Origin of the sequence: Kitasatospora sp. NPDC052896, assembly GCF_044547075.1 — a bacterium.
Taxonomy (GTDB): Bacteria; Actinomycetota; Actinomycetes; order Streptomycetales; family Streptomycetaceae; genus Kitasatospora.
In genome coordinates this window covers 1-115,343 of record NZ_JBITZU010000023.1, presented here as the reverse complement: position 1 = coordinate 115,343, position 115,343 = coordinate 1, and the positions used below count along the sequence as shown (strand labels likewise).

General features: G+C 73.3%; 88 protein-coding genes and 1 pseudogene (1 of these 89 running past the window's edge). 41 read left to right on the top strand and 48 right to left on the bottom strand.

All coding sequences use genetic code 11. The features are described from left to right. The 9 genes from ACIGXM_RS30445 to ACIGXM_RS30405 all read right to left on the bottom strand — a co-directional run. Window positions 1–498 carry the 5' portion of a SpoIIE family protein phosphatase gene (locus tag ACIGXM_RS30445; protein WP_396566503.1) on the bottom strand. Its footprint begins 1,974 nt before the window's first position, so the window shows 498 of its 2,472 coding nt (coding positions 1–498); its start codon is at window positions 496–498; the stop codon falls past the left edge of the window. A gap of 155 nt (window positions 499–653) precedes the next feature. Beyond that, window positions 654–1,268, bottom strand: coding sequence for a TetR/AcrR family transcriptional regulator (locus ACIGXM_RS30440; protein ID WP_396566501.1), 615 nt, complete (start codon window positions 1,266–1,268; stop codon window positions 654–656). A gap of 124 nt (window positions 1,269–1,392) precedes the next feature. After that, window positions 1,393–2,967 (bottom strand): 4-coumarate--CoA ligase family protein, encoded by a 1,575-nt coding sequence (locus ACIGXM_RS30435; protein WP_396566499.1) that lies wholly within the window; start codon window positions 2,965–2,967, stop codon window positions 1,393–1,395. Window positions 2,968–3,125: 158 nt separating this feature from the next. Continuing rightward, a complete protein-coding gene (locus tag ACIGXM_RS30430) occupies window positions 3,126–4,307 on the bottom strand; it encodes an acyl-CoA dehydrogenase family protein (protein ID WP_396566497.1) in 1,182 nt (393 codons plus the stop codon). 37 nt (window positions 4,308–4,344) lie between these two features. Continuing rightward, on the bottom strand, window positions 4,345–6,339 hold the full coding sequence (locus ACIGXM_RS30425) for an acetyl/propionyl/methylcrotonyl-CoA carboxylase subunit alpha (protein WP_396566495.1): 1,995 nt from the start codon (window positions 6,337–6,339) through the stop codon (window positions 4,345–4,347). Between the two features lie 11 nt (window positions 6,340–6,350). Then, a complete protein-coding gene (locus ACIGXM_RS30420) occupies window positions 6,351–7,886 on the bottom strand; it encodes an acyl-CoA carboxylase subunit beta (RefSeq protein ID WP_396566511.1) in 1,536 nt (511 codons plus the stop codon). Window positions 7,887–7,945: 59 nt separating this feature from the next. Continuing rightward, entirely contained in the window at window positions 7,946–9,658 is a 1,713-nt protein-coding gene (locus ACIGXM_RS30415) for an acyclic terpene utilization AtuA family protein (protein WP_396566493.1), read from the bottom strand. 94 nt (window positions 9,659–9,752) lie between these two features. After that, the gene (locus tag ACIGXM_RS30410; protein WP_396566491.1) at window positions 9,753–9,974 is read right to left on the bottom strand and encodes a hypothetical protein; all 222 of its coding nucleotides are present in this window, start codon (window positions 9,972–9,974) and stop codon (window positions 9,753–9,755) included. Then, window positions 9,971–10,276, bottom strand: coding sequence for a hypothetical protein (locus tag ACIGXM_RS30405; RefSeq protein ID WP_396566489.1), 306 nt, complete (start codon window positions 10,274–10,276; stop codon window positions 9,971–9,973). The genes ACIGXM_RS30410 and ACIGXM_RS30405 overlap by 4 nt, the downstream gene beginning before the upstream one ends. Window positions 10,277–10,707: 431 nt before the next feature. On the opposite strand from ACIGXM_RS30405, the gene ACIGXM_RS30400 reads away from it, so the two are divergent. Further along, entirely contained in the window at window positions 10,708–12,672 is a 1,965-nt protein-coding gene (locus ACIGXM_RS30400) for a phosphocholine-specific phospholipase C (RefSeq protein WP_396566487.1), read from the top strand. A 107-nt stretch (window positions 12,673–12,779) separates the two neighbouring features. Continuing rightward, window positions 12,780–13,358, top strand: coding sequence for an MgtC/SapB family protein (locus ACIGXM_RS30395; protein ID WP_396566485.1), 579 nt, complete (start codon window positions 12,780–12,782; stop codon window positions 13,356–13,358). A gap of 105 nt (window positions 13,359–13,463) precedes the next feature. On the opposite strand, the gene ACIGXM_RS30390 is transcribed toward ACIGXM_RS30395, so the two are convergent. Beyond that, window positions 13,464–14,261: a Clp protease N-terminal domain-containing protein gene (locus ACIGXM_RS30390; protein WP_396566483.1), complete on the bottom strand. Its 798-nt coding sequence runs from the start codon at window positions 14,259–14,261 to the stop codon at window positions 13,464–13,466. 420 nt (window positions 14,262–14,681) lie between these two features. Between ACIGXM_RS30390 and ACIGXM_RS30385 the strand changes: the two genes are divergently transcribed. Next, window positions 14,682–15,227, top strand: a complete 546-nt coding sequence (locus ACIGXM_RS30385) for a hypothetical protein (protein ID WP_396566481.1) — start codon at window positions 14,682–14,684, stop codon at window positions 15,225–15,227. A 133-nt stretch (window positions 15,228–15,360) separates the two neighbouring features. On the opposite strand, the gene ACIGXM_RS30380 is transcribed toward ACIGXM_RS30385, so the two are convergent. Next, complete coding sequence (locus tag ACIGXM_RS30380) at window positions 15,361–15,819, bottom strand: MarR family winged helix-turn-helix transcriptional regulator (protein ID WP_396566480.1); 459 nt, start codon at window positions 15,817–15,819, stop codon at window positions 15,361–15,363. A gap of 144 nt (window positions 15,820–15,963) precedes the next feature. Here ACIGXM_RS30380 and ACIGXM_RS30375 point away from each other — a divergent pair, with 144 nt between their 5' ends. Beyond that, window positions 15,964–17,178, top strand: a complete 1,215-nt coding sequence (locus ACIGXM_RS30375; protein ID WP_396566478.1) for an MFS transporter — start codon at window positions 15,964–15,966, stop codon at window positions 17,176–17,178. A gap of 41 nt (window positions 17,179–17,219) precedes the next feature. Further along, complete coding sequence (locus ACIGXM_RS30370; RefSeq protein WP_396566476.1) at window positions 17,220–17,441, top strand: hypothetical protein; 222 nt, start codon at window positions 17,220–17,222, stop codon at window positions 17,439–17,441. An 18-nt stretch (window positions 17,442–17,459) separates the two neighbouring features. Here the strand turns inward: ACIGXM_RS30370 and ACIGXM_RS30365 are convergent, their stop codons facing one another. From ACIGXM_RS30365 to tdh, 4 genes are all read right to left on the bottom strand, one after another. Next, window positions 17,460–18,356 carry a Gfo/Idh/MocA family protein gene (locus ACIGXM_RS30365; protein ID WP_396566509.1) on the bottom strand — a complete coding sequence of 299 codons (897 nt, stop codon included), beginning with the start codon at window positions 18,354–18,356 and terminating at the stop codon, window positions 17,460–17,462. A gap of 67 nt (window positions 18,357–18,423) precedes the next feature. Then, window positions 18,424–19,377 carry a LysR family transcriptional regulator gene (locus ACIGXM_RS30360; protein WP_396566474.1) on the bottom strand — a complete coding sequence of 318 codons (954 nt, stop codon included), beginning with the start codon at window positions 19,375–19,377 and terminating at the stop codon, window positions 18,424–18,426. Between the two features lie 40 nt (window positions 19,378–19,417). After that, entirely contained in the window at window positions 19,418–20,620 is a 1,203-nt protein-coding gene (locus ACIGXM_RS30355; RefSeq protein ID WP_396566472.1) for a glycine C-acetyltransferase, read from the bottom strand. A gap of 29 nt (window positions 20,621–20,649) precedes the next feature. Continuing rightward, entirely contained in the window at window positions 20,650–21,678 is a 1,029-nt protein-coding gene (tdh, locus tag ACIGXM_RS30350) for an L-threonine 3-dehydrogenase (RefSeq protein ID WP_396566470.1), read from the bottom strand. A 247-nt stretch (window positions 21,679–21,925) separates the two neighbouring features. On the opposite strand from tdh, the gene ACIGXM_RS30345 reads away from it, so the two are divergent. After that, window positions 21,926–22,570, top strand: coding sequence for a GNAT family N-acetyltransferase (locus ACIGXM_RS30345; protein WP_396566468.1), 645 nt, complete (start codon window positions 21,926–21,928; stop codon window positions 22,568–22,570). 35 nt (window positions 22,571–22,605) lie between these two features. Here ACIGXM_RS30345 and ACIGXM_RS30340 read toward each other — a convergent pair whose 3' ends face one another. Together ACIGXM_RS30340 and ACIGXM_RS30335 are read right to left on the bottom strand one after the other, a co-directional pair. Further along, a complete protein-coding gene (locus ACIGXM_RS30340) occupies window positions 22,606–23,379 on the bottom strand; it encodes an enoyl-CoA hydratase/isomerase family protein (RefSeq protein ID WP_396566466.1) in 774 nt (257 codons plus the stop codon). Between the two features lie 78 nt (window positions 23,380–23,457). Further along, entirely contained in the window at window positions 23,458–24,642 is a 1,185-nt protein-coding gene (locus tag ACIGXM_RS30335) for an 8-amino-7-oxononanoate synthase (RefSeq protein WP_396566464.1), read from the bottom strand. Between the two features lie 130 nt (window positions 24,643–24,772). On the opposite strand from ACIGXM_RS30335, the gene ACIGXM_RS30330 reads away from it, so the two are divergent. After that, on the top strand, window positions 24,773–27,262 hold the full coding sequence (locus ACIGXM_RS30330; RefSeq protein ID WP_396566507.1) for a DEAD/DEAH box helicase: 2,490 nt from the start codon (window positions 24,773–24,775) through the stop codon (window positions 27,260–27,262). Between the two features lie 30 nt (window positions 27,263–27,292). Here the strand turns inward: ACIGXM_RS30330 and ACIGXM_RS30325 are convergent, their stop codons facing one another. Then, on the bottom strand, window positions 27,293–28,045 hold the full coding sequence (locus ACIGXM_RS30325) for a hypothetical protein (RefSeq protein ID WP_396566463.1): 753 nt from the start codon (window positions 28,043–28,045) through the stop codon (window positions 27,293–27,295). 171 nt (window positions 28,046–28,216) lie between these two features. Between ACIGXM_RS30325 and bioB the strand changes: the two genes are divergently transcribed. Genes bioB through bioD form a run of 3 tightly spaced genes read left to right on the top strand, consistent with a single transcriptional unit; the run spans window position 28,217 to window position 31,594 of the window. Next, window positions 28,217–29,461, top strand: coding sequence for a biotin synthase BioB (gene bioB, locus ACIGXM_RS30320; protein ID WP_396566461.1), 1,245 nt, complete (start codon window positions 28,217–28,219; stop codon window positions 29,459–29,461). Window positions 29,462–29,508: 47 nt separating this feature from the next. After that, window positions 29,509–30,819 (top strand): adenosylmethionine--8-amino-7-oxononanoate transaminase, encoded by a 1,311-nt coding sequence (locus ACIGXM_RS30315; RefSeq protein ID WP_396566459.1) that lies wholly within the window; start codon window positions 29,509–29,511, stop codon window positions 30,817–30,819. 28 nt (window positions 30,820–30,847) lie between these two features. Next, on the top strand, window positions 30,848–31,594 hold the full coding sequence (gene bioD / locus ACIGXM_RS30310; RefSeq protein WP_396566457.1) for a dethiobiotin synthase: 747 nt from the start codon (window positions 30,848–30,850) through the stop codon (window positions 31,592–31,594). 71 nt (window positions 31,595–31,665) lie between these two features. Here bioD and ACIGXM_RS30305 read toward each other — a convergent pair whose 3' ends face one another. The 3 genes from ACIGXM_RS30305 to ACIGXM_RS30295 are packed head-to-tail and all read right to left on the bottom strand — an operon-like array spanning window position 31,666 to window position 34,591. Continuing rightward, window positions 31,666–32,373, bottom strand: a complete 708-nt coding sequence (locus tag ACIGXM_RS30305) for a class I SAM-dependent methyltransferase (protein WP_396566455.1) — start codon at window positions 32,371–32,373, stop codon at window positions 31,666–31,668. Window positions 32,374–32,417: 44 nt separating this feature from the next. Then, window positions 32,418–33,209, bottom strand: coding sequence for an SDR family NAD(P)-dependent oxidoreductase (locus tag ACIGXM_RS30300; protein ID WP_396566453.1), 792 nt, complete (start codon window positions 33,207–33,209; stop codon window positions 32,418–32,420). Further along, window positions 33,206–34,591, bottom strand: coding sequence for a diaminopimelate decarboxylase (locus tag ACIGXM_RS30295; RefSeq protein ID WP_396566451.1), 1,386 nt, complete (start codon window positions 34,589–34,591; stop codon window positions 33,206–33,208). The genes ACIGXM_RS30300 and ACIGXM_RS30295 overlap by 4 nt, the downstream gene beginning before the upstream one ends. A gap of 358 nt (window positions 34,592–34,949) precedes the next feature. Here ACIGXM_RS30295 and ACIGXM_RS30290 point away from each other — a divergent pair, with 358 nt between their 5' ends. Then, window positions 34,950–36,110, top strand: coding sequence for an ROK family protein (locus ACIGXM_RS30290; protein ID WP_396566449.1), 1,161 nt, complete (start codon window positions 34,950–34,952; stop codon window positions 36,108–36,110). Window positions 36,111–36,128: 18 nt separating this feature from the next. Here the strand turns inward: ACIGXM_RS30290 and ACIGXM_RS30285 are convergent, their stop codons facing one another. Next, window positions 36,129–36,911 carry a GntR family transcriptional regulator gene (locus tag ACIGXM_RS30285; RefSeq protein WP_396566447.1) on the bottom strand — a complete coding sequence of 261 codons (783 nt, stop codon included), beginning with the start codon at window positions 36,909–36,911 and terminating at the stop codon, window positions 36,129–36,131. 277 nt (window positions 36,912–37,188) lie between these two features. Between ACIGXM_RS30285 and ACIGXM_RS30280 the strand changes: the two genes are divergently transcribed. Continuing rightward, window positions 37,189–37,992, top strand: coding sequence for an exodeoxyribonuclease III (locus ACIGXM_RS30280; protein WP_396566445.1), 804 nt, complete (start codon window positions 37,189–37,191; stop codon window positions 37,990–37,992). Between the two features lie 168 nt (window positions 37,993–38,160). Here the strand turns inward: ACIGXM_RS30280 and ACIGXM_RS30275 are convergent, their stop codons facing one another. Continuing rightward, complete coding sequence (locus ACIGXM_RS30275; RefSeq protein WP_396566443.1) at window positions 38,161–38,592, bottom strand: DUF5997 family protein; 432 nt, start codon at window positions 38,590–38,592, stop codon at window positions 38,161–38,163. 57 nt (window positions 38,593–38,649) lie between these two features. Here ACIGXM_RS30275 and ACIGXM_RS30270 point away from each other — a divergent pair, with 57 nt between their 5' ends. The 5 genes from ACIGXM_RS30270 to ACIGXM_RS30250 all read left to right on the top strand — a co-directional run bounded on the left by ACIGXM_RS30270 (window position 38,650) and on the right by ACIGXM_RS30250 (window position 43,737). After that, window positions 38,650–39,450, top strand: a complete 801-nt coding sequence (locus ACIGXM_RS30270) for a LysR family substrate-binding domain-containing protein (protein ID WP_396566441.1) — start codon at window positions 38,650–38,652, stop codon at window positions 39,448–39,450. Window positions 39,451–39,645: 195 nt separating this feature from the next. Further along, window positions 39,646–40,188, top strand: coding sequence for a nucleoside-triphosphatase (locus tag ACIGXM_RS30265; RefSeq protein ID WP_396566439.1), 543 nt, complete (start codon window positions 39,646–39,648; stop codon window positions 40,186–40,188). A gap of 39 nt (window positions 40,189–40,227) precedes the next feature. After that, window positions 40,228–40,557, top strand: a complete 330-nt coding sequence (locus tag ACIGXM_RS30260) for a hypothetical protein (RefSeq protein WP_396566437.1) — start codon at window positions 40,228–40,230, stop codon at window positions 40,555–40,557. 305 nt (window positions 40,558–40,862) lie between these two features. Further along, a complete protein-coding gene (locus tag ACIGXM_RS30255) occupies window positions 40,863–41,672 on the top strand; it encodes a 3-hydroxybutyrate dehydrogenase (protein ID WP_396566435.1) in 810 nt (269 codons plus the stop codon). 145 nt (window positions 41,673–41,817) lie between these two features. Continuing rightward, a complete protein-coding gene (locus ACIGXM_RS30250) occupies window positions 41,818–43,737 on the top strand; it encodes a helix-turn-helix domain-containing protein (RefSeq protein ID WP_396566433.1) in 1,920 nt (639 codons plus the stop codon). A 59-nt stretch (window positions 43,738–43,796) separates the two neighbouring features. Here the strand turns inward: ACIGXM_RS30250 and ACIGXM_RS30245 are convergent, their stop codons facing one another. Next, window positions 43,797–44,738 carry an alpha/beta hydrolase gene (locus ACIGXM_RS30245; protein WP_396566431.1) on the bottom strand — a complete coding sequence of 314 codons (942 nt, stop codon included), beginning with the start codon at window positions 44,736–44,738 and terminating at the stop codon, window positions 43,797–43,799. Window positions 44,739–45,029: 291 nt separating this feature from the next. Between ACIGXM_RS30245 and ACIGXM_RS30240 the strand changes: the two genes are divergently transcribed. After that, the gene (locus ACIGXM_RS30240; RefSeq protein ID WP_396566429.1) at window positions 45,030–45,986 is read left to right on the top strand and encodes a LysR substrate-binding domain-containing protein; all 957 of its coding nucleotides are present in this window, start codon (window positions 45,030–45,032) and stop codon (window positions 45,984–45,986) included. Between the two features lie 140 nt (window positions 45,987–46,126). Continuing rightward, window positions 46,127–48,655, top strand: a complete 2,529-nt coding sequence (locus ACIGXM_RS30235; protein ID WP_396566427.1) for a collagenase — start codon at window positions 46,127–46,129, stop codon at window positions 48,653–48,655. 56 nt (window positions 48,656–48,711) lie between these two features. Here ACIGXM_RS30235 and ACIGXM_RS30230 read toward each other — a convergent pair whose 3' ends face one another. Then, window positions 48,712–49,773, bottom strand: coding sequence for an NAD(+)/NADH kinase (locus tag ACIGXM_RS30230; protein WP_396566425.1), 1,062 nt, complete (start codon window positions 49,771–49,773; stop codon window positions 48,712–48,714). Between ACIGXM_RS30230 and ACIGXM_RS30225 the strand changes: the two genes are divergently transcribed. Further along, window positions 49,676–51,058 (top strand): DUF6528 family protein, encoded by a 1,383-nt coding sequence (locus ACIGXM_RS30225; protein ID WP_396566423.1) that lies wholly within the window; start codon window positions 49,676–49,678, stop codon window positions 51,056–51,058. The genes ACIGXM_RS30230 and ACIGXM_RS30225 overlap by 98 nt on opposite strands. Window positions 51,059–51,063: 5 nt before the next feature. On the opposite strand, the gene ACIGXM_RS30220 is transcribed toward ACIGXM_RS30225, so the two are convergent. The 7 genes from ACIGXM_RS30220 to ACIGXM_RS30190 form a co-directional block, all read right to left on the bottom strand. Further along, the gene (locus ACIGXM_RS30220) at window positions 51,064–53,436 is read right to left on the bottom strand and encodes a SpoIIE family protein phosphatase (protein WP_396566421.1); all 2,373 of its coding nucleotides are present in this window, start codon (window positions 53,434–53,436) and stop codon (window positions 51,064–51,066) included. A gap of 403 nt (window positions 53,437–53,839) precedes the next feature. Continuing rightward, window positions 53,840–55,867 carry a glycoside hydrolase domain-containing protein gene (locus ACIGXM_RS30215; RefSeq protein WP_396566419.1) on the bottom strand — a complete coding sequence of 676 codons (2,028 nt, stop codon included), beginning with the start codon at window positions 55,865–55,867 and terminating at the stop codon, window positions 53,840–53,842. A gap of 211 nt (window positions 55,868–56,078) precedes the next feature. Beyond that, a complete protein-coding gene (locus ACIGXM_RS30210) occupies window positions 56,079–58,145 on the bottom strand; it encodes a dipeptide ABC transporter ATP-binding protein (RefSeq protein WP_396566417.1) in 2,067 nt (688 codons plus the stop codon). A 3-nt stretch (window positions 58,146–58,148) separates the two neighbouring features. Then, the gene (locus ACIGXM_RS30205; protein WP_396566415.1) at window positions 58,149–59,069 is read right to left on the bottom strand and encodes an ABC transporter permease; all 921 of its coding nucleotides are present in this window, start codon (window positions 59,067–59,069) and stop codon (window positions 58,149–58,151) included. Then, complete coding sequence (locus tag ACIGXM_RS30200; RefSeq protein ID WP_396566413.1) at window positions 59,069–60,013, bottom strand: ABC transporter permease; 945 nt, start codon at window positions 60,011–60,013, stop codon at window positions 59,069–59,071. The genes ACIGXM_RS30205 and ACIGXM_RS30200 overlap by 1 nt, the downstream gene beginning before the upstream one ends. A gap of 46 nt (window positions 60,014–60,059) precedes the next feature. Continuing rightward, on the bottom strand, window positions 60,060–61,964 hold the full coding sequence (locus ACIGXM_RS30195) for an ABC transporter substrate-binding protein (protein WP_396566411.1): 1,905 nt from the start codon (window positions 61,962–61,964) through the stop codon (window positions 60,060–60,062). Between the two features lie 577 nt (window positions 61,965–62,541). Next, the gene (locus tag ACIGXM_RS30190; protein ID WP_396566409.1) at window positions 62,542–63,435 is read right to left on the bottom strand and encodes a LysR substrate-binding domain-containing protein; all 894 of its coding nucleotides are present in this window, start codon (window positions 63,433–63,435) and stop codon (window positions 62,542–62,544) included. A 144-nt stretch (window positions 63,436–63,579) separates the two neighbouring features. On the opposite strand from ACIGXM_RS30190, the gene ACIGXM_RS30185 reads away from it, so the two are divergent. Further along, entirely contained in the window at window positions 63,580–64,614 is a 1,035-nt protein-coding gene (locus ACIGXM_RS30185; RefSeq protein ID WP_396566407.1) for a bile acid:sodium symporter family protein, read from the top strand. Between the two features lie 299 nt (window positions 64,615–64,913). Further along, a complete protein-coding gene (locus ACIGXM_RS30180) occupies window positions 64,914–66,398 on the top strand; it encodes an APC family permease (RefSeq protein WP_396566405.1) in 1,485 nt (494 codons plus the stop codon). A 52-nt stretch (window positions 66,399–66,450) separates the two neighbouring features. On the opposite strand, the gene ACIGXM_RS30175 is transcribed toward ACIGXM_RS30180, so the two are convergent. Together ACIGXM_RS30175 and ACIGXM_RS30170 are read right to left on the bottom strand one after the other, a co-directional pair. Beyond that, window positions 66,451–66,807: a cupin domain-containing protein gene (locus tag ACIGXM_RS30175; protein ID WP_396566404.1), complete on the bottom strand. Its 357-nt coding sequence runs from the start codon at window positions 66,805–66,807 to the stop codon at window positions 66,451–66,453. Window positions 66,808–66,898: 91 nt separating this feature from the next. After that, window positions 66,899–67,600, bottom strand: coding sequence for a TetR/AcrR family transcriptional regulator (locus ACIGXM_RS30170; protein ID WP_396566402.1), 702 nt, complete (start codon window positions 67,598–67,600; stop codon window positions 66,899–66,901). A 285-nt stretch (window positions 67,601–67,885) separates the two neighbouring features. Between ACIGXM_RS30170 and ACIGXM_RS30165 the strand changes: the two genes are divergently transcribed. Beyond that, window positions 67,886–69,280 carry an NAD(P)/FAD-dependent oxidoreductase gene (locus ACIGXM_RS30165; protein ID WP_396566400.1) on the top strand — a complete coding sequence of 465 codons (1,395 nt, stop codon included), beginning with the start codon at window positions 67,886–67,888 and terminating at the stop codon, window positions 69,278–69,280. A gap of 179 nt (window positions 69,281–69,459) precedes the next feature. Here ACIGXM_RS30165 and ACIGXM_RS30160 read toward each other — a convergent pair whose 3' ends face one another. Continuing rightward, entirely contained in the window at window positions 69,460–70,326 is an 867-nt protein-coding gene (locus ACIGXM_RS30160; protein WP_396566398.1) for an SAM-dependent methyltransferase, read from the bottom strand. 142 nt (window positions 70,327–70,468) lie between these two features. Here ACIGXM_RS30160 and ACIGXM_RS30155 point away from each other — a divergent pair, with 142 nt between their 5' ends. After that, window positions 70,469–71,251 carry a maleylpyruvate isomerase family mycothiol-dependent enzyme gene (locus ACIGXM_RS30155; protein ID WP_396566397.1) on the top strand — a complete coding sequence of 261 codons (783 nt, stop codon included), beginning with the start codon at window positions 70,469–70,471 and terminating at the stop codon, window positions 71,249–71,251. 28 nt (window positions 71,252–71,279) lie between these two features. Here the strand turns inward: ACIGXM_RS30155 and ACIGXM_RS30150 are convergent, their stop codons facing one another. Next, the gene (locus tag ACIGXM_RS30150; RefSeq protein WP_396566395.1) at window positions 71,280–71,945 is read right to left on the bottom strand and encodes a hypothetical protein; all 666 of its coding nucleotides are present in this window, start codon (window positions 71,943–71,945) and stop codon (window positions 71,280–71,282) included. A gap of 128 nt (window positions 71,946–72,073) precedes the next feature. After that, a complete protein-coding gene (locus ACIGXM_RS30145) occupies window positions 72,074–73,861 on the bottom strand; it encodes a protein kinase (RefSeq protein WP_396566393.1) in 1,788 nt (595 codons plus the stop codon). Window positions 73,862–74,169: 308 nt separating this feature from the next. Here ACIGXM_RS30145 and ACIGXM_RS30140 point away from each other — a divergent pair, with 308 nt between their 5' ends. The 4 genes from ACIGXM_RS30140 (at window position 74,170) to ACIGXM_RS30125 (ending at window position 79,994) form a co-directional block, all read left to right on the top strand. Beyond that, window positions 74,170–75,603 (top strand): selenium-binding protein SBP56-related protein, encoded by a 1,434-nt coding sequence (locus tag ACIGXM_RS30140; protein ID WP_396566391.1) that lies wholly within the window; start codon window positions 74,170–74,172, stop codon window positions 75,601–75,603. A 170-nt stretch (window positions 75,604–75,773) separates the two neighbouring features. Further along, the gene (locus ACIGXM_RS30135; protein ID WP_396566389.1) at window positions 75,774–77,084 is read left to right on the top strand and encodes a SulP family inorganic anion transporter; all 1,311 of its coding nucleotides are present in this window, start codon (window positions 75,774–75,776) and stop codon (window positions 77,082–77,084) included. Window positions 77,085–77,145: 61 nt separating this feature from the next. After that, window positions 77,146–77,988: a prolipoprotein diacylglyceryl transferase gene (gene lgt, locus ACIGXM_RS30130; RefSeq protein WP_396566387.1), complete on the top strand. Its 843-nt coding sequence runs from the start codon at window positions 77,146–77,148 to the stop codon at window positions 77,986–77,988. 737 nt (window positions 77,989–78,725) lie between these two features. Further along, a complete protein-coding gene (locus ACIGXM_RS30125) occupies window positions 78,726–79,994 on the top strand; it encodes a lytic transglycosylase domain-containing protein (RefSeq protein ID WP_396566385.1) in 1,269 nt (422 codons plus the stop codon). A gap of 212 nt (window positions 79,995–80,206) precedes the next feature. Here ACIGXM_RS30125 and ACIGXM_RS30120 read toward each other — a convergent pair whose 3' ends face one another. Further along, window positions 80,207–81,466 (bottom strand): peptidase S8, encoded by a 1,260-nt coding sequence (locus tag ACIGXM_RS30120; RefSeq protein ID WP_396566383.1) that lies wholly within the window; start codon window positions 81,464–81,466, stop codon window positions 80,207–80,209. Window positions 81,467–81,888: 422 nt separating this feature from the next. Beyond that, window positions 81,889–83,856 (bottom strand): hypothetical protein, encoded by a 1,968-nt coding sequence (locus ACIGXM_RS30115; RefSeq protein WP_396566381.1) that lies wholly within the window; start codon window positions 83,854–83,856, stop codon window positions 81,889–81,891. A 178-nt stretch (window positions 83,857–84,034) separates the two neighbouring features. Here ACIGXM_RS30115 and ACIGXM_RS30110 point away from each other — a divergent pair, with 178 nt between their 5' ends. From ACIGXM_RS30110 to ACIGXM_RS30095, 4 genes are all read left to right on the top strand, one after another. Beyond that, a complete protein-coding gene (locus ACIGXM_RS30110; protein WP_396566379.1) occupies window positions 84,035–84,799 on the top strand; it encodes a class I SAM-dependent methyltransferase in 765 nt (254 codons plus the stop codon). A gap of 143 nt (window positions 84,800–84,942) precedes the next feature. After that, a complete protein-coding gene (locus ACIGXM_RS30105) occupies window positions 84,943–85,941 on the top strand; it encodes an SPFH domain-containing protein (protein ID WP_396566377.1) in 999 nt (332 codons plus the stop codon). Between the two features lie 11 nt (window positions 85,942–85,952). Then, on the top strand, window positions 85,953–86,201 hold the full coding sequence (locus ACIGXM_RS30100) for a hypothetical protein (protein ID WP_396566375.1): 249 nt from the start codon (window positions 85,953–85,955) through the stop codon (window positions 86,199–86,201). Between the two features lie 25 nt (window positions 86,202–86,226). Then, window positions 86,227–86,859 (top strand): GPP34 family phosphoprotein, encoded by a 633-nt coding sequence (locus tag ACIGXM_RS30095; protein WP_396566373.1) that lies wholly within the window; start codon window positions 86,227–86,229, stop codon window positions 86,857–86,859. Between the two features lie 36 nt (window positions 86,860–86,895). On the opposite strand, the gene ACIGXM_RS30090 is transcribed toward ACIGXM_RS30095, so the two are convergent. Next, window positions 86,896–89,574: a BTAD domain-containing putative transcriptional regulator gene (locus ACIGXM_RS30090; protein WP_396566371.1), complete on the bottom strand. Its 2,679-nt coding sequence runs from the start codon at window positions 89,572–89,574 to the stop codon at window positions 86,896–86,898. Between the two features lie 222 nt (window positions 89,575–89,796). Between ACIGXM_RS30090 and ACIGXM_RS30085 the strand changes: the two genes are divergently transcribed. Beyond that, window positions 89,797–92,598 carry a BTAD domain-containing putative transcriptional regulator gene (locus ACIGXM_RS30085; RefSeq protein ID WP_396566369.1) on the top strand — a complete coding sequence of 934 codons (2,802 nt, stop codon included), beginning with the start codon at window positions 89,797–89,799 and terminating at the stop codon, window positions 92,596–92,598. A gap of 30 nt (window positions 92,599–92,628) precedes the next feature. On the opposite strand, the gene ACIGXM_RS30080 is transcribed toward ACIGXM_RS30085, so the two are convergent. The 3 genes from ACIGXM_RS30080 to ACIGXM_RS30070 all read right to left on the bottom strand — a co-directional run bounded on the left by ACIGXM_RS30080 (window position 92,629) and on the right by ACIGXM_RS30070 (window position 95,142). Continuing rightward, window positions 92,629–93,051 carry a hypothetical protein gene (locus ACIGXM_RS30080; protein WP_396566367.1) on the bottom strand — a complete coding sequence of 141 codons (423 nt, stop codon included), beginning with the start codon at window positions 93,049–93,051 and terminating at the stop codon, window positions 92,629–92,631. 97 nt (window positions 93,052–93,148) lie between these two features. Further along, on the bottom strand, window positions 93,149–94,192 hold the full coding sequence (locus tag ACIGXM_RS30075; protein ID WP_396566505.1) for a PhlD: 1,044 nt from the start codon (window positions 94,190–94,192) through the stop codon (window positions 93,149–93,151). 236 nt (window positions 94,193–94,428) lie between these two features. Further along, the gene (locus ACIGXM_RS30070) at window positions 94,429–95,142 is read right to left on the bottom strand and encodes a hypothetical protein (protein ID WP_396566365.1); all 714 of its coding nucleotides are present in this window, start codon (window positions 95,140–95,142) and stop codon (window positions 94,429–94,431) included. Here ACIGXM_RS30070 and ACIGXM_RS30065 point away from each other — a divergent pair. From ACIGXM_RS30065 to ACIGXM_RS30055, 3 genes are all read left to right on the top strand, one after another. Beyond that, window positions 95,141–96,286 carry a helix-turn-helix domain-containing protein gene (locus ACIGXM_RS30065; protein WP_396566363.1) on the top strand — a complete coding sequence of 382 codons (1,146 nt, stop codon included), beginning with the start codon at window positions 95,141–95,143 and terminating at the stop codon, window positions 96,284–96,286. The two genes, ACIGXM_RS30070 and ACIGXM_RS30065, sit on opposite strands and share 2 nt — an antisense overlap. Before the next feature lie 168 nt (window positions 96,287–96,454). Continuing rightward, window positions 96,455–97,060: a hypothetical protein gene (locus ACIGXM_RS30060; RefSeq protein ID WP_396566361.1), complete on the top strand. Its 606-nt coding sequence runs from the start codon at window positions 96,455–96,457 to the stop codon at window positions 97,058–97,060. 331 nt (window positions 97,061–97,391) lie between these two features. After that, on the top strand, window positions 97,392–99,590 hold the full coding sequence (locus ACIGXM_RS30055; protein WP_396566359.1) for a nitrate- and nitrite sensing domain-containing protein: 2,199 nt from the start codon (window positions 97,392–97,394) through the stop codon (window positions 99,588–99,590). 32 nt (window positions 99,591–99,622) lie between these two features. Here the strand turns inward: ACIGXM_RS30055 and ACIGXM_RS30050 are convergent, their stop codons facing one another. The 3 genes from ACIGXM_RS30050 to ACIGXM_RS30040 form a co-directional block, all read right to left on the bottom strand. Continuing rightward, a complete protein-coding gene (locus ACIGXM_RS30050; RefSeq protein ID WP_396566357.1) occupies window positions 99,623–101,191 on the bottom strand; it encodes an APC family permease in 1,569 nt (522 codons plus the stop codon). 90 nt (window positions 101,192–101,281) lie between these two features. Continuing rightward, a complete protein-coding gene (locus ACIGXM_RS30045; protein ID WP_396566356.1) occupies window positions 101,282–102,046 on the bottom strand; it encodes a leucyl/phenylalanyl-tRNA--protein transferase in 765 nt (254 codons plus the stop codon). Continuing rightward, window positions 102,040–105,369 carry an amino acid adenylation domain-containing protein gene (locus ACIGXM_RS30040; RefSeq protein ID WP_396566355.1) on the bottom strand — a complete coding sequence of 1,110 codons (3,330 nt, stop codon included), beginning with the start codon at window positions 105,367–105,369 and terminating at the stop codon, window positions 102,040–102,042. Before ACIGXM_RS30040 ends, ACIGXM_RS30045 begins: the two co-directional genes overlap by 7 nt. Before the next feature lie 349 nt (window positions 105,370–105,718). Between ACIGXM_RS30040 and ACIGXM_RS30035 the strand changes: the two genes are divergently transcribed. Beyond that, window positions 105,719–108,988: a putative bifunctional diguanylate cyclase/phosphodiesterase gene (locus ACIGXM_RS30035; protein WP_396566353.1), complete on the top strand. Its 3,270-nt coding sequence runs from the start codon at window positions 105,719–105,721 to the stop codon at window positions 108,986–108,988. Here the strand turns inward: ACIGXM_RS30035 and ACIGXM_RS30030 are convergent. Then, complete coding sequence (locus ACIGXM_RS30030; RefSeq protein WP_396566351.1) at window positions 108,961–110,628, bottom strand: phospholipase; 1,668 nt, start codon at window positions 110,626–110,628, stop codon at window positions 108,961–108,963. The two genes, ACIGXM_RS30035 and ACIGXM_RS30030, sit on opposite strands and share 28 nt — an antisense overlap. A gap of 311 nt (window positions 110,629–110,939) precedes the next feature. Here ACIGXM_RS30030 and ACIGXM_RS30025 point away from each other — a divergent pair, with 311 nt between their 5' ends. The 3 genes and pseudogenes from ACIGXM_RS30025 to ACIGXM_RS30015 all read left to right on the top strand — a co-directional run. Then, window positions 110,940–112,364 carry a hypothetical protein gene (locus ACIGXM_RS30025; RefSeq protein WP_396566349.1) on the top strand — a complete coding sequence of 475 codons (1,425 nt, stop codon included), beginning with the start codon at window positions 110,940–110,942 and terminating at the stop codon, window positions 112,362–112,364. After that, window positions 112,349–113,143, top strand: coding sequence for a helical backbone metal receptor (locus ACIGXM_RS30020; protein ID WP_396566347.1), 795 nt, complete (start codon window positions 112,349–112,351; stop codon window positions 113,141–113,143). The genes ACIGXM_RS30025 and ACIGXM_RS30020 overlap by 16 nt, the downstream gene beginning before the upstream one ends. Window positions 113,144–113,214: 71 nt before the next feature. Continuing rightward, window positions 113,215–113,340 (top strand): annotated as a pseudogene (locus ACIGXM_RS30015) (IS630 family transposase); the annotation flags it as partial. A 5-nt stretch (window positions 113,341–113,345) separates the two neighbouring features. Here the strand turns inward: ACIGXM_RS30015 and ACIGXM_RS30010 are convergent. Next, entirely contained in the window at window positions 113,346–114,089 is a 744-nt protein-coding gene (locus ACIGXM_RS30010; RefSeq protein WP_396566345.1) for an SDR family oxidoreductase, read from the bottom strand. A 98-nt stretch (window positions 114,090–114,187) separates the two neighbouring features. Here ACIGXM_RS30010 and ACIGXM_RS30005 point away from each other — a divergent pair, with 98 nt between their 5' ends. Beyond that, on the top strand, window positions 114,188–115,090 hold the full coding sequence (locus tag ACIGXM_RS30005; protein ID WP_396566343.1) for a LysR family transcriptional regulator: 903 nt from the start codon (window positions 114,188–114,190) through the stop codon (window positions 115,088–115,090). The last annotated feature ends 253 nt before the right edge of the window (window positions 115,091–115,343 follow it).

The window sequence follows — 115,343 nt, the reverse complement described above, 5'->3', positions numbered from 1 at the left end:
GAAGCGCAGCTGGGTGTCGTAGACCGCCATGCCGATCGGGGACTGGGTGAAGAAGCCGTCCATCATCGCGAGGTTCGCCTCGACCTGGCGCAGCGCCCGGACGTCCGAGCCGGTGGCGAGCACCATCGGGCGGCCGCCGGGTCCGACGATGCCGTAGGTGCGGAACTCCAGCTCGACCTCGTGACCGTCGTGGTGGCGGACCGGGAAGACTCCGGACCAGCGCCGGCCGGAGACGATCCGGCCGTAGAGCGCCATCACGTCGTGGCGGCGCTCGGGCCGGGTGAGCAGCGGGGCGGCGTACTGGCCGACGATCTCCTCGGCCGGCCAGCCCAGCAGCCGCTCGGCGTCCTCACTCCAGTGCAGGATCCGGCCGTCGGCGTCGAGCAGGGCGGTGGCGACCGGGACCAGCCGGTGGCCGTCCAGCCGCGCCGGGACGATCTCCGGCGTCCCGGCGTTCTGGCCTCCCTCGGCAGAGGGGCCGCTGTCTGGCGTCTGCATGGTCTGGAACACACCCCGGCGGCTCGTCCGGTCCCGGGCGCGCGGCGGGCGGCCCAGTGCTTCTTCTCCAGACTGCCCGGTGATCGGCGGCCCGGCGACCGCGCGCCACCGGCGGTCACCCAGTGTGCTCAGCGCGACCGGCCGGCCCGGAACGCTCAGCCGCGGTCGCGGGCCAGCGCGTCGTCGAGCAGCCGGGCCCACTGGCGGACCACGCCGGCCCGGCGGGCGCCGTCGTCGGTGAGCAGGTTGGCCAGGCCCAGGCCGCGGGCCAGGTCGAGGGTGGCCTGGACGGTCTCCCGGACCCCGGCCGCGCTCTCGTCCACCCCGAGGGACTCCAGCGCCGCACGGTGCGACTCGCGGCCGACCCGGTTCTCCAGCGCGATGATCCGCTCGCGCAGTGGCTGCTCGGTGGCGGCGGCCACCCACAGGTGCAGGGCGGCCCGGAACAGCGGCCCGGTGTAGAGGCGGACCAGCAGGTCGACCACGGCCTCGGTACGGGCCGGGCCGGGCGGCGGCAGCTCGCCGGTGCCGGCCCGGACGGCGGCCAGCCGCTCGGCGGTGACGTGCTCGACGGCGGCGGTGAAGAGGTCCTCGCGGGTCGGGAAGTGGTGCTGGGCGGCGCCGCGGGTGACACCGGCGCGTTCGGCCACCACGGTGACGGTGCTGCCGTTCCACCCCAGCTCGGCGAGGCACTCGACGGCCGCCTCCAGTAGCCGTCGGCGGGTGGCCCGGCTGCGGTCCTGCTGCGGGGTTCTGGCGGCGGTGGTCATCGGCGGTGCTCCGGGTCGGTGGGGATCTCGGGGTGCGGATCGGTCCGGACCCGCGGCCCGGCCACCGCGATCCTCGCAGACGGCGGCCGGGCCCAGCCGCCCCGGTCGCGGGGCGGTGCGCCGGTCAGCGGGCCCGCAGCTCGCGGCGGAGGATCTTGCCGCTCGCCGACTTGGGCACGGCGGCCAGGAACTCCACCGCCCGGACCTTCTTGTAGGGCGCGACCCGGGCGGCCACGAAGGCCATCACCTCGGCCTCGTCGAGCGTGCTGCCGGCGGCGCGGACCACGAAGGCCTTGGGCCGCTCCTCGCCGTCCGAACCGGTCACCCCGACCACGGCCACGTCGGCGATCCCCGGGTGGCCGAGCAGCAGCGCCTCCAGCTCGGCGGGCGCCACCTGGTAGCCCTTGTACTTGATCAGTTCCTTCACCCGGTCCACCACGTGCAGGTAGCCGCGTTCGTCCACCCGGCCGACGTCCCCGGTGTGCAGCCAGCCGTCGGCGTCGACCGTGGCGTCGGTCTCGCCGGGCCGGCCGAAGTAGCCGCGCATCATCTGCGGGCCGCGGATCAGGACCTCGCCGGTCTGCCCAGGGCCGAGGTCTCCGTTCGAGCCGTCCAGCGCGGCCAGCCGCAGTTCGGTGGAGGAGACCAGCTTGCCGACCGCGCCGGGGGCGGGCGACTGGTCGGTCAGCGGCACCAGGTGGGTGACGGGCGAGAGTTCGGTCATCCCGTAGCCCTGGTGGATGGTGGGCAGGCCGAGCCGGGCGGCGCAGCCGGCGGCCAGCTCGGCGTCGAGCGGCGCGGCGCCGCTCAGCACGTAGCGCACCGAGGAGAGGTCGAACCGCTCCACCAGCGGGTGCTTGGCCAGTGCCAGCACGATCGGCGGGGCGACGAACAGGCCCTCGACCCGGTGTTCCTGGATGGTGCGCAGGAACTGCTCCAGGTCGAAGCGCGGCAGCACCACGACGGTCGCGCCGGCGCGCAGCGCGCGGTTCATCAGCACCGAAAGACCGTATATATGGAAAAAAGGAAGAACTCCGACAATTCGCTCACCGGGCGCGAACTGGTGCAGCGCGTCCACCTGGGCCAGGTTGGTGGCGATCGCGCGGTGGGTGAGCATCACGCCCTTGGGCAGACCGGTGGTACCGCTGGAGTACGGCAGCACCGCGACGTCGGTGCCCGGGTCCACGGCGACGTCGGGTACCGGCGCGGTGGTGTTCAGCAGGTCGGCGAGCGACCGGTGGCCGGCGGCCCGGTCGCAGACGATCACCTCACGCAACCCGACGCCGTCCTTGGCGAGTTCCACCTCGGCCTCCAGGGCGACCGGGAGCAGGGCCGAGACGGTGACCACCCACCGGGCACCGCTGTCGCGAAGCTGCGCGGCCAACTCACCCGGAGTGCTGAGCGGACTGACCGTGGTGACGGTGGCGCCGGCCCGGCTGGCGCCGAAGAACACGACCGGGTAGGCGAGGCTGTTCGGGCTGAGCAGTGCCACCACGTCGCCCTTGCGCAGCCCGGACTCGGCCAGTGCGGCGGCTAACCGGCCCACCGAGTTGGCGAGTTCGGCGTATCCGAGCGCCTTGCCGGTGATCCCGTCGAGCAGCGCCGGCGCGTTGCCGAAGCGGGCGGCCCCGCCGAGCACGGCCTGGTGGATCGACAGGTCGACGACGGGCACATCGGGATACTCGCTGCGGAACACCATGGCGACTCCTGCGGTTCGCGTACGGGTGGGCAGCCGGTCGGGCCGCGGACGCACGGCACCACGCCCGGCTGCCGGAGGCTACCCGGCCGCCGGGCGGTGCACGCCCCCACGGCGCGCCGACCGACGGCTCAAGGTACCCCAGGGCCCGGCCGGGCCGGTCAGTAGGAGCGCGGGAGCCCGAGGGTGTGCTGGGCCACGTAGTTGAGCACCATCTCGCGGCTGACCGGCGCCACCCGGCCGACCCGGGTCGCCGAGATCAGCGCCGCCAGGCCGTACTCCTCGGTCAGGCCGTTGCCACCGAGGGTTTGCACCGCCTGGTCGACGGTGCGGCAAGCCGCCTCGCCCGCCGCGTACTTGGCCATGTTGGCCGCCTCGCCGGCCGCCAGGTCGTCGCCGGCGTCGTAGAGGTGGGCGGCCTTGGCCATCATCAGCCGGGCCAGCTCGATCTCGATCGCGCACTGCGCCAGCGGGTGGGCCAGACCCTGGTGGGCGCCGATCGGCTGCTCCCAGACGGTGCGCGTCTTCGCGTACCCCACGGCGGTGTCGAGCGCCTGGCGGGCGATCCCGAGGGAGAACGCGGCGGTCATGATGCGCTCGGGGTTGAGCCCGGCGAAGAGTTGCTGCAGGCCGGCGTTCTCGTCGCCGACCAGCGCGTCGGCGGGCAGCCGGACGTCGTCCAGGAAGACCTCGAACTGCCTTTCGGGCGAGACGAGTTCCATCGCGATCGGGCGGTACTCGAAGCCCGGAGCGGTGCGCGGCACCATGAACAGGGCGGGCTTGAGCTTGCCGGTGCGGGCGTCCTCGGTGCGGCCGACCACCAGCACCGCGTCCGAGCCGTCGATGCCGGAGATGAAGACCTTGCGGCCGTTCAACAGCCAGTCGTCACCGTCCCGGTGGGCTACGGTGGCGAGCCGGTGCGAGTTGGAGCCGGCGTCGGGCTCAGTGATGGCGAAAGCCATCTTCTTGCTGCCGTCGGCCAGTCCGGGCAGCCAGTGCCGCTTCTGCGCCTCGGTGCCGAACCGGGCCAGGATGGTGCCGCAGATCGCCGGGGAGACCACCAGCATCAGCAACGGGCAGCCGGCGGTGCCCAGTTCCTCCAGCACGATGGCGAGCTCGGTCACGCCGGCGCCGCCACCGCCGTACTCCTCCGGCAGGTTGACCCCGATGTAGCCCAACTTGCCGGCTTCCTGCCAGAGTTCGTCGGTGTGTTCGCCGGCGCGGGCCTTGCCGAGGAAGTAGGAGGAGCCGAACCGGCGGCCCAGGTCGCCGACCGCCCGGCGCAGCGCGGTCTGTTCGGGGGTCTCGATCAGCGGGCTCTCGGTGCTGTGCGGTGCGGGCATGTCCGGTCCTCCCGGGCTCGGGGTGGGTCAGGAGTGGTCAGTGGGTGGGGGTGTCGGATTCGTGTCCGGGCTCGGCGGCCGGCTCGACCACGGCCAGTACCGCGCCCAACTCGACCTGCCGGCCCGGCTCGGCGCGCAGTTCGGTCACGGTGCCGGCCCGGGGGGCGGTCACCTGGTGCTCCATCTTCATCGCCTCCAGCCAGAGCAGCGGCTGGCCGGCCGCGACCCGGTCGCCGACCGCGACGCCGAGCCGGACCACCGTGCCCGGCATCGGGGCGAGCAGCGCGCCCGGCGCCTGCTCGGCCCGGGGTTCCGGGAACCGGGGCAGCACGGTCAGCGCCACCGCCCCGGCGGGCGAGTCGAGCTGGACGGTGTCGCCGTACGCCGCGACGGCGAAACTCCGCCGCAGGCCGTCCACCTCGAGCACCACCCGGTCCGGGGCGGCCGACAGCAGCCGCACCCCGGGATGTCCCTCGGCCCGCAGCCCGTCCCTGGTCAGCCGGTAGCGGGCGGCCAACTCGGTACCGTCGGCGGCCCGGTAGCGCTTGACCTGGGGCTGTGAGGGCAGGTTGCGCCAGCCGGACGGCAGCGGTCCGGGACGGGCGGCGGCGTCGGCGAGCGCGGCGACCAGTGCCGCCAGCGGCAACTCCCGCTTGTCATCACACTGTTCACCCTCCGCCAGCAGGTCGCCGGCGTGCTCGGCGAGGAACCCGGTGTGCACCCGGCCCGCCAGGAAGTCCGGGTGGCGCAGCACCTGGACCAGCAACTCCCGGTTGGTGACCGGCCCGTGCAACCGGGCGCGGGCCAGCGCGTCGGCCAGCCGGCGGGCCGCGGCGGCCCGGGTCGGGGCCCAGGCGATCACCTTGGCGAGCATCGCGTCGTAGTGGATCCCGACCGACGAGCCGCTCTCCACCCCGGAGTCGACCCGCAGCCCGGCCGGTCCCACCGGTCGCACGAAGGCCTCACCGGGGAGTTCGACCCGGTGCAGCGCGCCGGTCTGCGGCTGCCAGCCCTGGGCCGGATCCTCGGCGTAGAGCCGCGCCTCGATCGCCCAGCCGCGCGCGGCGGGCGGCTCGGCCGGCAGCATCTCGCCCTCGGCGACGGCGATCTGACGCTCCACCAGGTCGAGACCGGTCACGCACTCGGTGACCGGGTGCTCGACCTGCAGCCGGGTGTTCATCTCCAGGAAGAAGAACCGGCCGTCCGGGCCGAGCATGAACTCCACCGTCCCGGCGCCGGTGTAGCCGATCGCCCGGGCCGCGGCGGTGGCCGCCCGGGCCAGCTCGGCGCGCAGCCCGTCGGCGAGCCCCGGCGCGGGGGTCTCCTCGATCACCTTCTGGTGGCGGCGCTGCACCGAGCAGTCGCGCTCGCCGAGCGACCAGACCGTGCCGTGCGTGTCCGCCAGCAGCTGCACCTCGACGTGCCGCCCGGTGGCCAGGTACGGCTCGCAGAAGACCTCGGCCGAGCCGAACGCGGCCTGCGCCTCGGCCGCCGCCGCGGCCAACTCGCCTGGCAGGTCCGCCAGGCGGCGGACGATCCGCATGCCCCGCCCGCCGCCGCCGGCCGCCGCCTTGACCAGCAGCGGCAGGTCCGTCTCGGTGGCCTCGGCAGGGTCGACCGCGCCCAGCACCGGGACGCCGGCGGCGGCCATCAGGCGCTTGGCGGCGGTCTTGGAGCCCATCCGGGCCATCGCGTCCGGGGGTGGGCCGACCCAGGTCAGCCCGGCCGCCAGTACCTCACGGGCGAAGGCCGGGTCCTCGGAGAGGAAGCCGTAGCCGGGGTGGATCGCGTCCGCGCCGGCCGACCTGGCGGCCCGCACCAGCAGGTCGGCCCGGAGGTAGGTGTCCGCGGGCGCCGCTCCGGGGAGCCGGACGGCGGTGTCGGCCTCCCGGACGTGCGGGGCGTCCGCGTCGGGGTCGGAGTAGACCGCGACGGTGGCGATGCCGAGGTCGCGGCAGGTGCGCAGGATCCGGCGGGCGATCTCGCCGCGGTTGGCGACCAGCAGGCGGCGGATCGTGGTGCTCTCGGGCATCGGAAGGTCCCTCACATCCGGAAGACGCCGTAGCCACGCGCGCCCTGGACCGGGGCGCTGTGGATCGCGGAGAGGCAGAGGCCGAGCACGGTCCGGGTGTCGCGCGGGTCGATCACGCCGTCGTCGTAGAGCCGCCCGGAGAGGAAGGCGGGCAGCGACTCGGCCTCGATCTGCTGCTCGACCATGGCCCGGATCGCCGCGTCGGCCTCCTCGTCGTACGGCTGCCCCTTGGCCGCGGCGGACTGCCGGGCGACGATCGAGAGCACCCCCGCCAGCTGCTGCGGGCCCATCACCGCGGACTTGGCGCTCGGCCAGGCGAACAGGAAGCGCGGCTCGTAGGCCCGTCCGCACATGCCGTAGTGGCCGGCGCCGTAGGAGGCGCCCATCAGCACGGAGAGGTGCGGCACGGTGCTGTTGGCGACCGCGTTGATCATCATCGCGCCGTGCTTGATGATGCCGCCCTGCTCGTAGTCCTTGCCGACCATGTAGCCGGTGGTGTTGTGCAGGAAGAGCAGCGGGAGGTCACGCTGGTTGGCCAGTTGGATGAACTGGGCCGCCTTCTGCGACTCGGCGCTGAACAGCACGCCCTGGGCGTTGGCCAGGATGCCGACCGGGTACCCGTGCAGGGTGGCCCAGCCGGTCGCCAGGCTGCTCCCGTAGCGCGGTTTGAACTCGTCGAAGTCGGAGTCGTCGACGATCCGGGCGATCACCTCGCGCGGGTCGAAGGGCACCTTGAGGTCGCCGGGGACGATCCCGAGCAGCTCCTCCTCGTCGTAGCGCGGCGGACCGTCGGCGCGCCCGGGCTCCGGGCCGGCCTTGCGCCAGTGCAGCCGGTGCACGATCCGCCGGGCCAGCCGCAACGCGTCCGGCTCGTCCAGTGCGAAGTGGTCGGCCAGTCCGGAGACCTGGGCGTGCATCTCGGCGCCGCCCAGCGACTCGTCGTCGGCCTCCTCGCCGGTGGCCATCTTGACCAGCGGCGGACCACCGAGGAAGACCTTGGCGCGGTCCTTGACCAGCACGGTGTGGTCCGACATGCCCGGCACGTAGGCGCCGCCGGCAGTGGAGTTGCCGAAGACCACCGCGATGGTCGGGATCCCGGCGGCGGAGAGCCGGGTGAGGTCGCGGAAGAGCGCGCCACCCGGGATGAAGATCTCCTTCTGGCTGGGGAGGTCGGCGCCGCCGGACTCGACCAGGTTGATCAGCGGCAGCCGGTTGCGCAGCGCGATCTCGTTGGCCCGCAGTGCCTTGCGCAGCGTCCACGGGTTGCTGGCCCCGCCGCGCACGGTCGGGTCGTTGGCGATGATCACGCACTCGGTGCCCTCGACCGTGCCGATCCCGGTCACCAGCCCCGCGCCGACCGGGTGGTCGCTCCCCCAGGCGGCCAGCGGGGAGAGCTCCAGGAACGCGCTGTCCGCGTCCAGCAGCAGCTCGATCCGCTCCCGGGCGAGCAGCTTGCCGCGGGCCCGGTGCCGCTCGACGTACTTGGGCCCGCCACCGGCCAGCGCCTTGGCGTGCTCGGCGTCCAACGCGGCCAGCTTCTCCAGCATCGCGGCCCGGTTGGCCCGGTGCTCGGGCGTGCCGGGATCGACCCGGCTGGTCAGCACGGTCACAGCAGGACCTCCGGTATGTCGACGTGCCGGGCGCGCAGCCACTCCCCGAGCGCCTTGGCCTGCGGGTCGAACCGGGCCTGGGCCGCGACGCCCTCGCCGAGCAGGCCGGTGATCACGAAGTTGACCGCCCAGAGGTTCGGCAGCAGATGCCGGACCACCGGCAACTCTGCTGTCTCCGGCAGTAGTTCGCGCAGTCGCTCGACGGTGAGGGTGTGCGCCAGCCAGCGCCAGCCGTCCTCACTGCGGGCCCACAGGCCCAGGTTGGCGTCCCCGCCCTTGTCGCCGCTGCGGGCGCCGACCACCAACCCGAGCGGAACCCGCCGGGTCGGTCCGGGCGGCAGTGGCGCGGGCAGCGGCGGTGCGTCGGCGTCGGCCAACTCCTGGCTCCGGGTGGGCGGTTTGACGGCCCTGCGGGTGCCGTCCGGCAACACCGCCCAGTGCTCCACCAGTTCGGCGTCCAGCTGGACGGCCTCGAACACCCCGTACGGCGCGCCCGGCCCGGGGGGCGCGGTGAGGTGGAAGCCCGGGTAACCGGCCAGGCCGAGCTCCACCGCGGCCGAGCTGATCGGCCGGCCGACCTTGGCCGGGTCGGGGTCGCGCACGGTCAGCTGGAGCAGCGCGCTGGCCTGCTGCTCGGTGGCGGCGTCCGGCTGGTCGGTGCGGGCCAGCGTCCAGCGCAGCTCGGCCGGGCGGCTCCCGGAGGCGGCGTCCAGCGCGTGCTCGAACTGACCGCGGACCAGCTCGGCCTTGGCCTCGATGTCCAGGCCGGTGAGCACGAAGACCACCTCGTTGCGCCAACCGCCGAGCCGGTTCAGCCCGACCTTGAGGGTCGGCGGCGGCGCCTCGCCGCGCACCCCGCTGATCCGCACCCGGTCGCGCCCCTGCTGCTCCAGTCGCACGGTGTCCAGCCGGGCGGTGACGTCCGGCCCGGCGTAGCGCGCGCCGGCCGTCTCGTAGAGCAGCTGCGCGGTGACCGTGCCGGTGGTGACGGCGCCGCCGGTGCCCGGGTGCTTGGTGATCACGCAACTGCCGTCGGCGTGCACCTCGGCGAGCGGGAAGCCGGGGTGGGTGAGGTCGTGGTCGGCGGCGAGTTCGGTGAAGAACGCGTAGTTGCCGCCGGTCGCCTGGGCCCCGCACTCCAGCACGTGGCCGGCCACCACGGCTCCGGCGAGGGGGTCCAGGTCGTCCGGTCCCCAGCCGAAGTGTGCGGCCGCCGGGCCGGCCACCAGCGCCGCGTCGGTGACCCGGCCGGTCACCACCAGGTCCGCGCCGGCCCGCAGGCACTCGGCGATGCCGTGGGCACCCAGGTAGGCGTTGGCGGCGAGCAGGCCCGGCGGGTCGCCGAACTCGGCGGCCCGGGGCAGCAGATCGTCCCCCTCGACCCGGCCGATCCGCAGGGCGATGCCCTGCGCGGCGGCCAACTCGCCGATCGCCTCGGCCAGTCGGGCCGGGTTGAGGCCGCCCGCGTTGACCACGATCCGCACCCCGCGCTCCACGGCCAGGCCCAGGCACTCCTCCAGCTGGCGCAGGAAGGTCTTGGCGTAGCCGAGTCGCGGGTCCTTCAGCCGGTCCCGGGCGAGGATCAGCATGGTCAACTCGGCCAGATAGTCACCGGTCAGCACGTCCAGCGGCCCGCCGGTGAGCATCTCCCGAACCGCCGAGAACCGGTCCCCGTAGAACCCCGAGGCGTTGCCGATCCGCAGTGCCATGAGTGCACCCCTCCTCGCTCCGACTGGAAGAGTGACAGCGATGGGCGGAAAAAGCAATCACGCATGCTTGTTCTGATAATGCGTCAGCCACGTGTCACGGGGAGCGCCGTGACCGCAAGCCGTGGTCGGCGGCGGCTCCCCGTCGCAACCGGGCCGGCCCCTGGCGCTCGACGACGGTCGGGCCGTCGCGCTCGCCGGAGCCACCCCGGGCGAGCCCGCTACGCCGGTCGCGCACCGCGGTCCCGGTCGGGTCGAAGTCCTTGGCCAGCTCGCAGGGTCCGGCGGACCGGACCAAGCCCAGCGACTGCTTCCTCAACGCAGCCTGGACCTGGCGCCGCCGGGCGCGCGGGCGGGACGGCGGGTGCGGGCCGGTTGCTCGGCCTGCCCGACCCGCCCGCCGCGCCTCGGCTCCTCGGTGACGGACGGCGGGGTGCGCAGCCGGGCCGCGTACAGGGCGGCGGCCGCGGCGGCCGGGGGTTCGGTGATGCCCGACTCCCGCTTCCGGGCCTGGTCCCGCGTGCACCAGAGCGGGCTCGCGGTGCTGCCGTCCGAGTACCGCATGTCCTCGGGCGGCAGGTAGCGGATTCCGCATTCGACGCACTCGAAGATCGGACGCATTCAGCCCACCCAGCCTTTCCCGCCGCAGTGTTCGCACTGCCCTGTGAAGGCGTACGCCCTGGCGACCTGGTAACCGCTCTCGTCGAGTTCAACCGTGTGCTGCCACTTCTCGGTGACGCCGCCACCGGCGCACCGCGGGCAGGCCCGCACTCCTGACGACGGATCCACCGGCTTCCCTCCCCGTGCCTGCGCCGACCGTACCGTGCGCGGCACTCGGAGCGCCCGTCCCGTACGGGGTTACCACCTGTTCGAGCTAAGCGACCCGACGGGCCGTCACATCCGTCGTCGATTCGCCGTCTGCACGTCATGTCCCGTACAGCGAACTTGGCCAGACAAGTTACGCGAGGCAACGGCACCTTTCTGGTGAACCGTCGTGACCCACGACTGCCGCGGGCAGCCTGCTCCCGCGCGGCCTGACGAAAGGTCTCTCGATGTCACCGATCTCCCGCCGGACGCTGCTCGGTTCGGCCGCCGCCCTCGGGGCGAGCAGCGCGCTGGGTGTGCTGCCCGGCTCGGTCCGCCGCGCGATGGCGGCGAGCACCGGCAGCGGCTCGCTCTCCTCGGTCAAGCACGTCGTGATCCTGATGCAGGAGAATCGTTCCTTCGACCACTACTACGGCACTCTGTCGGGCGTGCGCGGCTTCGGTGACACCTCGCTGCTGCGCTTCCCCAAGGGTTCCAACGTGTGGAACCAGTCCACCAAGGGCTCCGCCTCGGGCGGCGGCATCCTGCTGCCCTGGCACCTGAACACCGCCACCACGGACGCCCAGCAGGTCGGCGACCTGGACCACGGCTGGTCCGGGACCCACGGCGCGTGGAACGGCGGGCTGTACAACAACTGGATCCCGGAGAAGACCGGGTTCACCATGGGCTACTTCAACCGCGGCGACATCCCGTTCCACTACGGCCTGGCCGACGCGTTCACCATCTGCGACCAGTACTTCTGCTCGGTCCAGGGGCCGACCAACCCGAACCGGCTCTACCAGTGGACCGGCATGATCGACCCGTCCGGCACCGGCGGCGGACCGGTCACCGACAACAGCGAGGCCGGCTACTCCTGGACCACCTACCCCGAGATGCTGCAGGACGCGGGCGTCTCCTGGCGGGTCTACCAGCAGTCCGACAACTTCGACGACAACCCGTTGGCCTGGTTCTCCCAGTTCCAGAACGCCTCGACCGACTCCCCGCTCTACGTGAACGGCATGGCGCGGGTCACCGACGTCGCCTCGGCGATCAGCGCGGACATCGCGGCCGGCACCTTCCCCACCGTCTCCTGGGTGGTCTCCCCGACCGCGCAGTCCGAGCACCCGGCCTACCGTCCGGCCGACGGCGCCAACTTCGTCAGCGGCGTGCTGTCGGCGATCGCGAGCGACCAGGCGACCTGGGACTCCACCGTCGTCTTCTACAACTTCGACGAGAACGACGGCTTCTTCGACCACGTCGCGCCACCCACCCCCGCCTCGGGAACGGCGGACGAGTTCGTCAACGGCGCGCCGATCGGCATGGGCCCGCGGGTGCCGATGACCGTGATCTCGCCCTGGACCACCGGCGGGCGGGTCTGCTCGCAGACCTTCGACCACACCTCGCCGCTGCAGTTCGCCGAGCTGGTCACCGGCGTGCGGTGCGACAACATCTCGGCCTGGCGCCGGCAGGTCAGCGGCGACCTGACCAGCGCGTTCAACTTCGGCGTCAGCCCGGTCGCCTTCCCCACCGGCCTGCCGGACACCGGCGCGCTGGTCACCGCGGCGAACAACCAGGAGTCGCTGCCCGCACCCACCGTGCCCTCGGCCGGCCGGCTGCCGGCCCAGGAGTCCGGCGACCGTCCCGCGCAGTCGCTCGGCTACGTCTTCAACACCACCTCCTGGACCGACACCAGCACCGGCCGGATCTGGTTCAAGACGGTCTCCGGCGGTTCGCTGGCGGGCGCGTTCACCGCCTACACGGTCAACGACCGGACCTACGCGGCCTGGCCGTACACCTGCGCGGCCGGTGGCTCGATCTCCGACTACTTCTCCGCCAAGACGTACGGCGGCGGCCCCTACGACATCGACCTGCACGGCCCCGACGGCTACCTGCGCGGCTTCCAGGGCAACGTGCTGACCTGGTCCAAGAGCGGCGTGGCGCACCCCGAGGCGTACGTGGTGGACAACCTGGACGGCGCGACCCTCGCCCTGACGCTGACCAACGCCGGCTCGGCGGCGGCGGTCTTCACCATCGGCCCCAACGCCGCCTACCTCGCCTCGGGCGGTACCGCGAGCACGGTGACCGTCGCGGCCGGCGGCTCGGCCACCGCGACCCTGCGGGCGACGGCGGCGGGCCGCTACGACTTCACCGTCACCGCCGACACCGGCGACGGCTTCGCCCGCCGCTTCGCGGGACGGCTGTACGCGCAGTAGCCGCGCGATCCCGCTCGCGGCGGGCCGGGTGGACTCCTGACCGCCTGGCCCGCCGCAGTGCGGGAGCCCCTGGTCGGGCACTCGACGTCCTGAGGTTCAATGCCGCTATGAACTCCGAGCTCACCATGATCGAACACCTGCTGGTCGCCTTCGCGCTGACGTTCACCATCGGCTTCGAGCGCAGCCTGCGCGGCGCCGCGGCCGGCGACCGTACGTTCTCGCTGATCGGGTTGGGCTCGGCCGCGGTCGCGACGCTGGCGCAGCACGGCGCGCCCAACGCACTGACCGGTGTGATCACCGGCGTCGGCTTCATCGGAGGCGGCCTGACCTTCCGCGAGAGCCGGGAGACCGGGGACGTGGTCCGCGGCATCACCACGGCCGCCACGATCTTCACCGCGGCCGCGATCGGCGCGGCGGCGGGCGAGGGCATGCTGCTGCTGGCCCTGACCGGCACGGTGCTGGCCCTGCTCACCCTGGAGATCCGGCACATCCCCGTCCTTCGGCTGCTGGACGGCCGCCGCTGGGCCCCCTGCTTCTCGGAGGACGAGACCGGCACCCCGTCGGGGCTGGATCCCGCCGACGAACGGCTGCTGGTCGAGCAGGGCTGGTGCACCGATCCGGGATGCTCGCCGGAGACCTGCCCGCACCGCCTGGCGTCCGCGTCCCCGTCCACCTCGTCCGCCTGACCCCTCCACGTCGTCGCGGAACCGGTTCGCGTGACCGGTGCACGGACGGACCGACTCCCGGGGGCCCGCGGCACGGGCGGCCGGGGAGCGGGGATCTGCCGTTGGTCAGGCCGGCGGTGGGGTGGGGGCGTCGGTGGGCAGCTGGGCCTCCAGGCGTTCGATGCGGGTGAGGAGAGGCTGGATCTCCCTGGCGATCGCCGCCGTGAGCAGGGGGACCACGTCCTCGGGCAGACCACCGGCGGGCGCCGGGGCGGTCGGCTGCTGGGCGGCGCGGAGGTGGGCGTAGCCGGCGAGGGCGGCCATCACCGCACGGCGGGTGAGCCGGGGCTCGGCACCCAGCCCGCGGAGCAGCCGGCCGGCACCACCGTCCGGCTCGGCGACCAGGCCGAGCAGCAGGTGCTCGCAGCCGACGTAGTTGTGCCCGAGCGAGAGCGCCTCGGTCACCGCCAGCTCCAGCACGTCGGCCGTCGAGCGGCTGAAGCGGAGGCCCTCGCCCCCTCCCTCGCCGCCGGGCTCGACCACGGCCGCCGGGCCGGCGCCGCGGGCCAGTTCCCCGGCCACCTGCGCCGGGGTGATCTCCAGCGCGCCCAGCACCTGGAGCGCCAGGTTGCCGCCCTCCGCGAGCAGCCCGCCGAGCAGGTGGAGGGTGTTGACACCAGACGCGCCGTCGGCCGTGGCCTGCTCCGTCCCGAGCCGCACCGCGGCACGCGCCCGGGCGGTGAACCGGCTCAGCCGGCCGTCCGGATCCTCGCCGGCCAGGTCGCCGAGCGCCGCCTCCCGAATGGCGGTCACCCGCCGCACCGCGGCCTCCAGCGCCCGCTGGCAGATCGGCGACACCGAGAGCCCCGCCTCGCGCACCGCCTCCGCCAGCTCGTCGGACAGATAGACGTTGATCTTTGGCATCGCAGCCCCTCTCCACGTCAGATAACCCCTTTGTACCCCCGCTAGGGTTATGCGTCAACGAGGCTGCCCGGAAGGGGACATGGACACCGCGCCACCACGGACCCCTCACAGCACCCGGCCCGCTTTCCCTCGGCCGGACCATCCGCGTGCAAAGCTTCTCCCTCGCCCGACTACGAAAAGGCTGGGAGTTTCCTGGGGGCAGTCGCACCGGTCACCGAGGCTTATATCGGACATAGCACCACAGACGACCCCAGGATTGATCATCGTCTCCCCAGCCCGTCCCAGGACACCGGGCGGTGACTCCCAGCAAGGCCCAGCTTCCCTAAACGACCGTGCGATTCAGTCGATGAACCGTCGGCGGCTCGCCCCCGTTCAGCTCCGGCGGTCCACCCGTTTCCACCCACTTAGGAGGCACCGGCTTTGTTCCGGACCACCATCCGTTCCGCCGGCGCCGCCGCACTGCTCGTCTCCGGCGCGCTGCTGCTCACGGGCTGCTCCTCGTCGGGTTCGTCGTCCAGCACGGCGGCGTCCAGCTCGCCCACCGCGGCCGCCTCCGGCAGCCGGGGTCAGGCCATGGCCGCCTACACCAGCTGCCTCCAGCAGCACGGCGTGACGATGCCCACCGGGCGTCCGAGCGGTCACCCCAGCGGCGCGCCCGGCGGCGGCTACGGCGGCGGCTTCGCGGGCAGCTCGCCCGACCCGGCCCGCCAGGCCGCGATGCAGGCCTGCGCCTCGCTCCGACCGCAGGGCGGCGGCCGCGGCGGCAACTTCAACAGCTCCGCCATGGCGGCCTTCACCAGCTGCCTGAAGGACCACGGCGTGACCATCCCGGCCACCGGCGGCATGAAGGCCCTCAACACGGCCGACCCGACGACCGCCGCGGCGTACAAGACCTGCGCGCCGCTGATGCCGGCCCGCCCGTCCGGCCAGCCGTCCGCGGCGGCGAGCAGCAGCCCCTCCGCCTGACACACCCGACAAACCCCCGGGTGGGCCCACCGCGCGGGCCCACCCGGATCTACCGCACCCCCGGTCGCCGCTGGTCACGGCGCCCGGGGGTGCGGTGCGTCCGGCTCCGACGAGCAGCGCGCCCGCGAGGGCCTCAGGCGTCGGCCGGCGCCCAGAGCGTGCGCACCGCGGCCACCAGCGGAGCGAGTTCGGGCCGGCCCTCGGCATCGGCCAGCGCCTCGCGCAGCGCCGCGTCGTTGGTGGGCCGGGCCCGCTCCAGCAGTTCCCGACCCCGCGCGGTGACCTCGGTGTAGATGCCCCGACGGTCGGTCGGACAGAGGTAACGGGCGAGCAGGCCGCGGTCCTCCAGCCGGGAGACCAGCCGGGTGGTCGCGCTCTGGCTCAGCAGCACCGACTCGGCGACCTGGCTCATCCGCAGGTGGCCGCCCTCCCCGTCGTGCTGACCGCTCAGCACGTTCAGCAGTGAGAACTCGCGCACGCTCAGCTCGTGGCCGGCCTGCAGGGCCCGCTCGATGTGCGTCTCGATCCGGCCGTGCAGGGCGGAGAGGGCGCACCACCCCTGGGCGAGACCCCGCCCGACCTGCTCGCTCATGCCCTGCTCCTCAGCACTCACCGGTATGGGAAGGACCAGGATAGCCCGCTCGCAAAATATCCAGCGTTTGCAATTATCACGCGTGTGCAACTACCGTCATAAGCCTGCAAGCACCGCACGCAAGTACCCTGGAGGGCGGCTCCCATGCCTCTCGCACTGCTGGCCCTGGCCATCGGCGCCTTCGGAATCGGCACCACCGAGTTCGTCGCGACCGGCCTGCTACCGCAGGTGGCCGCCGGCTTCCACCTGTCGATCCCGACCGCCGGCTTCCTGGTCACCGGCTACGCGCTCGGCGTCGTGGTCGGCGCCCCGCTGCTGACCGCGCTGGGCACCCGGATCCCGCGCAAGCGGATGCTGATGCTGCTGATGGGCCTCTTCGTGCTCGGCAACGCGCTCTCCTCCGCCGCCCCGAGCTTCGGCCTGCTGCTGGCCGGCCGGGTGCTCGCCTCGCTCGCGCACGGCGCCTTCTTCGGCATCGGCTCGGTGGTCGCCGCCGAGCTGGTCGAGCCGCGGCGGCGGGCCGGGGCGATCGCGTTGATGTTCACCGGCCTCACGGTGGCCAACGTGGTCGGCGTCCCGCTCGGCACGCTGGTCGGCCAGCAGTACGGCTGGCGGGTCACCTTCGCCGCGGTCGCGGGGATCGGTCTGGTCGGACTGGCCGGTGTCGCGGCGCTGGTCCCGGAGCTGCCGCGACCGACGGGCGGCGGGTCGTTGCGGCGCGAGCTGGCGGCGTTCCGCGACGTCCAGGTGACGCTGGCGATGGCGATGACCGTGCTGGGCTTCGGCGGCGTCTTCGCCGCGATCACCTACCTCATGCCGATGATGACCGGCCCGGCCGGTTTCCCGGGCTCCGCGGTCGGCTGGCTGCTGGCACTCTTCGGCGTGGGCATGGTGGCCGGCAACCTGGTCGGCGGCCGGTTCGCGGACCGCGCGCTGATGCCGATGCTCCACGTCTCGCTCGGTGCGCTGGCGCTCACCCTGGCGCTCTTCACCTTCACCGCGCACAGCCAGCTCGGGGCGGCGATCACCATTCCGCTGCTCGGCGCCTTCGGCTTCGCCACCGTGCCACCGTTGCAGAAGCGGGTGCTGGACCAGACCGCGGACGCCCCGACGCTCGCCTCGGCCGTCAACATCGGCGCCTTCAACCTGGGCAACGCGCTGGCGGCCTGGCTCGGCGGGCTGGTCATCTCGGCCGGCCTCGGCTACACCGCGCCCAGCTGGGTCGGCGCGCTGATGACCGGCTCGGCGCTGCTGCTCGCGGTCCTCTCCGGCGCGCTGGAACGCCGGTCGGCGCCCCGGCCGGGGACGACCGGGACGGCGCGAACCCCGGAGCCGGCCGTGACCGGCGCGGCTCGCTGACGGTTAGGCAGGTCACCGCACCCCTGACAACGGAGGTCACCTTGCGCACCACCACCCGGGCCGTCCTCACCGCGGCGCTCCTCGGCGCCACCGCGCTGGCCGCGGCGGGGCCGGCCGCGGCCGACGGAGCCGCGCCGAGCCTGCCCAAGGGCACCCCGGCCATCCCCAGCGTGCCCGGAGTCCTCACCACCTTTCCGGTGATGGGCCTCACCATGCCCGTGAAGGCCCTCACCGGGCAGATGCCGCTCTCGCCCGCCGGCTAGGCCGGGCCGGACGGCGGATCACTCCTCGCCGGTCACCCGCCGGACGATCAGCTCGCACAGCTCGTGGGTGCGCAGCGCGTCCCGGGCGCTCACCGGGTGGCCGGAGCGGACCGCCGTCAGGAACGCCCGCACCACCTGCTCGATCCCGCGCTGGCGCCCCACCGGCACCCAGTCGCCGCGCCGCCGCACGGTGGGCTGCCCGCGGTGGTCGACCACCTCCGCCAGGTTGACCACCACCCGCTTGGCGTCCGCGCCGGAGACCTCCAGCACCTCCTCGGTGGAGCCGCTCATCCGGTTCATCACCCCGAGCGCGGTGAAACCGTCCCCCGCCAGGGTGAGCACCAGGTGCTCCAGCAGCCCGTCCCGCACCCGGGAACGGACGTCGACGTGCTCGATCTCCCCCGGCACCAGGAACCGCAGGGTGTCGACCACGTGGATGAAGTCGTCGAACACCAGGGTGCGCGGGTCCTCCGGCAGGCCCTCGCGGTTCTTCTGCATGATGATCAGATCGCGCGGGCACTCCCTGGCCTGCGCGTAGTCGGGCGCGTGCCGCCGGTTGAAGCCCACCAGCAGCGAGCGGTTCCGCTCCTCGGCGAGCTCCACCAGCCGGCGCGCGCCCGCCAGGTGGTAGTCGAGCGGCTTGTCCACGTAGACGTCGAGACCGGCCGAGAGCAGCCGTTCGACGATCGGCACGTGCTGGTCGGTGGCGGCGTGCACGAACGCGGCCCGGACACCGCTGGCGATCAGCGCGTCCAGGTCGGTGAAGCGCGGCGCGATCCGGTAGGTGTCGCCGATCCGGTCCAGCTTGGCCCGGTCCCGGGTCATCAGGTGCAGGTCCAGGCCGGGCAGTGCGGCCAGCACCGGGAGGTAGGCCTTCTGGGCGATGTCGCCCAGGCCGATCACCGCGACCGGCAACGGCTCGGCGGAGGGATCGGCGGAGGGATCGGTGGACCGGGCGTGCTCGCTCAAGGGTTCTCGCTCCTCAGGAATGGGTCGCGGTCAGCACCGGCGCGGCGTCCGGCTCCGCCGCCAGCCGCGCCGCGGCCTCGCGCAGTGCCGCCAGCACCGGACGGATCAACGGGTGCCGCTCGGCCCCGCTGCGCACCGCGGCGAAGACCTTGCGGGTGGCCGGCTCGCTCTCCACCGGCCGCACCGCGACCCCCGCGAGGTCGACCCCGCGCAGCGCCGAGCGCGGCACCAGCGCGACGCCCGCGCCCGCCGAGGCGAGCGCGACCACCGCGCGGAAGTCGTCCGAGGAGTGTTCGAGGCGCGGCGTGAAGCCGGCGTGCTCGCAGGCCAGCAGCACCACGTCGTGGCACGGGTTGCCGGGGTACGGACCGATCCACGGTTCGGCGGCCAGCTCGGCCACCGCGAGCGGGCCGGGCCGGGCGGCCAGCGGATGCCCGGTCGGCAGCACGGCGTCGAACGGCTCGGCGTACAGCGGGACCCGGGCGAGCCGCCGGTCGTCGGCGCGCGGGGCACCGCGGTACTCGACGGCCACCGCGAGGTCCGCCTGCCCGTCCAGCAGCATCGGCAGGCTGGCGTCGCCCTCGGCGTCCAGCACCTTGAGCCGCACTCCGGGCGCCGCGCCGGCCAGCGTGGCGATGGCCGGCGCCAGCACCAGCGCGATGCCGGTGGCGAAGGAGGCCACCGTGACCACGCCGCGCGCGCCGGCCGCGTACGCCGCGAGGTCCGCCTCGGCCCGCTCCAGCTGGGTGAGCACCGCGTCCGCGTGGCCGACCAGGATCTCCCCCGCCGCGGTGAGCCGCACCCCGCGGCCGTCCCGGGTGAGCAACTCGTGCCCGGTCTCCAGTTCCAGCGCGGCGAGCTGCTGGGAGACCGCCGAGGGGGTGAGGTAGAGCGCGGCGGCCGCGGCGGTCACCGTACGGTGGTCCGCCACGGCCCGCAGGGTCCGCAGGCGTCTGGCGTCGATCACCCGTTCATTCTGCCAGCGCGCCGGGCCTATCCAGTCCGGCTCAGCCGTCCAGGCCGCCCATCGCCGCCCGGGCGTCCACGAAGGCGGCCACGGCCCGCTCGACGTCCTCGGTGGAGTGCGCGGCGGAGAGCTGGACCCGGATCCGGGCCTGGCCGTGCGGAACGACCGGGAACGAGAAGCCGATCACGTAGACGCCGCGCTCCAGCAGCAGCTCGGCCAGCTTGCCGGCCTTCGCCGCGTCGCCGATCATCACCGGGGCGATCGGGTGGTCGCCGGGCAGGATCTCGAACCCGGCCTCGGTCATCTTCGAGCGGAACAGCTTGGTGTTGGCGACCAGCCGCTCGCGCAGCTCGTGCGAGGTCTCGATCAGGTCGAGGACGGTCAGCGAGGCGGCGGCGATCACCGGGGCCAGCGAGTTGGAGAACAGGTACGGGCGCGAGCGCTGGCGCAGCAGCGCGACGATCTCCCGGCGGGCGGCGACGTAGCCGCCGGAGGCGCCACCGAGCGCCTTGCCCAGGGTGCCGGTGATGATGTCGACCCGGTCCATCACCCCGTGCAGCTCGGGGGTGCCCCGGCCGCCGGGGCCGACGAAGCCGACCGCGTGCGAGTCGTCGACCATCACCATGGCGTCGTACCGGTCGGCCAGGTCGCAGATCTCGCGCAGCGGCGCGACGTAGCCGTCCATCGAGAAGACACCGTCGGTGACGATCAGGCGGCGCCGGGCGTCCTGGGTCTCCTTGAGGCGCTGCTCCAGCTCGGCCAGGTCGCGGTTGGCGTAGCGGTGGCGGCGGGCCTTGCTCAGCCGGATGCCGTCGATGATGCTCGCGTGGTTGAGCGCGTCGGAGATGACGGCGTCGCGCTCGTCCAGCAGGGTCTCGAAGACACCGCCGTTGGCGTCGAAGCAGGAGGAGTAGAGGATGGTGTCCTCCTGGCCCAGGAAGGCCGAGAGCCGCTCCTCCAGCTGCTTGTGCACGTCCTGGGTGCCGCAGATGAAGCGGACCGAGGCCATGCCGTAGCCCCAGCGGTCCAGCGCCTCCCTGGCGGCGGCGACCACCGCGGGGTGGTCGGCCAGGCCGAGGTAGTTGTTGGCGCAGAAGTTCAGCACCTCTCCGGGGCGACCGCCGGCGGTGACGGTGACCGCGGCGCTCTGCGGGGTGCCGATCACCCGCTCGGGCTTGAACAGACCCGCCTCGGTGATCTCGGCGAGGGTGCTGGCGATGTCCTCGCGGACGGAGTCGAACACGGAAGGGCTCCTCGGGGAGAAACGGGCGGTCAGACGGTCCAGTCCAGAATGATCTTGCCGCAGCGGCCACCGGCCGCCTCGTCGAACGCGGCCTCGAAGTCCTGCGCGGCGTACCGGCCGGTGATCACCGGGGTCAGGTCGAGGCCGCCCTCCAGCAGCACCGACATGGCGTACCAGGTCTCGAACATCTCGCGGCCGTAGATCCCCTTGAGGGTGATCATCGAGGTGACGATCCGGGCCCAGTCGACCGGGAACTCCTGCGCCGGCAGGCCGAGCATGGCGATCCTGCCGCCGTGGGTCATGTTGGCGATCATCGACTGCAGCGCCTCGGGGCGGCCGGACATCTCCAGGCCGACGTCGAAGCCCTCGCGCAGGCCGAGCTTCTGCTGGCCCTCCTCGATGCTGTGCTCGGAGACGTCGAGGGCGAGCGAGACCCCGACCCGGCGGGCCAGGTCCAGCCGGTACGGGCTGACGTCGGTGATCATCACGTGCCGGGCGCCGGCGTGCTTGGCGACGGCCGCGGCCATGATGCCGATCGGGCCCGCGCCGGTGATCAGCACGTCCTCACCGACCAGCGGGAAGGAGAGCGCGGTGTGCACCGCGTTGCCGAACGGGTCGAAGATCGCAGCGACGTCCAGGTCGACCGGCACCCGGTGCACCCAGACGTTGGAGGCGGGCAGCGCCACGTACTCGGCGAACGCGCCGTCCCGGCCGACGCCGAGGCCGACCGTGTTGCGGCACAGGTGACGGCGGCCGGCCAGGCAGTTGCGGCACTTGCCGCAGACCAGGTGGCCCTCGCCGCTGACCAGGTCACCGACCGAGATGTCAGCGACCGCCGGGCCGATCGCGACCACCTCGCCGACGAACTCGTGGCCGATGGTCAGCGGGGTCTTGATGGTCTGCTGCGCCCAGCCGTCCCAGTTGCGGATGTGCAGGTCGGTGCCGCAGATACCGGTGCGCAGCACCTTGATCAGCACATCGCCGGGGCCGGTCTCCGGCTCGGGGACGTCGGTCATCCACAGTCCGGGCTCGGCCTGCTTCTTGACGAGTGCCTTCACGACGAGGCTCCTGACACACGGTTCGACACGCGGTCGACGCACGGACGCTGCGAGAGTTTGAGGCCCGGCAACGGCGCCATTCCGCGCCGGGCAACTGCAATCTGCCTGGTCGGAGGGGGTGCGGTCCATCGAGGAATTCTTAACGGCGGCGACAGCAGGGCTTCACGATCCTGCCCGAGCGGCGCTGGCCGGGCCGGGCACCATGCCGAGCCTCACCCGTTCGGGCGACCCCCCTACAGTGGGGCGCATGACCGATCACGCACTGGCCCGGATCCTCGACGACGCGGCGGGCGGGATGTTCCCGCCCTCGGACGGCTCGGTGACGGTGGTCCCGCAGCCGTCGGAACGCGAGGCCGGCGTGCTGTCGTTCAGCGCGCACGCGGTGGTCTTCGTCGACGGGGACCCGGGGTGGGTGGCCGGGACGCTCGCCGAGGCCGCCACTGATCCTCTGGCAGCCCCGCTCAGCCCGGGGTTCCTCACCGCCTTCGCGCGGCGCACCGGGCGGGTGATCGGCAACACCGACCTGCTGACCGTCGCGGGCCGGCTGGCGGGTGAGCCGCCACTGGTCATGACGGAGATCGCGGACCGGGCCCATCCACGGGTGGTGCGAGCGCTCGACTACCGTGACGACGTGCGGGTCTGGAGCACGCCGGGCGGGGTGCTGGTGCTCGGGCGCGGGGTGGCCGGGCGCTGGGAGGCGGCGATCGAGGTGGCACCGCAGGCGCGCGGACGGGGACTTGGCCGGGCGCTCGCCCTGACGGCCCGTCACCTCCTGCCCGAGGGAGACGTGGTGTGGGCCCAGCAGGCACCGGGGAACGCCACCAGCGTGCGGGCGTTCCAGGCCGCGGGGTACCGCCCGGTGGGCGCCGAGGTGTTGCTGACCCAGCCGTAGCGCCCCGCCCCGGCGGGGCGCTACGGGCTTTGCCGCTAGCGGAACTTGGCCTTGCCCGGGCCGTCCTCGACGAAGCTGCGCATGCCGATCTCGCGGTCCTCGGTGGCGAACAGGCCGGCGAAGAGCGAACGCTCCAGCGCCAGGCCGGAGTCCAGGTCGCTCTCCAGGCCGCGGTCCACCGCCTCCTTGGCGGCGCGCAACGCCCAGGACGGGCCGGCGGCCAGCTTGCCGGCCCAGGCCAGGGCGGCCGGGAGGACCTCCTCGGCCGGCACCACCTGGTCCACCAGGCCGATCCGCAGCGCCTCGTCGGCGCGGACCTGGCGGCCCGTGAAGATCAGGTCCTTGGCCTTGGCCGGGCCGACCAGGCGGGCCAGCCGCTGGGTGCCGCCCGCGCCGGGGATCAGGCCGAGCAGCACCTCGGGCTGGCCGAGCTTGGCGTTCTCCGCGGCGATCCGGATGTCGGCGCAGAGCGCCAGCTCGCAGCCGCCGCCGAGGGCGTAGCCGGTCACCGCGGCCACCACCGGCTTGGGGATCCGGGCCACCGCGGTGAACGCCTCCTGCAGGGCCGCGCCGCGCCGCACCATGTCGGTGTACGACATGCGCTGCATCTCCTTGATGTCGGCGCCGGCCGCGAAGACCTTCTCGCCGCCGTAGACGATCACCGCGCGCACGTCGTCCCGGGCGGTGGCCTCCTCGGCGACCTCCTTGAGCTGGTCCTGCATGGCGATGTCGAGCGCGTTCATCGGCGGCCGGTCGAGCCGGATGGTGCCGACGGCGTCCGTGACGTCCAGAGTGACGAACCGCGTCATGACGGGATCCTCCCAGGGGTTAACGGTCGTGAACCCCGACAGTAGCGGTCGAGGGGCGGGAGCGCTGCCGCGCCCCCGTCAGCCCTCCGTCGGGGCGGTCGCGGCGATGACGTTCACCGCGAAGGCGATCTGCCCGTCCGTCAGGTCACCGCGGGCGGTCAGCCGCAGCCGGGAGCGGCCGTCGGGGACGGACGGCGGGCGGAAGCAGCCCACCGCCAGGCCGGCCCGGCGGCAGTCGGCGGCCCAGGCCACCGCCTGCTCGGGACCGGGTGCGCGGACGGACACCACCGCCGCGTCCGGCCGGCTCGCGTCCAGGCCGGCGGCGGTGAGCCGGTCGGCCAGCGTGCGGGCGACCTCGCGGGCCCGGTCCGCGCGCTGTGGCTCGGCGCGCAGCAGGCGCAGCGCGCCGAGCGCCGCGCCGACCGCGGCCGGGGCCAGGCCGGTGTCGAAGATGAAGCTGCGCGCGGTCTCGGTGAGGTGCCGGATCACCCGGCGCGGGCCGAGCACGGCGCCGCCCTGCGAGCCGAGCGACTTGGAGAGGGTCACGGTGGCCACCACGTCCGGCTCACCGGCGAGCCCGACCGCGGCGAGCGCCCCGCGCCCGCCCGGCCCGAGCACTCCGAGCCCGTGCGCGTCGTCCACCAGCAGCGCGGCGCCGTGCGCGCGGGCGGCGGCGGCGTGCGCGGCGAGCGGGGCCGCGTTGCCGTCCACCGAGAAGACCGAGTCGGTCACCACCAGCGCGCGCGGCCGGGTCCGCTCGGTCAGCGCGGCGGCGACGGCGTCCGGGTCGCTGTGCGGGGCGCGGTGCACCTGGCCGCGGGCGAGCCGGCAGCCGTCGATCAGCGAGGCGTGGTTGTTGGCGTCGGAGACGATCAGGGTGTCGGGGTCGGTGAGCGCGGTGAGCGCGGCCAGGTTGGCGGCGTAGCCGGAGGAGAAGACCAGCGCCGCCTCCACGCCGCAGAAGTCGGCCAGCTCGACTTCCAGCTCGGTGTGCAGCGCGGTGGTACCGGTGACCAACCGCGAGCCGGTCGCGCCGCCGCCCCAGCGCAGCGCGGCCGCCGCGGCGGCCTCGGTCACCGCGGGGTGCCGGACCAGCCCGAGGTAGTCGTTGCTCGCCAGGTCGAGCACCGGGTCCTCGGCCGGCCGGCTGCGCAGGGTGCGGGTGAGCCCGGCCCGGGCGCGCAGCTCGGCGGCCTCGTCGAGCCAGTCGAAGACGGCGGTGGGGGCGAGCGGCCCGGCGGGGGCGGCGGGGTGCTGGATCATGCCCGGCAGCCTGGCACGCCACCCCGCCTCGGGCAACGTGCGCCACGGCACACCGGGGGCGCCGGCTCGCCCGCCTTTGCCCAGCGTGATCGGCAGCAGGCAAGATAGCCGGGTGACCCTCCTTGATCTGATGCCCAAGCCCGCCGACGCCGACGCGCTGTTCACCACCTTCGCCGCGTGGGCCGAGGAGCGGGGCATCACGCTCTACCCCGCCCAGGAGGAGGCCCTGATCGAGCTCTTCACCGGCGCGAACGTGATCCTGGCGACCCCGACCGGCTCCGGCAAGAGCCTGGTGGCGGCCGGGGCGCACTTCGCCGCGCTGGCGGAGGGGAAGCGGACCTTCTACACCGCCCCGATCAAGGCGCTGGTCTCGGAGAAGTTCTTCGACCTGTGCAAGATCTTCGGCACCGAGCAGGTCGGCATGATGACCGGCGACGCGAGCGTGAACCCGACCGCCCCGATCATCTGCTGCACCGCCGAGGTGCTGGCGAACATCGCGCTGCGCGACGGCGACCGGGCCGACATCGGCCAGGTGGTGATGGACGAGTTCCACTTCTACGCCGAACCCGACCGCGGCTGGGCCTGGCAGATCCCGCTGCTGGAGCTGCCGCAGGTGCAGTTCCTGCTGATGTCGGCGACGCTCGGCGACGTCCGGCGCTTCGAGCAGGACCTGAACCGGCGCACCGGCCGGGCCACCACCGTGGTCCGCTCGGCCACCCGTCCGGTCCCGCTGTTCTACGAGTACCGCCGCACCACCCTGCACGACACCCTGGAGGAGTTGCTGACGACCGGTCAGGCCCCGGTCTACGTCGTGCACTTCACGCAGAAGGAGGCGGTGGAGCGGGCCCAGTCGCTGATGAGCATCAACATGTGCTCGAAGGCCGAGAAGGACGCCATCGCCGCCCTGATCGGGAACTTCCGTTTCACCACCAAGTTCGGCCGCAACCTCTCCCGGTTCGTCCGGCACGGCATCGGCGTGCACCACGCCGGGATGCTGCCCAAGTACCGCCGGCTGGTCGAACGGCTCGCCCAGGCAGGCCTGTTGAAGGTGATCTGCGGGACGGACACGCTCGGCGTCGGGGTCAACGTGCCGATCCGCACGGTGCTGTTCACCGCGCTCTCCAAGTACGACGGGATCCGGGTCCGCACGCTGCGCGCCCGCGAGTTCCACCAGATCGCCGGCCGGGCCGGCCGGGCCGGCTTCGACACCGTCGGCCAGGTGGTGGCGCAGGCGCCGGAGCACGTGGTGGAGAACGAGAAGGCGCTCGCCAAGGCCGGCGACGACCCGAAGAAGAAGCGCAAGGTGGTGCGCAAGAAGGCGCCGGAAGGTTTCGTCGGCTGGACCGAGGAGACCTTCGAGCGGCTGATCGCGGCCGAACCCGAGCCGCTGGTCTCCCGGTTCAAGGTGAGCCACGCGATGCTGCTGTCGGTGATCGGGCGGCCCGGCAACGCCTTCGAGGCGATGCGCAAGCTGCTCACCGACAACCACGAGGAGCGCTCCGCCCAGCGCCGGCACATCCGTTCGGCGATCGCCATCTACCGTTCGCTGCTGGCCGGCGGTGTGGTCGAGCGGCTCGCCGAGCCGGACCCGGAGGGCCGGATCGTCCGGCTCACCGTGGACCTGCAGGAGAACTTCGCGCTCAACCAACCGCTCTCCACCTTCGCGTTGGCCGCCTTCGAGCTGCTCGACCCGCAGTCGCCCACGTACGCGCTGGACGTCGTGTCGGTGGTCGAGGCCACCCTCGACGACCCGCGCCAGATCCTGGCCGCGCAGCAGAACAAGGCGCGCGGCGAGGCGATCGGCGAGATGAAGCGGGACGGGATCGAGTACGAGGAGCGGATGGAGCGGCTCCAGGAGGTGACCTACCCGAAGCCCCTGGAGGAGGTACTGGGCCACGCCTACGAGGTCTACCGGCGGGCCCACCCGTGGATCGGCGACTACCAGCTGCAGCCCAAGTCCGTCACCCGCGACCTCTTCGAGCGCGCGATGACCTTCGTGGACTACGTCGGCCACTACGACCTGGCCCGCACCGAGGGCATCGTGCTGCGCTATCTGGCCGGCGCCTACAAGGCGTTGGAGCAGACCGTCCCCGAGGACATCAAGACCGACGACCTGAAGGACGTCATCGCCTGGCTCGGCGAGCTGGTCCGGCAGGTCGACTCCAGCCTGCTCGACGAGTGGGAGCAGCTCGCCAACCCGACCGACGAGGCCGACGAGGAACGGGAGTTGGAGTCCAAGCCGCTTCCGGTCACGGCCAACGCGCGGGCCTTCCGGGTACTGGTGCGCAACGAGATGTTCCGCCGGGTGGAGCTCTGCGCGCTGGAGCACTACGACGGACTCGCCGAGTTGGACGGCGAGTACGGCTGGGACGCGGACCGCTGGGCGGACGCCATGGACGCCTACTACGAGGAGCACGACGACCTCGGCACCGGCCCGGACGCGCGCGGGCCGCGGATGCTGCTGATCGAGGAGGAGCCGGACTCCTGGCGGGTCCGGCAGATCTTCGACGACCCGGCGGGCGACCACGACTGGGGCATCAGCGCCGAGGTGGACCTGCACGGCTCGGACGAGGAGGGGCGCGCGGTGCTGCGGGTCACCGCGGTGGACCGGCTGGGCTGAGGCCCGGTCAGGGGCTGACGGCGCGGGCCGTCAGCCCCACATGAAGGCTTCCCCCGCGACGTACGAGACCGCCCGGGTGGCCTCCTCCAGGTCCGGGTCGTTCGGCCCGGTCCCGCTGTGCCCGTCGGTGAACCGCGAGGTCGTCACCGTGACGTAGTGGTGCACGTCCTCGACCCGGGTCAGCGAGCTGTTGACCGCGCCGGCCGAGGCCGAGGGCGCGGCGATGGTGGTGTCCGGCAGCACGAACTTGAGCGCGCCGGGCTTGCCCGCCAGCAGGTCGGCGACCTGCTGCCCGGTCTGGTCGTCGGCGAACCGCAGCACCGTCACGCAGCTCAGCACCTTGCCGTCCGCGCGGGTGAAAGTGACCGTCAGATAGCCCTGGCAGCCGAAGTTCCTGAGGACGTCCTTGGTCGGGTCCTGCAGGGTCTCGGTGCAGTCGTTGCCCTGCCGGGCGCCCGAGCGCTTGGCCTTGAAGCCGTTCAGGTCGATCGGCCGGGCGGCCGGGAAGTACTGCTCCGCCGTGAACGGGTTGGGGTCGGTCGACGAGGTGGGCGGCGGGCTGCCGACCACCGGCGGCGGCGCGTCCTTGCTGGTCGGGCCGAGCCCCGGGAGCCAGTCGCCGGGGTGCGGCCGGGTCACCACGAAGCCGGCGGCGCCGAGCACCAACACCGTGGCGCACCAGGTGAACACGCGACGCGAGCGACGCGACTCGGCGCCGCCACCGTGTCCCTGCCCCTCGGCGACGCTTCCGGCTATCGGGCGCGATTCCCCCTGCGTGGTCATGGCGCAGATTGTAGGGGGCGGTCCGACCGCGCAGGTCAGCGGGGATCTACCGAACGAACCGCCGAACCCCGCCTGGTTGGCGACACTGTGACAACTCGCACACCTTTGGGGGCGATCTTCTGGCGGATTCCCTCTGGCGTCCGCCGAGGTCAGCCAGGCAGGATCAGGGTCATGGATCTGCTCGACACGCTCACCGCCAAGGGCCTCAACCGCGAGCTCCCCACCCGGGAGGAAGCGCTGGCCGTGCTGGCCACCACCGACGACGAACTGCTGGACGTGGTCGCCGCCGCGGGTCGGGTCCGCCGGAAGTGGTTCGGCCGCCGGGTGAAGCTCAACTACCTGGTCAACCTCAAGAGCGGGCTCTGCCCGGAGGACTGTTCGTACTGCTCCCAGCGGCTGGGCTCGAACACCGGCATCCTGAAGTACACCTGGCTGAAGCCGGGTGAGGCGGCGCAGGCCGCCGCCGCCGGGGTGCGCGGTGGCGCCAAGCGGGTCTGCCTGGTGGCCAGCGGCCGCGGCCCGACGGACCGTGACATCGACCGGGTGAGCGACACCATCGCCGCCATCAAGGACCAGGACCCGTCGGTGGAGGTCTGCGCCTGCCTGGGCCTGCTCTCCGACAACCAGGCCGAGCGGCTCCGGGCGGCCGGCGCGGACGCCTACAACCACAACCTGAACACCTCCGAGGGCACCTACGGCGAGATCACCACCACGCACACCTACGCCGACCGGGTGGACACCGTCAGCAAGGCGCACGGCGCCGGGCTCTCGGCCTGCTCCGGGCTGATCGCGGGGATGGGCGAGACCGACCAGGACCTGGTCGACGTGGTCTTCGCGCTGCGGGAGCTGGACCCGGACTCGGTGCCGGTGAACTTCCTGATCCCGTTCGAGGGCACCCCGCTGGAGAAGGAGTGGAACCTCACCCCGCAGCGCTGCCTGCGGATCCTGGCGATGGTCCGCTTCGTCTGCCCGGACGTCGAGGTGCGGATCGCCGGCGGGCGCGAGGTGCACCTGCGCAGCATGCAGCCGCTGGGCCTGCACATCGCCAACTCGATCTTCCTCGGCGACTACCTGACCAGCGAGGGCCAGGCCGGGCAGGCCGACCTCGACATGATCAGGGACGCGGGCTTCGAGATCGAGGGCGCGGGCGAGGTGACCCTGCCCCAGCACCGCGCCGACCTGGTCCGCGGCGGCTGCGGCGACCACGCGGGTGGTGGCTGTGGTGGCCATGCGGGAGGTGGCTGCGGCGACCACGCGGGGGGCGGCTGCGGGCCGTGCGGCGAGGCCGCGCCGGCGGAGCAGGCCGTGCAGGCCGAGCAGACCGTCGAGCCGGCCGAGGACGACGAGGAGCTGCGCAAGGACCTGGTCCGGGTCCGCCGCCGCGGCGCGGGCACCGAGCTGGCGCCGAACGCCTGAGCCGTCCCGACCGCGGATCCGTCACCACCAGCCGAGGAGCCCCACACGTGGCACCGCCGCCCCCGCTCACCCCGCAGGCCCTGCTCGGGCTGGACCGCGAGCACGTCTGGCACCCGTACGGGCCGATGCCCGGCACGGCCACGCCGTACCTGGTCGAGTCCGCCTCCGGCGTCCGCCTGCGCCTGGCCGAACCGGTGTGCGGTCAGCGGGAGTTGGTCGACGGCATGTCCTCCTGGTGGGCGGCCGTGCACGGGTACAACCACCCGGTGCTGAACGAGGCGGTGCGCGAACAGCTCGGCCGGATGAGCCATGTGATGTTCGGCGGGCTCACCCACGAGCCCGCCGTCCGGCTCGCCACCCGGTTGGTCGAGATCACCCCGGAGCCGCTGCGGCACGTCTTCCTCGCCGACTCCGGGTCGGTCGCGGTCGAGGTCGCGATGAAGATGTGCCTGCAGTACTGGCGTTCGGTGGGGCGGCCGGCCAAGCAACGCCTGCTCACCTGGCGCGGCGGCTACCACGGCGACACCTTCCACCCGATGTCGGTCTGCGACCCGGACGGCGGGATGCACCGGCTGTGGGGCGGGGTGCTGCCACGGCAGACCTTCGTCGGTGAGCCGCCCGCCGGCTTCGACGCCGAGGTCGATCCGGCCTACGCCGCCGAGCTGGCCGCCGTGATCGAGCAACAGGCCGACGAGCTGGCCGCGGTGATCGTCGAACCGGTGGTGCAGGGCGCCGGCGGGATGCGCTTCCACTCCCCCGGCTACCTCCGGCTGCTGCGCGAACTCTGCGACCAGCACGGGGTGTTGCTGATCTTCGACGAGATCGCCACCGGCTTCGGCCGGACCGGAGCGCTGTTCGCCGCGGAGCACGCCGGGGTCGCACCGGACGTGCTCTGCCTGGGCAAGGCGCTGACCGGCGGCTACCTGTCGATGGCCGCCACGCTCTGCACGGCCGAGGTCGCGGACGGGATCAGCCGGGGCGAACTGCCGGTGCTCGCGCACGGTCCGACGTTCATGGGCAACCCGTTGGCGTCGGCCGTCGCCAACGCCTCGATCGACCTGCTGCTCGGGCAGGACTGGCAGCTCGACATCAGGCGGATCGAGGCCGGACTGCGGGACGGCCTGGCCGGCGCGGCGGACCTGCCGGGCGTCGCGGACGTCCGGGTGCTGGGCGCGATCGGCGTGGTCCAGCTGGACCACCCGGTGGACATGGGCGCGGCGACCGAGGCGGCGGCCCGGGCGGGCGTCTGGCTGCGGCCGTTCCGCGACCTGATCTACACCATGCCGCCCTACGTGACCGGCGACGACGACCTCGCCCGGATCACCGCCGCCGTCACCGCGGCGGCCGCCGCCGGCTGAGACTTCTGTTGATGGAGTTGCTGAACCGATGACCGACCACTCCCCCGAGCGCCTGCTCTTCGTCACCGGCACCGGCACCGAGGTCGGCAAGACCGCGGTGACGGCGGCGCTGGCCGCGCTGGCACTGCGGGCCGGCCGCCGCACCGCCGTACTCAAGCCCGGGCAGACCGGGGTCACGGCGGACGAGCCCGGCGACGCGGCCGAGGTGCTGCGCCTGGCCGGCGCCCCGACCGCCCGGCTGACCACCCGCGAACTGGCCCGCTACCCCGAGCCGTTGGCCCCGGACACCGCCGCCCGCCGCTCCGGACTCGCCGAGTTGACGCTCCCTCAGGTCAGCTCCGCCGTCGCCGAGTTGACCGCCGACCATGACCTCACCCTGGTCGAGGGCGCGGGCGGCCTGCTGGTCCGCTACAACGCGGACGGGCTCACCCTGGCCGCGATGGCGCAGGCGGCCCAGGCGCCGGTGCTGATCGTCGCCACGGCCGGGCTCGGCACGCTCAACGCGGTCGCCCTCACCGCCGAGGCACTGCGCGCCCGGGGGCTCCGCTCGGCAGGGGTGGTGATCGGCAGCTGGCCCGCCGAACCCGACCTGGCCATGCGCTGCAACCTCGCCGACCTGCCGACCGCCGCGGACGCGCCCCTCCTCGGCGCCCTCCCCGCCGGCGCCACCCGCACCCCGGGGCCCGCCTTCACCGACCTGGCGGCGGCCTCGCTGGCCCCGGCCCTGGGCGGCCACTGGGACGCCGCCGCCTTCGCGGTGGCGCACCGGCCGTAGCCCCGGCCGCTACCCGCCCAGCGGCTTCACCCGGCGACGCCAGTGCGCCCGGAATCCCCCCTCGGGACGCGCTACGGCCGGCCTGCCGAGGAGGTCGGCGCGAGCTGCCAGACGGTGGTGGTCTTGAGCGCGGCGTCCTCCAGATCGGCCACCACCGGCACCTCGTAGACGGCCAGGGGCGTGAACCGCTCGCGCGGCAGGTACGCCCGCCCCGGGTCGCCGACGACCACGACGGCCCCTCGGGCCCGCGCACGCTCCAGGAACGGCAGGAACCGGGCGGCCATCGCCCGCTCGTAGAAGACGTCCCCGGCCAGCACGACCTCGGCCGAACCGCCGTCGCCGTCGAGCAGGTCGCCGGCCGTCGCGTCGAGGTGAACCCCGTTGGCCTCGGCGTTGATCGCGATGGCGGCGACGGCGTAGGCGTCGATCTCGGCCGCCCGCACCGACTTCGCACCGCGCTTGGCCGCCGCGATGCCGACCAGGCCGGACCCCGCCGCCACGTCCAGCACCGTCCGCCCGGCCACCAGTTCGGGGTGGTCGAGCACGTACCGGGTGACCGCCACGCCACCGGCCCACGCGAACGCCCAGAACGGCGGCGGCAGACCGATCTCGCCGCGCGCCGACTCGGTCCGTTCCCAGAGCGCGATGGCGTCGTCGGCCATCCGCAGGCGGATCTCGGGCACGAACGGGACCGGGGTCGGGCGGGTCTCCTCCCGTACGAAGGCGGTGTCCGACAATGCGGTCCCGCCCGGGCGAAGGGTGCGAATCTCGTTCGGCATGCCCGAAGCATAGGGGCTGGACCCGATGGCCGGGGGCCTGCCGCTCAGGGGATGACGGTCGGCGTGACGCCGCCGTCGACCCGGAGCGCCGCACCGGTGGTGGACGACGAGGCGTCAGTCCCCAGGTAGCACACCAGGCTCGCCACCTCGTCCGGCCGGCTGAGCCGCCTGATCAGCGACGTCGGCCGGTACTCGGCGATGAACCGGCGCTCGGCCTCCTCGAACGGGAGGTCGCCGTAGCTGTTCCGCAGGAAGTCCTCCACGCCCGGGGTCCGGGTGGGCCCCGGCAGGACGGAGTTGACGGTGACCCCGGTGCCGGCGACCGCCTGGGCGAACCCCCGGGCCACGGCGAGCTGGGCGGTCTTGGTCATGCCGTAGTGGATCATCTCGCCGGGCGTGGAGATCGCGGACTCGCTGCTGATGAAGATCACGCGGCCCCAGCCCCGGGCGGCCATCCCCGGCGCGTAGGCGCGGGTGAGGCGGATGCCGCTGAGGACGTTGACGTCGAAGTAGCGCTGCCACTCCTCGTCGGTGATCTCGAAGGCCGGTGCCTCGCCGAAGATCCCGGCGTTGTTGACCAGGACGTCGACCTCCGGGACGGCGTCGACGATCTCCCGGACGCCCTGGGCCGTGGCGACGTCGGCCGCCACGGGGAGGACCTTGCCGGTGGCGGCGCTCTCGATCCGGGCCACGGCGTCGCCGACCCGCCGCCGGTCGCGACCGTTGACGACGACGGTGTGGCCGCCCCGGGCGAACGCGCGGGCGATGGCCTCCCCGATGCCGGCGGTCGAACCGGTGACCAGGACGGTGCGCGGGGTGGACGGGGTGGGTGTCATGGCTGGTTCCTCCTCTGGGGTCGGGTGACGGGCAGCCCCGCGCCGAGCCGGCGCAACGCGTCCCGCTGTGCCAGGCCGCTCTCCACCGCCACCTCGTGCAGGCTCTGCCGGGCACGGACGGTGGCGAACCGCACGGCCGCGGCGCGCGGCGCGGCGTCGGCGCCGGCCGGGTCCGGGTCGGTGCGGAAACCGTGGACCGCCGGCCGGGGAAGGCTGTTGTAGCCGAAGGGCGTGGAGAAGTAGTAGGCGCCGGTGTCGTACAGGGCGACGTAGTCACCGGGTTCGAGCAGCGGCAGTGGTCGCCGGGTGGCGACCAGGTCGCCGGCGAAGCAGCACGGGCCGGCGACGTCCTGGGCCACCACGGGCTCGCCCTTGGGCCGGCCCTGGCGATCGAAGGCACCCACCCGCAGCGGCCAGGCGTCCGGCCGGAAGACCGTGCGGGTGGCGACCTGCGCGCCAGCGTGGGTCACCGCGATCCGCCGGCCCCCGGCCTCCTTGGTGTACTCGACGGCGGCCACGATGAAGCCGTTCTTCGCCAACACGGCGCGGCCGAACTCGGTGACCAGCGCGTAGCGCCCGTCGAGGAGTCCGGGCACGCCCCGGCGCAGCGCGGCCACGTGGTCCCGGAAGGTCGGCCGGACCTCGTCGTCCACGAAGTTGACCGGCAGTCCGCCGCCTATGTCGAGACTGCCGATCCGCATCCGGCCGGCCTTGTCGTTGATCTCCTCCGCCAGCTCGTACACCGCCCGGACGGCGGCGGCGATCAGCTCCAGCGGGACTCCCTGGGATCCCGCGTGGACGTGCAGCCGGGTCAGCCAGGGCCGCTCGAGACAGGCCCGCAGCACCGTCTCGCGCGCTCCGGGGTCACGCAGCGCCACACCGAACTTCGAGGTGTCGGTGGCCGTGCTCATCGCCGTGATGGCGCCCGCGCCCACCTGGGGGTTGATCCGCAGCCCGAACGTCGAGGAGGTCGCCCCGAGCCCGCGCAGCCGGTCGATCCGTCCGAGCTCCTGCAGGTTGTCCGCGTTCACGGCGACGCCCAGGCGAACGGCCCGCAGCAGCTCGGCGGCCGTCTTGGCGGGCGAGTCGAGCACGATCCGCTCCGGTGGGACACCGGCGGCCACCGCGAGCTCCAGTTCGCCGGGGCCGGCGACCTCGCACCCCATGCCCCACTGCGCCAGCAGGACGAGGACGGGCACCAACGAGGCGGCCTTCACGGCGAAGGCGTGCAGCACCGGCGCGGGCCCGGCGAACGCGTCGTGGAGGTCGGTGACCGTCCGGCGCAGCCCGTCCAGGTCCAGGAAGCCGGCCAGCGGCTGCTCCGGTCCGAGCAGCCCCTGGCGGATCGCCTCGCGGATCACCAGGGATGTCCGGTCCGCCATGGGCGCCCTCCTCCGGGTGGTGCGGCAACCGTTCTCCCTATCCTGGTGACAAAAGGCGGTCCGGGCACTCCGAAGGAGCACCGACGCCTCATCCGGCCGGCGCCGGAGCCCGCCGGAGTGGCGCCCGCCGGGCGCCCGGTACTGATCGCGGTTCACTCACCATTCGGTACCGACCCGGTCATGAGCTGCGCGAACGCTCGCGGCCGAGATGACTCACGGGTACCATCCGGCTGACGCCCTTCGGTGCGCGGCACCTCCCGTGACGCTCCCGGGCGGCGTCCTCGCGGGGCACACCGGACGTCACCGCGCACTCGGCACGCGCGCCAGGGCAGTCGCGCGAACGCGGAAGGGCAGCCTGTTGGCGGATCGGCTCACCGGAGGAGACTCCTCGCTGCTGCGTCGGATCAACGCCGCGGTGACGCTGCGTTCGCTACGCGACGGGCAGGCCGTCACGCTGACCCAACTGGTCGGCGAGACCGGGCTCTCCCGGCCGACCGTGGAGGGCGTGATCGAGGGTCTGGTGGAGTCCGGGCTGGTCGCCGAGGTGGCGCAGAGCCAGGACGGCGGGCGCCAACGCGGCCGTCCCGCCCGCTGGTTCAGGTTCCGCGCGGAGGCCGGGCACACCCTCGGGGTGGAGATCGGGGTGCACGGCGTCCGGGTCGTGCTGGCCGACCTGACCGGCCGTCCGATCGGCCGGCACGACCGCCCGGTGGACGAGGCGCTGGAGGCCGAGGAGCGGCTCGGCGCGGTCCGGTCCGCCGTGGCCGAGGTGCTGCGCCGGGCCGGCGTCTCGCGCGACAGCCTGTGGGCGGTCGGCGTCGGCAGCCCGGGCATCGTGGACAAGGACGGGTCGGTGCGGCTCGGCACCGCGCTGCCCGGCTGGACCGGGCTGGACCTCGGCGCCCGGCTGCGGCGCTCGTTCCGCTGCCCGGTCCTGATCGAGAACGACGCCAATCTGGCCGCGATCGCCGAGCACTGGCAGGGCGCGGCGGTCGGCATGGGCGACGTGGTCTTCGTGCTGGCCGGCCTCAGCCCCGGCGCCGGCTCGCTGATCAACGGGCGGCTGCACCGCGGCTTCGGCGGCGCGGCCGGCGAGATCGGCGCGCTGCACCTGCTCGGCCAGGAGGCCACCCCCGAGCGCCTGCTCTCCACCACCGGAACGCCGCTGGACCCGCTGGACGAGGCCGCGGTCGCCCGGGTGCTCCGGCTGGCCCGGGAGGGCGACCAGGTGGCCCAGGTCGCGATGGACCGCTTCCTGCGCCGGCTGGTGCACGACGTGGCGGCGCTGGTGCTGGCCATCGACCCGCAGCTGGTGGTGATCGGCGGCTGGGCGGCCGGGCTGGACGGCGTGCTGGAGCCGCTGCGCGAGCGACTGGCGCTCTACTGCCTGCGCGCGCCCGAGGTGGCGCTCTCCACCCTGGGTGAGGACGTGGTGGCGCTCGGCGCGCTGCGGCTGGCGCTGGACCAGGTGGAGGAGCAGCTCTTCGCGGTCGACCAGCCCACGGCCGCCCGGGCCTGAGCCGTCGCGTGTGCTCGCTCAGGCGGTCCGGGCCGCCGCCGCGGCCACCGGGGCGACCTCCACCAGCCCCGTCTCGCCGAACGTCAGCCGGCAGGTGTCCGCCCGGTAGGTGGACACGGCCACCGCGGCCAGCCGCCCCGCCGACGCGTACTGGGTGGTGACCACCAGCACCGGCGTGCCCGGCGGCCGCTCCAGCAGCGCGGCCTCGGCGGCCTCGGCGACACCGAGCTCCACGGCCCGCGACTCGCCGTCCACGGTCAGCCGCTCCAGCCGGCGCAGCACGGACTTCGCGAGCTCCTCGCCCTCGTCCGGGCCGCCGGTGAGCTGGATCGCCGGCAGGTGGCTCAGCGCCGACTCCGGCACGTGCAGCGATTCGGTGGCGACCGGCTGCCCCTGTGCGGTCCGAACCCGGCGAACGGTGTGTACCGGCTCGCCGGTCGCGATGCCGAGTGCCCCGGCGAGCTGCTCGGAGGCACCGGCCGTGCCGCAGCCGACCGTGCGCCAGGCCTGCTCACGGCTGCTGCCGGGCCAGCCCTCGGCTCCGCGGTTGACCGGCACGCCCACCCGCGGGGCGGCGACCAGCGTGCCGATCCCGCGCCGGCGGACCAGTCGGCCCTCCAGCTCCAACTGGTCGAGCGCCTGCCGCAGGGTGGCCCGGGCCACCCCGAAGCGGGCTGCGAGCTCGCGCTCGTTGGGGATGACCTCACCCGTGGCGAACTCCGAGTCGATGGCGCGCAGGAGCACCGTGCGCAGGTGCCAGTACTTCGGCTCCGGTACCGCCGAGAGCTGTGCTGTCCCCACCGTGTCCTCCACCCTGACCGGCGTACGGCCGCGTGGGGCGGCCGCCGGACATCGCCGAAGGCCGGGCGCCCCGGGCCGGCACCGGCAGGGTTTCGCCAGGTGGGAGTGGGGGCCTTAATCCGTCCTTCTTTATTAAAGGTCCTTGCAGTAAAGGACCCTAGGGGGTGCCCGAGGAGATGGTCAAGACCAATGACGAGGGCTTGACGGGCCCGTTGCGGACATTCACCCCAGGTTCATGATCGGCCTCCGACCAGCACCCGCCGGGTAGGCTACGCAGGTGATCGTGGTGACGAGTGTGAATGTGAACGGGATCCGGGCCGCCGCCAAGAAGGGGCTCGTCGAGTGGCTGTCCGCCACCACCTCGGACGTCATCTGCCTCCAGGAGGTCCGCGCCGAGGCCTCCCAACTCCCGCCCGAGCTAGTCGACTTGCCCGGCTGGCAGGCACTCTGGGCACCGGCCGCCGCCAAGGGCCGGGCCGGCGTCGCGATCCTCTCCCGGACGGAACCCGAGCGCAGCCGGATCGGATTCGGCTCGGCCGAGTTCGACGGTTCGGGCCGGTACCTCGAAATCGATCTTCCCGGCCTGACGGTCGCCAGCCTCTACCTCCCCTCCGGCGAGGTCGGCACCGAGCGGCAGGACGAGAAGGAACGCTTCATGGCGGAGTTCCTGGTCCACCTCACCGCCTTGCGCGCCCGCGCCGCCGCCGACGGCCGCGAGGTGGTGGTCTGCGGCGACTGGAACATCGCCCACCAGGAGGCCGACCTCAAGAACTGGAAGGCCAACCAGAAGAACGCCGGCTTCCTCCCCGAGGAGCGCGCCTGGCTCACCCGCGTCCTCGACGAGGCCGGCTACGTCGATGTCGTCCGCCGCCTCCACCCCGACCAGGCCGGCCCCTACTCCTGGTGGTCCTACCGCGGCCGTGCCTTCGACTCCGACGCCGGCTGGCGGATCGACCTGCACTGTGCGACGCCGGGGCTGGCCGGCAAGGCCCTCTGGGCGAAGACCGAGAAGGCCGCGACCCATGCCGAGCGGTGGTCCGACCACGCACCGGTGACGGTGGCGTACAACCACCCCGGGTAGCTCCCCGGCTCGGTGACGGCGCACCGCGTCCGCGGTCGAGCGCACCGTCACCCGAGGCCGGACCCGCCCCCTCGGCCAGGCCGCCGTGAGACGACCGGCCGGCGGCCCGGGGGAGGCGGACGGGAGCGGCGGGATGAGCCGGGCGGACCCGGCCAGCGGCCCGCCGGGTCAGCGGCGCCCGCGCAGGGCGGCGGCGTCCCGGGTGGACTGCCGCTTCTCCTGCTCGGACTGCTTCTCCTTGATCCGCACCGCCTCCTTGCGGGCCTCGGCCTGGGTGGCGCGCTCGCGCTGCAGCCAGTCCGGGTTGGCGCTCTTCAGAGCCTCGATCTCGGCGGTGGTGAGCGCCTCGGTGACCCCGGCCCGGGCCAGGCCGGAGACGGAGACGGAGAGCTTGGCGGCGACCACCGAGCGCGGGTGCGGGCCGTTGCGGCGCAGCTCGACCAGCCAGGTCGGCGGCTCGGTCTGCAGCGAGTTGAGCTCTTGGCGGGAGACGACGCCCTCCTGGAACTCGGCGGGCGTGGCGGGGAGGAACACGCCGAGCTTCTTCGCCGCGGTGGCGGGCTTCATGGTCTGGGTCGTCTTCGACTTGAGCGCTGTCATGGTCACCAGGGTAAGCCAGCTTGGCCCCGGGCCAATCACGGACGGTAGCCTGGCTCCGTGACAGCGAACCAGGTGACCGGGCCCTTCCGGCTGGCGTACGTGCCGGGCGTCACTCCCGGCAAGTGGATCCGGGTCTGGGAGGAGCGGCTGCCCCAGGTACCACTGACCCTGGTCCCGGTAGCCGCGCCCGACGGGGAACGGGCCCTGCGGGAGGGCGCGGCCGACGCCGGGCTGATCCGGCTGCCGGTCGACCGCACGGTGCTCAGCGCGATCCCGCTCTACACCGAGGCCACCGTCGTCGTGGTCCCCAAGGACCACCTGCTCGCCGCCGCCGACGAGGTCAGTGTCGAAGACCTCGCGCAGGAGGTGATCTGGCACCCGCTGGACGAGACCATCGTCTGGCCGACCCGCCCCGGACAGCCCGCGCACGAGCGGCCCGCCACCACGGCGGAGGCCGTCGAGGTGGTGGCCGCGGGCGTCGGCCTGCTGGTCGTCCCGCAGTCACTGGCCCGGCTGCACCATCGCCGCGACCTCACCTACCGCCCGGTGTCCGACGCGGCGCAGTCCCAGGTCGCTCTCTGCTGGCCGGAGGCCCGGACCACCGACCTGGTCGACGAGTTCATCGGCATCGTCCGTGGGCGCACGGTCAACAGCTCGCGCGGGCGCGCCCAGGCGACGCAGGAGCCGGGGAAGGCGACCGGGGCGACGGGGAAGGCGACCGGGGCGACGGGCGGACAGCCGCGGAAGAAGCCCGCAGCCGCCCCCGCGCGCGGTGCCGGCCGGCCGCGGTCCGGGGGAGGCCGGGCCGGTGGTGGCGGCACGGCAGCGAAGCGCGGGAAGCCGCGCCGGCGTTCCTGAACGTCGGTGGTCCTGACGCGACACCGCCCGGCCCGGTGACGCGCAGGCCCTCGGGGTCGGGAGGGACGGCCCTGCTCCGGTGACACCGGGCGCGGACAGGAGGGCGGTGATCGCCCCGCGCTACTCGGTGGGAGGCTGGTACCAGGACCTCCTCCCGCCCCTGTCCCCCGCTTGTCCCCCGCCGCGGAGCGCGCGATGCCCACGAGGATTCTGCTGGAGGGACGCCCCGGCACCGGAAAGACCACCGCGGTCCGCCGGCTGGCGGCGCTGCTGCACGCCCTGGAGATCGTCGGCTTCATCACGCAGGAGATCCGCGAAGGCGGTGCCCGGGTCGGCTTCGCGCTGGAGACGCTGGCGGGCCGTCGGGCGGTGCTCGCCCACGTCGGCTTCCCGGGGCCGCCACGGGTCGGGCGGTACGGCGTCGACCTGGGGGTCATGGAGCGCCTGGCACTGCCGTCCCTGGCATGGGCACCCCGCGCGCCGGCACCGGCCAGACTCGTGCTCATCGACGAGCTCGGGCGGATGGAACTGGCCTACCGCCCGTTCCAGGACGCCGTCCGGGCGCTGTTCGCGGCCGACGTCGACGTGGTCGCCACCGTGCAGCAACAGCCCGGTCCGTTCACCGACGCTCTCAAGCGCCGCGCCGACGTCGAGCTCATCCAGCTGACCCCGGCGAACCGGGACGCCCTCCCGGAGCGGCTGGCGGCCCGCTGGGAGCGGTGGCCGCCGGGGCGCTGAGGAACCGTTGAGGGAACACCGTACGAGAGGGCAGACGCGATGGCCCGCCACGACCGGACCGGATCCGAGGTCGTCCGACGACGCGACGCCTGCTGCACCCGGCTGCTGGAAGCCTCCACCCGTTGTGCCGAGCGCGCCGACCGGTGCGCCGGCTGGACCCGCCGAGGCGTCGAGCGATGCCGCCGGTGGGCCCGCGAGGGCGCCCACCGACCCGGTGAGCTGGCACCCCCGTCGTGGTTCTCCATCGCCCTGCCGTTCGGCATCAGCTGGTACCGGGCCCTCGGTGGCACGGCCCGGGCCTGCTGCCGAGTGGCCGGCCTGGCCTGCCGGATCCTCGCCCGGCCCCTGCGCACGGCGGGCCGGGGATAGCCGCAGCCACACGGTTGGCTGCCCGGGCCTCGCGGCGCGTGTGGCTCGGGCGAAGGCCGAGCGGGCTGCCCGGCGATCCGGCAAGCCACTGCCCGCGTGGCAGCCCCATGCTCCACTCGCGCATCGGATGGTCTCGGCGCGATCAGCCGGCCGTCACAGACGGGCCGTCGCGCTGAACGCCCCGGCGGAGTCCTGAGGAGGGCCGGCCTGCGGGAGGGTATGGGGAACGGGTCCACATCCTGATCGATCGCTATGGCTCCGCCGCACATGGGCGATCCTCGTCGTCGTCTCTAGCGTGATCGGTCATGCGGAACACTCACACGCCCGGTCCTCCCCCTGGACCGGCCACCGAAGAGCCTTCGTCCTCCGGGCGGTTCCTGACGGGTCGCACCGCGCTGGTCACCGGCGCTGCCAGCGGGATCGGCCGGGCGTGCGCCCTCGCCCTCGCCGGGGCGGGCGCGCACGTCCAGGTCGTGGACCGCGCCGCCGAGGCTGCCAAGGCGGTGGCGGAGGAGTGCGGCGGGACGGCCCTGGTGGTGGACCTGTCGGACCCGGTGGCGGTGGACGGTCTGCCGGACGACGCCGACATCGTGGTCAACAACGCGGGTCTGCAGCACGTCGCGCCGGTGCACGACTTCCCGCCGGAGCGCTTCCAACTGATCCACCGGGTGATGGTGGAGGCGCCGTTCCGGATCATCCGCCGCACGCTGCCGCACATGTACGCGAACGAGTGGGGACGGATCGTCAACATCTCGTCGGTGCACGGCCTGCGGGCCAGCCCCTTCAAGGTCGGCTACGTCGCCGCGAAGCACGCCCTGGAGGGGCTGAGCAAGGTGGTGGCGCTGGAGGGCGCACCGCACGGGGTGACCAGCAACTGCGTCAACCCCGGGTACGTGCGCACGCCCCTGGTCGAGGACCAGATCGCGGCGCAGGCGCTCGCCCACGGCATCCCCGCCCAGGACGTCGTCGAGCAGATCATGCTGGAGCGCTCCGCCATCAAGCGCCTGATCGAGCCCGACGAGGTGGCACGGGCCGCACTGTGGCTGTGCTCCCCGCACAGCGGCTACGTCACCGGCACCTCGCTGCCGCTGGACGGTGGCTGGACCGCCCGCTGACGGTCGCGCCGTCCCGCTGACCACCGCCGGCCGGTTGGGATCGCCGCAGTGACCACCGTGGTGGCGCTGGTCCTCGCCGGGGAGACCCGCGAGCGCGAACTGGCGGGTGTCGCCCCCCAGTTCCCGTGCGAGGATGGCGGCAACCATGTCCGACCGAACCGTCACCGCAGCCCATCGCCGCCTGCTGGAACTGCTGGCCAACGACGCCACCACCGAGTGCTTCGGCCGACCCGTGGCGGACGCCCGCGCGGCGGGTGCGCAGCCGCACGAGCTCACCGAGATCGAGGAGGCGGCGTGGCTCGCGCAGCGCGTCCACCGGACGCTGCGCCAGCACCGCCGCCGCGAGACCGAACTGACCGCCCTCTTCGACACCGCGAGCGACCTCGCCGCGCTGCGCGACCTCGACGCCGTCCTGCCGTCCATCGTCCGCCGCGCCAGGCTGCTGCTGGGCACCGACACCGCCTACCTCACGATGCCGGACGAGCAGGCGGGCGACACCTACATGCGGGTGACCGACGGCTCGGTCTCACCTCTCTTCCAGTCGCTGCGGCTGGAACTCGGCACGGGGCTCGGCGGCCTCGTCGCCCAAACCGCCCGCCCGTACGCCACGCCCGACTACCGGACGGACGAGCGGTTCAACCACACCACCCGCATCGATGCCGGCGTCCTGGACGAGGGTCTGGTGGCCATCCTCGGCGTCCCCCTGCTGCTCGGCTCCAGCACCACGGAGGGCGGCAAGGTCATCGGCGTGCTGTTCGCCGCCGATCGCACACCGCGCGCCTTCACACCCGACGAAGTGGCGCTGCTCGGCTCGCTGGCCGCCCACGCCGCCATCGCCATCGACACCGCACGGGCCCTCGCCGACACCCGCGCCGCGTTGGCCGAGCTCGCCGAGGCCAACGCCGTGGTCCGCGCGCACGTCACCGCGATCCAGCACGCCGAACAGGCCCACGACCGGCTGACCGACCTGGTACTGCGCGGCGGGGCGACGACCGACGTGGCCGCCGCCGTCGCCGAGCTCCTCGACCGGCCGATCGCCGTCCACGGCACCACCGGTCACCGGCTCGCCCGGGCCGGCGACGCCCCGGACCTCACGTCGGACGCACTCATCGCCTCCACGGCCGAGTCACGGGCAGCGGCCCGCGCCGTCCCGCTCGGCCGGCACTGGGTCTGCGCCGTTCTCGCCGGACCCGAACTCCTCGGCAGCCTCGTCCTGTTCGACCACCCCGACCTCGACGACGCGAGCCGCCGGCTCTTCGAGCGCGCCGGCGTGGTCACCGCGCTGCTTCTGCTGCTACGCCGGACGGTCACCGAGACCGAGAACCGCGTGCGCGGTGAGCTGCTCACCGAGTTGCTCACCACCCCGGACCGCGATCCGGCAGGACTCGTGGACCGGGGCCGCCGCCTCGGCAGCGACCTCGACGCCCCGCACCTGTTGCTCGTCGCCCGCTCCTCGGCCGGTCCCCCGGCCAATCTGGTCGCCGCCGGCCTGCAGCACCTGTTCGGCCGCGGCGGCATCTGCGCCGAGCACGGCGGCGCGGTGGTCATCCTGCTCCCGGACGACGGCACGCCGCCCGGTGAGGCCGCCCGAGTCGCCGCCGACCGGCTCGCCCGCCTCGACGGCGCAGCGGTCACCGTGGCGGCCGCCGGTCCCGTGGCCGGACCAACGGGTCTGGCCGCCGCGCACGAGGAGGCGCGTCGCTGTCTGCGGGCCATGCACGTGCTGGGCCGTGCCGGTGAGGGCGCGTGCGCCTCGGACCTCGGCTTCCTCGGTGTGCTGCTCGGTGACGGCCACGATGTCGGGGGTTTCGTCCGGACCGCGCTCGGGCCGCTGCTGGACTACGACGCACGACGCGGTACGGACCTGGTCGGCACTCTGCGCACCTACTTCGCCTGCGGGAAGAGCCTGACCCGCGCCAAGGACGAACTGCACATCCACGTCAACACCGTCGTCCAGCGGTTGGACCGCGTCGAGTCCCTCCTCGGACCGGACTGGGACGCCCCCGACCGTGCTCTTCAGCTCCAACTGGCCCTCCAGTTGCACCTGCTGACGGACGACCGGTAGGAGAGGCGAACGGCGCCCCGGGAGCCGCCGGGCGGACCCGGGGCACGCGCCTCCCCGTATCAGTGGTCCGTTGACGCCACCCCGGCCGCCGCCTCGATCCGCTGGGCGACGATCCGGGCTCCGGGGTCCGCGAGGAGGATCGTGTAGTGGTTGGTCCCGGCGACCCGGATCGGGACGACACCCGCGCCGGGGAGGTCCGCGGCGGCCAACCGTCGCTCGTCGTAGAGGCCCTGCGGCTCGTCCATCAGGCCCCGTTCGGCCCACAGCAGTTCAGCCGGGCAGTCGAGCGCGCGGATCGCGCCGAGCACCTCGGCCTGGAAGAGCTGGACACTGTCGATGCGGACCGCGTCGACTCGGCAGGACGACCGGAGTCCGGGTTCCTCGCCGACCAGGTCGCGCTGGATGTAGTCGTCGGCCCAAGGCGACCAGGCAGCTCCGAACGCGGGGTGCGCCTGCCAGAAGGCACGGTAGGCCTCGCGGTCGGGAAAGGTCATGGAGAGGCGCCGCATGGCGGGGCCGATCACCGCGGTGATCAGTTCGTCTCCGTCCAGGCCGGGCGGGGCGGGGAAGCCGAGCCCGCCGTCCACCAGGACCAGCGAGGAGATCCGGTCCCGATGGCGGGCGGCGGCCAGCGCGGAGACGAACGCACCCATCGAGTGACCTGCGACCACTACCCTGTCCAGGCCCAGTTCGTCGAGCAGCGCCACCACGTCGTCGACGTGCGCGCCGATGCCGTACGGGCCTGCCACGCCGTTGCTGCCGGCCCGGCCACGCAGGTCGGGTGCGACCAGGGTGACCCGCCCCCGCAGGTGGTGGGCGACCCGGGCCCAGGACAGCGCATTGGCGGTGATGCCGTGCAACGCCAGGACCACCGGTGCGTGCGGCTGCTCCGCCGGCCAGCGGAGGGCGGTGAGCCGGCCACCGGCGACCGGGACGTGGAGCTCCTCGTACTCGAATTCCGTCGCGGTGACCTGGCGTCCGCTGGGAGTGCTCGGGTTCATGCGGCACCCGCTTCCTTGAGTGTCTGATGGGTGGTGTCGGCCACGGCCTGCACGCGGCCCCTTGCGGCCCCTGATCCGGCCGGGCAGGCGGGCCACGCCGCCTGGCAGCAGGTGGACGACGGCGACGGACAACGGGCCGGGCAGGAAGAGCGGTTGGCACAACGGTACGCGCGGCACCGAGGGCTGACCCACCACGGCGCCGAACACGGAACGACCGCACCCCGCGTGTCGCCCCGCTGGCTACTATGCAACTCGACTGCCCGAGCACTACGCGGACTCAGGGGAGTACGAATGGAGTTGGAGCTTCGGCATCTACGGGCGCTGTGCACGGTCGCGGACGCGGGGAGCATAGGTCGGGCCGCGGCCGAGCTGGGATGCTCGCAGCAGGCGATGAGCACGCAGCTGCGCCGGATCGAACTCTACTTCGGCGAGCCGCTGTTCGAGCGCAACACCGCGGGCGTGCGGCCGACCCGGTACGGCGTGGAGGTCGTCGCCCGTGCCCGCGACGTGCTGGACCGCGCCGAGGCGATCGGACGGCGACCGGCCGGGGACGCGGCACCTCGACCGGTGCTGCGTCTGGCCGCCACCAACTCCCCGATCCTGTCCGGCATGGTCGGGCGGGTGCGTACCGAGTTGCCTGATCTGGTGCTGACCGTGAGCAGCGTCTACGAGTCCTCCCAGATCGTCGAACTCCTGGAGAGCGGCGGGCTCGACGCCGCGATCGGCGTGGACTACCCGGGTCTGGAACTACGGCACTCCGCGGCCGTCGAGCACCGCGGGATCGTCACCGAGCCCTCGTTCGTGGCCCTGCCCGCCGACCACCGGCTCAAGCACCGCACGGAGGTCGCGCTGGCCGACCTGGCCGAGGACTCCTGGTTCATCACCCCCGACGACGGCGCGGGATGGCCGGGCGTCCTCTACGCGGCCTGCGAGGCGGTCGGATTCACGCCGGCGGTGGTGCACGAGTTCCTCGGCGACCAGCTCCAGTTGCAGAACATGATCGGCGAGGGCCTGGGCGTCTCGCTGGTGCAGGCGACGACCCGGCCGATCCCCGGTGTGATCGTCAGGCCCCTGATCGGCACGCCCCTCTGGTGCCGCTACCTGCTGGCCTGGCGCAAGGAGAGTGTCGCCGAAGAGGTCGTGGTGACGCTCTTCGGCTCGGCCTGTGCCTCGTACCGGGACCTGATAGCGCGGGCGCCGCACTTCCACGCCTGGGCGGCACGGACCTACCGCGGGACGCTTCCGTAAAGGCCCTGCCAAGGATGTTGTGGCAAGGACAGGTCAATCGCTGTTTCCAGCCGCATTGTCCGGGACGGCCACGCGGTGAGACGGTGCGTCACACGCTTCCCCCCGATTCGCGAAGCGGACATCGCCCCGAAGGAGCAGTGATGCGCCATCGATCCATCCTGCCCAGGTTCCTCGCCGCAGGCACAGTGACACTCACCATGCTCGTCGGTCTGTCGACCGCCCCGGCCTTCGCCACGACCGGTTCGACGGCCGCCGTCCGGCCCGCCGGCGGCACGCACCGCCCGGCCGATCCCTCACCCACGGGCGCCGTCGTCGGTGGTACCGACGCGGCCTCCGTCCAGTACGGCCGGCTCACCGCCGCCCAACTCCCGCCACAACGACCGACGGTGTCGCAGCCCACGACGAACGCGACGAGGAACGCCAAGGCCCCGAGCGGGTCGAGGCCCACCGCCGCGCAGGCCTGCACCCCCGCTGCCTTCGGTGCCCTGACCGGCTCGGCGCTGGCCTCCTACGTGGAGAACTCGACCACCGACTGCGTCAACACGCTGTTCGCGATCACCGGCAGCGACGCGCAGGAGGTGTTCAAGGAGTCCCAGATGATCCCCGTCGCCCAGGCCTACCAGAGCCTGGCGTCGAACTACACCGGTGACGACTCGACCGGAATCTGGCGGCTCATCCTGTACCTGCGTGCCGGATACTACGTCCAGTACAACGACTCGGCGGACGTCGGCTCCTACGACGCGGCGCTGTCGACGGACGTCGAGAACGCCCTGGACACCTTCTTCGCCAGCCCGCGGATCGGCGACGTCTCCTCGGACAACGGCGACGTCCTCGGTGACGCCGTGATCCTGACCGACAGCGCAAACCTGCAGGGCGACTTCCTGAGCGCCTACCAGCAGCTGCTCACCGCGTACAACGGTTCCTGGGACGCCCTCCCCAGCATGGACGCCGTCATCTACGACGTCTACACCCCGCTGTGGCGCGGACAGTACAACCCGGCCTTCGTCACCGCGCTGACCGCGAACCCGAGCGTCATCGACACGCTCGACGCCTTCGCGCTCGACCACACGGACCTGCTCGGCGGTGGCAACACGTTCATGGACTCCGACGCCGGCAACGACCTCGCCGTGTACGTCCAGTTCAGCGCGCTCCAGACCAAGGTGCGGCCGCTGGTGCTGGGCCTGTTGCAGGCCTCCTCCGTCTCCGGCCCGACCGCCGCGCTGTGGGTCGCCGTCGCGGGGCAGGCCAACGCCTTCGACGGGGCCAACTGCTCGTACTACGGCGTCTGCGACCTGGTGGCCCAGGTCACGACGGCGGCACTGCCGACCACGCACCCGTGCAACTCGGAGATCAACATCCTGGCGCAGTCGCTCAGCGCCGCGGACCTGAGCGCGGCGTGCACCGAACTCGCCGGGCAGGACGGGTACTTCCAGAGCGTGGTCAAGGACAGCGGCCCGATTCCCAACCAGTACAACGACACTGACAACATCGTCGTGTTCTCGAACTCCCTCGACTACCAGATATACGCGCCGGTGATCTACGGCGTCCCCACCGACAACGGCGGCATCACGCTGTACAACACCCCGTCCACGCCGGGCAACCAGGACTACTCCATCCTGTACCAGGATCCCAGCCCCGACGGCTACACGGACAACATCTGGAACCTCAACTACGAGTACACGCACTTCCTCGACGCGCGCTACGACACGATGGGCACCTGGGCGGACATGGAGGCGGTGCCCAACATCTGGTGGATCGAGGGCATCTCCGGATACATCTCCTACAGCTACCGGGGCATCACCGACACCGACGCGGTCACCGACGCCGGTGAGCACACCTACGCGCTGAGCACCCTGTGGCAGACCACGTACGCCAACAGCAACGACGACCGGGTCTTCCCCTGGGGCTACCTGGCGGTGCGCTACATGCTCGAGGAGCACCCCGCCGACGTGCAGACGATCCTGGGCGACTTCCGGGTTGGCAACTACACCGCCGGATACGACTACTACACCGACACCATCGGCACCCGCTACGACGCCGACTTCAACAACTGGCTCGACACCATCGCGAGCGGCACGTCGGGTACGCCGACGGCCGCCTTCGGCACGGCGGTCACCGGGCTGACAACCGCTTTCACCGACCGGTCCACCGAGTCCGGCAACGGCCACATCACCGGCTGGTCCTGGAACTTCGGCGACGGAGCGACGTCCACGACGCAGAACCCCTCGCACACCTACCCGGCGGCCGGGACCTACGACGTCGCGCTGACCGTGACCGACAGCAACGGACACACGTCCAGTGCCTCCCAGTCGGTGACCGTGAGCGGCTCGGGCGGCGTCAGCCCGTGTGCCGACCCGAACCCGCAGGAGATGGACCAGAACTGCTCCCGGGCGAACCAGTCCGAGACGGCGGGGAACCTGGACTACCTGTGGATCTACCTCCCGGCCGGGACGACCACGTTGAAGGTCGCCACGACCGGCGGCACCGGGACCGCCTACCTGTACTACGACCCCACCGACTGGGCCACCAACACCACGTACACGGCCGAGTCGACCGGTTCCGGCACCATCCAGAGCCTCACCGTCAGCAACACGACCGCGGGCTACCGGTACATCAGCCTGTACGCCGACACCACGTTCAGCGGAGTCACCGTGACCACGCAGTACTGAGTTCCCCCGGCACACCGCACGTCCCGGACCGGCCCGCGCTCTCCCGGCTCGACCGACTACTCCTCGGCGGCCGGGGGAAAGCGCAGGCCGGCGAGGTCTTCGGGGACGTCCGCGGTGGGTGAGCGGAAGATCGGGGGCGCCGGGTCGGCGGCGGTGGCCGGGGCGTCGGTGAGCCGGAAGCGGTCGCGGAGCCGGCCGTAGAAGTCGGTGGGGCCCATCCGGACCAGGCGCAGGCGGGACTGCGACGGGTAGACACCGACCCAGTCTCCGGGCCCCAGGATGCCGCGCAACTGGCCGTCGATGCTGACCGCGACCGGCCCGGAGTGGGGTAGCACCCGGGCGGCGACCGGTTCGTCGGCGGCGGCGACCACCGTGCGGTTGAAGGACATGTGCGGGGCGACGGGAGTGAAGACGACGGCGTCCATGTGCGGCGACAGCACCGGTCCGCCGGCGGCGAAGCTGTAGGCGGTGGAGCCGGTGGGGGTGGCCACGATGATCGCGTCGGCGGAGTAGGAGGCCAGCAGCCGTCCGGCGAAGTAGAGCGCGAGGCCCACCTGCCGGTCCCGGGCGAGCTTTTCGAGCACCACGTCGTTCAGGGCCGTGACGTCCAGCGGCACGCCCCAGTCGTCCCCGACGGGCTCCCCCGGACGCAGCGGCGGAGGCGGCAGCACCGGGCTCCGCCCGTGGCTCAGGAGCAGCTCCAGTCCGGCGGGGACCTCCAGTGCGCGGGACGTCCGCAGGGTCAGGGTCATCCGCTCCTCGACCGTGGCACGGTCCTCGTGCACGGCGTCCAGCGCCTCCCGCACCTCGTCGACGGGGACCTCGGTGAGGAAGCCGACCCGGCCCAGGTCCACGCCGAGCACCCGGGCGTCGTCCTTGACGGCGATCCGCGCGCCGCGCAGGAAGGTGCCGTCGCCGCCGAGGGTGACGACGAGGTCGGGGTGGCCGGCGGCCTCGGCCTCGTCCTGGCCGCAGCGCCGGGGTCGGTCCTCCTGCCAGACGTCGACGTCGGTGCAGGGGATGTCGTGTGCGGCGCACCAGGCGCGGACGGTGCCGGCCGCCGAGCGGGCGGCGGGTCGGGCGCCGTGCACGACCAGGCCGATCCGGTGCACTGGCATGTCGGGTACTCCATCGCCGTCATGGGGAGGCTTCCGGCCTCAGCAGACAGCGACGGTGCGCACTTCGCAAGTCCGGATCTCCCCGTCGGCCCACCGCGGTGGCGCGGGCGGACGGCTCGGCGGAACCTGTCCTCGAAGCGGGCCGGGAGGAGGAGAGGGCGTCGTGCGAGAGATCCGGTGGCGGGCCGTCGGGTCCGGGACCTTGTGGCGTGGGACCCGCCAGGCCTTGCTAGCAGCCGCGATCTGCGGGTTGGCGGTGGGGAGCGGATCGGCGCGGGCGCCGCTGGTGGGGCCGGGTCGGGTGGCCGGCGGACGGCCCGTGGCCGGGGGGCAGGCAGGGGCCCGCGGGCAGGCACCGGCTGGCGGGCAGGCCGTGGCCGGCGGGCAGGCAGGCGGGCGGTCGGGGGCCGGCGGGCGGGTCGTGGCCGAATCACGGATCGTGGCGGTGGACCAGGGTTCACGTTCCGTGGTGGTGCTGGACCCCAGCGGCGACGACGCCAAGGTCCGTTGGTCGTGGAGCGCCGACCAGGACCCGGGCCTGGCCGATCTGCGGCCGGCCACCAGTTGGACCAATCCGTCCGAGGCCAAGAGCCGCCAACTGGACGGGCAGCGGTACCTGCTCACCGCGGCCTCCGGCGGGCTGGCCGCCGTGGTCGCCTATCCGACCGCGGAGGTCCACTGGGCGACGAACGCGGGCGACGGCAACGTCCACAGCCTGGAGCTGCTGCCGGACGGGAACGTCGCGGTGGTGGCCAGCACGGCCGGCTGGCTGCGGCTGTACGCGGCCTCCCAGGGGCCGCGCGCCGACCACTTCGTCGAGTACCCGCTGGACGGCGCCCACGGCGTGCACTTCGACCCGACCAGCGGACTGCTCTGGGCCGTCGGGGACCGGGAGCTGACGGCGTACGAGGTCAGCGGCCCCGCGGCGGCACCCGGACTCACCAAGGTCCGGACCACCGCGCTGCCGGAGGGGGACGGGCACGACCTGGGGCCGGTGCTCTCCTCCCCAGGGCGGCTGTGGGTCACCACCGGTCGGCATGTCTGGCAGTACGCACCCGCGCAGAACACCTTCACCCCGGTCCGCCTCTCGAACGCCGAAGCCGACGAGGACGTGAAGAGCGTCGGCGACGACCCCCGGACCGGCCGGATCCTCGCCATCACCCCCGCGGAGGGCGGCGCGTGCGACTGGTGCACCTCCGTCCTGACGTTCTACCGGCGCGACGCGACCCGCACCCTGAACGGCACCCAGCTGTACAAGGCGCGCTGGTGGACCAGCCGCCAGTGACGGTGTCACACCTCCAGCACGAGTGGGGTGACGCCGGTGAGGGACTGCTCGACCCAGACGGTCTTTCCGGAGCGGCCGTAGCGGCTGCCCCAGCGCGCCGAGAGCTGGGCCACCAGGAACAGACCGCGTCCGCCCTCGTCGGTGGCGCGGGCCCGGCGCAGCCTCGGCTGGCTGTTGCTGGGGTCGGAGACCTCGCAGACCAGCACCTGGTCGCGGATGAGCCGCAGGACGACCGGGCCGCCGCCGTAGCGGATGGCGTTGGTGACCAGCTCGCTGACCACGAGTTCCGTGGTGAAGGCGAGGTCCGCCAGCCCCCACGCGGCGAGCTGACGGGTGACCGCCTCGCGGGCGTCGGCCACCACCGCGGGATCGGCGGGGAGTTCCCAGCTGGCGGTGGAGTCCGGGGAGAGCGCGCGGGTGCGGGCCAGGAGCAGGGCGATGTCGTCGGGGGGCGGGTCGTCGCCGGTGTCGGCGAGCAGGGAGCGGCCGATGTCGTCCAGGGTCCGGCCGGAGCGGAACCGGGCGGCGAGCTGGTCGGTCAGCCGCCGGATTCCGGCGTCGAAGTCCTCGTCGGCGCGTTCGATCAGGCCGTTGGTGTAGAGCGCGAGCGTACTGCCCGGGGGCAGCACGGTCTCCGCGAGCTCGAACGGCATGCCCCCGACGCCGAGCGGCGGGCCGGGCACGACCTCGATGACCTGCGCGGTTCCGTCGGGCCAGATCACCACGGGCGGCAGGTGCCCGGCGCTGGCCAGGGCGCAGTGGCCGGTCACCGGGTCGTAGAGGGCGTACAGGCAGGTGGCGCCGACGGTGTCCTGGTGCCCGCGCGGTGCCTCGCCGGCGAGTTGCCGGACCAGGTCGTCGAGGTGCGCGAGGAGTTCGTCGGGCTCCATCTCCAGATCGGCGAGGGTGTAGATGGCGGCGCGGAGGCGGCCCATGGTGGCGGTGGCGTGCAGCCCGTGGCCGGCCACGTCGCCGATGACGAAGGCGACCCGCAGGGAGGGCAGCGGGATGACGTCGAACCAGTCACCGGCGATGTCGGCCCCACCGCCGGCCGGCCGGTAGAAGCCCGCGGTCTCGGCGGCCGGACTGTCCGTGGTGGCCTGCGGGAGCAGGCGTTGCTGCAGGGCGACCGCCGCCCGGTGCTCGCGGGTGTAGCGGCGGGCGTTGTCCACGCTCAGCGCGGCGCGCGAGGCGATCTCGGTGAGGAGGTCGGCGTCCGCCTGGTCGAAGGGCTCGGGCCGCTCGGTGCGCCAGACCGCGACCGCGCCCAGCACCAGGCCACGGGCGAACAGCGGAGCCGAGACGGCCGAATGCCCGCGCTCGGGGATGAGCAGCGGGATCAGTTCCGGGTGCCCCTCGGCCATCGCGAGCGCGGCCGCCCGGTCGGGCACCAGGACGGTCTCGCCGCGCTGCACCCTCCGCAGCACCGGCAGGTCCGGCACCGGCGGGTCCGCGAGGCCCGGCGGGATGAAGCCGGCCGGCCAGGGGCCGACCGAGGCCGCGGCGATCCGGCGCAGGTGCCACGATCCGGCGCCGGCCAGCTTCGGGGGCTCGTCGCCGTCGAGCACGGGGTCGGCCAGGCTCGCCCAGGCGAGGTCCCCGAAGGCCGGGACGAGCACGTCCACCAGGTCCTGGGCGGTGCGTACGACGTCGAGGGAGCCGCCGATCCGGGCCGACGCCTCGTGCCGCAGGTCCAGCCGGCGCCCGCGTTCCGCGAGATCGGTGAGCACCACGGCGACCCCCGTGGGGCAGCCCTTGCCGTCCTCCAGCCGGAAGGCGGAGAGGGCCACCGTGGACCACCAGCCGGGCGCGAGTCGTGACCGCGCCCGGTGCTCGCGGTCGATCAGCGGGACGCCGGTGTCCAGCACCCGGCGCAGCGCCAGCCCGATCTCGTCGGCGTCCTCGGGGAACATGACCTCGTTGAGCCTCCGGCGGCCCGTCACCGCCGCCCCGCCGGAGAGGTTGGTCCGCACGATGTTCAGGTCGGTGTCGTGGAAGGCGAGGCCGAGCTGGTCCTGGGCGAGCAGGGCACGCAGCAGGGCCGTGCCCTGGTGACAGTCGGTTACCTCCCGGATCGGCGCCGCCAGCAGCAGGAGATCGGCGGATCCCTCCAGGCGCAGCGCGTGGAAGGCGACCTCGACCGGTCGGCCGGAACGGTGCCGGAGCACGGCCCGCCCGGCCCCGCCGGAGGTGTCCGGCGCTGCCTCGAGCAGCTGCCGGATCGGCCGACCGCACACCTCGGCCGCCGTCCGGTCCAGCAGTTCCGCCGCCGTACCGGACCACTGCCGCACGATCCCAGCCCTGTCGACCACCGCGGCCGCCAGGTCACCGAACGGCCACGACCAGTCACCGGGGGCAGGATCGCTGGAGGTGTTCATCTCGCTCCTCGCAGGTGAGGGAGCTACCCCGAACTACTCATCTTCATTATTCAGACGATCTGCGAGGCTGCTCGACAACGCGGGGGCCGAGGCCGGGAGCAGGCGCCGGACGGCCCGCTGAGGCTGCGCGGCCGCGGGTCTCCGGGGGCCGGGCCGGGCGTGGCCCCCGCCGACGCCGTCCGCACCACAGGCTTAGGTGCGTGTACACGCACCTACGGGCGGGCTGGCCACGGCCTCCTGAACCCCTTCCCGCTCCCCCGCCGCCGACGCCGACCCCAGCGTCGGCGAGCTCCGCGGCCGGCTCGGGCAGCGGCGCGACGCGACGGCCCGAACGTCGCGAAGGGTGTGTCGCGGTCGGGATCCCGACCGCGACACACCCTTCACCGAGCTCGGTCGGCCGACCTCAGTTGGCCGCGCCGTAGGTACCGGATGCCCAGAGGGCGCCGCCGGTCGTGGCGCCGCCGCCCTGGCGGTAGACGACCAGGTTGCCGTCGTCCTGCATGATCGCGTAGGCACCGGGGTTGTTCCAGGTGCCGGACGACCAGAGGGCGCCGCCCGCGCTCGGGCCGCCGCCCTTGCGGTAGACGACGAAGTTCCCGTCGGCCTGCATGGTCACGTACGCACCGGAGTTGCCCGAGGTGTTGGTCGACCAGAGCACCGCGCCGTCGGCCTTGCGGTACATCACGAGGTTGCCGTCGGCCTGCATCATCAGCTCGGTCAGCTGCCCCGCCGTCCACTGCCCGGGGGCGAGGGACTGGCCGCCGTCGAGGGTCTGCGGGGCCTCGCCGGTGCCGGAGGACCAGAGCGTGCTCCCGTTCGCGCCGGAGAGCACCACGTTGCCGCCGGCCTGCACCGTGACGGAGGCCCCGGGGTTGCCCCAGCTGCCGGTGGACCAGAGCGCCGCGCCGTTGGCGCCGTAGAGGACGAGGTTGCCGTCCCACTGCATCAGCAGGTAGGCGCCCGGGTTGCCCGAGGTGCCGGCGCTCCACATCGGCGCGCCCTGCGCCGAGCCGCCGGTGTTGGCGTAGGCGACCAGGTTGCCGTCGCTCTGCATGGTCAGCGTCATCGACGGGCTGCTGATGCTCTGCCCGGCCTCGAGGCGCTGCCCCGCCGTCATCACGGCGCCGGTGGCCGTGGAGCCGACGTTGACCGCGTTGTCGTCGATGTTCAGCTGGACGCCGCCCCAGGTCTCGTTGACGCCGCCGGCGTACTGGTGGACCCGGCGGTAGGCCGGCCAGTAGGTGGGGCCGGGCAGGCCCATGCCCGCGTCGGAGGTGTCCTGCGAGGAGTTCCAACTCCCGGACCAGATCACGTCGGGGCGCGGGAAGGTGCTGACGTTGTACTGCGAGGCGACGTCGGCGATCCCGCTGTTGGCGCTGGAGTAGACGCCGGACCGGTAACCGGCGTTGTGCAGGCCCGCGGTCCAGCCGGACAGGTAGGCGAGCACCCGGGTCTTGGAGAGCGCGGAGTTGTAGGCCTCCATGTCGTTGTAGAGCACGGCGCCCGGGGTGAAGCCGAGCGCGGCGGCCTTGGTCACGGCGTCCGCCGCGTCCACGGCGCCCTGGTTGGTGGCGGTCGGCAGGTCGGCGGAGATCAGCGCGGAGCCGGTCGCGGCCTGCTGACCCGCGTACATGGGCAGGAACGACCAGCCCTGGGCCGCTTGGGCCGCGACCCAGCCGGGGGTCAGGTTCGGCTGGGCGCAGGTCTGCGCGGGGCCACCGATGTAGATGCCGACCGACTGGTACGGCGAGGCGCCACCGGACCAGGCCGTCATGGCCGCGGCCGAGGGGGCCGTGCAGGTGTCGAAGCCCTTGCCGCCGGCGTCGGTGCTCGGAACGGTGCTGGTGGCCGCGCGCGACGACCGCCCGGCGACGGACGGACGGACCGGCGCCGCGGCGGACGGAGCGGTGGCAGTGGACGGAGCGGTGGCGGACGGGGTGCCGTGTACGGTCGCCCCGGCCAGGATCGCGTTCACCTGCTGCGGCGAGGTGCCGTAGCTGGCCGTCATCTCGAGCCCCGTGCCGCGCAGTTCGGCCTGCAGCTGGTGACCACCGGCCCCGGCCGCCAGGACGGACGGCGGCAGCGGCGACCCGGGCGCGACCACCGGCGTGGCCGGCACACCCGGGGCCGGCGCCGGCACGGGCTGGATCAGCAGGGCGTCGGTCCGGCCGACCCCCAGGTCGGCCGGGCAGTTCTGGTCGGCCGACGGCGTCCCGAGGTAGACCACGTTCCGGTCGAAGCGGATGCAGCTGTGCGGATCCTGCGCGAGGTCCACCACCTGCCAGCTGCCGGGCACCCGGACCTGGTAGCCCTGGTACGCGACGGTTCGGCTGCCGGCCGCCCCCTCGGCCTGCGCCCCGGGAACGGCGACGGACAACGCCGCTCCGGCGAGCAGAACGACAGCGGTGCTACTGGCCAAGCGTGTTGGCATGACGGAGACTCCCCCACCCCTTCAGCGAATGCGCGACGACAGTTGATCGCACAGATGTCCGATCATATGTGGTGATCCGGCGTGCATGCGCACAACTGTTCGCAAGTTGCCGAGGGATCCTGACGCCTCGTCCGCCCGGTTGGTAGCACGGCCGCCGAAGCGGAGCGGGCGGGGCGCTCCAGGGCACCCCGCCCGCTGAGAAACCGCCCGCTCAGGCCTGGTCGACGGCCGGCTCCCGGAGCGGGAAGTGGCAGGCGGCCAGGTGGCTCTCCGGGCCGAAGGGCCTCAGTGGCGGTTCGGTGGTCGCGCAGACCTCCTGGGCCGCCGCGCACCGGGTGCGGAAGCGGCAGCCGGACGGCGGGTCGATCGCCGAGGGCAGCTCGCCGGCGACGCCGTGGCTGCTCTTGGCCTTCTCCACCACCGGGTCGGCCACCGGGATGGTGTCCAGCAGACCCCGGGTGTAGTGGTGCGCCGGGAACGCGTACACCGACTCGGCCGGGCCGACCTCCACCAGCTTGCCCAGGTACATCACCCCGATCCGGTCGGCCAGGTAGCGGACCACCGAGAGGTCGTGCGAGATGAACAGGTACGACAGGCCGAACTCGCCCTGCAGGTCGCGCATCAGGTTGAGCACCTGCGACTGGATCGACACGTCCAGCGCGGAGACCGGCTCGTCCGCCACGATCAGCTTGGGCTGCAGCGCCAACGCCCGTGCCAGCCCGACGCGTTGGCGCTGCCCGCCGGAGAACTCGTGCGGATAGCGCTCCAGCGCCGTCTTCGGCAGCCCGACCACGTCGAGCAACTTCCTGATCCGACCGTCGCGTTCGGCCGGGGTGCCGTCCCGGTGGATGTCCAGCGGCTCGCGCATGATGGACCGCACCGGCATCCGCGGGTTCATCGCCGCGTAGGAGTCCTGGAACATCAACTGCACATCCCGGCGCACCCGTCGGCGCTCGGCCCGCGGCAGCTGCGTGAGGTCCCGGCCCGCGAAGAGCAGGCTGCCGGCGGTGGGCGTCTCCAGACCCACGATGAGCTTGCCGACCGTGGTCTTGCCGCAGCCGGACTCGCCGACCAGACCGACCGTCTCGCCCTGATGGACCGTCAGCGAGACGTCCGCCACCGCGCTGACCGCGCCAACCGCCCGGCGCAGCAGCAGGCCGGAGGTCACCGGGTAGTCCTTGACCAGGTGCTCGACCCGCAGCAGCGGCTCACCGGGCGGGGTTCGCCGGGCCGCCACCGGGGTTCGCTCGGCCTCGGCGGTCGGGGCCGGATCGACCACCCCGACCGGGGGCCGCGCGGACGGCGACTCGACCTCGCCGACCGGGAAGAAACAGGTGTACCGGTGCTCCGGCACGTCCCCGGTCAGCGGGGGCTCGCTCGCCGTGCAGGCGTCGGTCGCGTACCGGCAGCGCGCGGCGAACCGGCAGCCCTCCGGCGGCCTGGTCAGGTCCGGCGGCAGACCCGGGATCGAGTAGAGCCGCTCACCGGACTCGGCACCGCGCTCCGGCAGCGAGGCGAACAGCGCCTCGGTGTACGGATGCCGGGGATTGGCGTAGAGCGCCTCGGTCCGGGTGGTCTCCACCACCTTCCCCGCGTACATCACCGCGATCTGGTCGGCCCGCCCGGCGATCACGCCCAGGTCGTGGGTGACCAGGATGACCGCCATCCCGAGCCGCTGCTTCAACTCGTCGATGAGCTCCAGGATCTGCTTCTGGATGGTGACGTCGAGCGCGGTGGTCGGCTCGTCGGCGATCAGCAGCTTGGGCTCGTTCGCCAACGCCATGGCGATCATGGCGCGTTGGCGCATCCCGCCGGACAGCTCGTGCGGGTAGACCCCCGCACGCTGCGCCGGGCTGGGCATCCCGACCAACGACAGTGCCTCGACGGCGCGTTCGTGCGCCTCCCGCTTGGAGACCCGGCGGTGGATCCGCACCGACTCGGAGATCTGCCGGCCGATGGTCATGGTCGGATTGAGCGAGGTGGTCGGGTCCTGGAAGATCATGCCGATCTCGTTGCCGCGGACCCGGTCCATCTCCTCGTCGCCGAGATGAAGCAAGTCCCTCCCCTCCAGGAGGACTTGACCGCCGACCACCTCACCGCCGTTGGGCAGCAGCCGCATGACGGACATCGCGGTCATGGTCTTGCCGCAACCCGACTCGCCGACGATGCCGAGGGTCTCCCCCACGTCCACGCTGAGGCTGACCCCGTCCAGGGCGTGCACCACCGAACGCTTCAGCCGGATCTCGGTACGCAGATCGATCAGTTCGAGGAGTGCCACGGCTCACCGCTTCTGCAGACGGGTTTCGAAGGCGTCGCGCAGCGCGTCGCCGATCACGTTGAAGGACAGGATGATCAGGATGATCAGCGCGGCCGGCGGATAGATCATCCACCAGTAGCCCGAACTGGCGAAGCTGGTGCCGATGTCGAGCATGCCGCCCAGGTCGTTGTTGGGCGCCTGGAGGCCGAGCCCGATGTAGCTGAGGGTGGAGAGCGCGAAGACCGCGTCGGCGATCGAGAACGTGGTGTTGACGATCGTGGTGCCGATGGTGTTCGGCAGGATGTGCTTGAAGATGATCCGCCGGCCGCCGGCCCCCATCATCCGCGACGCGGAGACGTAGTCGCGGACCTTGACGGCCAGCGCCTCGCCGCGGACCAGGCGGGTGATGCCGAACCAGGAGGTGAACCCCACCTCCAGGATCAGCATCGTCTTGCTCTTCCCGTAGACGCTGCTGAGGTAGATCAGCAGGAAGATCAGCGGGAACGACATCAGCGAGTCGATGACCCGCATCATCAGCGCGTCGAGCCAGCCGCCCAGGTAGCCCGCGACGGCGCCGTAGAGCGCGCCCGCGAACGCCGCGATCAGACCGGCTGCCAGCCCGATCTCCAGGCTGGTCTGCCCGCCGACCATGAGCTTGCCGAGCTCGTCGAGGCCGTAGTTGTCGGTACCCAGCGGGTGCCCGCCGCCCGGCGCCCGGGTGACGGCGTCGAGGTTCACCACCGAGGTGTCCGAGTGGTAGAACAGCGGGCCGAGGAAGCAGAAGGCCGTGATCGCCACCAGGATGCCGACGGCGGCCAGCGCCAGCCGGTTCTCGGCGAAGACCTCCCAGCCGCGCCGGAGCAGCGAGCGGGGCTTCTCGGCCGGTTCCGTGCCCGGCGCCGCGGTGGCGGGCGGGTCGGCCGTCGGGTCGGTCGTCAGCGTCATCAGGTGAGCCTCACTCGTGGGTCCAGCACCGCGTAGCCGAGGTCGGCCAGCAACGACCCGATCACCGTGACCACCGCGGTCAGCAGGGTCGCCGCCAGCGTGATGCTGTAGTCGTTCTGCAGCGCCGCGCGGGTGGTCAGCAGGCCGATGCCCTGGATGTTGAAGACGTACTCGACGATCAGCGCGCCACCGACCAGGGCCGGCATCGAGAGGCCGACCAGGGTGACCATCGGGATCAGCGCGTTGCGCAGCACGTGGGCGTAGAGGGTGCGACGGCGGGAGGCGCCCTTGGCCTTGGCGGTCCGCACGTACTCCTGGGTGATCTGGTCCAGCACGCCGGAGCGCATGTAGCGGCTGTAGCCGGCCACCGTGGTGATGGTCAGGGTGAGCACCGGCAGGAAGATCGCCTCGGGGTGGGTCAGCGCCTCCCCGAAGGTGGAGACCTGGTTCTGCACCGAGACCCACTTGAGGTCGTCCTCGAACCACTGCTGGATCAGGAACCCGATGAAGAAGGTCGGCACCCCGTACGCGACGAAGGAGAAGACCGTGAACGCGTGGTCCAGCCCGCTGTTGCGCCGGGTGGCCTGGATCATGCCCATCGGGACGGCGATGAGCAGCGCCAGCAGCAGCGCGGCGCCGACGATGAAGGCGGACGCGCCGAGCGCGTTGAACAGCAGGTCGGAGACCGGGCGCTGCTGGGTGTAGTCGAAGCCCAGGTTGCCGTGCAGCAGGCCGTCCAGCCAGGTCCAGTACTGCACGTAGACCGGGCGGTCGAGGCCCATCTGGTGGGTGAGGTGGGCGATGTTCTCCGGGGTGGCGTGCGAGCCGAGGATCGCTCGGACCGGGCCACCCGGCATGAGCTGCATCAGACCGAAGGAGATGACGGTGACCAACAGCACCGTCACCAGGGCCTGGAGCAGCCGACGGATGAGGTAGGCGGTCACCGCGTCCCCCCGAGGGGGGACGCGGCGGGCCGGTCGGATGTGGTCGTCATTTGGTGTAGTACCAGTACTCCGGCTCGTAGCCCTGGAACGGGTCACCCGCGTCGATGTGCAGGTTCTTGACGACTTCGTAGACCGTCAGCGGGTTGGGGTTGTAGATCACCGGCTGGTCACCGGCGAGGTAGTCCTCGTAGGCGTACATGTCGTTGATGTCGCTGCCGGTGGTGGTCTTGACGATCAGCTGGTCCAGCTTCGGGTCGGAGAAGCTCCAGATGTTCGGGCCGGCGCCGGTGGCGAAGAGCGCGTCGCCGGTCGGGTAGTAGTCGGGCGAGTAGACCCAGCCGCCGTAGAGCAGCGCCTGCCACTGGCAGCCGGTGGGCTGGGCGGAGGTGCAGGCCACGCCCTCGTTGCCGATGGTGTTCTGGGTCTGGCTGACCGTGTTGACGGCGATGCCGGCCTTGGCGGCGTCGGAGCGCATGTCGGCCGCCATGGTGTCCAGCGAGGCCTGCCCGGACGGGTAGTCCAGGGTGAACGCGGCCTTGGTGCCGGCGGCGATGCCGGCGCCGCACTGGTTCGGTCCGGTGCCCGGGGAGGTGCAGGTGGCCGGGGTGCTGCCGGTGTCCCAACCATGGCTGCTCAGCAGCTGCTTGGCGGCACTCGGGTCGAAGGTGGCCTGCTCGGACTGGCTCTTCGGGGAGAGCGGGTTGCCGGCCGGCTTGGCGGGCACGGCGCCGGTGCTCGGGTAACCCCAGCCCTTCCAGATGCCGTTGATCATGCCCTGCTGGTCCACGGTGTCCTGGATCGCCTTGGTGAAGTAGTTCTGCTTGAACAGCGGGCCCACGTTCGGGTTGGCGAAGTTGATCTGGTAGTAGGAGATCTCGTCCAGGTAGGTGGCGTTCGGCACGTAGTAGCCCACGCTGCTCAACGGGTTGCCGGCGTCCGGGTTCTGGGCGTTGTACGGCGCGGTGTCCTCGGCCGGCAGGTAGCCGTAGTCGATGGCGTTGGCGCCGCTGCTGCCGGCCTTCAGGTCCGCGTACTCGGTGGTGTCCGAGGTGTAGGGGACGAAGTCGACCTCGTCCAGGTACGGCTTCTGCGGGCCGGAGTAGCTGGTGTTGGGCACCACGTCGTAGGCGCCGGAGCTGCCGTTGTAGCTCTTCAGCTTCCACGGGCCGTCGACCACGGACCAGATCGGGCTGCCGACGTAGCTGGCACCCTTGGTGGACTCCGCGCTGAGGTAGGCGTAGTCGGCCGCGCAGTCGGTCTTGGCGGCCGCCGAGCCGAACGCGTCGGTCGCGCAACTCCCCTTCTTCCCGACGCCGGTGAGGTCCCAGGCGAGCGGCATCGGGGTGATCTGACTGAGCTCGTCGTCGAGGAACCAGGTCTGGCTGACCTGGGTGTTCAGGGTCAGCGTCACGGTCTGGCCGGAGGCCGTCGCCGAAGCGATGTTGTCGGGGAAGTACTTGGCGCCGATCGCCGGGTTCGGCTGGGTGTAGTAGGCGCTGTTGGCGGTCTCCGCCTCGGCCATGTTGATCCAGAACAGCACGTCCTGGGCGTCGACAGGCTCGCCGTTGGACCACTTCCACGGCTTGATCTGGAAGGTGACGGTCTTTCCGTCCGCACTCCAGGTGGGGGTCTCGCCGATCGACACGTCCGGGTCGAGGGTGACCTTGTCGTCCAACCCCCAGAAGTACAGCGGCCGGTACATCAACTCCTGGAACTGACTGGTGTTCACCGTACTGACCTGGGCCGGGGTGTCGAACGGCCAGATCGCGTCGGGGAAGGTGGACGGCGACTCGGCGACCCGCACCACACCACCCTGGGTCGGCGCGCCGGTCGGGCCGCTGCCCGCGTTGTTGCCACCGCCTCCGCCGCCACCACAGGCCGCGGTGGTCGCCACCGCCGCGAGCAGCACCGCCGCCTTCCTCAACCTCCGTGGTCCCACGGGTATCGCCATTCCGGACACGCCCCTCTCCACACGTGAACAACAACGTTGCCGTTCGCCGTCGTTGCGGCGACGGATGTCGCGATCGAGCGCACGCTCGGCTGGCCCACCGGCGGGAGGCGCACTCCCACACCGACCGGGGCCTGCGGATCACCTGTCAAGTGATCGTCCGAGCTTGGTTACTGACTTTCAGTCAGACCTGCGCTTGGCAAGATCCAGGCGCGTCTTGACCTTCGAAGTCCCACTCGGGACTCCCCCCTTCACTGGGTACGGCTGATCCCAACCCCCCGTGTTGGTACCTAGTTAGACGGATATCCCAGACGGAGAGAAGAGCCCGGGACGATTCCGGCTGATTACGGTTCCATCAAGGAGTGCGCCCGGTGGCAGGGGCGGAGTCCGCGAACGGGCCGGGCACGGGAGAGGAACGGGAGGTCAGGAGTGGTGTCCTGGTGTTCGGGGGGCGGCCGGCCCGGGTCCGGCCGGGAGGAGCACCGCATCCGAACACTTCCGCAACGAGCAGCCGGGAGGCCCGCGTTCGACGCACCCGCGGACCGGGCGCGGATCCGGCACGGCCCACGGGCGGGGGCCGTCAGCGCGGCGGGTGCAGGCGGTCGCCGCCGGCCAGGATCGCGTCGGCCAGGGCGGCGGCCGGGCCCCGGGCGGTGGTGCGGCCGGTACTGAGGACGAACTCGGTGGCGCCGAGGTCGGGCAGCCCGGACTGCGGCGGCAGGGCGCGCAGCCCGGCCGGGATCATGCCCTGGGCGTGGGCCACCACGCCCAGGCCGGCCAGCGCGGCGGCCCGCACGCCGGAAAGGCTCGCGCTGGTGCAGGCTATCCGCCACGGCCGTCCGGCCCGGTCCAGCACGTCCAGGGCGCGGGTCCGGGTGATGCTGGGCGGCGGGTAGACGATCAGCGGGACGGGCTGGCCACGGTCGGGGCGGTAGTCCTCGGCACCGATCCAGACCAGCCGGTCGCGCCAGACCAGCCGGTCCGCCGCGTGGCCCGGCCCCGGGCCGGTCCCGCCCGCCGACCCGTCCGGTGAACGCTTGCCGAGCACCAGGTCGAGCCGGCCGTCGGCGAGCTGCTCGTACAGCACCGCGCTGCGGCCCACGGTCAGTTCCAGGTCGACCTCGGGGTGACCACGCCGGAAGGTCCGCAGCAGTTGCGGCAGCTCGGTCAGCACGAAGTCCTCGGAGGCCCCGAACCGGACCCGGCCGCGCACCGGGCTGCCTGCGAAGTACGCGGCGGCCTGCTCGTGCGCCTCGAGGATCGACCGGGCGAAGCCGAGCATCGCCTCACCCTCGGCGGTGAGCTGCACGGAGTGGGTGTCCCGGTGGAAGAGCCGCCGCTCGGTCGTCTCCTCCAGCCGCCGGACGTGCTGGCTGACCGTGGACTGCCGCAGCCCGAGCCGCTGGGCGGCGCGGGTGAACCCGCCGGTCTGGGCGACCGCGAGGAAGGACCTGAGCTGGACCGGATCGAACACACTCCCACTGTACTGCGGTTATCATATTTCATGATTGCAGTGAGTCCAGTGAGCGGGATTCACAATCAGCGGGCCGGCGGCAAGGCTGGGGGTACCCGAAGCACCCCCGAATTCCACCCCGAACCCTGCCCGCGGAGAGTACCCATGCCCGGTCCGAAGCCGACCCGACGCCTGCCCGTGGATCCCTTCATCACCGCGCTGCTCTGCACGGTGGGCCTGGCCCTGCTGCTCCCCGCCAGAGGAGCGGCGGCACCAGCCGTCTCGGACGCGGCCGTCGGCGCGGTCGGGCTGCTCTTCTTCCTCTACGGGGCGCGGCTGTCGGCCCGCGAGGCGCTGGACGGGCTTCGGCAGTGGCGACTGCACGGCCTGGTCCTCGCCGTCACCTTCGCACTCTTCCCGCTGCTCGGCGTGGCGAGCCGGGTGTTCGTCCCGACGCTGCTGCCCCAGCAGCTCTACCAGGGGCTGCTCTTCCTCTGCCTGCTGCCGTCCACCGTGCAGTCCTCGATCGCCTTCACCTCGATCGCCCGCGGCAACACCGCGGCCGCGGTGTGCAGCGCGACCTTCTCCAGCCTGTTCGGCATCGTGGTCACCCCGCTGCTCGCCGCCCTGCTGCTCAGCACCCACGGCGGCGGGATCGGCGCGGGTTCGGTGCTGGGCATCGTCGAACAGCTGCTGCTCCCCTTCCTGGCGGGCCAGTTGCTGCGCCGCTGGATCATCGGCGTGCTGACCCGGCACCGCCGGATCCTCGGCCTGGTGGACCGCGGCTCGATCCTGCTGGTGGTCTACAGCGCCTTCAGCGAGGCCGTGGTGGGCGGTGTCTGGGGACAGGTGTCGCTGCCCCGGCTCGGGGTGCTCGCGCTGCTGGAGGCGGCGCTGCTGGCGGTGGTCCTGACCTCGACCACCTTGCTCGCCCGCCGGCTCGGCTTCGACCGGCCGGACCGGACGGCGATCGTCTTCTGCGGCTCCAAGAAGAGCCTGGCCGCCGGTGTCCCGATGGCCACCGTGCTCTTCCCCGGCCCGTCCCTTGGCCTGATCGTGCTGCCACTGATGCTCTTCCACCAACTGCAGCTGATGGTCTGCGCCGTGCTGGCCCGCCGCTGGGGTGCCGCCGCGGCGGCGGAGGAGCCCGGACCGGCCCCGGTCGCGGCCGACCAGAGCCTCGAACCGGCCTCCGGCTGACGGGAGTTCGGACCTCGCAGGTCGCCGACTCGTGCGCCGGCCGCCGGATGGCCCAGAATATGCGTCGAGCATGGTGTCAAGCGGACTTCCGGACGTTTGACACTCTGCTTGATTGTCGCGGGCCCGGGGCAGGACCGAGACTCTAGAGGCACTGCTGATCAAGCACCGGACGGTCCTTCGCCGGTGCCGGCGTGCACAGACCGCCGTCCTGCCCCAGCGGCCGAGCCCCGCTCGCCCGACCTCGGCAACCGAGGTCGGGCGAGCCGACGTTACAGAGGTGACCATTGACGACGATACGCGTGGATCAGTCGGTACGGCGCTGGTCGGCGCCCCGGCGAGTGCGGCTGCTGCCCCTGGTCGCCCTCATCTTCTTCAGCGTCTCCGGCGGCGCCTACGGGATCGAGCAGCTCTTCTCCACCTCCGGTCCCGGCATGGCCGTGCTGCTGATCATCGTCACCCCGCTGATCTACAGCGTGCCGCACGCCCTGGTCTGCGCCGAACTCGGCACCACCATCCCGGTCGAGGGTGGCTACTACCACTGGGTCAAGAAGGGCCTGGGCAAGTTCTGGGGCTTCCAGCAGGGAATGCTCCAGTGGATCTGCAGCTTCGTCGACATGGCGCTCTATCCCGTGCTCTTCACCAGCTACCTGCAGAGCCTGGTGGGGGCGGTGGCGCCCGGCAAGCACGTCCTGTTCACGCTGGGACACCTGCAGTTCGACCTGAACTGGTTCATCTGTCTCGCGGTGATCGTGGTCTTCACGCTGCTGAACCTGCTCGGCGCGGGCTGGGTGGGCGAGTCCTCGGTGGTCTTCGCGCTGATCTGCCTGACCCCGATGGTGATCCTCAGCGCCGTCGGCATCGCGCACCTGATCGGCCACGGCATCAACCCGATCGGGTCGATGACCAGTGGTTCCGGCCAGTCGATGGCGAAGGCGTTCGGCTCCGGGCTGTTCATCGTGATGTGGAACTACTCCGGCTGGGACAGTGTCTCCAACGTGGCCGGGGAGATGGAGAACCCGCGCAAGCACCTGCCCCGGGCGCTCTCCATCGCGGTGGTGCTGATCATGGTCGGCTATCTGCTGCCCGGCATCGGCTCGCTCTCCGTCGGCCCGGGCGGTGACCACGGCTGGAAGAACTGGCAGACCGGGTCGTTCTCCGACGTCGCCAAGGTGCTGGCCGGGCCGTGGCTCCAGGTGGCCGTCACGGTCGGCGGGATGTTCGCGGCGGTCGCGATGTTCTCGGCACTGCTCGCCTCCAACACCCGACTGCCGTTCGTGCTGGCCCAGGACGGCTACTTCCCGCGCTGGGTGGCGAAGGAGACCAGGCGCTACCGGATGCCGATCGTCTCCATCATCGGCTCCTCGGTGATCTACGCGCTGTTCTGCCTGAGCAGCTTCACCAACCTGGTCATCTTCGACGTCTTCCTCACCAACCTCGGCATCCTGCTGGAGGTCGCCGCGCTGATCGCGCTGCGGATCAAGGAGCCCACGCTGCCGCGGCCGTACCGGATCCCGGGTGGCTGGTTCAGCATCGCCGGCATCGTGGCCTGCCTGCTGAGCGTCTGCTCCTGGGCCGCCTGGCAGCAGTACACCGCGAACGGCACCAAGGCGGTCACCTACTGCCTGGTGATCGTCGGTGGCTCCTGCCTGCTCTACCTGCCGCTGGAGCTGTGGCGGGCCCGGAAGGCCCGGATCGATCCGGAGCTGGACCGCAGCCCGGGCAGCCCGGGGTACACGCGCTGGCTGGACGAGGCGCTCAACCCCGAGGTGGCCGGGCGCGGTTGAGTCCGCCGATCCGCCTCCGGGGCGGGGCCGCCAAGCCGGCCCCGGAGGCAGGTCAGTCCTCCGCGCCCAGGGTGATCGTGTAGACCTTCCGGAGGGTCTCGTGCACCGTCCAGACCGTACGGTCGCCCGCGTGCAGGCGGGCCAGGTCCCCGGGGCCGACCTCCAGGGTGGGGCCGTCCGCGATCTCGACGGTGGCCCGGCCACTGAGCACCACGAACAGCTCGTCGGCCTCGGTGTCCGTCACCACGCCCGGCGTGATCTGCCAGACCCCGCGCAGCTCCCGGCCGTCCGCGGACTCCCAGAGCACCTTTCCGGTGACCCGGGGGTCGCCGGAGACCACCTGCGACGGGTCCAGCGGCTCCGGATCGAGGTGGAGGTCGGGCACGTGCAGCGCGTAACTGTTGGTCATGATCCGACGCTATCCACTCCCGCTCGGAGCCGGAGGCGCCACAGTGTTTCGTTCCGGCCGGCTGGGCTGACAGGTCGTAAGCCCGGCCGGGCTAGTCCACCGGGGCGAGCTCGGCCAGCGCGCCCAGGAACAGGTCCAGGGTGCTGGGGAAGGCGGAGACCGCCATGCTCCGCTGGAGGCCCCGCGCACAGGCCGCGATGTGCGGGAAGCGCTCGGCCGGAAGCCTGCCGTAGGTCGAGGCCCAGGCCTCGTCGTCGGCCCGCGCGGCCTCCGGCGGCAGGGTCTCGAAGCCCGCGTCCAGGGCTGCGAAGCCCAGCACCAGGTCGACGAAGCAGTGGTAGTGGTGGGCGGCCGCGTCGGGCTCGAACCCGGCCGAGCGCAGCGCCCCGAGGCCGAGCTCCACCGTCCGGATCTCGTGCGGACGCCGGGTCACCCGGGTGGCGGAGAGCACCGCGACGTGCGGGTGGGCGAGGCTGACCGCGTGCAGCCGCAGACCCAGGTCGCGCAGGGTCAGCCGCCAGTCCGCGCTGGGCTCGAAGCCCGCCAGGCTGCGGCCGATCAGCTCGTCCGCGACGGCCAGCATCAGGTCGTCGGTGCTGCGGAAGTACCGGTAGATCGAGGACGGGTCGGCGCCGAGCGCGGCGCCCAGCCGGCGGACCGTCAGCGCCGCCGCGCCGTGCTGGCCCATCAGGCGGATCGCCGTCTCGACGATCAGCTGGTCGGAGAGGATCGTCCCCGCGCGGGTCGGCCGGCTGCGCCGCCGGTCCCGCGGTATCCGTGACTCCGCTCCCACATCACCCTCCGGTCCGATTGTCCGAATTGCTCCCGTGGCGGCAGCTTATGACAACGCCATTGACATTGTCCCGGCCCCGGATGTCTGATGGCGCTCATCGCAGCCGCACGTCCGCCGCCGGGCTCCGCCAACCCGGCCGTCCCCGCCGCCGAGGGACCGTACGGACCGGGGTACCGACCGCCTCCCCCACGGTGTGCCACTTCGCCCGCCGACCCGCGCGGCTCACCCCCGCCGCCGCGACACCCCCATCCCCCGCGCCCTCCTGTGCACAGAAGGAAGCCACCCATGGATCCCGCCCGCTCCCTGCAGGACGCCAAGCCCACCCCGTTCTGGCTGGACGACCCCGGGCGGCCGGAGCCGCACTCCGCGCTGGTCGGGGACGTCCGCTGCGACCTACTGGTGGTCGGCGGCGGCTACAGCGGCCTGTGGACCGCGCTGATCGCCAAGGAACGCGACCCCGCGCTCGACGTGGTGCTGATCGAGGGGCACGAGGTCGGCTGGGCGGCCTCCGGACGCAACGGCGGCTTCTGCGCGGCCAGCCTGACCCACGGCCTCGGCAACGGGCAGCAACGCTGGCCGGGCGAGCTGGACCGGCTGGAACGGCTCGGCGCCCGGAACCTGCAGTCGATCGAGGACAGCGTCAAGCGCTACGGCATCGACTGCGACTGGGAGCGCACCGGCGAGATCGACGTCGCGACCGAGCCCTACCAGGTCGAGGAGCTGCGGGAGGTCGCCGAGCTCGCGGCCCGGTTCGGCGGCGACTACGCCGTGCTGGACACCGACCAGATCCGCGCCGAGGTCAACTCCCCCACCTTCCTCGGCGGGCTCTGGGACAAGGACGGCGTCGCCATGGTGAACCCGGCCAAGCTCGCCTGGGGGCTCAAGCAGGCCTGCCTGGACCAGGGCGTGCGGATCTTCGAGCACACCCGGGCCACCGCGCTCGCCGAGAGCGGCCCCGGGATGGCGGTCCGCACGCCGTACGGCCGGATCCTCGCGCGCCGGGTGGCGCTCGGCACCAACGCCTTCCCGGCACTGGTCCGGCGGGCCCGGCTTTACACCGTGCCGGTGTACGACTACGCGCTGATGACCGAGCCGCTCGACGCCGAGCAACTCGCCTCGATCGGCTGGCGGAACCGGCAGGGGCTGGGCGACAGCGCCAACCAGTTCCACTACTTCCGGCTGTCGGCGGACAACCGGATCCTCTGGGGTGGCTACGACGCCGTCTACCACTACGGTGGCCGGGTGCGCGCCGAGCACGACCAGCGGCCGCAGACCTACCAGACGCTGGCCACCCACTTCTTCCGGACCTTCCCGCAGCTGGCGGGCCTGCGCTTCACCCACGCCTGGGGTGGCGCGATCGACACCTGCACCCGGTTCTCCGCCTTCTTCGACACCGCGCACCGGGGCCGGGTCGCCTACGCGGCCGGCTACACCGGGCTCGGGGTGGGGGCCACCCGGTTCGGCGCCGAGGTGATGCTCGACCTGCTGGCCGGGCGGCGGACCGAGCGGACAGCACTGGAGATGGTGCGCCGCAAGCCGCTGCCGTTCCCACCGGAGCCGGTGCGCTGGGCCGGGATCGAGCTGACCCGGTGGTCGCTCGACCGGGCCGACCGCAACGACGGGCGGCGCAACCTGTGGCTGCGGACGATGGACCGGCTGGGTCTCGGCTTCGACAGCTGAAGCGGGTGGGGGGGGGGGGGGGGGCGCCCCCGCCCCCCCCCCCCCCCCGCCGGGCCGCCCCCCCCCCCCCCGCCCCCCCCCCCCCCCCCCCCCCCCCCCCGCCCCCCCCCCCCCCCCCCCCCCCCCCCCCCGGGGGGGGGGGGGGCCCGCCCCCCCCCCCCCCCCCCCCCCCCACCGTCTCACGGCTTGACCGCGACGCCCGCGTAGGCCGAGACCTCCCGCCAGCCATCCGGCAGCGCCTCGCCCTCGGTCCGCCACAGCGGCAGCTGCACCAGGCCGGGCTCCAGCAGCTCGAAGTCACCGAAGAACCCGGCCACCGCGGCCCGGTCGCGCAGCACCGCGGGCGCGCTCGCCGTGCTGTAGACCCGGGTCATGGCCTCCACCACGGCCGGGGTCAGGAAGTCCTGGCTGCCGTGCGAGAGGATCAGCAGGCTGCCGGGCGCGAGCGCCTCCCGCAGCCGGGCGACCACCTCGGCGGCGCCCTCCTCGTCGCGGATGAAGTGCAGCACCGCGACCAGCATCAGCGCCACCGGCTGGGACAGGTCGATCGCCTGCCGCAGCCCCGGGTCGTCGAGGATGGCGGCCGGGTCCCGCAGGTCGGCCTGGATCACCGTGGTGTAGCCGACCGGGTGGTTGGCCAGCAGCGCCCGGGCGTGGGTGAGCACGATCGGGTCGTTGTCCACGTACACCACCCGGGCGTCCGGCGCGACCCGCTGGGCGACCTCGCTGGTGCTGCCCACCGCCGGGATGCCGGTACCGATGTCCAGGAACTGCCGGACACCGCGCTCGGCCGCGTAGGCCACCGCGCGGCCGAGGAACTCCCGGTTGATCCGCGCTCCGAGGCGGGCGTGCGGGACCGCGGCGATGATCCTCTCGGCGGCCTCCCGATCCGCCGCGAAGTTGTCCTTGCCGCCGAGGTAGTAGTCGTACATCCGGGCCGGGTGCGGGACATCGACGGCCAGTTCGCTCGGCGGTTGCCAGTCGTCGGTCCGGGCCCACTGCCAATCGCCCGTGAGCGTCTCGCCCAGCGCCGCGTCGTCCTGCATGCCGGTCCCCCTTCGAAGTCTGATGCCGTTTCACCGGCGATCGTAGCGGAGCGGGTGCCACCGGTCAGGGCGGTCCGTCAGGTTACGGTTGGCCTCCTGCGAGCAGCGACCCCGCCCCGGCCCATCAGGAAGGCAACACACCATGAGCAGCACGTACCCCTCGGCATCCGGGACGCCCCCGGTCGATCACCGCGCGGCCGTCGCGACCGAGACCGCCCGGCTGGCCGCGCTGGCCGAGTCCGCCGACCTCACCACCCCGATCCCCAGCTGCCCGGACTGGACGCTCGCCGACCTGGTCGTGCACACCGGCAGCGTGCAGCGCTGGTTCTCGGTGCTGCTGCGCCAGCGCGTCCAGGAGCGCCCGACCAGCCGCGAGGTGGACCTGAAGCTCCCGGCCGAGCCGGCCGGCTACCCCGACTGGCTGCGGACCGCCGCGGCCGAGGCCGCCGAGGTGTTCGCCTCCGTCGACCCGGACGCCCCGATGTGGGCCTGGGGCGCCGACCAGCACGCCCGGTTCTGGGTGCGCCGGATGCTGTGCGAGACCCTGGTGCACCGCGCCGACGCGGAACTCGCCCTGGGCCGGCGGCCGGAGATCGACCCGGCCCTCGCCCGGGACGGCGTGGACGAGTTCCTGGTCAACCTGCCGTTCGCCGCCTTCTTCGCCCCCGGCACGGCGAAGCTGCGCGGCACCGACCGGACCATCCGCTTCAGCCGCACGGACGGCGAGGGCGACTGGCTGGTCCGGCTGGGCCCGGACGGCTTCGGGCTCGACCCGAAGGGCGGGCCCGCCGACGCGACCGTCCGGGGCGCCGCCGCCGACCTGCTGCTGCTCCTGTACGGGCGACTGGACCGGACCTCGGAGCACTTCGAACTCCTCGGTGACGAGGAGCTGTTGGCGCTCTGGTTCACCAACTCGAAGTTCTGATCCGCTGATTCGGCCGGCGGCGGCCGGCTCACCGGCAGGTGTAGGTGAGCGAGGCCGTCGTCGACCGCTGGGTCGGCGCGAGGATCTCCAGGGTCGCGGTGGCCGGCAGCGTCCCCCTGCCGTCGAAGGTCCAGCGGAGCACCACATCGGTGTCGTGACTCCCTTGCGGGACCGGCTGGTCGAGGTCGGCGGAGACGGTGCCGTCGCTCCGGCGCCAGCGGTAGGCGACCGTCCCCGCGCGGCCGTCGGTGTGGAGCGTGCCGGTGATCACCGCGGTGCCGTCGCAACCCGGGCCGGCGGGATCGGTGCGCACCGAGACGCCGGTGACGGCGAGCGGCGGGGCGTCCTGCTGCCAGACCAGGTAGCCGGCCAGTCCGAGCGGCAGCAGCAGGAGCGGCAACCACCTGAAGCGTCGGGCTCGCCGACCGGGGCCCACCGCCGCCGGCTCCGACGACTCCCCGGGCTTGGCCGTCCCGTGCCAGACCGCCGCCGCGGCCACCGGGACGGCAGCGACGACCACCGGGACGCCCGGGCCGAAGCGCCGCAACTCCCCCTCGACGAGGCCGGCCGTGACCGGGGTCGGCCAGGCCTCGTCGTCGAGCAGCGTGGCCCTGGTGGTCTCGGGGTCGGCCGGGGTCCCCCACACCTCGTCGTCGAGCAGCGTCGCACTGTCGGACTCCAACTGTCCTGCCATACTGGGTGGTTCGGCATCCCGCGCGGTTGCCTGCCGGGGCACCAGCCCCCGGACCGACACGACAGCGGTGCTCTCCGCCGGTTCCTGGAGTGGCGACTCCTGTGGTGACGTCATGTTCTCTCTTTGGTTCAGCGGGGCGGGTTGCACAGGTAGGAGGGGATCTGCTGGTACGAGCCCTGGCCGGCGTCGGCGGTCGGGCTGGTCGCGACAGCTACGCCCCAGAAGGGAGCATCGTCCCCGTACCCGAAGAAGTGCGTGAAGCGGCCGGTCAACTGCGTCTGGCCGGGCTGCAGGTTGACGACCTGGGTGCCCACCACGTCGGCCCGGCCGCCGCGCCCGCCGTCGACCCAGCTGAGCGCGAGCGCCGTGCCCGCACCGCCGTCCGTACGGACCGTCACCGACACCGTGGCGCCGTACGGCCCGGCGCACCCGTAGCCGTCGATGCTCACAGAGAGCACGTGCCCGGCGGCCGACGACGGGGGCGCGGCCGGGGACGACGGCGCGGCCGGCGGCGGGCTGGCGGGAGGGGCTGACGCGCTGGGCGCCGGGGCGCTGCCGGTCGGTCCGGCGGCGACCGTCGCCACCGGCGAACTGACTGCTGGCTGCGGCGACTTGGTGGCCACCGCGACGGCCGAGCGAGCGGCCGTCGCGGTCGGCGAGACGGCCGCCGTCGCGCTCGGTGCGGCACTCGCGGACGCCGATACCGACGCGGAGGCCGAGGGCGACGCCGAGGGCGAGGGCGATGCCGTCCCCGGATCCGTCGACGGCGCGAGCAGCGTGGTCACCTGCGCGGCCGGGGCGACCGAGGCCGACCCGCTCGCCCCGGCCGCGCCGTCCGCGACCGCGATGGTGGCCGACGTCCCGGCCAGCACACCCACCGCCACCGTGCCGGTCAGCACCCTGGCCCGCCGCCCCAGCCGCGGCCGCCGCCGGACCGCGCCGACCGCGCCCGACGGCGCCACCGTCGTCCCGGCGAGCGTGGTGGTCGCCAGCGAGGTGCTGCCCGCCGCGGCACCGCCCGCCGACGGCAGCAGCAACGGCAGCAGCGCCACCACCGCCGCGAGCGTCCGCCGCCCGCGCTCCTCCCAGTCCGCGCCGTAGGCCGCGCCGGCCACCCGCTCCAGCTCCTCCACCAGGGCCGCCGCGCTCTGCGGCCGGTCCGCCGGCGACTTGGCCAGCCCGCTGCGGATCAGCGAGCGCACCGCCTCCGGGGCCAGCTCGGCGGGGATCGGCGCCTCGGTGTGCTGCACGGCCAGCTCGACGAGGGTGTCCCCGGAGTAGGGCTTGGCCCCGGTCAGGCACTCGAAGAAGGTCGCCGTCGCCGCGTACACGTCGGCGGACGGCGAGGCCGGGGCGCCGGTCCACTGCTCGGGTGCCATGTAGACGGGGGTGCCGGCGATCCCCGGGGTGTCGCCGCTGCGCACCGCGATGCCGAAGTCGACCAGCTTGGAGCTGCCGTCCGCCGCGATCAGCACGTTGCCCGGCTTGTAGTCGCGGTGCACCACCCCGGCGGCGTGCGCGGCGGCCAGCCCGAGCAGCGAGCCCTTGAGCACCGCCAGCGCCGCCTCGGGGCCGGTGGCGCCCTCCTGGCGCAGCAGGGTGCGCAGCGCGATGCCGTCCACCAGCTCCATCACGATGGCCGCGCCGTGCGCGCTCTCGACGTACTCGTACAGTTCGGCGACGTACGGGGAGCGGAGGTCGCCGAGGAGGGTGGCCTCGGTCCGGAAGGCGGTGGTGTCGCCGACCGCGTCGCTCAGGTACTTGACGGCCACCGGGGTGCCGGTGGTGTCGTGCCGGGCCAGCAGCACCCGCCCGCTCGCGCCCGAGCCGAGTTCTCGCTCGTGGGTGTAGCCGGGCAGCGTCCACGGGCCGCCGGCGGTGGCCGGGGTGCCCTCGGTCGGGCCGTTGCCGTTCATCGCGCGTCTTTCTCGAGGAGGGTGCACCGCCGGTCGGCGGCCGGGAGGATCGGCTCCCGTGGCTGCCGCAGCACCTGCGGCGCTGGCTTCGACGCGCACGCCAGGTCCCGAGGTTGCGGCGTGCGCGGGATCGAAGGTCACGATTCGGGTGATTCGTACACTTCCTCAACCTCCCGTGGGAACCGCCCGGTTCAGTGATCCCCGAGCCGCCCTCGTGCGCCTGCTGTGCGCCCCTGGTCCCGTGGAAGGCTGCCCGGACGGTTGTTGCTCCTGACGACCGGTCACCGTCACCGAGTTGTGGAGTCGCCATGTCCGCTGCCGACCAGCCCGCCCACGACCGCACCCGCACCCACAGCGATCCCACGCTGTACCGGACACCCGCGGAGGCCGTCGCCGCGCCGCCGGAGAAGCTCGCCTACGTGGCCGGCTTCGACCGCTCCGCCCGCCGGCCGGACGCCCTGATCACGGTCGACACCGACCCCGCCTCGCCCAGCTACGGCCGGGTCCTGAACCTCACCGAACTCCCCACCCTGGGTGACGAGTTGCACCACTTCGGCTGGAACGCCTGCTCCAGCGCGCTGGCTCACGCCTGCCACCAGGACCCCGAGCGCCGCTACCTGCTGCTGCCCGGCCTGCGCTCCTCGCGGCTGCACGTGCTGGACACCCGACCCGACCCCGTCCGACCGCGGTTGGTGAAGGTGGTGAGCGCCGAGGAGCTGGCCGCCAGGGCCGGCTACTCGCGCCCGCACACCCTGCACTGCGGCCCCGACGGCGTCTTCCTCTCCTGCCTCGGCGGCGCGGACGGCGCGGACGGGCCCGGCGGGGTGGCGCTGCTCGACCACGACACCTTCGAGGTGCTGCGGGCCTGGGAGACCGACCGGGGGCCGCAGCACCTCGCCTACGACGTGTGGTGGCACCTCGGCGCCAACGTCGGGATCACCAGCGAGTGGGGCACCCCGGCGATGGTCGAGGAGGGCGTCGTGCCCGATCTGCTGCTGGGCCGTGCCTACGGGCACGCCCTGCACTTCTGGGAGTTGGACTCCGGGCGGCACCTGCAGCGGCTGGACCTCGGCGACGAGCACCAGATGGTGCTGGAACTGCGGCCCGCGCACGACCCGGAGCAGCAGTGGGGGTTCGTCGGGGTGGTGACGAGCGTGCTGGACCTCTCCGCCTCGGTCTGGCTCTGGTACCGGGAGGGCTCGGCCTTCGCCGCGCGCAAGGTGATCGAGATCCCGGCCGAGCCCGCCAAGTCCGAGGAGCTGCCACCCGCGCTGCAACCCTTCGGCGCGGTACCGCCGTTGATCACCGACATCAACCTCTCGGTCGACGACCGCTGGCTGTACGTCTCGGCCTGGGGCACCGGCGAGCTGTTCCAGTACGACGTCTCCGACCCGTTCCACCCGCGGCGGACCGGCTCGGTGCGGCTGGGCGGCATCACCGAACGGGCCCCGCACCCGGGCGCGCCCGGCGTCCCGCTGACCGGCGGCCCGCAGATGGTCGAGCTCAGCCGGGACGGGCGGCGGCTGTACCTGACCAACTCGCTCTACGGTTCCTGGGACGACCAGTTCTACCCCGACGGCATCGAGCCCTGGATGATCAAGCTCGACGCCGACACCACCGCCGGCGGGCTCACCGTCGACCCGCGGTTCTTCCCGCACGGCGAGGAGTTCCGGGGGCTGCGGGTGCACCAGACCCACCTGTCCGGCGGCGACGCGTCCTCCGACTCGTACTGCTTCCGCTGACCCACGGCCGGTCGGTCTTATACGCCGTCCGGGCCGGCGACACGCCGTCGGGCGGCCGCGGTCCACGCGAACGGTCGACCCGGCGGCGCCGCCTCCCGGCCGCGGACCACCCACCGGACGAGCCTGGCTCGGCAGCGGTCCGCGCCGGTCGACCGCGTCCGGAGGGCAGCGTGGGCCAGTGGAGACGGTTCCCCCGGCGCGGGTCGACGACTGCCGGCGCACCGGCCGCCGGAGCGCTGGCCGACAGCGCGGCCGGGCTGATCACCGCGCTCTTCAGCGTGCCGGAGGGCATGGCGTACGCGGCGATCGCCGGCTTCTCCCCAGCCTCCGGCCTCTACACCGGGGTCCTGCCGGCGATCACCGGCTCACTGCTCTGCCGCACCCCGCTCATGATCACCACGCTGACCAGCGCCATCGCGCTGACCTCGCGGACCGCGCTGCAGAACGCCCGGCTGGACCCCGCGAACCCGGCGGACGTCGCCGCGCTGACCCTGACCGTCGCGCTGGCGATGGCCGCCTTCGCGCTGCTGCGGATGGGCGCGCTGCTGCGGATGGTCTCGGCGGGCGCGATGACCGGCTTCTCGATCGGCATCGCCGTGCAGATCGTCGCGAGCGCCCTGGACGAGGCGACCGGCTACCAGCCGCACCGGCACAACCGGCTGCTCCGGGTGCTGGCCTGGGCGGCGCACCCGGCCGGCTGGTCGGCGGGCGCCACGGCGGTCGCGGCGGCCACCGTGCTGGCCTGGGCGCTGGCGCACGGCTGGCGGCGGTCCCGGGCGCTGGCGGTGCTGATCGCCCTGCTGACAGCGACCGTGGCGACCCGGGTGGCGGGCGTTCCGGTGCCGGTGACCGCCTCGCTCGGGACGATCCCCGGCGGGCTGCCCGCGCTGTCCTTGCCCGCCTGGCACGCACTGCCGCGGCTGCTGGCGGGCGGCTGCTCGGTGGCGATGGTCGCGCTGGCCCAGGCCGCGGGGATCGGCCCCACCGCCGATCCCCGCCGGACCGGCACGGCGGCCGACACGCTCGCCCAGGCCGCCGCCAACCTGGTCGGCGCCTTCTGCCACGCGCTGCCCGCCGGCGGCTCGCTCTCCCGGACCGCCGTCTCCGCGGCCGCCGGGGCCCGCACCCGGTGGGCGGGGGTGGCCTCCGGCGCGGCGCTGGCCCTGGTGCTCTGCACCGCCGGCCGGCTGGCCGGCCTGATCCCGCTCCCGGTGATCGGCGGCCTGCTGATCGTCATCGGGGTCAAGCTGATCGCCCACCGCGCCGGCGACGTCCGGGCCGCCTGCCGCGCCGGGCGGCGGGAGGTCGGACTGCTGGTGGTGACCTTCCTGACCACCACCGAGCTGCCGCTGCCCGAGTCACTGCTGCTCGGGTTCCTGCTCTCCACCGCCCCGGAGGCCGTCCGCGTGCTGCGCCGCCACGCACCGCGCCGGTACCGGGCCACCCCGGCCGGCTCCGGCGTCTCCCAGCGAGCGGGGTAATCTTGGGAACTCCGCGAGGCGAACCCACCGCCCCGCCCGGCCACAAAGGGATCCGGCCCATATGCTCCAACTGGCTTATATTCCCAGTCCCTCCCAGGGGGTCTGGCACCTGGGGCCGGTACCCATCCGCGCGTACGCGCTCTGCATCATCGCCGGGATCGCCGCCGCGGTCTGGCTGACCCGCAAGCGCTGGTCCGTGCTGGGTGGCAATCCGGACGACATCTCGGACATCGCGGTCTGGGCGGTCCCCTTCGGCATCGCGGGCGGCCGGCTCTACCACGTGATCACCGACCCGGAGCTCTACTTCAAGGCCGGCGAGCAGCCGATCAGGGCGCTCTACATCTGGGACGGCGGGCTCGGCATCTGGGGCGCGGTCGCGCTGGGCGCGGTGGGCGCCTGGATCGGCTGCCGCAGGCGGGGCATCAAGCTGGCCGCCTACGCCGACGCGCTCGCGCCGGGCCTGATCCTCGCGCAGGCGATCGGGCGCTGGGGCAACTACTTCAACCAGGAGCTGTACGGCGACCCGACCCGCCTCCCGTGGGGCCTGCTGATCGACCCCGCGCACCGGCCGCCGAACACCCCCGACATCGCCACCTACCAGCCGACCTTCCTCTACGAGTCGCTCTGGGACCTCGGCGTGGTCTTCCTGCTGCTCTGGGCCGACCGCCGGTTCACCCTCCACTCGGGCCGGTTGTTCGCGCTGTACGTCGCGGCCTACACGGTCGGCCGCGGCTGGATCGAGGCGCTGCGCGACGACCACGCCAACCACATCCTGGGGCTGCGGCTGAACGACTGGACGTCGCTGATCGTCTTCCTCGGCGCGATGGCCTACCTGGTCGCCACCCGGAAGCGGCCCGTCCCGGAGCCCTCGCTCGGCCACAACGCGGCCCCGGTCGCGCAGTAACCCCGCCCGCTCCCCAGCGCGGCGCGCCCCCCCCCCCGGGGGGCGGGGGGGGGGGGTTGGGGGGGCGCGATCCGGGGGCGGGCCGCCCCCCCTCCGCGCCGGGCCCCCCCCCCCCCCCCCGGGCGGGCCCGGGCCCCCCCCCCCCCCCCCCCCCCCCCCCCCCCCCCCCCCCCCCCCCCGGGGGGCCGCCCCGCTGCTGTGTTCGGGGGCCGCTATCCGGGGGCGGCCCGCCCGACGTCGTCGCCGGGACGCCCCGGCGCCGCCGTGCCGTGGAGCGCCGCCGCCCGGCCCCCGGCGCGCTCGTGTGGTGATCCCTTCACCGAGGCTTCGTCGACCCGTGGGCCGGGCGTGGCCCGTGCGTTGAACGGTCCGCGGAGGCGGCAGGCAAGCTTCGGGTAAATTGGCCGCCTTTGGGACGATTCAGTCGAAGACAGAACACCACGGTGCAGACTTCGACGGCCGGACGGGCTGATCGAACTGCCCGAGGGGCCAGCGGAGTTGCCCTCTCGGAACGCTCCGGAGCGGACCGCGCGCACCAGCGAATTCAGTACATAACAGACACCCAGCATCCCCTGGAACCAACCGGCCTCACCGGCCGTCAGAGGGGTGGGGACCACACCTCCCGTTGTCGTGTCGTGATGACATAGTGTCGAGCCGGTCATCAGACGGACCGATCATCGGGAGGGCATACACGCATGGCGTGGCGAATTGACGGACGAACATTCCGGGGGACGGCGGTGACAGTAGCCGCCCTGGCCGTGCTCTCGGCCTCGGGCAATCCCCTGCTGAGCATCACCCCCACCGCCGCGGCGGCGGCAACCGGGTCCGCCGGCCTGCCCGGGGCCTCCGCTCCGGTGGCCGGCACCTTCCCGGCGGACGGCGGACGCCCCGGTGGCACCCTGCCGCAGCCGCCCACCAGCGCGCCGGGCACCCCCGGCGGCACCCAGCTGCCCGGCACCCAGCCGACCGTGGACGTGGGCGGGGCGGTCCTGCCCGCCACCGTCTACGCCGCTTACTACAAGGCGGAGCAGACGCTCTCGCAGACCGAGCCCGGCTGCCACCTGCAGTGGGCGATGCTCGCCGGGATCGGCCAGGTCGAGTCCGACCAGGCCGACGGCGGTCGGGTGGACCAGAACGGCACCACCTTCACGCCGATCCTCGGCCCGCTGCTGAACGGCACCGACGGCACCGCCGCCATCCCGGCCAGCAACAACGGGATCTTCGACGGTGGCGCGGCCTGGGACCGGGCGGTCGGCCCGATGCAGTTCATCCCCTCCACCTGGGCGGTTTGGGGCACGGACGGCAACGGGGACGGCAAGGCGGACCCGAACAACATCTTCGACGCGGCGCTCACCGCCGGCCGCTACCTCTGCGCCGACGGCCGGGACCTGTCCCAGAAGTCGCAGCTGGACCGCGCGATCCTCAGCTACAACGACTCGACCGACTACATGAACACGGTCGAGAGCTGGATCCGCTACTTCAGCACCGGTGTGCTGACCACCCCGGACCTGCCGGCCCTGCCCAACCCGGGCGGACCGTACGCGACGGGCACGCCTGGTGGCGGCCCGGCCGTGCCAGGACCGGTGGCGTCGAGCACCTCCCCGGCGCCGACCCCGAGTGGCACCCCGGCACCGACGGGTAGCCCGACGCCGCAGCCGACGGTCAGCGCCACGGGCACCGTCACGGTGCCCACCCCGACGGCGTCGGCCCCGGCCTCGCCGTCGCCCTCGCCGAGCCCGTCGGCCAGCGGCAAGCCGAGCCCCTCGCCGTCCCCGACGACGGGCCCGACCAGCTGCCCGTCCCCGAGCGCTTCGGCGACGGCCGGCCCGTCCCCGAGCGGCTCGCCGAGCCCCTCACCGTCGCCGAGTGCTTCGGCGTCGGCGTCCCCTTCGCCCTCGGCTTCCGCTTCGGCCTCGCCGAGCCCGTCGGAGAGCGGCAAGCCGAGCGCCAGCCCCTCGCCGAGCGGAGACCCGTCGGCGAAGCCGTCGCCCACCGCCTGTTCCTGAGGCGGCCGGCTCAACCGAGCGCCCGGGCCGTCCCCTTGAGGGGATGGCCCGGGCGCTCGGCGTTTCCAGCGGGAGCGGCGGGAGGCACGAAGGGCGTGGGAGCAGCAGCCCCCGCCGCCGAACGCCGCGGCCCGCGGGGCGCTCGGGCGCTCCGCGGGCCGGGCCGCTTGGGGCGGGGTGGGCCGGCCGGTGGCCGGCCCGGGGTGGCGGGGTCAGCCGGTGAAGGCCGCCGTGCCGTTGGGGGTGCCCAGGCCGGTCGGGCCGTTGTAGCCCGGGCCGGCGGTGCAGAGGTACGAGCCGCCGCAGTCACCGTTGGAGCCGGTGGTCACGTTGTACAGCGCGGACGGGTTGGCGTACGCGTCCGCCGCCGGGACGTTCGCGCTCGGGGTGCCGGCCAGCGCGTAGACGCTGGCGATGATCGGCGAGGCCGCGCTGGTGCCACCGTAGACGTTCCAGCCGGAAGCGCCGTAGGTGTCGTAGACGGCGACGCCGGTGGCCGGGTCGGCGACCGCGGCGACGTCCGCGACGGTCCGGTTGGAGCAGCCGCTGTCGGTCTGCCAGGTCGGCTTGGGCTCGTAGGCGGAGCAGCCGGAGCCGGTGCCCTCGGTGCTGCTGGTGTTCCAGACCGACTCGCTCCAGCCACGGGCGCTGGAGTCCTGGGTCAGCGAGGTGCCGCCGACCGCGGTGACGTACGGCGAGGCGGCCGGGTACTCGACGCCGTAGCCGCTGTCGCCCGCCGAGGCGGTGATGGCGACGCCCGGGTGGTTGTAGTACGAGTCGGCCGAGGTCTCGTCCGACGACTCCGAGCCGCCGTAGCTGTTGGAGACGAACTTGGCGCCCATCGAGACCGCCTGGTTCACCGCGGTGCCCAGGTCATCGGTGCTGGCGGAGTTGGCCTCGACCAGCAGGATGTTGCAGTTCGGGCAGGTGGCGCTGACCATGTCCAGGTCGAGGGAGATCTCGCCGGCCCAACCCGAGTCGGGCGACGGGTAGTTGGTGCCACCGTTCTCGTCGACCTTGCTGAAGCAGCCGTTGGCCGAGGTGCACGCGGGCAGCCCGAACTGGCTGCGGTAGGTGGCCAGGTCCGACTCGGCGTTGGGGTCGTCCTGGGCGTCGACGATCGCCACGGTCTCGCCGGCGCCGTTGGAGGCGGCCGCCGAGGCCAGGTTGTAGGCGCTCTGGATGTCGGACGGGCCGTAGCCGGAGACCGTGTCCGCCACGGCGTGCGCCGAGTTGGCCCTGGCCAGGTGGGTCTTGACGGCTTCGCCGCCGGTGACCCGGAGTGCGTTACAGGCCATGTATCCGGCCTTCGGCTCCGCGCAGGAACGGGTGTAGGTCACCTTGTGGTGCGCGTTCTGCGCCGTCGCGGCCTGAGCCGGCGCGACCGCGCCGAAGGCCGAGAGAGCGAGACCCGCCGCGGCGGTGAGGGCCAGCGTGGCACGCCGGGCCGCGGGGTGGGGAGAGGTACGCAAGCTCGTGCTCCTCTGAATCAGTGAACCGATCTGTGGGGGTTGGCCGTTCGGCGTGGGGCACCGTCGGGCCGGGCCGCTCGCGAGCACCGGCGGTGGTTCGAACCGCCGGGCCGCACGGGTCGCAGCGGCAAACACGACGGTAGGTTTAGCCGGACATGCCAAGCAATGGCTTTCTCAGGAAAATCACAGAATCCCCGCCATGGACCCGCTCAGCCCACAGCTCGTCCGACTTCCCGCCGACCCGGCGCCAACCCGCGCCAACCTGCGCTAACTCGCGCTAACTTGCGTCAATCCGCACATTTCCGGGCGGAACCGGCAGCCAGGCCGAAAGGCGGACCCTTTCAGGTCCGCCACGGCGTTCGCTCAGCTGACACTCAGTCAACACACCTCGACCGCAACGACACCCCCACGGCGGCGGTCCCTCAGCTAGCCTCCGCCCCGTCACCGGACTGCGCGCGGCGCCGGGCGTTGTCCTTCTCCCGCTCCTTCTTGGCCCGCTTCGGGCTGATCTCCCCACTGCGCACCCGGCGCCGCAACTCCTCGTTGCGGGCGGCGACTTCGGGCGGCAGTGGCGGCCGTCGCACGGCGGACCGACCCCGCTCGGGCCGCCGACCACCGGCACCTTGCTGCTGCACCCGCTGACCCCGCTGCCCGTCTTGGACCTGCTGGGCCTGCTGGGCCTGCCACTGCTCCGGAGTCCGGTAGGCGTCCCCGGGCCGCAGCGCGTAGGGCTCGCGGGCACCGGCGACCCAGGCGGTGTGGCCGAGCCGGTCCAGCGCGTACTGGCCGGCCTCCTCGGGCGCGGTGGGCCAGTTGGCGGCGATGAAGACACTGCGACCGGGGCCGTGACCGTGCGCGTCCCAGTACTCCGCGAGCCAACGGGCGAACCGCACCGGGCTGGTGTCGAGCAGATCGCAGGCCGCGGCCTGGCGCTCGCTGAGGCTGAGCACGCCGTCGGGCCGGCCGGGCGCCGGCTGGGTCGCGTCGGCCGGGACGAACGGCCCCAGCGCCTCGGCGAGTTGGTAGCCGTCCCGGTCGAGAGCGGCCAGCCAGCCCGTGTCGAGCAGCTCCCGCAGGTGGTCGACGCCGACGCCGGAGGGGAGTTGGGGCAGCGCGCCGGGACCCCCGTCGGGGTTCGCGTGGGCCGCCAGGTACAGCGCGGCGAGCCGGGTCGCGCTGTCGGCCTTCCGCAGCGGCCGGGCGGCGATCGTCCGGGCGAACCAACCGCCGATCCTGGCCCGGGCCTTGGCGCTGACCTCCAGCGGTCCGTCCGGTCCCAGCCCGGGCACCTCGACCACGGCGGGCCTGGACGGGTCACTGGTGAGCGGCGAGGCGGTGAACCGCCAGCCGAGCGCCGCCAGCAGGTCGAGCGCCTGCTGCGGTTCGGCCAGTCGCAACCCCGCGAGGTCGGCCGCGACCAGGTTGGCGCGCCCCTCCCGGGCGGCCCGCACCGCGACCAGGGTGGCCAGCAACCGGACGTCCGTGGTGGGCAGTTGGAATGTCGCGGCGTGCGCCAGGATCATCCGGGCGGTGCACCCCTGCCGGGCGGTGAGCAACGCCTTGACCACCGGCGCCGGTTCGGCGGATGACGACTGCGCGGTGGGCGGTTCGGGAGCCGGCCGCGGGACGGCGCCGGCCGCGACGGGCGGCGGGTTGTGGACGCCCTGCGCCTCGCACAGCTCGCAGCTCAGCGCCCGCTGCACGGCCCGACGGTGACCCGCACCCCGCCAGGCCGGCTGCCGGACGGGCTCACGGAGGGGCTGACGGACGGCGGGCTCGCGAGCGGGTCCCCGCTGCACCGGCCCTGACCACGAAGCAGGTGCCTCCGCGAACACCGGCGCGGTGGCGGCCGCCGAGAACAGCGCGGTGGTGGCGGCGCGCGCGGCGGACTGCCGGGGCAGGTTCGCGGCCTGATCCGCCGGAGCCGCCGGACTTCCGACATCCCCGGCACTCACCACGCCCGGCACCGGAGGTCCGGCGGGCCGACCGACGGCGCCGGTGAGCAGCTTGGCCCGCGGCATCAGCCCCGCGCAGGCCCGGCAGGTCTCGACCATCCGCCAGGAGGTCCGGGTCGCGTCCACCGAGAGCACTCGAACGCCCCCGCCCGTGCAGCGGATCCGCCCCGCGTGCCAGGCGTGGTCCTCCGAGCGGCAGCGACAGTAGAGCAGGGGCGGCAGGGCCCCGGCCCGGCGGGCGTGCGCGGCCAGGTGCTCCAGCGCGGCCTCGCGCGCCTTCGCCGGCTCGGTGAAGCGCCGGTGGGCGGTCCGGCAGCGGGTGTCCGCGCAGACCACCTGCAGCACGCCGGAACTGGGATGCCCGTAGGCGGCGATGCGCACCGCCCACAGCCGACCGACCACACCGTCCTCGGCGACCGTGGTGTCCTGCGTCACCGGTCCCCCTTTCCTTGCCCCTGACCTGACGTCACTTCCCCGTTGGCAAAGGGAGGGTAACGCCGCCAGGTGCTCGCGCTGCGGATCCGCACCACTACAGGGCGTGTCCGCCGGTTGGCGGTGGCGGGCGCGGCCCGGACGCGGCGATGGGGTGACGGAGCGCGCCTATCCTGACGGTATGGCCCACGGTGCGCCCGGACGTGCGCGGCACCGGATGTGGCGGATCGCACGGACGTTCGCCGCAGACCCGGTGGAGGCGGTGCTGTCGCTGCCGGCGGAGCTGGGCCGATGGCGCGAGCGGCCGATGACCTACCGGGCGGACGAGGAGTGGGAGGCCGGGCTGCACCACCTGCTCGGCGCACCCTGGCCCTGCCCGTGGACCACCACGGACGGGAGCGACGGCGACTGGGCGCCGGCCCGGGCCGTCCGGTGCGCGGTGCTGCACCGCCACCCCGAGGTGGTCCTGGAGAGCGGGGCGGCCGGCGGGGCGGTCAGCCGCCTCGCACTGGAGGCGCTGGAGCACAACGGCCACGGCCGGCTGTGGAGCGTCGAGCCACCGGGCCCGCAGCGACCCGCAGCCGTGCCGGAGCGACACCGGGAACGCTGGACCCGCGTCCAGGGGTCGAGCCGGCGGCAGCTGGCCGGGCTGGTCCGGGAGCTGGGCACGGTGGGCGTGTTCGTGCACCACACCCGGCCCGCCGCCCCCACCGCCGCGTTCGAGCTGGACCAGGTCGCCCGCGTGCTGCCGCCGGGCGGGGTCATGCTGGTCGACGACCTCGGCACCGACCCGGCCTTCGCCTCCTGGACCGGCGACCCGACCAGGGCCGCCACGCTGGTCTGCGCCTCCTCCCTCGACGGCGCCCGGCTGTTCGGCGTGATCTGCACCAACGCGGCCGCCGCCCGCCGACACCGGCCCCGCCGGTCCGCCGCCGGCTGGCACTGAACCCGGCACTCCTCAGCCTGCCCGGCCCTCTTCGACCGGCCCGGCCCTCCTCAGCTGGACGGCCAAGGGTTTCGACGCCCGAAAAAGTGATATCACTATGCTAGGTTCGTGCCTGCGAACACCGGATGAGAGGAGCCGGCCCGATGGCCGCTCAGCACAGCAACGACGGCGCGCCCGAGCGCAGCGCCTCCCCCCTCGGCACGCTGACCGCCGGCACGCCCGACGGCCTCGACCTGCGGATGCCCGACGCCAAGGTCACCGAGCGGCCCCTGACCGGCGCCCCCGGCCTGCCGATGCTCGCCCTCACCCTGCTCGTCCTGCTGGCCGGCGCCGGTCTGCTGGTCTGGGGCCTGGTCGAGGATGCCGGCCGCTCGACCGCGCTCGGCATCACCCTGGTGGTGGTCGGCCCACTGGCCGTCCTCACCGGGGCGCTGCTGGCCGCCGGCCTGACCGCGGTCGCCCCCGGCCAGGCCCGGGTGGTCCAGCTGCTCGGCCGCTACCGCGGGACGATCCGCCAGTCCGGCCTGAGCTGGGTCAACCCGTTCACCAGTCGCCGCCGGATCTCCACCAGGATCCGCAACCACGAGACCGAGACCACCAAGGTCAACGACGCCGACGGCAACCCGATCCAGATGGCCGCGGTGGTGGTCTGGCAGGTCGAGGACACCGCGAAGGCGGTCTTCGAGGTGGACGACTTCGTCGCGTTCGTCGGCATCCAGACCGAGACGGCGGTGCGCCACATCGCCAACAGCTACCCGTACGACGCGCACCAGGAGGGCCAGCTCTCGCTGCGCGACAGCGCCGACGAGATCACCCGCGAGCTCTCCGCCGAGATCGCCAGCCGGGTCGCCTCGGCGGGTGTGCGGGTGATCGAGTCCCGGATCACCCGGCTCGCCTACGCGCCCGAGGTCGCCCAGGTCATGCTGCAGCGTCAGCAGGCCGGTGCCGTGGTCGCCGCCCGGCGGATGATCGTGGAGGGCGCGGTCGGCATGGTGGAACTCGCCCTGGACCGCCTCGCCGAGCGGGACGTGGTGGAGCTGGACGAGGAGCGCAAGGCCGCCATGGTCAGCAACCTCCTGGTGGTGCTCTGCGGCGACCGGGGCACCCAGCCGGTCGTCAACACCGGCTCCCTCTACCAGTAGGAGACGACCCGGTGGCGACGGAGCGGAAGAAGATCCTGCTGCGCCTGGACCCCGCCGTCCACGACGCGCTCGCCCGCTGGGCGGCGGACGAGTTGCGCAGCACCAACGCGCAGATCGAGTTCCTGCTCCGCAGAGCCCTGGCCGACGGCGGGCGGATGCCGGGGGGCGTGGCCCGGCTCCCCCGGCGCGGGCGGCCCCCCAAGGAAGCCGACCCCGCCGAGGCCGGGGCCGCCGAGGCCGCAGCCCCACCCCAGCCGTAACCCGTCGAGCCGCGAGGAGCCCGCCGTGGACCTGCCCGACACCGACACCCTTCCCTCGAAGCTCTTCCTGTTGGCCCTCAACCCCGAGCGCGAGCGCCTCACCGGCCGGCACAACCTCGACCTCCTGCTGGGCGCCGCCGTCCTCACCGAGCTGTTCCAGCGCGGCCTGCTGCGCGACGAGCGCGGCCGCGCCGTCGCGACCGGCCCGGCCCCCGCCGACCTCGATCCGCTGCTCGCCGAGGCGCTCCAGCGGATCCGCGACGCCCGGTTGCGACCCTGGAGGGCCTGGATGACGAGCCGCCGGCACACCGCCCGTGCGGTGCGCGAGCAGCTGGCGGCGGACGGCCGGATCCGGGTGGCGGAGCACCGGGTGCTCGGCCTCTTCCCCGCCCGGCGGATCACCTGCCGCGACCCGCGGCCCCGCAAGGCGCTGTTGACCGCCGTCTCCGGCGCGCTGCGCGGCCCGCTCGGCCGGGTCACGCCGGCCGACGCCGCCCTGGTCGCCCTCGCCGACGCCGGCCAGCTGCGGATCGTGGTCGACTACCGGGTGCGGCGCGCCCACCGCCGACGGCTCGCCGAACTGGCCGCCCGCTGCGGCCCGCTGCCGCTCGCGCTGCGCCGAGCGATCCGGGCCCGGGACGCGGTGGCGTCCTTCTGACCTGCTGCAGGCAGTCGTCCGACCCGGCCCGTCGGTTCAGCCGGCCGGCTCGACGACGTGCTGACGATCTGCCAACTCGCCTGCCAGCCGCCGCTCTTCCACCGCCTCGCCGATCCGCCCCAGGCTCTGCAGCACGGCGCCGATGAACTCCCGGCAGTAGGCCTCGATCCGCAGGTTGCCCTGGGCGTGCCCGAGTGCCATGGCCCGGCGGCCGGCCGCCAGCGCGGCCTGGGCTCGGCCGAGCGCGTGCAGCGCCTCCGCCTCGGTCTGGGTGGCGAGCACCAGGATCGGGTCGGCGGTGCTGGCGCTGAGCAGCCGGACGGCCTCCCGCGCGTGGTCCAGCGCGAGGTCCGGACTGCCCGCCAGGACCAGCGCGTTCGCCAGGTTGTTGTGCGCCTGGGCAGTCCGCCGCCGGTTCGCCGACTCGACCGCCTCGTCCAGGATCTGACGGAGCATCGGCAGCGCCGACACCGGCTCCCCGGCTCCGACCAGGCAGTTGGCGTACCGGGTGCGACAGTGGTGGCGCAGCGCCGGGTCGTCCGCCGACTCGGCCAGCGCGACGGCCCGGCCGAGGTGCCCGCCGGCGTCCTGGTGGCGGCCCTGCTCCATCAGCGCCAGCGCCACGTCGGCGTGCAGCCGGGCCTGGTCGCCGGGATCCCCACAGGCCTCGGCGGCCCGCAGGCCGCACCGCGCGGTGAACTCCCACTCCCGCTTCATCCGGCCCTCGTTGTAGTACAACACGCATACCTGGTGGGCCAGTTGCCAGGCCTGCTCGGTCCGCCCGCACTGCTCTGCGCGCTCCACCAGCCGGCGCAGCGTGCTCTCCTCGCGGCGGAACCAGCCGATCGCCGGGCCGGCCCCGGCCAACGGAGGTGTCCCGCCGGCCGGCGGGCGGGGCGGGGTGTGGAGCCGGGTCCGGGTCTCCAGGCCGACACAGGCCAGCGCGGTCGCCGCGAGGTAGTGGTCGATCAGCCGGTCCATCGCCGACTCCCGTTCGGCGCAGGTCAGTTCGGCGACCAGCTGGGCGGCGTAGAGGCGCACCAGGTCGTGCCGGGCGAAGAGCCCCGGCGCGGTCTCCTGGACCATGTGGGCCTCGTCCAGCCGACCGAGCAGCGCGCGGGCCTCGACCAGCGGGACACCCGCAAGCGCCGCGCCGGTGTACGGGTCCACCTCCCTGCCCGGGTAGAGGCCGAGCAGGGTGAACAGCCGGACGGCCGGCTCCGGCAGCGCCCGGCAGGTGAGGCTGAGCGCCGCGGCCACCCCCAGCGAGCCCCCGGTGGAGAGGGTGGCCAACCGGGCCTGCTCGTCGGAGATCTCGGCCGCCAGGTCCGCCAGCGCCCAGCCGGGCCGCGCCGCGAGCCGGGCCGCCGCCACCCGCAGGGCCAACGGCAGGCGGTCGCACAGCTCCACGATCTGCTCGGCGGCCCGCGGTTCGGCGGCCAGCCGGGCCGGGCCGACCACCTTGGCCAGCAGGTCCAGCGCCTCGGGCCGGCTCAGCACGGACAGCGTCAGCGGCACGGCGTCCTCGCGCACCACCAGGTCGCCGAGCCGGCTGCGGCTGGTCACCACGGTGGCGCTCCGCGGCCCGTCCGGGAGCAGCGGGGCGAGCTGCTCGTACGTCCGGGCGTTGTCCAGCACCACCAGCACCCGCCGGTCCGCGAGCAGCGCGCGGTAGAGCCGGGCCCGCTCGTCCAGGCCCTCGGGGACGGCCCGGTCCGCGACGCCCAGCTCACACAGCAGGCCCATCAGCACCTCGGCCGGGTCCAGCGGGTCGGTCTCGTCGAAGCCGCGCAGGTCGACGTAGAGCCGGCCGTCCGGGAACCGGTCCGCGACACCGTGTGCCCACCGCAGCACCAGGCTGGTCTTGCCCACCCCGGCCGGGCCGCTGACCAGCACCGGCGCCGGGCGGCAGCCCTCGACGACGCGGTCCAGCTCGGCCAGCTCTCTGGTCCGCCCGACGAACCGCCGCCCGGCGCGCGGCAGTTGGGAAACCTCCCGGGGCTCGGTGCCGGCCGGCCAGAGACGCCGGTGCGCGGCCAGCAGCCGCGGGCCCGGCTCGGCGCGCAGTCGCTCGCGGGCTCGCCGGTAGACGGTGAGCGCGTCGTCCCGCCGGCCCAGCTGGTCGAGGCAGAGCAGCAGCTGGGCAACCAGCGGCTCGTGCCCGGGATGGCTTTCGACCGCCTCGGTGAGTGAGGGCACCACCTCCGCCGCACGGCCCAGTCGCAGCAACCGCTCGGCCAGCTGCTCCAGCGCGGCCAGCCGGGCCTCGGCCAGCCGCGGGCCGACCGCCTCGCGCAGCGTGGTCGAGCCGCAGTCGGCCAGCGCCGGGCCGCGCCAGAGCCGCAGCGCCTCGGCCAGCAGCGCGGCGGCCCGCTCGTCCCCGGCCGTCCGGGCCTGCGCGTGGAGCTGCTCGAAGCGCACCGCGTCCACCTGCTCGGGCTCGCCGAGCAGCACGTAACCGGGGTCGCGGGTGGCCAGGGTCACACCGCCGGCCAGCAGCCTGCGCAGCCCGGCGACGTGGCCCTGCAGCGCGGCCCGGGCGGTCGGCGGCGGACTGCCCTCCCAGACCGTGTCGAGCAGCCGGGCGGTGGGGACGACACTGCCCAGTTCCAGAGCCAGCGCGGCCAGCAGGGCCCGGCGTTTGGGCGCCGACAGCGCGACGGGGGTGCCGTCGTCGTGCCGCAGACTCACCGGACCGAGCAGCTGTATCCGCATCCATGTCCCCTTCGCGAAGCTCGGGCGGTGAGAGCCAGAGGATACGTCGGCCCGCGACCCCGAACCGAGCGAGGGCACCTCGCGGCGCCTTCGAGGCCGCCGAAGCGCCCGATTCGGCCCGGTTAGACTGGTTCGCCGCCGGCCGGTCCGCCGGTGGCCGAGGGGTCCGGCCACCCGTGCGACCAGGGAAGCGGCCCGAAGGACCCGAGAGGTGGGGAGGACATGCGGATACGGCTGCTCGGCCCGGTGGAGCTGAGGACCCCGGACGGCAGCCTCGCCGCGCTGGCCGGTGCCCAGCGACGGGCGGTCCTCGCCCTGCTCGCGCTGCACCTCGGCCGGCCCGTGCCGGTGGAACGTTTCTTCGAGCTGCTCTGGGGCGACGAGCCCCCCGCGCAGGCCCGGGCGGCCCTCCAGGTGCATGTGGCGGCGCTCCGCAAGGTGCTCGGCGGCAGCCGTTTCGAGCTGCTCACCCGGGCGCCCGGTTATCTGCTCAACGGTCCGCAGGACGCCGTGGACACCCGGCTCTTCGGCCAGCTCACCACCGAGGCGGAGACCAGCGACGACGCCACGGCCGCCGCCCTCCACCAGCGGGCGCTCGGTCTCTGGCGCGGCGGCGCGCTGGCCGACCTGCCCGACACCGAGTTGCGCCGGGCGCTCGCCGAGCGGTTGGAGGAGTCGCGGGTCCGGGCGGTCAACTCCTGGGCGGAGCGCCGCTTGCGGCTGCGTGGCGCGGACGAGGCGATCCCGGCGCTGGAACAGAACGTCCGCGCCGACGGGCTGCACGAGCCCACCGTCGCACTGCTGATCCGCTGCCTGCACCAGGTCGGACGGGGCTCGGACGCGCTGGCGGTGTACCGGCGGGCGCGGGAGCGGCTGGCGGACGAGCTCGGGGTGACGCCCGGGCCCGCGCTGCGGGAGGCGGTGGCGGCGGTACTGTCCGACGGCGGGTCCGCGGCACCGGCGGCCGCCGAGCCCTCCGCCAGCCCCACCGGCTCGGCCACCCCGGCTACCGCGCGCCAACTCCCGCGGCGGCACGCCGGGTTCGTAGGCCGCTACCGGGAGTCGCGGTGGCTGGACCAGGAGTGCGGCGCCGACCGGCTCGGCGACGGGCTGGCCGTGGTGGTCGGTCCGGCCGGCAGCGGCAAGACCGCCACCGTGGTCCGTTGGGCGCACCAGGTCGCCGCCGACTTCCCCGACGGACAGCTCTTCGTCGATCTGCGCGGCTTCGACCCGGCCGGGCCGGCCGAGCCCGCCGAGGTGCTCGGTCGCTTCCTGCGCGCCCTGGGCCTGGCGGAGCACACCATCCCGGCCGATCCGGCCGCCCGGGCCAGGCGCTACCGGGCGGAGACCGAGCACCGGCGGCTGTTGGTGGTGCTGGACAACGCCCGCAGCGCCGCCGACGTCACCGCGTTGCTCCCCGCCGGGCCCGACTGCGCGACCGTGGTGACCAGCCGCAACTCGCTGGAGGACCTGGTGGTCACCGAGGGCGCGGCACTGCTGCGGCTGGAGGCGCTGCCGGTCGAGGACGCGCTCGGGCTGCTGGAGCGGATGCTCACCCCGACCCGGGTCCGCGCCGACCTCCCGGCCGCCCACCGGCTGATCGCGCTCTGCGACCACCTCCCGCTGGCCCTGCGGATCGCGGCGGCCCGGCTGGCCTCCCGACCGGGTTGGACCGTTGCCGACCTGGTCACCGAACTCGCCGACGAGCACACCAGGTTGACCGCCCTGGACACCCGGGGCGCACTCAGCGTACGCAGCATGCTCATCCTGACGCATCGTCATCTCAGCACCAAGGGCGCCGAGTTGGGCATTCTGTTGGCCGCCCACCCGGGCCACGAGGTGGACGCCTACGCGGCCGCCGCACTGCTCGGCAGCGACCTGCGCACCGCCCGGCACGCGCTCGGCGACCTGGCCGCGTACCACCTCCTCACCGAGAGCGCCCCGGGCCGCTACGGACGGCACGACCTGGTCCGGCTTCACGGTCGGGAGCTGTACGCGGAGCACGACGAGCAGGTCCGCCGGCGCTCCGCCGCCCGGCTGCTGGACTACTACCTGACGGCGGCCCGCCGCTGCGCCGACCTGCTGGAGCCGGACCGCCGGCCCGAGGAGCGCCGGGCCCACCCGCCCGCGGCGGTGCCCGAGCCGGCCGACGTGCGATCGGCGCTCGCCTGGTTCCGCAGCGAGGAGCCGACCATCCGGGCTCTGGTGGCAACCGCCGAGCACGCCGAGCCGGAGCGCGCCTGGCGACTGGCCGAGCTGTGCAGCGGGCTGTACTACGGCGCCGGCCGGCTCACCGACTGGCTGGGCTGCCTGCGCTCCGGGCTCGCCGCGGCCACCCGACTCGACTCCCGGAGGGCCGTCGCCTTGCTGGCGGCCTCCTCGGCCAACGCCCTGGTCGGCGTGGCGCGCCCGCAGGACGCGCTGGCGCCGGCCCGCCGGGCGGTGGCCGGCTCCGACCCGGCGGACGGCTATCCGCACTGCCTCGCGCTGGCCACGCTCGGCCTCGCGGTCGCGGCCGGCGGCGATCCGTCGAGCGCGGTGCCACTGGTCGAGCGGGCCGTCGCGCTGCTCCGGGCCGAAGTGCCGGACGGGCGGCCCGGGCAGCTCGCCGCCGTGCTCGCGTTCGCCGCCTCGGTACGGGAGTTGGCCGACGAGCCGGGGCCGGCGCGGCGGCATGCCCGGGAGGTTCGGCGACTGCTGGCCGAGCACCCGTTCGCCGCCCCCCGGCTCTGGGCGATGCTGATCGAGGCCCGTGCCCTGCGCGGGCTCCAGCGGCCGGCGGAGGCCGAGGAGTTGTGGCAGCAGGCGCTGGCCCGCTGCCGCGAGGCCGGATTCCTGCACCTGCAGGCGCTCGCCGAGCAGCAGTTCGCCGACTTCCTGGAGTCGCTGGGCCGGTCCGAGGACGCCGCCGAGCACCTGCGCTCCGCCGTCGCGCTGTACGAACTGCGCGGCTACCAGGAGCTGTCGGGTGACCTGACCAGCCGGATCGCCGGCCTGGAGGCGGTCGGTCCCGGCGCGCCCTGACCGCTCCGTCAGCTCGACGGCGAGGGCCCGTCAGGCTTCGGCGGCCAGGACCCGCACCAGGCTCTGCACCCCGTCCTCGCCGAACCGCCCGACCAGTACCGCCACCCAGCGCACCGCCTGCCCGCGCTCGGCCGCCGTCCAGTCCGGCGCCGACGGGTGCTCGTCCACCACCAGGACCTCCGCCACCAGCAACAGCTCGCGGGGCGGTGGTGGCGGCACCCACTTCTCGGGCAATCCGCGCAGGGCGAGCCGGCGGGCCGCGGCGATCACCGCCGACGCCTCCGCCGCCGGGACGGCCAGCCCACCGGGCGAGTCGGCCGGCCGGCCGGCCGACTCGCCGGAGGGCGGGGACACGGCCAGCCACCTGGCGATCCGCCGGCGCGTCCACAACTCCTGCCGCGCGAACTCGTCCGCGTCACGCCGCGTCACCGGCCGGGCCGACTCCACCGCCACCGCTGCTCCCCGTCCATTTCCGGCACCACGCCGGATGGTGGGCCCCACCCTGCCGGGGACCCACCACTTCGTTCACGTGGCCGACCCCGGCCCGGGTTCACGCCTGTTCGGGAACCCACCAGGTGGCCCGGGCGGCCGTGCAGCGGAAGCCGGGGCCGAAGCCGAGCAGCATGCCCCGGTCACCGTGGGCCGGGGGCGTGCGGTGGGTGCGCTCCAGGACCGCGAGGACGGACGGCCCGCCGAGGTTGCCCTGCTCGTTCAGGCAGTCCCAGGAGTGCCTGAGCAGGTCGGGCTCGAGCTCCAGCCCACCGGCCAGTTCCTCGAGGATCCGCGGGCCACCGGTGTGCGAGACGATGAAGTCCAGCTCCCAGCCCTCGCCTTGGATCCGCTCCCGCAACGCGGGCAGCACGTCGGGGACGGCCCGCAGCGCGCTCTTCTCCGAGTCGAAGTGCACGCCGTACCGGTCCACCCGCTTGCGGTAGCGCTCGGCGCTGTGCGGCAGCAGGTACTCCCAGAAAGCCTCGATGCGCAGCCCCGGGCCCAGCGGCCGGTCGGTGACCAGGCAGGCCACCGCGCTGTCGCCCCACAGCGCCTTGTAGATCATCTGCTCGATGCTGACGTCGGTGTGGTGGTAGAGCGAGCTGAGCGACTCGGCGAGCACGACCAGCACGGTGGCGCCGGGGTGGGCGGACAGGAACTCGGCGGCGACCGCCAGCGCGTGGGCACCGCCCGCGCAGCCGAGCTGGCTGGCCGGCCTGCAGGCGGCCTCCGGGCGCAGACCGAGCGCGTTGTGCAGGAACACGTCCAGACCGGGCACCGCCTCACCGGTCCCGTGCACGGTGACCACGCAGTCGATGTCGCCGGCACGCAGACCGGCCTCGGCGATGGTGGCCCGGGCTGCCCGCAGGCCCATCTCGGTGATGTCGTCGAAGGCCGTGTGGATGCGCTCGGCCGGCTCGCGCTCGCCCGTGACGACCTCGAAGGGCTGGCTGTAGTGCCGGTGGGCCGGCAACTGGCCGAGGACCCGGGGAATCACGGCGATCCTCGGCAGATCGGCATGACGGATCATGATGTCGTCGATGATCTGCCGCAGGGGTATCCGGTGCGGCGGTAGAACCACGGCGGGCCGGTTCACATACACGGGCAAGGCGGACCAATCCTCTCGGACGCGGGTGGTCGGCACCGACTCCCCACCAGCGCCGCTACGACTCGTGGCACACCCGGCGCGAGGGAATCGGCGGCCACTGCATCAGATCACAGGTCAGGCCGGCACTGAATTCGACCTCGCCATTCCGTTTCCGCTGAGAGCAAACCGACCGGCCACCACGGGTCATGGAAGCGTAATGTCCGCACGGTGCGCCGGGAATGGGGCCGGGATCATCCCCTACCGCTGACGGCGCGGCTCAGTCCGGCCGCGGTCTCCGTCACGGCCGTGGCGATGTCCTCGCGCAGCGCGGTGGCGGACAGCCGGTAGCTGGGCAGCAGCACGGCGACCGCACCCGCGCAGCTCTCGCCGTTCCAGACCGGCGCGGCCACCAGGTCGAACCCGGCGATCGGGGCCGGCCCGTGGTCGTAACCGTGCTGGCCGGCGGCCGGCTGACCACCGATCACCCGGCCGACCGCACCGGCCTCCAGCGAGGTCCGCCACAACAGCGCGCGCCGCTCGGCCGGGGCGCAGTGGATCTCGCGCTCGTAGGGCCCCAACGTGCGGTCCAGGCACACCGCCGCGGCCTCGGCCGGCAGAAGAGAGGCGTACAACAGGGCCATGCCATTGCATTCGCACTGTAGTGTGACGAGCGCGCTGTGTGTGGCCGGCGAGCTGGCAGCCGGATCAGCCGGCAGCGCACCCGTGCCCAACGGGCGCGGCGACGACGAACCCGGGGAGGAGTAGTGGTCGGGAGCCACCCGTACCGCCATGCCGAAGTCGGCGGCGTCCGCCAGGATGTGATGGGCCGTCGCGACCGGGATCTGCGCCTCCTCGGCGATCCGCCGCAGGTAGTGCGGTCCGTCGCCCAACTCCCGCAGCGTGCGCAGTACTCCGAAGACCGTGCGGCGGGTCGGCGCGGGCGCCGTCGGGACAGACTGCTGCATGGCGCACCCCCGATCGCGGCGTGACGGTGACGGCGGGACGGCGACGACGGAGCCGAGTGGACTGTCCATTGGACAGTGGCGGGAATATCCGCTCGCCGAGGCCACGATTCTGGCCAGCGATCAGCCGTACAGGGAAGGTCTTCTAGCCGACACGTTTTTGTACGCAAATCCCGTACACCTAAATCAGCTCACCAGGAGGGGAAGCGTTCGACCGGGGAGGATCCGGCGGGCGCCGGGACCGGACATGATCACACCACCCGCGGGCCGCACCACTCGGCAACCGGCCCACCAACCCGAGCGGTTGGGCGACTTCCTCAAGCGCCACCGAGCCCGGGTCAAGCCACAGGAGCTCGGCATGGCGGCACGCACCGGAGGTCGCGGCCGCTCGGCACCGGGCCTCACCCAGGCCCAGGTCGCGCAGTTGATGAGCCTCGATCCGCGGCACTACCAACGGATCGAGGGCGGCAAGGCGACGCCCACCGAGGAGCAGCTCGACCACCTCGCCCGGATCCTGCGACTGCGCGAGCCCGAGCGGATCGACCTGTACCTGCACGCGCTCAAGCGCCCGCCGGTCACCGCCCAGGACCCGGAGTCCGCCAGCGAGCTCTGCGCCTACTGGCGGTTCGTCGTCCCCGCCATCGGCCACCAGGTGCGGGAGCACGCGCCGGGTCAGGTCGTGGTCGGCCCGCTCGCCTACGCCTCCAACATGTGGTGGGACGTCGACGCGTACAACCAGGCCTTCGCCGACATGTTCGGCGAGGGCGACATCCCGACCAACATCTTCCGCTGGATGGCCTGGGAGGGCCGCGACCAGCTCCCCGAGCACTCCACCTACTGGCTCTCCCGGGCGCTGCCCCAACTCGACGCGCTGTTGCGGCTGCACCCCGACCGGCGCGAACTGCGGGAGCTGGCCGACTGGGTGGAGCGGACCATCGAGTGCCCGGCCGCCCCGAGCTCCTACCAGCATCCGGACGGCGACGTCCGCCCGGTGCTGCACCACCGCTACGGCTACGGCTCGCTCGTCATCGGGGCGGCCGCGCCGATGGGCGGTCTGGGCAGCCGGTTGATCATGATGCACTTCTACCAGGGTCTGACACCTGATGAGCTGCGTCGTCGCTTCGGTCACTGCACGCACCATCTCTGAGCCCGCGACACCGTATTCCCCCACCTCCCCGCAACCCCGCATTCCCCACTCCTCACAGCCCCGCATTCCCCCACCCCCCGCGACCCCGCATTCCCCCGCCCCCCGCAACCGCGCATTCCCCCACCCCCCACCTCCTGCCGCCACCGCGAGATAGGCACAATCGTGCTCATGAAACCTCCGGAGCAGCCGGCCGCCGGCGCACCGTCCGTATCCGCCGAGTCCACCTGGGCGGAGTTCGTGCGCAGCATCAGCGCCTACACCACCGAGCACGCCCCGGGGAAGGTCCTGGTCGGGCCGATCGCCTACGCGACCACGGCCTGGTGGGACCTGATCGCCCACAACCAGGCCTTCGCCGACCTCTTCCCGGGCCAGGTCATCCCGACCAACACCTTCAAGTGGATGGTCTGGGAGGGCCGCGACCAGCTCCCCGACCACACCCGGGCCTGGCAGCGGCCGGTGCTCCCGCACCTGGACGCCATGTTGCGCCGCCACCCCGATCACCCGGAGCTGCTCCAGCTGGCGCGTTGGACGGAACAGCGGGTCCCCCAGCCGCCGCGGCAGACCCGCGCCCGGCTCTTCGACGGTGCCGTCCGACCGCTGGTGCACGCGCAGCACGGCTACGGCTCGCTGCGGATCGGCGCGGCGGCGCCGGTGAGTGGTCTGGACAACCGGGTGGTGCTGATGCACTTCTACGGCGGGGTGAGCCCCCGGGAGCTGCGGCAGTCGCTGCGCGGCGAGGACGGCACGGGCCCGGGAGCGGCCCGGCGGGACTGAGCCTCCGCCCGTTCCGTATGGGTTCCGCAAATACCCCCCGGTGGCCGACCGGGCGGGCCTTACGGTGTGCCTCATGGGCCCACCGGTCTCTCTGATCCCAGCCGCCATGGCGGCCAGTTCTCGCCAACCGTCGTCATTCGGTCACCCAGCGTGGATCCGCTGCTATAGCATCATGCCCATGCCACCCGCACCCCTGTGCGGGTGAGCTCAGGGGTCACCAGGCCCCCAATCCACCGCTTCGGCGTTCCCCCACCGCCCCTCCCCCGCCGTCCACCCATTCGTCCGTCCCGTCGCGTCGGCACGGGACATGGCTCCCAAGGGTTAGAGAAACGTGCACGGGTCATTCGAGAAGCGCCAGGCAGCCAACACGCGGAACACCGGGGAACATCGCGCCAAAGGCGCCACCGCACCGGACCAGGAGACCCCGCCCGCCACCCGGCCGGCCCGCGCCTACGCCCCGCGCAACTGGCGGATCCGGACCCGGCTGACCGCGCTGCTCGCACTACCCGTGCTGGCGGCCACCGTGCTGGGCGGCTTACGCGTGCAGAGCTCGCTGCAACGCGGCGAGGCGCTCAGCGCGGTCAGCGCCACCAACCGGCTGGCCGCCGCCGCCACCTCGCTGGCCGACGCGCTCGAGGAGGAGCGGGACCTCTCGGCCGGCGTGCTGCCCGCGCAGCCCGGCCGCACCGACCCCGCCGTCGAGGCCGCCCGCGACACCACCGACCAGCAGCGCACCGCGTTCGCCTCGGCCATCACCGCGGTACGGCCCGGCACGCTGCCGGGCGGTGACATCGGCGTGCAGGCCGTCCAGGCCGACCTCGACCAGTTGGGCACGATCCGCCAGCAGGCCTTCACCCCGACCACCACCGGCCGAAGCTCGATACAGCGGACCGTGGCCGGCTACGACACGCTCGTCCAGAGCACCATCAACCTGAGCCAGGACCTGGCGCTGGCCACCGGCAACACCCGGATGATCCGGGCCGCGCACGCCCTGCAGCAGTTCGCGCAGGCGCAGGACGACGCGTCGGTGGTCCGCGCGGTGATCGCCGCCGCGCTGGCCGGCCCGTCGCACCAGCTCAGCCCGGACGACCAGGCGTACGCCGCGCAGGCCGACCAGGACCGCCAGGCGTTGCTGAAGGCCTTCCGGGCGTCCTACGGCGCGGCGGCGGCCAAGGCCGTGCTCGACCCGCTGGCGACCGACTCCGCCGCCCCGAGCGCCACCCCGGGCGCGGCCACGCCGGCCAGCCCCTCCTCGGCCGACCTCGACCAGCAGACCCGGCAGTTCCTCGGCGGGACCAACGGCCCGGCCACCGCTCCCACCACGATGTCCGCCGCCACCTGGTACGCACTGGCCAGCCCGCGGATCCAGGCGATGCACCAGGGCGAGCAGCAGCTCCTCGCCGACATGAACACCCAGGCGGCCAACCTGCGTTCGCTCACCAACCGCACCGCGCTGCTCAACGCCCTACTGGTCTCGCTGGTCCTGCTGGTCGCGGTGGGTGGTGCCACCCTGCTGGCCCGCTCGATGGTGCGCGGCCTGGCCCGCCTCCAGCGCGCCGCCGAGGACGTGGTGGAACGCCGACTGCCGGACGTGGTCGAGGCGTTGTCGCAGGCCGCGCCGCAGTCCGTGGACAGCCCGGTGGCGCCGATCGGCATCGACTCCACCGACGAGATCGGCCAAGTCGCCCACGCCTTCGACCAGGTGCACCGCGAGGCGGTCCGACTGGCCGCCGAGCAGGCCCTGCTCCGCGGCAACATCAACGCGATGTTCACCAACCTCTCGCGCCGCAGCCAGGGGCTGATCAAGCGTCAGCTCTCGCTGATCTCCGAACTGGAGGGCCGCGAGGCCGACCCCGACCAGCTGGCCAGCCTCTTCAAGCTCGACCACCTCGCCACCCGGATGCGCCGCAACGGTGAGAACCTGCTGGTCCTCGCGGGCGAGGACCCGGGCCGGCAGTGGACCCGGCCGGCACCGCTGGTCGACGTGCTGCGCGCCGCCGCCTCCGAGGTCGAACAGTACGAGCGCATCGAACTCACCACCATCCCGCCGACCGAGGTGGCCGGCCGGGTCGTCAACGACCTCGTCCACCTGCTCGCCGAGCTGCTGGAGAACGCCACCTCGTTCTCCGACCCGCAGACCCGGGTCCGGCTCACCGGCCACGCCCTGCCGGACGGCCGGGTGCTGGTCGAGATCCACGACACCGGCATCGGCCTCAACCCCGACGACCTCACGGAGATCAACGAGCGCCTGGCCAACCCGCCCACCGTGGACGTCTCGGTCTCCCGCCGCATGGGCCTCTTCGTGGTCGGCCGCCTCTCGCAGCGCCACGGCATCCGGATCCAGCTGCGCGCGGGCGACCACGGGGGCACCACGGCGCTGGTGATCCTCCCCGCCGACCTCTCCCCCGTCCCCGGCGGCACCCCGGTGCCGGCCACGGCCACGCTGGGGGCGACCGACCCCCGCGTCCTCGCCGGGCCGCCCCGCACCCGGCCGACGCCGCTGCCGTCCTCCGCACCCGGCCGGGCCTGAACCGGTGGCGGCCGGTTCCCCGGGGGTTCGACTCAGGGCGCGTCGGCGGGGTCCGCGACGCTGACCGGGACGTCCGGGTGCCGGAACCAGGAGCCCTGTACGGCCCACTGGACGAGCATCAGCACCACCCCGACCAGCAGTGAGGCGATGCCGATCACCGACACCCCGCCGGTGCGCCCGATCAGCGGCAGGGCGATCGAGGTGGCGCCGTAGCCGGGCTGGGCGTAGACGTCGAAGGCGGCGTAGCAGAAGAAGTAGAGCAACAGCAGCCCACCGAGCGCCGGAAACAGACCCTTGAACACGAAGTCCCGCACGCCGCGGGTCAGCACCCGGCGGTAGTACCAGGCACAGGCGAAGCCGGTCAGGCCGTAGTAGAAGGCGATTCCCAGGCCGACCGAGGCGATCGAGTCGGTGAGCACGTTGTCGCTGATCACGGTGAGCAGCACGTAGAACGCGATCGAGACCAGGCCCATCCCGAGGGTGGACCAGGTCGGGGTGCGGAAACGGTGGTGCACCCTGGCGAACTGCCCCGGGATGGCCCGGTGGGCGGCCATCGACAGGGTGGTCCGGGCGGTCGGCAGGATGGTGGTCTGGGTCGAGGCGGCCGAGGAGGTCAGCACCATCAGGATCAGCAGCTTGGTCAGCAGCCAACCCGGGCCGCTGCCGCCGAACACCGCGCGGCCGAGCCCGGAGAGCACGTCCCCCGAGTTGGCGGTGTTGGCCAGGCCGATGCCCTGGTGGCCGATGCCGGCGAAGGCCTGCGCCGAGGTGGCCACCAGACCGTAGATCAGCAACAGCAGCACGGTGGAGATGACCGCGGCCCGGCCCGGGGTGCGCGCGCTGTCGGCGGTCTCCTCGTTGACCGACACCGCGGTGTCCCAGCCCCAGTAGATGAAGACCGCCGCCAGGATGCCGGAGGTCAGCGCGCTGGACGAGGCCACCGCGAAGGGGTTGAACCAGGACGCGCTGATGTGGATCGCGGTCGCCGGCGGGTTCCTGCCGTACGTGCGGACCAGCGCGGTGACCGAGAGCAGCACCAGCATCGCGACCTCGACGGCGAGCAGCCGGCGTTGCAGCGCGGCGGAGATCTCGATGCCGACGTAGCAGATCACCGTCATCACGATGATCCACAGCACACCGGCCACGGTGGTCCACAGCTGGTTGCCGGCCAGGGAGTCCAGGCCGATCAGCCGGAACCCGTAGATCCCGGCGATCTGGGCCAGGTTGGCCATCACGATGACGTCGGCGACCACGATGCCCCAGCCGCCCATCCAACCGGTCCGCGGGCCGAAGGCCCGGGCCGCCCAGGTGAAGGTGGTGCCGCAGTCCGGGTCGGCCGCGTTGAGTTCCTTGTAGGCGTAGGCGATCAGCAGCATCGGGACGAAGGCCAGGACGGTGATGATCGGGGCCTGCAGGCCGACCCCGAGCACGATCACCCCCAGCGTCGCGGCCAGGCTGTAGGCCGGGGCGGTGGAGGCGATCCCGATCGCGACCGAGGAGACCAGGCCGAGCGCGCCGCCCTTGAGCCCCTTCTCGCCCGCCCCGGATCCGGCGGCGGGCGGTGCGTCCGGGGGTGCTGGGCTGCCGGCGGAGATGGACACTGCCCGACCTCTTCCCAACCCGGGGACAGGACCGCTCCATCGTCCCACGCGGTCGCCGGGCCCCGCCACGCGACGGGATCCGGCGGGCGGTCAGCCCAGCCGCTGGGCCGGCCGCGACTCGACCGGCAGCGGCCCCGACTCGGGGCCCTCCCGCAGCACCGCCAGGTAGTCGGCGCGGGCGACCGGCTCGGCGCCGAGGCTGCGGATGTGCGGGCCGTCCCACTGGGCGTCCAGCAGCCGCCCGCCGGCCTCGGCGAACCGGGCGGCGAGGTCGGCGATCGCCACCCGCGAGGCGCCCGGGCGGCGGTGGAACATCGAGTCCAGGCTCAGTACCGGGCCCACCCGCAGGCCGAACGCGCCGCCGACCAACTCCCCGTCCTCCCAGACCTCGACGCTGTGCGCCCAGCCCCGCTCGTGCAGCCGGTCGAGGCTCGCGCGCAGTTCACCGGTGAGCCAGCACGGCTCCCGGCCGGCCGCGCAGGCGTCGACCACCCGGGAGAACGCCCGGTCCAGGCTGGTCGACCAGTCCAGTTGGTGGCGCAGCCGGCGGGCCAGCCGGCGGCCGAGCCGGGCCCGGTCCAGCGCGATCACCGGTCGCGGATCCGGTGACCACCAGGGCACCTGGTAGGCCACCTCGCCCTCCCCGAGCACCGCGATGGCGCCGGTGGCGACCTCGTCCTCGTAGCGGGCCTCGTTGAGGAAGCCGGCGTACTCGTCGGGCGCGGGCATCGGGAAGAGCCCGTGCCGGTAGGCCGCGAGCAGGCTGTCGGGGCCGAGGTCGGCGCAGAACGCGACCGGTCCGTCGCCCGGCGCACCGGCCGGCTCCAGCGCTGACCAGTCGCCGAGCGTCAGCACGACAGCTCCGCGGGCACGCCGGCCGGCGCCGGGATCCAGCCGGCGGCGAGCATCCGGTCCAGGTAGTGGTCGATCAACTCGTCGTCCACCGGCGGCAGTTCGATCCCGCTGTCGCGGAGCGCCAATTCCGCCTTGGCGGAGTCGAATTCCGGGAAGGTGGGCCGGAAGTACAGCTCGCTGATGGACAGTTCGGTACCCGGGCAGCGGTCGACGAAGAGCGGCACGAACGGGGTCAACGGGTGGGTCGGGTGGGCGGCCGCGAACCGCACCAGCTCGCTCACCCAGTCCTGGTACGGGATCTCCTCGATCGGGTAGCCGCGGACCCGCAACCGCTCGGCGAGCACGTCGAGCAGCACCGGCCGCGGGTTGGCCAGGTGGTAGACGTCGCCGCCGGCGGGCGCGTGGGCGGCCAGGTGGGCGAGCGCCTGACTGAACCGGTCGGCCGGCACGAAGTCCAGCGGCAGCCGCACCTGCGGGCAACTTCCGGTGTCCGCAAGGTACTTGACCAGTGCGCAGAGTTCGGTGGCGGTGTTCATGGTGCCGGTGACCAGGTCGCCGGTGACGTCGTTGGTCCGCACGATGGTGACCGGCAGCCCGGCCTCGGCGGCCCGGTGCAGCAGCGACTCGGCCACCCACTTGCTCTCCACGTAGCCGACCGCGAGGTGCTGCGCGTGGTCGAGCGGCGTCTCCTCGGTGACCGCGGGCACGCCGGCCGCGCCGAAGCCGGCCAGCACCGCCAGGGTGGAGACGTAGTGCACCGGGATGCCCCGGGAGCGTCCGGCCAGCCGGATCACCTCACGGGTGGCGCCGACGTTGGCCTCCCGCAGCTGGTGGTACGGGTAGAGGAAGTTGACCTGTCCGCCGAGGTGGTGGATACCGTCCAGGGAGTCCGCCAGCTGGTCGAAGCGCTGCTCGTCCAGGCCGAGCAGCGGCGCGGTGAGGTCGCCGACCAGCGGCACCACCCGGTCGGAGGTCAGGTCGCGGTGGAGGAACCGCTGGTGCGCGGCGCGCAGCCGCTCCCGGGCGTGCCGCTCGTCGTCCGCGCGGACCAGGCAGTGGATCCGGGCATCGGTCCCGGTCAGCAGGGTGTCCAGCAGGTGCGCGCCGCAGAACCCGGTGGCGCCGGTGAGCAGCAGCTCGGCCGGCCGCTCCCGACGCGGTCGGGGCAGGGCCGAGGTGCGGATCGGGACGTCGGCCAGGGTGACTTCGGCGGCCAGGTCCACGCTGCGCCCCGCACCGGCCGAACCCGCGCGGGCGGCCTCGATCGCCGCGGTGAACGCGCCGATGCCGGCGTCGCGCAGCAGCGCGCGGGTCAGCGCGCGGATCCCGGTCACCTCGATGCCGAACATGCTCCGGGCCCGGGCCAGCATCTCCATCAGCAGCAGCGAGTTGCCGCCCAGCGCGAAGAAGTCGTCGTCCTGCCGGACCTCCTCGACACCGAGCACCTCGGACCAGAGCCGGGCCACCGCGGTCCGCGCGACGGCCGCCCGCCCGGCCGAACCGTCCACCGGCCCGGCGTCCACCGGCACGGCCCGGCGTTCGGCCAGCGGCTCGACGTGCGGCAGCCGGTGGCGGTCGATCTTGCCGGCCGGGGTCAGCGGCATCCGGTCGAGCAGCACGAACCGGGCCGGGACCATGAACTCCGGTAGCCGGGCGGCGAGATGGCGTCGCAACTCGGCCCGGACCGCGCCGACCTCGACGGTCTCGCCGTCGGCCACCGTGCAGTAGGCCGTCAACACCCGTGCGCCGTCGCCGGGCCGACCGTTCGCGCCGACCTCGCCGGTCTCCTCCAGGCGGACCCGCACCTGCAGGACGGCCGGGTGGCTCGCCAGCACCGACTCGATCTCGACCGGGTCCACCCGGAAGCCGCGCACCTTGACCTGGTCGTCGAAGCGGCCGAGCAGCTCCAGGTTGCCGTCCGGCCGCAGCCGCCCGGCGTCCCCGGTGCGGTACATCCGCTCACCGGGGACGTCCGCGAACGGGTCGGGCAGGAAGCACTCGGCGGTGAGACCCAGCCGCTGCCAGTAGCCGTGGGCCAGGCCCGGGCCGCCGAGGTGGATCTCGCCCCGCTCGCCGGGCGGCACCGGGCGCAGGTCGGCGTCCAGCAGGTACAGCCGGACGCCCGGCAGCGGCCGGCCGATCGGGACCGGCGCGGACGGCACGGTGTCCAGCAGTTCCGCGGTCAGCTCGCACAGGGTGGAGGTGACCGCCGCCTCGGTCAGCCCGTAGGCGTTGACCAGCCGGGTGCCGGGCAGCCGGCGCAGCGAGCGGCGGCAGTCCTCCGCGGGCACGGTGTCGCCGCCGACTATCAGCAGGCGCAGCCCGGGCAGGCCCGGGCCGTGCTCCGGGAGCAGGGTGAGCAGCTGGTGCCAGTAGGCCGGGGTCAGGTCGGCCACGGTCACACCGAGTCGGGGCAGCCGCTCCAACGCCTCGCTGGGCGCCCAGGCGGGGCTGCCGCCGAGGACCAGGGTGGCGCCGCTGAGCAGGGTCGCGAAGATCTGCTCCAGCGAGGTGTCGAAGCCCAGCGCGGCGAGCTGGAGGACCCGGTCGGCCGGGGAGAGCTCGTAGGCCTCGGTGACCCGGGCGAGCGTGAACAGCAGTGAACCGTGGGTCACCAGCACCCCCTTGGGGGTGCCGGTGGTGCCGGAGGTGTAGATCAGGTAGGCGGGGTCGGACGGCCGGCCGGCGTCCGGCACGGACGCGGCGGACCCGGCGGACACGTCCCGCGGCTCGTCGACCAGCGGTTCGTCGACCAGCAGCACGGCCGGACCGTCGGTGAAGCGCGGCCCGTGCTCGCGGTCGGTGATCAGCAGTTCGGCCCCGCAGTCCACCACCAGCTTGTTCAGTCGCCGGTCCGGGTGGTCGGGATCGAGCGGCAGGAAGGCGGCACCGGCCTTGAGCACCGCGAGCAGCGCGATCACCAGGTCGATCCCGCGCGGCAGACAGATCGGCAGCACCCCGCCCGGTCCGGCGCCCAGCGCGCGCAGCCGCCCGGCCAGCCGGTCGCTGCGCAGATCCAGCTCCCGGTAGTCGATCTCACCGTCTTCGGCGACCACCGCGACGGCCCGCGGATCGCGCGCGACCCGGGCCCGGAACAACTGGTGGATGGTGTCGCCGGTGGCCGCGGCGCCGGCCGGTGACGTCCCCGGCCGGCGTTCCTCGATCTCGGCCAGGCAGTTCCGCCGGGAGTCCGCGGCGTACACACTTCTCCAACCGATGGGAATCGGCAGCCGTCCGGGCCAGATTGCGTACTGTCCGTCGCCGTTGAGCAGCACGGTGTGCCGGCCACCGCTCCTCGCGGTGACACCGATCGGTTCGTCCACGTCTCGACTCTCGTCCAGGGGCGCCCGCACCAGGACACCAGTGATGCGCGGAGTCGGTGAGCCACCCCGCGCCGCTGCGCGGGAGGGGCGGCGAACGGACAGCGGCACCCGGCCCGAGTGCCTCCGAAGCACCAGGCGCGCCGCTGTTTCTCCTGACTATACTCACATCAGATGCCTCCTGGTGGCCGAGTCGGTGACCGAGGCCGAACTCCTATTTCCGACCGGGCATTTCCGGCCGGGAATTCCCGGACACCGCCGACTGCACCACCGATTGCTTTGCACCCGCGACATTCCTCCCGATTCGTACCCCTATCGGTGATTCGGTCATGTCGCGGAGGAGGTAGCGCTCTTGACACGCCGACGACAGCAGCTGATGGCCTGCTATCTGCTCTGGATGGTGGTCTTCACCGGCATCTACTACATGTATCCGGAGCAGCGGATCATCTGGTGGACCGGTGTCGGGCTGGGCGGAGTGGCCGCCATCACGGCCGGCGTCCGGCTCAACCGGCCCGCGCACCCGGCGTCCTGGCTGCTACTGGCGGTGGCGAACCTCAGTTTCACCGGCGGCGAGGTCGTCCAGGTCGTCCAGACCCAGTTCCTGCGGCTGCACAACCCCTTTCCGTCGGTCGCGGACGGCTTCTACTTGGCCGAATATCTTCTGTACGCGGTGGGCGTCTGGGGGTTCATCCGCTGGCGCAGCGCGCACCAGGACCGGGCCAGTCTGATCGACGCGTTGACCCTGACCGTCGGGCTGGGGCTGCTCGCCTGGATCTACCTGATCCTCCCCTATGTCCACACCCCTGACCTGAGCTGGGTGCAGAAGGCGGTCTCGATCGCATATCCGCTCGGCGACATCCTGATCCTGGCCATGTTGCTGCGGTTGCTGGCGCCGGCCGGCGGAAAGAGCCGCGCGATGTTGCTGCTCACCGTCGGCACGATCGGCCTGCTGGTCTCGGACGCCCTCTACGGGCTGATCCAACTGCACGGAAACTGGCGGATCGGCTCTCCGGTGGACCTGGGCTGGGCCGCCTTCTACTGCGCCTGGGGCGCCGCCGCGCTGCACCCCTCGATGGTCGAGCTGACCCGGCCGATCCCGACCCAGCAGACCGACATCACGGCCGGGCGGCTGTCCCTGCTCACGCTGGCCTCGCTGATCGCGCCGGGCATCCTGATCCTGGAGGCGGCGCACGGCATCACCAGCCACGCCGCCGTGATCGGGGCGTTCTCCGCGGTGCTCTTCCTGCTGGTGCTCGCCCGGCTGGCCGGCGTGGTGCTGGTGCACCGCCAGGCGCTGGCCCGCGAACGCGCGCTGCGCGAGGCCGGCGCCGCGCTGACCGCGGCGGTCACCGTCGAGGAGGTGGCGGACGCGGTGCAGGCCGTCGCGGCACGGCTGATGCCCCGCGAGGAAGGCCACCAGGCGCTGCTGGCGGTGAGCGAGCACGGCGTGCTGCGGGTCCGGCGGGCCGGGCGGAGTGCGGACCTCTCCCCCGGGCTCGGGGAGTCCGGCCTGCCGCTCACACCGGCCTCGGCGGCAGAGACCCGGCTGCTGCGCGCCGAGGAGCTCAGCCCCGAGCTCGCCGCCTTCCTGTGCGGGATGCCGACCGCGCTGCTCTGCCCGCTGGCGCTGGACAAGCGGCCGTCCGGCGACCCGCTGATCGGCGCGCTGATCGTCACCGGCACCGAGCAGGAACTCACCTCGCGCTGGGACTCGTTGGAGATCGTCGCGGCGCAGTCGGCACTCGCCGTGGAGCGGGTCATGCTCAGCCAGGAGATCACCAGACGCGACAGCGAGGCCTACTTCCGCACGTTGGTGCAGAACGCCTCCGACGTGATCCTGATCCTGACCGCCGAGGACGGCATCCGGTACGCGAGCTCCTCGGCCGAGCGGGTGCTCGGCCGCGCCGACCTGGCCGGCGCCCGGTTGACCGACCTGGTGCCCACCGAGGACACCCGGACGATCGGCGGCGCGCTGGCCCGGATGCGCTCGCGCGACCACTCCAGCGAGCAGCGCGAGCACTGGCGGCTGCTGCGCCACGACGGCACCCTGATCGAGGCCGAGGTCCGCTGCAACGACCTGCGCGACGACCCGACCGTCGGCGCTCTGGTGCTCACCCTCCGGGACGTCACCGAACAGCGGCAGATGGAACGCGAGTTGACCCACCGGGCGTTCCACGACTCGCTGACCGGCCTGGCCAACCGGGTGCTCTTCCAGGACCGGGTGGGCCACGCGCTGACCCGCAGCCGGCGCGGCGGCACGGTGACCGGGGTGCTCTTCATCGACCTGGACGACTTCAAGGTGGTCAACGACACCCAGGGACACGCGGTGGGTGACGAGTTGCTGGTGGCGGTCTCGCTGCGGCTGTCCACCGCGCTGCGCGCCTCGGACACCGCGGCGCGCCTGGGCGGTGACGAGTTCGCGGTGCTGGTCGAGGACGCGCTGCGGCCGGCCGACGTCGGGGCGATCGCGGACACCGTGCTGGCCGCGCTCAACGAGCCGTTCAAGCTGAGCTCCGGGGCGGTCCGGGTGGCGGCCAGCGTCGGGGTCGCGACCACCGAGGACAGCGAGGACGCGGCCGAACTGCTCACCCACGCCGACCTCGCGCTGTACGCGGCCAAGGCGGCCGGCAAGCGGCAGTGGCGGCACTACCAGCCGGCGCTGCAGGCCGGCCTGATCTCGCGGCACGAGATCAACGAGCGGCTGGACCACGCGCTGGCCCTCGCCGACTCGGCGTTCGAGCTGCGTTACCAGCCGGTGGTCGACCTCGCCACCGGCGACCTGGTGGGGTTCGAGGCGCTGATCCGCTGGCCGCACGACCAGCGCGGCCTGGTACTGCCGGACGAGTTCATCCCGGTGGCCGAGGAGAGCGGGCAGATCGTCCAACTCGGCGCCTGGGTGCTGGAACGGGCCGCCGCGGACACCGCGGACTGGCAGCGGGCCAGCAGTGCCCGGCGCGGGGCCGACCAGCGGCCGCCGCTGCGGGTGAACGTCAACGTGTCGGCCCGGCAGTTCCGCGACGCCGGCTTCGTCGACGTGGTGCGCGAGACCGTCCGCGACTCCGGGCTGGCGCCGGGCTCGCTGGTCCTGGAGCTGACCGAGAGCGTGTTGATGCGCCGCGACGAGCGGGTGCGCGCGGACATGCGGGCGCTGACCGACCTCGGGGTCAGGATCGCCATCGACGACTTCGGTACCGGCTACTCCTCGCTGAGCTACCTGCGCGAGTTCCCGATCTCGATCCTGAAGATCGACAAGTCGTTCATCGACGGCCTGGCGCACTCCCCGCAGCAGTACGCGCTGGTCGAGGGGATCGCCCGGATCGCCGACACGCTCGACGTGCAGGTCGTCGCCGAGGGCATCGAGCACGACACGCAGCGCGACCTCCTGGCCGCGATGGGCTGCCCGCTGGGCCAGGGCTACCTGTTCGCCCGCCCGCTCTCGGTCGAGCAGGCGGGCACCCTGGTGCGCGGCGACGCCGAGCTGGCCGGCCTGCAGAGCCGGCGCGGCCGGCCCGAGCAGGCCCCGGATCTCGTCAAGGCCGTGCTGGCCGGCGCGGGCCGGTCCTCCGGCACGGAGGAACCGGCCCGGTCGGGTGATCAGGACGGACAGATGCCGCGGGTGTAGTCCACGGTCGCGGTGGCCTGGGAGTACTGCCACTCCGGGGTGAGCAGGTGGGCGTCCAGGTCGGCGGCGGCGGTCCGGTCCTCCGTCACGTAGCCGAAGTCCTGCAGCCAGGCCGGGTAGAGGTTCTTGGAGCCGAGGTAGAAGGCGGCGCCGTCAACCGAGACCAACTTGTGGTGCAGCGCGTACGGGTGGCCGTCCGCCCAGGTGTCGCCGGGGGCGGCCCGGAACGAGGCGAGCTGCAGGTTCTGGCACATGGTCGCCTTGGCGGCGGCCGGGTCCTGGCCGGTCACCGCGGCGATCCGGTCCCGCAGCACGTCACTGACCTCGGAGAGCGACTTGATCTGCGAGTAGCCGCCGCTGCCGACCGCGCCGCGGTTGGCCGGGTCGCTGACCACGATCCGCACCTTGACCCCGGCGGCGAGCTTGGCCGCGAGGGTGTCGTAGAGCCGGACGTCGTAGCGGGGCAGCGGCGGGCAGGTGGCGTTGAGGTCCTGCTGGGATATCTCGATGTGGCTGGTGGCGCTGCCCACCAGCGCCCGCAGGGCGCTCTCCTCGGGGTTGACGGTGGCGTAGTCGCGGTCGGCGTTGGTGTGGTCGGGCAGCTTGATCGGGCCGCAGCTGGTGTCCGGCGCGGTGGCCGGGGCCTGCTGGAAGGCGGAGCCGGGGTCGGCGTTCTGGATGCCGACGCCCAGGCCGCCGACGGCGATGACGGGGACGTCGCCGGTGGTGGCGGGGGCCGGGTTGGTGTCCTGTTCCATCGTGGCCAGGCAGCCGGCGCCGTTGGAGGAGGCGAACCAGGCGGCCGAGAACACCCCGGTGTGCTGGCAGGTCCAGCCCCACAGGGTGTCCAGGTAGCGGCCGGCGACGCCGGCCGCCGGACCGGTCAGCGCCAGGTCGGCGTCGGTGACCGGGTGGGTGGTGTCGAGGTAGTCGGCCTTCCAGTCGTTGATGCCGCCGGTGATCACGCTCTGGCCGTCCACCACCAGCAACTTGGCGTGGTTCCAGGAGAACGAGGTCTTGGCGGTGGTCATCGAGGCCACGTTGAGCGTGACCGAACCGGCCGCGTCGCCCAACTTGCCCACCAGCTCGTCGCGGTAGGAGGTGGGCAGGACGTTGATGTTGTAGATCGGCGCGGCGCCGACCAGGATCCGCACCTGGAGCCGGTGACCGTTCGCCACCGCGGACTTGAGCCCGGCGACGATGGCGTCCTCGAACGCGCCGTTGGGCAGCGGGGCGAGCGAGGAGATGTCGACCGTGCGGGTCGCGGCGGCGATGTCGGCGGTCATCTTCGCCAGCAGCGCCTGGCTGCCGGGACGGTTGGCGCAGGTCGGGTCGCCCCAGCAGCCCGGGGTCTGCAGCAGCCAGCCGGACGGGTCGTCGGCCGGGGCGTCCAGGGCGTTGCCGGCGGTGCGCTGCCAGACCGTGCCCTCCAGGCCGGGCGAGACCTGACGCAGCGTCTGCTCGACGGCATCCAGGTGCGGGGTGGCGGAGTCGGCGACCGGGGCGGGGGCCGGCACGGGGGCGGCGGCGAGGGCGGGCGTCGCGGGCAGCACGGCGAGAGCGGCGGTTAGGGCCAGCGCGGATCGTGCGAGACGGCGGGAACGGCGGGTGCTGGACAGCGGCACGTGACGGTCCTTCACGGAGTCATGGACAAGTGTTCACCAATTCGGCACCGCAAAACTACCCGAAGGTAACCTCACGTTGCGTCAGGGCTGCGTTAAGCAGCCGATCGGCGGGGGATCCACCGCCGATCGGCGGGTGCCGCCGGGCAGGCCGGGTCGGTTCGACGGCACCACCGCGACCCCGACCCTCCCTTGACGCGGTCTTGGTCCGGTCTTGGCCCGACGCTCACTTGCGCCACCCCCCGGCAATGCAGTAGTACCTCTGCGAAGGACCCTGCCATGCAAGAGAACTGACGATAAGTCAGCTAATTGGGATACTAGGAGCGCCGGTGGACCCGATCATCGAAGCCCTCCCCGGCGTCCGCGCGACTCCCGAGGAACTGCTCGGGGAGTTCCGCGAGCGGCTGGCCCGGACCGGCTGGGCGGCCGAGGCACCGGACAGCCTGCTGCTGCCGATGGTCACCTCCGACCGGTCGCTGGCCCGCTTCGAGGCCCTGCTGCGAGCGCTGTTCCGGGCGCACCTGAAGGTGCTGCGGGTGGTCCGGGCGGGCGGCGAGGCGACGCCGGCCTCCCAGCGGTACGCCGAACTCGCCGCGCACATCCGGCAGCGCCACCTGGACTGGCCGGTGCTCGGCCCCGACCGCCGCCGACTGCCGGACGAGTGGCTGCTCTCGGAGTCCGCGGCCGACCTGCTGTACGGCCGTCCCGACGTGGTGATCGCCGGGGACGGCCCCAAGGTGGTGGACACCGGTTTCGACACCGCGGTGGCGGGCTTCGAACGGCCCGACGACCTCTGGACGATCACCGCGGGACTGCTCCGCCTGCCGGCCGGCCTCGGTGGCCGACCGCTGGACGGGCTGCGCGACTACTTCGGCGAACTCCCCGGTGCCGACGGCCGGTCGGCGGGCCACCGGTCGGTGCACTGGGTGCTGCGCGACGACCCGAAGGTGCGCGAGAGGTTCGACGCGCTGACCAGCGCGCTCAACGACAACCCGGACGGTGTGCGGCACTTGGCCCACTACCCCGGCGACCGGGTGCCGCCGCTCCCGCCCGGCGCGCCCGGCTACCTGCACCGGGCCTGCTCGATCCACTCGGTCCAGCAGGACCGCGCGCGGTTCGCCGAGCTGTTCTCGGCACTGGCACCCCGGATGGTCGGCTGCACCGTACCGCTGGAGCTCTCCCAACTCTCCTCCGGGCTGTACTCGGCCTGGCTGAGCGACCCGGCCGCCCGGCCCGCCGCGCTCACCGCCGGCGAGCGGCAGGCGGTGCGGCTGCTGCTGCCGTGGAGCCGGCCGGTGACCCTGCTGGATCCCGCTGACCTCACCCAACTGCACAGCCATCGAACCGAGTTCGTGCTGAAGAGGGCGGACGCCCCGCAGTCCGGCGAACTCCGCTTCGGCCGGCACCACTCGGCGGCCGAGTGGGCCGCCCTGCTGGAGGAGGCCAGGGCCGAACCGGTCGGCGGCTCGGCCGGCCCGCCGCCGACCGTCTGGATCGTCCAACAGCGCGTTCACGCAAGGCAGTTCGAGATCACCTCGGCCGCCGGTGGGAGCCCGTCGGGAACGGCGCCGCGCCGGGCCGGGCTCTCCTGCCGCCCGTACCTGATGGGCGGCCGGATCCGCACCATGGAGACCTGGCTGACCCCCGGCGAGCCGGATCCGCCGCGCTCCGCCCACCGCCAGTTCGTCGCCCACTACATCCGCCCCACGCCCACCACCCGTCCGGCTGGGCTGAGCGCATGGACACCCCGGTAGACCGGCCTTCCGGTGCCGCGAGGGACGACCTGGGCCACCCGCTCCGACCGGGCCCGGTACACCGGGTGGTCTCCCTGGTGCCCTCGCTCACCGAGGCGGTGGCCGCCACCGCGCCCGGTCTGCTGCTCGGGGCGACCGACTGGTGCAGCCATCCGGCCGACCTGGCGGTGGTCCGGATCGGCGGCACCAAGAACCCGGACGTCGCCCGGATCATCGGGCTGCGGCCCGACCTGGTGCTCGCCAACGAGGAGGAGAACCGCGCCGCCGACCTGGCGGCCCTGCGCGCGGCCGGGCTGGCGGTCTGGGTGACCGAGGTCCGCTCCCTCGACCAGGCCCTCAGCTCCCTGGACCGCCTGCTCACCGTCGCCTGCGGCCTGCCCCGCCCCGGCTGGCTGGACGCCGCGACGGCGGCCTGGCGGGCCCTTCCCCGGCCAACCGTCGCACCCCGTGCGGTCGTTCCGATCTGGCGGCGCCCGTGGATGGTGCTCGGCCGCGACACCTTCGCCGGCGACCTGCTGCACCGCCTGGGGATCCGCCAGCTCTACGCCGACCACGCGGACCGCTACCCGAAGCTTCCGCTCACCGAACTCCGCGCCGCACTCCCGGACTTGGTGATCCTGCCGGACGAGCCCTACCGCTTCACCCGCACCGACGGCCCGGAGGCCTTCCCCGGTGTCCCGGCCGCCCTGCTCAGCGGCCGCCACCTCACCTGGTACGGCCCGTCCCTGGCCGAGGCCCCCGCGCTGCTGACCGCCCAACTCGCCGCCGCCCGCGCCTGACCACCCCCGCTCCGCTCGCACGCACCCCTCGGCCGGACCACCGGGCCGGCCCCGGACGGGCCCTGCTTCACCCGACCCGTGCCTCCTGGGCCGACCCGATCGAGGCCCACTTCGGACCGCTGCGGCAATTCACCATCGCCAACTCGAACCACCCCGACCACACGGCTCGGACCCGGCCCCGGCACGCCTACCCGCGCCGCACCTAGAGTTGCGAACCCCCTCCGTCGACGGGGAACTCCGCTCCCGTCGTGAAGGTCGCACCGAACGCCAAGTACGCCACCGCGGCGGCCACTTCCTCGGACGCCCCCAGCCGCTGCATCGGGTTCGTGCTCCGGTAGGTGTCCTTCATCATCTCGACGACGTCGGCGGGCAAGGAGCGGTCCAGGACGCCCGTGTCGATCGGCCCGGGGCTCACGGCATTGACGCGCACCTTGCGCGGCAGTAGCTCGCGGGCCAGGGTGCGCGTCATCGACCGCAGGGCCGCCTTGCTCGCCGAGTAGACACTGAGCGCGTCGAGGCCCAGGACGTTCACCACCGACGTGGTGAGGACCACGCCGCTTCCCTCGCGCAACAGCGGCGCCAACGCCTGCACCGTGAAGTACGGGCCCTTGGCGTTGACGCTGAACAGCGTGTCGTACATCTCCTCCGTCGTCGAGTCGAACGGCGCGGACGCAGTGACGCCGGCGTTGACGAACAGCGCGTCCACCGCGCCGAACCGCTCCTGGACCGTGCCGGCCAGCGCCTTGATGTCCGTCATGGACGCGGCGTCGCCGCGAACGGCGATCGCCTTGTCCCCCAACTGCTCCAGCGCGGCGTCCAGGGTGGATCGGGTACGGCCGGTGATCAGTACGTGCGCCCCACCGTCCGCGAACAGCCGGGCCGTAGCCAGGCCGATACCGCTGCTTCCGCCCGTGATCACGATCTTCTTGCCGTCATAAGTGGTCATGCCCCCAAGCCAAATATCCCCCGCGCACCCTGTCCAAGACCTGTTCCGTATGCCGTCATGTCCCAGGCGCATGACGGCGCGCGACGTACCCTGGGCGAATGGACCTCGATCTGCGCCTCGTGCGCTACTTCACGGTCGTGGCGGAGTACGGCAACTTCGGCCGGGCCGCCACCAGGCTCCACCTGGCGCAGCCGTCGCTGAGCCGTCAGATCCAGCGGCTGGAGGCCCAGCTCGGTGTCCGGCTCCTCGACCGCTCGCCGCAGGGCAGCAGCCTCACCGACGCCGGTCAGGCCTTCCTTCCCAGGGCCCGGATACTGCTCCACGAGGCCGAGCAAGCCGCTCGCACGGCCAGAGCCGCCGTCCAGCCCCGCACCATCACCGTCGGCTACGCCGAAGGACTGGTCATCACCGCCTGTGTGCAGGAACTGCGCCGCCGGCACCCTGACGGCCAGGTCCGCACCAGGCACCTCGACTGGCGCGACACGCGCGCCCTCGCCGAGGGGCGGGTCGACGCCCTCGTCGCGTACAGGCCCCTGCCGTTGGCCACGGACGGCTTCCGGGTGACCGAGCTCCATGCGGAGTCGCGGGTACTGGTCACGTCGGCGAGTCATCATCTGGCGCACGAGAAAACCGTCAGCCTGCGGGCCCTTTCGGACCAGGAACTGGTCGCCTGCGTCAGCACTCCGGTCCTCTGGAGCACGCCCAAGCCGGTCGGCGACCGCCCGGCACCACCCCCGCCCGCGATCGACGACAGCTACGAGGACAAGCTGGAACTCATCGCCACCGGCCACTGTGTCGCGATCTTCCCTGCCGGCGATCGACGCGCTGCCGCGCGCGAGGACATCGCCCTGGTGCCCGTCATCGACATCGATCCCTGCGAGGTCGTGCTCGTCACGCGCGCCGACGACCCCAACCCGCTGCTCGGATCGCTGGAAGACGTCGCACGTACACTGCTCGGCACAGCCTCCCGACGGGAGAACGACGAACTGCCGGTCAACTGAACCCGTCGCCTCTGCGAGGTGGTCGGATCGGACGTCAGCGCACGTCCAACCGCCATCACGGTCAACCCGGCGAACCCATGCGGACAGGCCCTAGCCGCAATGCTGGTGACTTTGGCTCGCTTGTCTCGTTGGTTGTGGTGTGGCGAGGGTGGGGCAGATCAAGAAGTCACCTGCGGGTGAGCGGTTGTCGGATCGGATCGCGATCGGGGTGTTGACCCGGGCGTTTCCGCCGGGTCTGGTCGATGAGGTGATC

What these genes read in the sequence shown, in the direction of transcription:
- ACIGXM_RS30275 (WP_396566443.1), bottom strand. Translation starts at nt 38,592, where the DNA reads ATGACAGCGCTCAAGTCGAAGACGACCCAGACCATGAAGCCCGCCACC.
- ACIGXM_RS30220 (WP_396566421.1), bottom strand. Translation starts at nt 53,436, where the DNA reads ATGAACACCTCCAGCGATCCTGCCCCCGGTGACTGGTCGTGGCCGTTC.
- ACIGXM_RS30225 (WP_396566423.1), top strand. Translation starts at nt 49,676, where the DNA reads ATGTCGTGTGCGGCGCACCAGGCGCGGACGGTGCCGGCCGCCGAGCGG.
- ACIGXM_RS30440 (WP_396566501.1), bottom strand. Translation starts at nt 1,268, where the DNA reads ATGACCACCGCCGCCAGAACCCCGCAGCAGGACCGCAGCCGGGCCACC.
- ACIGXM_RS30400 (WP_396566487.1), top strand. Translation starts at nt 10,708, where the DNA reads ATGTCACCGATCTCCCGCCGGACGCTGCTCGGTTCGGCCGCCGCCCTC.
- ACIGXM_RS30345 (WP_396566468.1), top strand. Translation starts at nt 21,926, where the DNA reads ATGACCGATCACGCACTGGCCCGGATCCTCGACGACGCGGCGGGCGGG.
- ACIGXM_RS30325 (WP_396566463.1), bottom strand. Translation starts at nt 28,045, where the DNA reads ATGACCACGCAGGGGGAATCGCGCCCGATAGCCGGAAGCGTCGCCGAG.
- ACIGXM_RS30340 (WP_396566466.1), bottom strand. Translation starts at nt 23,379, where the DNA reads ATGACGCGGTTCGTCACTCTGGACGTCACGGACGCCGTCGGCACCATC.
- ACIGXM_RS30255 (WP_396566435.1), top strand. Translation starts at nt 40,863, where the DNA reads ATGCGGAACACTCACACGCCCGGTCCTCCCCCTGGACCGGCCACCGAA.
- ACIGXM_RS30380 (WP_396566480.1), bottom strand. Translation starts at nt 15,819, where the DNA reads ATGAGCGAGCAGGTCGGGCGGGGTCTCGCCCAGGGGTGGTGCGCCCTC.
- lgt (WP_396566387.1), top strand. Translation starts at nt 77,146, where the DNA reads ATGCTCCAACTGGCTTATATTCCCAGTCCCTCCCAGGGGGTCTGGCAC.
- ACIGXM_RS30110 (WP_396566379.1), top strand. Translation starts at nt 84,035, where the DNA reads ATGGCCCACGGTGCGCCCGGACGTGCGCGGCACCGGATGTGGCGGATC.
- ACIGXM_RS30395 (WP_396566485.1), top strand. Translation starts at nt 12,780, where the DNA reads ATGAACTCCGAGCTCACCATGATCGAACACCTGCTGGTCGCCTTCGCG.
- bioB (WP_396566461.1), top strand. Translation starts at nt 28,217, where the DNA reads ATGGATCTGCTCGACACGCTCACCGCCAAGGGCCTCAACCGCGAGCTC.
- ACIGXM_RS30240 (WP_396566429.1), top strand. Translation starts at nt 45,030, where the DNA reads ATGGAGTTGGAGCTTCGGCATCTACGGGCGCTGTGCACGGTCGCGGAC.
- ACIGXM_RS30430 (WP_396566497.1), bottom strand. Translation starts at nt 4,307, where the DNA reads ATGCCCGCACCGCACAGCACCGAGAGCCCGCTGATCGAGACCCCCGAA.
- ACIGXM_RS30215 (WP_396566419.1), bottom strand. Translation starts at nt 55,867, where the DNA reads ATGCCAACACGCTTGGCCAGTAGCACCGCTGTCGTTCTGCTCGCCGGA.
- ACIGXM_RS30295 (WP_396566451.1), bottom strand. Translation starts at nt 34,591, where the DNA reads ATGGCGGACCGGACATCCCTGGTGATCCGCGAGGCGATCCGCCAGGGG.
- ACIGXM_RS30140 (WP_396566391.1), top strand. Translation starts at nt 74,170, where the DNA reads ATGTCCGCTGCCGACCAGCCCGCCCACGACCGCACCCGCACCCACAGC.
- ACIGXM_RS30150 (WP_396566395.1), bottom strand. Translation starts at nt 71,945, where the DNA reads ATGGCAGGACAGTTGGAGTCCGACAGTGCGACGCTGCTCGACGACGAG.
- bioD (WP_396566457.1), top strand. Translation starts at nt 30,848, where the DNA reads ATGACCGACCACTCCCCCGAGCGCCTGCTCTTCGTCACCGGCACCGGC.
- ACIGXM_RS30250 (WP_396566433.1), top strand. Translation starts at nt 41,818, where the DNA reads ATGTCCGACCGAACCGTCACCGCAGCCCATCGCCGCCTGCTGGAACTG.
- ACIGXM_RS30020 (WP_396566347.1), top strand. Translation starts at nt 112,349, where the DNA reads ATGGACACCCCGGTAGACCGGCCTTCCGGTGCCGCGAGGGACGACCTG.
- ACIGXM_RS30070 (WP_396566365.1), bottom strand. Translation starts at nt 95,142, where the DNA reads ATGCAGCAGTCTGTCCCGACGGCGCCCGCGCCGACCCGCCGCACGGTC.
- ACIGXM_RS30065 (WP_396566363.1), top strand. Translation starts at nt 95,141, where the DNA reads ATGGCGCACCCCCGATCGCGGCGTGACGGTGACGGCGGGACGGCGACG.
- ACIGXM_RS30435 (WP_396566499.1), bottom strand. Translation starts at nt 2,967, where the DNA reads ATGGTGTTCCGCAGCGAGTATCCCGATGTGCCCGTCGTCGACCTGTCG.
- ACIGXM_RS30300 (WP_396566453.1), bottom strand. Translation starts at nt 33,209, where the DNA reads ATGACACCCACCCCGTCCACCCCGCGCACCGTCCTGGTCACCGGTTCG.
- ACIGXM_RS30155 (WP_396566397.1), top strand. Translation starts at nt 70,469, where the DNA reads ATGAGCAGCACGTACCCCTCGGCATCCGGGACGCCCCCGGTCGATCAC.
- ACIGXM_RS30305 (WP_396566455.1), bottom strand. Translation starts at nt 32,373, where the DNA reads ATGCCGAACGAGATTCGCACCCTTCGCCCGGGCGGGACCGCATTGTCG.
- ACIGXM_RS30265 (WP_396566439.1), top strand. Translation starts at nt 39,646, where the DNA reads ATGCCCACGAGGATTCTGCTGGAGGGACGCCCCGGCACCGGAAAGACC.
- ACIGXM_RS30330 (WP_396566507.1), top strand. Translation starts at nt 24,773, where the DNA reads ATGCCCAAGCCCGCCGACGCCGACGCGCTGTTCACCACCTTCGCCGCG.
- ACIGXM_RS30085 (WP_396566369.1), top strand. Translation starts at nt 89,797, where the DNA reads ATGCGGATACGGCTGCTCGGCCCGGTGGAGCTGAGGACCCCGGACGGC.
- ACIGXM_RS30230 (WP_396566425.1), bottom strand. Translation starts at nt 49,773, where the DNA reads ATGCCAGTGCACCGGATCGGCCTGGTCGTGCACGGCGCCCGACCCGCC.
- ACIGXM_RS30420 (WP_396566511.1), bottom strand. Translation starts at nt 7,886, where the DNA reads ATGCTGGAGAAGCTGGCCGCGTTGGACGCCGAGCACGCCAAGGCGCTG.
- ACIGXM_RS30335 (WP_396566464.1), bottom strand. Translation starts at nt 24,642, where the DNA reads ATGATCCAGCACCCCGCCGCCCCCGCCGGGCCGCTCGCCCCCACCGCC.
- ACIGXM_RS30245 (WP_396566431.1), bottom strand. Translation starts at nt 44,738, where the DNA reads ATGAACCCGAGCACTCCCAGCGGACGCCAGGTCACCGCGACGGAATTC.
- ACIGXM_RS30060 (WP_396566361.1), top strand. Translation starts at nt 96,455, where the DNA reads ATGAAACCTCCGGAGCAGCCGGCCGCCGGCGCACCGTCCGTATCCGCC.
- ACIGXM_RS30010 (WP_396566345.1), bottom strand. Translation starts at nt 114,089, where the DNA reads ATGACCACTTATGACGGCAAGAAGATCGTGATCACGGGCGGAAGCAGC.
- ACIGXM_RS30175 (WP_396566404.1), bottom strand. Translation starts at nt 66,807, where the DNA reads ATGACCAACAGTTACGCGCTGCACGTGCCCGACCTCCACCTCGATCCG.
- ACIGXM_RS30415 (WP_396566493.1), bottom strand. Translation starts at nt 9,658, where the DNA reads ATGGCACTGCGGATCGGCAACGCCTCGGGGTTCTACGGGGACCGGTTC.
- ACIGXM_RS30260 (WP_396566437.1), top strand. Translation starts at nt 40,228, where the DNA reads ATGGCCCGCCACGACCGGACCGGATCCGAGGTCGTCCGACGACGCGAC.
- ACIGXM_RS30405 (WP_396566489.1), bottom strand. Translation starts at nt 10,276, where the DNA reads ATGCGTCCGATCTTCGAGTGCGTCGAATGCGGAATCCGCTACCTGCCG.
- ACIGXM_RS30160 (WP_396566398.1), bottom strand. Translation starts at nt 70,326, where the DNA reads ATGCAGGACGACGCGGCGCTGGGCGAGACGCTCACGGGCGATTGGCAG.
- ACIGXM_RS30005 (WP_396566343.1), top strand. Translation starts at nt 114,188, where the DNA reads ATGGACCTCGATCTGCGCCTCGTGCGCTACTTCACGGTCGTGGCGGAG.
- ACIGXM_RS30375 (WP_396566478.1), top strand. Translation starts at nt 15,964, where the DNA reads ATGCCTCTCGCACTGCTGGCCCTGGCCATCGGCGCCTTCGGAATCGGC.
- ACIGXM_RS30205 (WP_396566415.1), bottom strand. Translation starts at nt 59,069, where the DNA reads ATGACGCTGACGACCGACCCGACGGCCGACCCGCCCGCCACCGCGGCG.
- ACIGXM_RS30195 (WP_396566411.1), bottom strand. Translation starts at nt 61,964, where the DNA reads ATGGCGATACCCGTGGGACCACGGAGGTTGAGGAAGGCGGCGGTGCTG.
- ACIGXM_RS30165 (WP_396566400.1), top strand. Translation starts at nt 67,886, where the DNA reads ATGGATCCCGCCCGCTCCCTGCAGGACGCCAAGCCCACCCCGTTCTGG.
- ACIGXM_RS30235 (WP_396566427.1), top strand. Translation starts at nt 46,127, where the DNA reads ATGCGCCATCGATCCATCCTGCCCAGGTTCCTCGCCGCAGGCACAGTG.
- ACIGXM_RS30090 (WP_396566371.1), bottom strand. Translation starts at nt 89,574, where the DNA reads ATGCGGATACAGCTGCTCGGTCCGGTGAGTCTGCGGCACGACGACGGC.
- ACIGXM_RS30425 (WP_396566495.1), bottom strand. Translation starts at nt 6,339, where the DNA reads ATGCCCGAGAGCACCACGATCCGCCGCCTGCTGGTCGCCAACCGCGGC.
- ACIGXM_RS30145 (WP_396566393.1), bottom strand. Translation starts at nt 73,861, where the DNA reads ATGAACGGCAACGGCCCGACCGAGGGCACCCCGGCCACCGCCGGCGGC.
- ACIGXM_RS30185 (WP_396566407.1), top strand. Translation starts at nt 63,580, where the DNA reads ATGCCCGGTCCGAAGCCGACCCGACGCCTGCCCGTGGATCCCTTCATC.
- ACIGXM_RS30390 (WP_396566483.1), bottom strand. Translation starts at nt 14,261, where the DNA reads ATGCCAAAGATCAACGTCTATCTGTCCGACGAGCTGGCGGAGGCGGTG.
- ACIGXM_RS30105 (WP_396566377.1), top strand. Translation starts at nt 84,943, where the DNA reads ATGGCCGCTCAGCACAGCAACGACGGCGCGCCCGAGCGCAGCGCCTCC.